Annotated in this window: 102 protein-coding genes, 1 tRNA gene and 4 pseudogenes (2 of these 107 cut by a window edge); 57 read left to right on the forward strand and 50 right to left on the reverse strand. The window is 45.8% G+C overall.

What is annotated here, in order from left to right; genetic code table 11:
* The 6 genes from WH43_RS10750 to galE all read left to right on the forward strand — a co-directional run.
* Nucleotides 1-168 carry the final stretch of a polysaccharide biosynthesis protein gene (locus WH43_RS10750; RefSeq protein WP_502694038.1) on the forward strand. It extends 1,740 nt beyond the left edge of the window, so 168 of the gene's 1,908 nt are visible here — the last part of the coding sequence; the start codon falls outside the window, past its left edge; the stop codon is at nucleotides 166-168.
* A gap of 132 nt (nucleotides 169-300) precedes the next feature.
* Nucleotides 301-648 (forward strand): hypothetical protein, encoded by a 348-nt coding sequence (locus tag WH43_RS10755; RefSeq protein ID WP_053424599.1) that lies wholly within the window; start codon nucleotides 301-303, stop codon nucleotides 646-648.
* Nucleotides 649-723: 75 nt separating this feature from the next.
* A complete protein-coding gene (locus tag WH43_RS10760; RefSeq protein ID WP_053424600.1) occupies nucleotides 724-1,410 on the forward strand; it encodes a YjbF family lipoprotein in 687 nt (228 codons plus the stop codon).
* A gap of 71 nt (nucleotides 1,411-1,481) precedes the next feature.
* On the forward strand, nucleotides 1,482-2,162 hold the full coding sequence (locus tag WH43_RS10765) for a capsule biosynthesis GfcC D2 domain-containing protein (protein WP_286049669.1): 681 nt from the start codon (nucleotides 1,482-1,484) through the stop codon (nucleotides 2,160-2,162).
* Nucleotides 2,159-4,249 carry a YjbH domain-containing protein gene (locus tag WH43_RS10770; RefSeq protein WP_053424602.1) on the forward strand — a complete coding sequence of 697 codons (2,091 nt, stop codon included), beginning with the start codon at nucleotides 2,159-2,161 and terminating at the stop codon, nucleotides 4,247-4,249. Before WH43_RS10765 ends, WH43_RS10770 begins: the two co-directional genes overlap by 4 nt.
* Nucleotides 4,250-4,360: 111 nt before the next feature.
* Nucleotides 4,361-5,374 carry a UDP-glucose 4-epimerase GalE gene (gene galE, locus WH43_RS10775; protein WP_053424603.1) on the forward strand — a complete coding sequence of 338 codons (1,014 nt, stop codon included), beginning with the start codon at nucleotides 4,361-4,363 and terminating at the stop codon, nucleotides 5,372-5,374.
* Nucleotides 5,375-5,380: 6 nt separating this feature from the next.
* On the opposite strand, the gene WH43_RS10780 is transcribed toward galE, so the two are convergent.
* From WH43_RS10780 to WH43_RS10790, 3 genes are all read right to left on the reverse strand, one after another.
* Nucleotides 5,381-6,997 (reverse strand): response regulator, encoded by a 1,617-nt coding sequence (locus tag WH43_RS10780; RefSeq protein WP_286049670.1) that lies wholly within the window; start codon nucleotides 6,995-6,997, stop codon nucleotides 5,381-5,383.
* Nucleotides 6,998-7,092: 95 nt separating this feature from the next.
* Nucleotides 7,093-8,124, reverse strand: a complete 1,032-nt coding sequence (locus tag WH43_RS10785) for an MJ1255/VC2487 family glycosyltransferase (protein ID WP_053424605.1) — start codon at nucleotides 8,122-8,124, stop codon at nucleotides 7,093-7,095.
* A gap of 4 nt (nucleotides 8,125-8,128) precedes the next feature.
* A complete protein-coding gene (locus tag WH43_RS10790) occupies nucleotides 8,129-8,719 on the reverse strand; it encodes a thymidine kinase (RefSeq protein ID WP_053424606.1) in 591 nt (196 codons plus the stop codon).
* Between the two features lie 282 nt (nucleotides 8,720-9,001).
* Here WH43_RS10790 and WH43_RS10795 point away from each other — a divergent pair, with 282 nt between their 5' ends.
* The 6 genes from WH43_RS10795 to WH43_RS10820 all read left to right on the forward strand — a co-directional run bounded on the left by WH43_RS10795 (nucleotide 9,002) and on the right by WH43_RS10820 (nucleotide 12,677).
* Nucleotides 9,002-9,421, forward strand: coding sequence for an MAPEG family protein (locus tag WH43_RS10795; RefSeq protein WP_053424607.1), 420 nt, complete (start codon nucleotides 9,002-9,004; stop codon nucleotides 9,419-9,421).
* The gene (locus WH43_RS10800; RefSeq protein ID WP_053424608.1) at nucleotides 9,421-9,855 is read left to right on the forward strand and encodes a YqaA family protein; all 435 of its coding nucleotides are present in this window, start codon (nucleotides 9,421-9,423) and stop codon (nucleotides 9,853-9,855) included. Before WH43_RS10795 ends, WH43_RS10800 begins: the two co-directional genes overlap by 1 nt.
* Before the next feature lie 19 nt (nucleotides 9,856-9,874).
* Complete coding sequence (locus tag WH43_RS10805) at nucleotides 9,875-10,768, forward strand: peptidylprolyl isomerase (RefSeq protein ID WP_053424609.1); 894 nt, start codon at nucleotides 9,875-9,877, stop codon at nucleotides 10,766-10,768.
* Nucleotides 10,769-10,915: 147 nt separating this feature from the next.
* Nucleotides 10,916-11,308: a DUF2750 domain-containing protein gene (locus tag WH43_RS10810; protein ID WP_053424610.1), complete on the forward strand. Its 393-nt coding sequence runs from the start codon at nucleotides 10,916-10,918 to the stop codon at nucleotides 11,306-11,308.
* A gap of 118 nt (nucleotides 11,309-11,426) precedes the next feature.
* Complete coding sequence (locus WH43_RS10815) at nucleotides 11,427-11,651, forward strand: bacterioferritin-associated ferredoxin (RefSeq protein ID WP_053424611.1); 225 nt, start codon at nucleotides 11,427-11,429, stop codon at nucleotides 11,649-11,651.
* Between the two features lie 135 nt (nucleotides 11,652-11,786).
* Nucleotides 11,787-12,677 carry an aspartoacylase gene (locus WH43_RS10820; RefSeq protein ID WP_053424612.1) on the forward strand — a complete coding sequence of 297 codons (891 nt, stop codon included), beginning with the start codon at nucleotides 11,787-11,789 and terminating at the stop codon, nucleotides 12,675-12,677.
* Nucleotides 12,678-12,730: 53 nt separating this feature from the next.
* Here WH43_RS10820 and gloA read toward each other — a convergent pair whose 3' ends face one another.
* The 5 genes from gloA to WH43_RS10840 form a co-directional block, all read right to left on the reverse strand.
* Nucleotides 12,731-13,132: a lactoylglutathione lyase gene (gene gloA / locus WH43_RS10825; protein WP_053424613.1), complete on the reverse strand. Its 402-nt coding sequence runs from the start codon at nucleotides 13,130-13,132 to the stop codon at nucleotides 12,731-12,733.
* A gap of 114 nt (nucleotides 13,133-13,246) precedes the next feature.
* On the reverse strand, nucleotides 13,247-14,227 hold the full coding sequence (locus tag WH43_RS10830; protein WP_286049671.1) for an L-threonylcarbamoyladenylate synthase: 981 nt from the start codon (nucleotides 14,225-14,227) through the stop codon (nucleotides 13,247-13,249).
* A gap of 30 nt (nucleotides 14,228-14,257) precedes the next feature.
* The gene (locus tag WH43_RS10835) at nucleotides 14,258-15,088 is read right to left on the reverse strand and encodes a DUF6671 family protein (protein ID WP_053424615.1); all 831 of its coding nucleotides are present in this window, start codon (nucleotides 15,086-15,088) and stop codon (nucleotides 14,258-14,260) included.
* On the reverse strand, nucleotides 15,089-15,367 hold the full coding sequence (locus WH43_RS20670) for a hypothetical protein (RefSeq protein WP_353504801.1): 279 nt from the start codon (nucleotides 15,365-15,367) through the stop codon (nucleotides 15,089-15,091).
* On the reverse strand, nucleotides 15,352-16,596 hold the full coding sequence (locus WH43_RS10840; RefSeq protein WP_286049672.1) for an NADP-dependent isocitrate dehydrogenase: 1,245 nt from the start codon (nucleotides 16,594-16,596) through the stop codon (nucleotides 15,352-15,354). The genes WH43_RS20670 and WH43_RS10840 overlap by 16 nt, the downstream gene beginning before the upstream one ends.
* 134 nt (nucleotides 16,597-16,730) lie before the next feature.
* On the opposite strand from WH43_RS10840, the gene WH43_RS10845 reads away from it, so the two are divergent.
* The 3 genes and pseudogenes from WH43_RS10845 to WH43_RS21210 form a co-directional block, all read left to right on the forward strand.
* Nucleotides 16,731-17,720: a LysR family transcriptional regulator gene (locus WH43_RS10845; protein ID WP_053424616.1), complete on the forward strand. Its 990-nt coding sequence runs from the start codon at nucleotides 16,731-16,733 to the stop codon at nucleotides 17,718-17,720.
* A 221-nt stretch (nucleotides 17,721-17,941) separates the two neighbouring features.
* Nucleotides 17,942-18,703, forward strand: a pseudogene (locus WH43_RS21205) (PAS domain-containing protein); the annotation flags it as partial.
* 180 nt (nucleotides 18,704-18,883) lie between these two features.
* Nucleotides 18,884-19,237: pseudogene (locus WH43_RS21210) on the forward strand (methyl-accepting chemotaxis protein); the annotation flags it as partial.
* Nucleotides 19,238-19,296: 59 nt separating this feature from the next.
* Here the strand turns inward: WH43_RS21210 and nth are convergent.
* The 9 genes from nth to WH43_RS10895 all read right to left on the reverse strand — a co-directional run bounded on the left by nth (nucleotide 19,297) and on the right by WH43_RS10895 (nucleotide 27,900).
* Nucleotides 19,297-19,959 (reverse strand): endonuclease III, encoded by a 663-nt coding sequence (nth, locus tag WH43_RS10855; RefSeq protein ID WP_053424618.1) that lies wholly within the window; start codon nucleotides 19,957-19,959, stop codon nucleotides 19,297-19,299.
* Nucleotides 19,960-19,986: 27 nt separating this feature from the next.
* Entirely contained in the window at nucleotides 19,987-20,685 is a 699-nt protein-coding gene (locus WH43_RS10860; protein ID WP_053424715.1) for an electron transport complex subunit E, read from the reverse strand.
* A 4-nt stretch (nucleotides 20,686-20,689) separates the two neighbouring features.
* Nucleotides 20,690-21,316, reverse strand: coding sequence for an electron transport complex subunit RsxG (gene rsxG / locus WH43_RS10865; protein ID WP_053424619.1), 627 nt, complete (start codon nucleotides 21,314-21,316; stop codon nucleotides 20,690-20,692).
* Nucleotides 21,316-22,380, reverse strand: coding sequence for an electron transport complex subunit RsxD (gene rsxD, locus WH43_RS10870; RefSeq protein ID WP_053424620.1), 1,065 nt, complete (start codon nucleotides 22,378-22,380; stop codon nucleotides 21,316-21,318). The genes rsxG and rsxD overlap by 1 nt, the downstream gene beginning before the upstream one ends.
* Nucleotides 22,377-24,386: an electron transport complex subunit RsxC gene (gene rsxC / locus WH43_RS10875; protein WP_053424621.1), complete on the reverse strand. Its 2,010-nt coding sequence runs from the start codon at nucleotides 24,384-24,386 to the stop codon at nucleotides 22,377-22,379. The genes rsxD and rsxC overlap by 4 nt, the downstream gene beginning before the upstream one ends.
* Nucleotide 24,387: 1 nt before the next feature.
* Nucleotides 24,388-24,942, reverse strand: coding sequence for an electron transport complex subunit RsxB (gene rsxB, locus WH43_RS10880; protein ID WP_053424622.1), 555 nt, complete (start codon nucleotides 24,940-24,942; stop codon nucleotides 24,388-24,390).
* Nucleotides 24,943-25,524, reverse strand: coding sequence for an electron transport complex subunit RsxA (gene rsxA, locus WH43_RS10885; protein ID WP_053424623.1), 582 nt, complete (start codon nucleotides 25,522-25,524; stop codon nucleotides 24,943-24,945).
* Nucleotides 25,525-25,843: 319 nt separating this feature from the next.
* Nucleotides 25,844-27,700 carry an EAL domain-containing protein gene (locus WH43_RS10890; protein WP_053424624.1) on the reverse strand — a complete coding sequence of 619 codons (1,857 nt, stop codon included), beginning with the start codon at nucleotides 27,698-27,700 and terminating at the stop codon, nucleotides 25,844-25,846.
* Between the two features lie 123 nt (nucleotides 27,701-27,823).
* A tRNA-Asn gene (locus WH43_RS10895) sits at nucleotides 27,824-27,900 on the reverse strand.
* A 534-nt stretch (nucleotides 27,901-28,434) separates the two neighbouring features.
* Here WH43_RS10895 and WH43_RS10900 point away from each other — a divergent pair.
* The 3 genes from WH43_RS10900 (at nucleotide 28,435) to WH43_RS10910 (ending at nucleotide 32,700) form a co-directional block, all read left to right on the forward strand.
* The gene (locus WH43_RS10900; protein ID WP_053424625.1) at nucleotides 28,435-29,799 is read left to right on the forward strand and encodes an MATE family efflux transporter; all 1,365 of its coding nucleotides are present in this window, start codon (nucleotides 28,435-28,437) and stop codon (nucleotides 29,797-29,799) included.
* Nucleotides 29,799-31,790 carry an excinuclease ABC subunit UvrB gene (gene uvrB / locus WH43_RS10905; RefSeq protein WP_053424626.1) on the forward strand — a complete coding sequence of 664 codons (1,992 nt, stop codon included), beginning with the start codon at nucleotides 29,799-29,801 and terminating at the stop codon, nucleotides 31,788-31,790. The genes WH43_RS10900 and uvrB overlap by 1 nt, the downstream gene beginning before the upstream one ends.
* A gap of 136 nt (nucleotides 31,791-31,926) precedes the next feature.
* Nucleotides 31,927-32,700 (forward strand): putative porin, encoded by a 774-nt coding sequence (locus WH43_RS10910; RefSeq protein WP_053424627.1) that lies wholly within the window; start codon nucleotides 31,927-31,929, stop codon nucleotides 32,698-32,700.
* 198 nt (nucleotides 32,701-32,898) lie between these two features.
* On the opposite strand, the gene WH43_RS10915 is transcribed toward WH43_RS10910, so the two are convergent.
* Nucleotides 32,899-33,783 (reverse strand): LysR family transcriptional regulator, encoded by an 885-nt coding sequence (locus tag WH43_RS10915; protein WP_053424628.1) that lies wholly within the window; start codon nucleotides 33,781-33,783, stop codon nucleotides 32,899-32,901.
* A gap of 110 nt (nucleotides 33,784-33,893) precedes the next feature.
* Here WH43_RS10915 and WH43_RS10920 point away from each other — a divergent pair, with 110 nt between their 5' ends.
* A complete protein-coding gene (locus WH43_RS10920) occupies nucleotides 33,894-34,973 on the forward strand; it encodes an efflux RND transporter periplasmic adaptor subunit (protein ID WP_053424629.1) in 1,080 nt (359 codons plus the stop codon).
* A gap of 3 nt (nucleotides 34,974-34,976) precedes the next feature.
* The gene (locus WH43_RS10925; protein WP_053424630.1) at nucleotides 34,977-38,042 is read left to right on the forward strand and encodes an efflux RND transporter permease subunit; all 3,066 of its coding nucleotides are present in this window, start codon (nucleotides 34,977-34,979) and stop codon (nucleotides 38,040-38,042) included.
* A 68-nt stretch (nucleotides 38,043-38,110) separates the two neighbouring features.
* Here WH43_RS10925 and WH43_RS10930 read toward each other — a convergent pair whose 3' ends face one another.
* Complete coding sequence (locus WH43_RS10930) at nucleotides 38,111-40,813, reverse strand: PKD domain-containing protein (RefSeq protein ID WP_053424631.1); 2,703 nt, start codon at nucleotides 40,811-40,813, stop codon at nucleotides 38,111-38,113.
* A gap of 401 nt (nucleotides 40,814-41,214) precedes the next feature.
* Here WH43_RS10930 and WH43_RS10935 point away from each other — a divergent pair, with 401 nt between their 5' ends.
* Complete coding sequence (locus WH43_RS10935; RefSeq protein ID WP_053424632.1) at nucleotides 41,215-42,987, forward strand: M14 family metallopeptidase; 1,773 nt, start codon at nucleotides 41,215-41,217, stop codon at nucleotides 42,985-42,987.
* Between the two features lie 61 nt (nucleotides 42,988-43,048).
* Here the strand turns inward: WH43_RS10935 and WH43_RS10945 are convergent.
* The 7 genes and pseudogenes from WH43_RS10945 to WH43_RS10970 all read right to left on the reverse strand — a co-directional run.
* A pseudogene (locus WH43_RS10945) lies at nucleotides 43,049-45,792 on the reverse strand (diguanylate cyclase domain-containing protein); the annotation flags it as partial.
* Complete coding sequence (locus WH43_RS10950) at nucleotides 45,792-46,766, reverse strand: ABC transporter substrate-binding protein (protein ID WP_053424635.1); 975 nt, start codon at nucleotides 46,764-46,766, stop codon at nucleotides 45,792-45,794. The gene WH43_RS10950 and the pseudogene WH43_RS10945, both read right to left, overlap by 1 nt.
* A gap of 72 nt (nucleotides 46,767-46,838) precedes the next feature.
* Nucleotides 46,839-48,185 carry an O-antigen ligase family protein gene (locus WH43_RS10955; RefSeq protein ID WP_053424636.1) on the reverse strand — a complete coding sequence of 449 codons (1,347 nt, stop codon included), beginning with the start codon at nucleotides 48,183-48,185 and terminating at the stop codon, nucleotides 46,839-46,841.
* 224 nt (nucleotides 48,186-48,409) lie between these two features.
* The gene (locus WH43_RS20675; protein ID WP_053424637.1) at nucleotides 48,410-48,940 is read right to left on the reverse strand and encodes a hypothetical protein; all 531 of its coding nucleotides are present in this window, start codon (nucleotides 48,938-48,940) and stop codon (nucleotides 48,410-48,412) included.
* Between the two features lie 18 nt (nucleotides 48,941-48,958).
* Nucleotides 48,959-50,785: a bifunctional diguanylate cyclase/phosphodiesterase gene (locus tag WH43_RS10965; RefSeq protein WP_053424638.1), complete on the reverse strand. Its 1,827-nt coding sequence runs from the start codon at nucleotides 50,783-50,785 to the stop codon at nucleotides 48,959-48,961.
* Nucleotides 50,764-50,985: a LapD/MoxY N-terminal periplasmic domain-containing protein gene (locus tag WH43_RS19825; RefSeq protein ID WP_082335750.1), complete on the reverse strand. Its 222-nt coding sequence runs from the start codon at nucleotides 50,983-50,985 to the stop codon at nucleotides 50,764-50,766. Before WH43_RS19825 ends, WH43_RS10965 begins: the two co-directional genes overlap by 22 nt.
* Before the next feature lie 67 nt (nucleotides 50,986-51,052).
* The gene (locus WH43_RS10970; RefSeq protein WP_082335751.1) at nucleotides 51,053-51,643 is read right to left on the reverse strand and encodes a transglutaminase-like cysteine peptidase; all 591 of its coding nucleotides are present in this window, start codon (nucleotides 51,641-51,643) and stop codon (nucleotides 51,053-51,055) included.
* Between the two features lie 603 nt (nucleotides 51,644-52,246).
* On the opposite strand from WH43_RS10970, the gene galU (WH43_RS10975) reads away from it, so the two are divergent.
* From galU (WH43_RS10975) to WH43_RS11000, 5 genes are all read left to right on the forward strand, one after another.
* A complete protein-coding gene (galU, locus tag WH43_RS10975; RefSeq protein ID WP_053424639.1) occupies nucleotides 52,247-53,179 on the forward strand; it encodes a UTP--glucose-1-phosphate uridylyltransferase GalU in 933 nt (310 codons plus the stop codon).
* 108 nt (nucleotides 53,180-53,287) lie between these two features.
* Entirely contained in the window at nucleotides 53,288-54,649 is a 1,362-nt protein-coding gene (locus tag WH43_RS10980) for a UDP-glucose dehydrogenase family protein (protein WP_053424640.1), read from the forward strand.
* A 17-nt stretch (nucleotides 54,650-54,666) separates the two neighbouring features.
* Complete coding sequence (locus tag WH43_RS10985) at nucleotides 54,667-55,371, forward strand: WecB/TagA/CpsF family glycosyltransferase (protein ID WP_053424641.1); 705 nt, start codon at nucleotides 54,667-54,669, stop codon at nucleotides 55,369-55,371.
* A gap of 1,175 nt (nucleotides 55,372-56,546) precedes the next feature.
* Entirely contained in the window at nucleotides 56,547-57,614 is a 1,068-nt protein-coding gene (locus WH43_RS10995; protein WP_053424643.1) for a glycosyltransferase, read from the forward strand.
* Nucleotides 57,615-57,732: 118 nt separating this feature from the next.
* Nucleotides 57,733-58,785 (forward strand): hypothetical protein, encoded by a 1,053-nt coding sequence (locus WH43_RS11000; protein ID WP_152342829.1) that lies wholly within the window; start codon nucleotides 57,733-57,735, stop codon nucleotides 58,783-58,785.
* A 191-nt stretch (nucleotides 58,786-58,976) separates the two neighbouring features.
* Here the strand turns inward: WH43_RS11000 and WH43_RS11005 are convergent, their stop codons facing one another.
* From WH43_RS11005 to WH43_RS11065, 14 genes are all read right to left on the reverse strand, one after another.
* Nucleotides 58,977-59,528, reverse strand: coding sequence for a hypothetical protein (locus WH43_RS11005; protein WP_152342830.1), 552 nt, complete (start codon nucleotides 59,526-59,528; stop codon nucleotides 58,977-58,979).
* 205 nt (nucleotides 59,529-59,733) lie between these two features.
* Complete coding sequence (locus WH43_RS11010) at nucleotides 59,734-60,462, reverse strand: tyrosine-protein phosphatase (RefSeq protein ID WP_053424646.1); 729 nt, start codon at nucleotides 60,460-60,462, stop codon at nucleotides 59,734-59,736.
* 32 nt (nucleotides 60,463-60,494) lie between these two features.
* On the reverse strand, nucleotides 60,495-62,687 hold the full coding sequence (locus WH43_RS11015; RefSeq protein ID WP_286049674.1) for a GumC family protein: 2,193 nt from the start codon (nucleotides 62,685-62,687) through the stop codon (nucleotides 60,495-60,497).
* Nucleotides 62,688-62,689: 2 nt separating this feature from the next.
* The gene (locus WH43_RS11020; protein ID WP_053424647.1) at nucleotides 62,690-63,217 is read right to left on the reverse strand and encodes a polysaccharide biosynthesis/export family protein; all 528 of its coding nucleotides are present in this window, start codon (nucleotides 63,215-63,217) and stop codon (nucleotides 62,690-62,692) included.
* A 93-nt stretch (nucleotides 63,218-63,310) separates the two neighbouring features.
* Nucleotides 63,311-64,492, reverse strand: coding sequence for an outer membrane beta-barrel protein (locus WH43_RS11025; protein WP_053424648.1), 1,182 nt, complete (start codon nucleotides 64,490-64,492; stop codon nucleotides 63,311-63,313).
* Between the two features lie 12 nt (nucleotides 64,493-64,504).
* Entirely contained in the window at nucleotides 64,505-65,902 is a 1,398-nt protein-coding gene (locus WH43_RS11030) for an undecaprenyl-phosphate glucose phosphotransferase (protein WP_053424649.1), read from the reverse strand.
* 564 nt (nucleotides 65,903-66,466) lie between these two features.
* Nucleotides 66,467-67,267 carry a tryptophan synthase subunit alpha gene (gene trpA, locus WH43_RS11035; protein ID WP_053424650.1) on the reverse strand — a complete coding sequence of 267 codons (801 nt, stop codon included), beginning with the start codon at nucleotides 67,265-67,267 and terminating at the stop codon, nucleotides 66,467-66,469.
* Between the two features lie 10 nt (nucleotides 67,268-67,277).
* A complete protein-coding gene (gene trpB / locus WH43_RS11040; protein ID WP_053424651.1) occupies nucleotides 67,278-68,495 on the reverse strand; it encodes a tryptophan synthase subunit beta in 1,218 nt (405 codons plus the stop codon).
* Nucleotides 68,488-68,802: a phosphoribosylanthranilate isomerase gene (locus WH43_RS20680; RefSeq protein ID WP_286049675.1), complete on the reverse strand. Its 315-nt coding sequence runs from the start codon at nucleotides 68,800-68,802 to the stop codon at nucleotides 68,488-68,490. The genes trpB and WH43_RS20680 overlap by 8 nt, the downstream gene beginning before the upstream one ends.
* Nucleotides 68,763-69,869, reverse strand: a complete 1,107-nt coding sequence (gene trpCF / locus WH43_RS11045; protein WP_286049676.1) for a bifunctional indole-3-glycerol-phosphate synthase TrpC/phosphoribosylanthranilate isomerase TrpF — start codon at nucleotides 69,867-69,869, stop codon at nucleotides 68,763-68,765. Before trpCF ends, WH43_RS20680 begins: the two co-directional genes overlap by 40 nt.
* On the reverse strand, nucleotides 69,862-70,896 hold the full coding sequence (gene trpD, locus WH43_RS11050; protein ID WP_053424652.1) for an anthranilate phosphoribosyltransferase: 1,035 nt from the start codon (nucleotides 70,894-70,896) through the stop codon (nucleotides 69,862-69,864). The genes trpCF and trpD overlap by 8 nt, the downstream gene beginning before the upstream one ends.
* Nucleotides 70,893-71,492, reverse strand: a complete 600-nt coding sequence (locus tag WH43_RS11055) for an aminodeoxychorismate/anthranilate synthase component II (RefSeq protein WP_053424653.1) — start codon at nucleotides 71,490-71,492, stop codon at nucleotides 70,893-70,895. Before WH43_RS11055 ends, trpD begins: the two co-directional genes overlap by 4 nt.
* Complete coding sequence (locus WH43_RS11060; protein WP_053424654.1) at nucleotides 71,489-73,069, reverse strand: anthranilate synthase component 1; 1,581 nt, start codon at nucleotides 73,067-73,069, stop codon at nucleotides 71,489-71,491. Before WH43_RS11060 ends, WH43_RS11055 begins: the two co-directional genes overlap by 4 nt.
* A 515-nt stretch (nucleotides 73,070-73,584) precedes the next feature.
* Nucleotides 73,585-74,754 carry an AraC family transcriptional regulator gene (locus WH43_RS11065; protein WP_053424655.1) on the reverse strand — a complete coding sequence of 390 codons (1,170 nt, stop codon included), beginning with the start codon at nucleotides 74,752-74,754 and terminating at the stop codon, nucleotides 73,585-73,587.
* Nucleotides 74,755-75,199: 445 nt separating this feature from the next.
* Here WH43_RS11065 and WH43_RS11070 point away from each other — a divergent pair, with 445 nt between their 5' ends.
* The 11 genes from WH43_RS11070 (at nucleotide 75,200) to WH43_RS11120 (ending at nucleotide 86,428) form a co-directional block, all read left to right on the forward strand.
* Nucleotides 75,200-77,956 (forward strand): TonB-dependent receptor, encoded by a 2,757-nt coding sequence (locus WH43_RS11070; protein ID WP_053424656.1) that lies wholly within the window; start codon nucleotides 75,200-75,202, stop codon nucleotides 77,954-77,956.
* A 15-nt stretch (nucleotides 77,957-77,971) separates the two neighbouring features.
* Nucleotides 77,972-79,471 carry a tryptophan halogenase family protein gene (locus WH43_RS11075; protein WP_053424657.1) on the forward strand — a complete coding sequence of 500 codons (1,500 nt, stop codon included), beginning with the start codon at nucleotides 77,972-77,974 and terminating at the stop codon, nucleotides 79,469-79,471.
* A gap of 12 nt (nucleotides 79,472-79,483) precedes the next feature.
* Nucleotides 79,484-80,878, forward strand: coding sequence for a glycoside hydrolase family 30 protein (locus tag WH43_RS11080; RefSeq protein WP_053424658.1), 1,395 nt, complete (start codon nucleotides 79,484-79,486; stop codon nucleotides 80,876-80,878).
* A gap of 122 nt (nucleotides 80,879-81,000) precedes the next feature.
* Nucleotides 81,001-81,864, forward strand: a complete 864-nt coding sequence (gene rnm, locus WH43_RS11085; RefSeq protein ID WP_053424659.1) for an RNase RNM — start codon at nucleotides 81,001-81,003, stop codon at nucleotides 81,862-81,864.
* Nucleotides 81,865-81,922: 58 nt separating this feature from the next.
* A complete protein-coding gene (locus tag WH43_RS11090; RefSeq protein WP_053424660.1) occupies nucleotides 81,923-82,543 on the forward strand; it encodes an L-threonylcarbamoyladenylate synthase in 621 nt (206 codons plus the stop codon).
* A 39-nt stretch (nucleotides 82,544-82,582) separates the two neighbouring features.
* The gene (locus WH43_RS11095) at nucleotides 82,583-83,404 is read left to right on the forward strand and encodes a segregation and condensation protein A (protein ID WP_053424661.1); all 822 of its coding nucleotides are present in this window, start codon (nucleotides 82,583-82,585) and stop codon (nucleotides 83,402-83,404) included.
* A gap of 38 nt (nucleotides 83,405-83,442) precedes the next feature.
* Entirely contained in the window at nucleotides 83,443-84,024 is a 582-nt protein-coding gene (scpB, locus tag WH43_RS11100) for an SMC-Scp complex subunit ScpB (RefSeq protein ID WP_008898391.1), read from the forward strand.
* A 3-nt stretch (nucleotides 84,025-84,027) separates the two neighbouring features.
* Complete coding sequence (gene rluB, locus WH43_RS11105; RefSeq protein ID WP_053424662.1) at nucleotides 84,028-84,969, forward strand: 23S rRNA pseudouridine(2605) synthase RluB; 942 nt, start codon at nucleotides 84,028-84,030, stop codon at nucleotides 84,967-84,969.
* 159 nt (nucleotides 84,970-85,128) lie between these two features.
* The gene (locus tag WH43_RS11110; RefSeq protein ID WP_053424663.1) at nucleotides 85,129-85,323 is read left to right on the forward strand and encodes a hypothetical protein; all 195 of its coding nucleotides are present in this window, start codon (nucleotides 85,129-85,131) and stop codon (nucleotides 85,321-85,323) included.
* 113 nt (nucleotides 85,324-85,436) lie between these two features.
* On the forward strand, nucleotides 85,437-86,141 hold the full coding sequence (locus WH43_RS11115; RefSeq protein ID WP_053424664.1) for an aspartate/glutamate racemase family protein: 705 nt from the start codon (nucleotides 85,437-85,439) through the stop codon (nucleotides 86,139-86,141).
* Nucleotides 86,138-86,428, forward strand: a complete 291-nt coding sequence (locus tag WH43_RS11120) for a hypothetical protein (protein ID WP_053424665.1) — start codon at nucleotides 86,138-86,140, stop codon at nucleotides 86,426-86,428. The genes WH43_RS11115 and WH43_RS11120 overlap by 4 nt, the downstream gene beginning before the upstream one ends.
* Here WH43_RS11120 and WH43_RS11125 read toward each other — a convergent pair.
* On the reverse strand, nucleotides 86,425-86,754 hold the full coding sequence (locus WH43_RS11125; RefSeq protein WP_053424666.1) for an EscU/YscU/HrcU family type III secretion system export apparatus switch protein: 330 nt from the start codon (nucleotides 86,752-86,754) through the stop codon (nucleotides 86,425-86,427). The genes WH43_RS11120 and WH43_RS11125 overlap by 4 nt on opposite strands.
* A 5-nt stretch (nucleotides 86,755-86,759) precedes the next feature.
* Complete coding sequence (locus WH43_RS11130; protein ID WP_152342832.1) at nucleotides 86,760-88,670, reverse strand: hypothetical protein; 1,911 nt, start codon at nucleotides 88,668-88,670, stop codon at nucleotides 86,760-86,762.
* A gap of 171 nt (nucleotides 88,671-88,841) precedes the next feature.
* Here WH43_RS11130 and ccmA point away from each other — a divergent pair, with 171 nt between their 5' ends.
* The 12 genes and pseudogenes from ccmA (at nucleotide 88,842) to WH43_RS11190 (ending at nucleotide 99,763) form a co-directional block, all read left to right on the forward strand.
* Nucleotides 88,842-89,468 carry a cytochrome c biogenesis heme-transporting ATPase CcmA gene (gene ccmA / locus WH43_RS11135; protein ID WP_286049678.1) on the forward strand — a complete coding sequence of 209 codons (627 nt, stop codon included), beginning with the start codon at nucleotides 88,842-88,844 and terminating at the stop codon, nucleotides 89,466-89,468.
* A complete protein-coding gene (gene ccmB / locus WH43_RS11140) occupies nucleotides 89,462-90,127 on the forward strand; it encodes a heme exporter protein CcmB (RefSeq protein WP_053424669.1) in 666 nt (221 codons plus the stop codon). The genes ccmA and ccmB overlap by 7 nt, the downstream gene beginning before the upstream one ends.
* Before the next feature lies 1 nt (nucleotide 90,128).
* Nucleotides 90,129-90,881: a heme ABC transporter permease gene (locus WH43_RS11145; protein WP_053424670.1), complete on the forward strand. Its 753-nt coding sequence runs from the start codon at nucleotides 90,129-90,131 to the stop codon at nucleotides 90,879-90,881.
* Complete coding sequence (gene ccmD / locus WH43_RS11150) at nucleotides 90,881-91,081, forward strand: heme exporter protein CcmD (RefSeq protein ID WP_053424671.1); 201 nt, start codon at nucleotides 90,881-90,883, stop codon at nucleotides 91,079-91,081. Before WH43_RS11145 ends, ccmD begins: the two co-directional genes overlap by 1 nt.
* A 138-nt stretch (nucleotides 91,082-91,219) precedes the next feature.
* Nucleotides 91,220-91,623, forward strand: a pseudogene (locus WH43_RS11155) (cytochrome c maturation protein CcmE domain-containing protein).
* Complete coding sequence (locus WH43_RS11160; RefSeq protein ID WP_053424672.1) at nucleotides 91,620-93,587, forward strand: heme lyase CcmF/NrfE family subunit; 1,968 nt, start codon at nucleotides 91,620-91,622, stop codon at nucleotides 93,585-93,587. Before WH43_RS11155 ends, WH43_RS11160 begins: the two are co-directional and overlap by 4 nt.
* Entirely contained in the window at nucleotides 93,580-94,149 is a 570-nt protein-coding gene (locus WH43_RS11165) for a DsbE family thiol:disulfide interchange protein (protein ID WP_053424673.1), read from the forward strand. The genes WH43_RS11160 and WH43_RS11165 overlap by 8 nt, the downstream gene beginning before the upstream one ends.
* A 3-nt stretch (nucleotides 94,150-94,152) precedes the next feature.
* On the forward strand, nucleotides 94,153-94,635 hold the full coding sequence (locus WH43_RS11170) for a cytochrome c-type biogenesis protein (protein ID WP_053424674.1): 483 nt from the start codon (nucleotides 94,153-94,155) through the stop codon (nucleotides 94,633-94,635).
* Nucleotides 94,635-95,852, forward strand: coding sequence for a c-type cytochrome biogenesis protein CcmI (gene ccmI / locus WH43_RS11175; protein WP_053424675.1), 1,218 nt, complete (start codon nucleotides 94,635-94,637; stop codon nucleotides 95,850-95,852). Before WH43_RS11170 ends, ccmI begins: the two co-directional genes overlap by 1 nt.
* Before the next feature lie 243 nt (nucleotides 95,853-96,095).
* On the forward strand, nucleotides 96,096-97,514 hold the full coding sequence (locus tag WH43_RS11180) for a peptide MFS transporter (protein ID WP_053424676.1): 1,419 nt from the start codon (nucleotides 96,096-96,098) through the stop codon (nucleotides 97,512-97,514).
* A gap of 65 nt (nucleotides 97,515-97,579) precedes the next feature.
* Nucleotides 97,580-98,566, forward strand: coding sequence for a Kelch repeat-containing protein (locus WH43_RS11185; RefSeq protein WP_053424677.1), 987 nt, complete (start codon nucleotides 97,580-97,582; stop codon nucleotides 98,564-98,566).
* Nucleotides 98,567-98,698: 132 nt separating this feature from the next.
* Nucleotides 98,699-99,763 carry a linear amide C-N hydrolase gene (locus WH43_RS11190; protein WP_053424678.1) on the forward strand — a complete coding sequence of 355 codons (1,065 nt, stop codon included), beginning with the start codon at nucleotides 98,699-98,701 and terminating at the stop codon, nucleotides 99,761-99,763.
* A gap of 68 nt (nucleotides 99,764-99,831) precedes the next feature.
* Here WH43_RS11190 and WH43_RS11195 read toward each other — a convergent pair whose 3' ends face one another.
* The 6 genes from WH43_RS11195 to tsaA all read right to left on the reverse strand — a co-directional run bounded on the left by WH43_RS11195 (nucleotide 99,832) and on the right by tsaA (nucleotide 105,518).
* Nucleotides 99,832-100,581: an MlaA family lipoprotein gene (locus WH43_RS11195; protein WP_053424717.1), complete on the reverse strand. Its 750-nt coding sequence runs from the start codon at nucleotides 100,579-100,581 to the stop codon at nucleotides 99,832-99,834.
* A 157-nt stretch (nucleotides 100,582-100,738) separates the two neighbouring features.
* Complete coding sequence (locus WH43_RS11200; protein ID WP_082335753.1) at nucleotides 100,739-101,542, reverse strand: TetR/AcrR family transcriptional regulator; 804 nt, start codon at nucleotides 101,540-101,542, stop codon at nucleotides 100,739-100,741.
* Nucleotides 101,543-101,551: 9 nt separating this feature from the next.
* On the reverse strand, nucleotides 101,552-101,845 hold the full coding sequence (locus WH43_RS11205) for a DUF6170 family protein (RefSeq protein ID WP_082335754.1): 294 nt from the start codon (nucleotides 101,843-101,845) through the stop codon (nucleotides 101,552-101,554).
* 61 nt (nucleotides 101,846-101,906) lie between these two features.
* On the reverse strand, nucleotides 101,907-103,679 hold the full coding sequence (locus WH43_RS11210; protein ID WP_053424680.1) for a proline--tRNA ligase: 1,773 nt from the start codon (nucleotides 103,677-103,679) through the stop codon (nucleotides 101,907-101,909).
* A gap of 65 nt (nucleotides 103,680-103,744) precedes the next feature.
* Nucleotides 103,745-104,839 (reverse strand): Kelch repeat-containing protein, encoded by a 1,095-nt coding sequence (locus tag WH43_RS11215; protein WP_082335755.1) that lies wholly within the window; start codon nucleotides 104,837-104,839, stop codon nucleotides 103,745-103,747.
* Nucleotides 104,769-105,518, reverse strand: a complete 750-nt coding sequence (tsaA, locus tag WH43_RS11220; protein WP_053424719.1) for a tRNA (N6-threonylcarbamoyladenosine(37)-N6)-methyltransferase TrmO — start codon at nucleotides 105,516-105,518, stop codon at nucleotides 104,769-104,771. The genes WH43_RS11215 and tsaA overlap by 71 nt, the downstream gene beginning before the upstream one ends.
* A 281-nt stretch (nucleotides 105,519-105,799) precedes the next feature.
* Here tsaA and purU point away from each other — a divergent pair, with 281 nt between their 5' ends.
* The 3 genes from purU to WH43_RS11235 all read left to right on the forward strand — a co-directional run bounded on the left by purU (nucleotide 105,800) and on the right by WH43_RS11235 (nucleotide 107,724).
* Nucleotides 105,800-106,633 carry a formyltetrahydrofolate deformylase gene (gene purU / locus WH43_RS11225; RefSeq protein ID WP_053424682.1) on the forward strand — a complete coding sequence of 278 codons (834 nt, stop codon included), beginning with the start codon at nucleotides 105,800-105,802 and terminating at the stop codon, nucleotides 106,631-106,633.
* A gap of 81 nt (nucleotides 106,634-106,714) precedes the next feature.
* Nucleotides 106,715-107,197, forward strand: coding sequence for an acyl-CoA thioesterase (locus tag WH43_RS11230; RefSeq protein WP_053424683.1), 483 nt, complete (start codon nucleotides 106,715-106,717; stop codon nucleotides 107,195-107,197).
* Entirely contained in the window at nucleotides 107,194-107,724 is a 531-nt protein-coding gene (locus WH43_RS11235) for a hypothetical protein (protein WP_053424684.1), read from the forward strand. Before WH43_RS11230 ends, WH43_RS11235 begins: the two co-directional genes overlap by 4 nt.
* Before the next feature lie 6 nt (nucleotides 107,725-107,730).
* On the opposite strand, the gene can is transcribed toward WH43_RS11235, so the two are convergent.
* A complete protein-coding gene (gene can / locus WH43_RS11240) occupies nucleotides 107,731-108,387 on the reverse strand; it encodes a carbonate dehydratase (protein WP_053424685.1) in 657 nt (218 codons plus the stop codon).
* Nucleotides 108,388-108,574: 187 nt separating this feature from the next.
* Here can and galU (WH43_RS11245) point away from each other — a divergent pair, with 187 nt between their 5' ends.
* Nucleotides 108,575-109,477 (forward strand): UTP--glucose-1-phosphate uridylyltransferase GalU, encoded by a 903-nt coding sequence (gene galU / locus WH43_RS11245; RefSeq protein ID WP_053424686.1) that lies wholly within the window; start codon nucleotides 108,575-108,577, stop codon nucleotides 109,475-109,477.
* Between the two features lie 191 nt (nucleotides 109,478-109,668).
* Nucleotides 109,669-110,196, forward strand: coding sequence for an H-NS family histone-like protein (locus WH43_RS11250; protein WP_053424687.1), 528 nt, complete (start codon nucleotides 109,669-109,671; stop codon nucleotides 110,194-110,196).
* A gap of 61 nt (nucleotides 110,197-110,257) precedes the next feature.
* On the opposite strand, the gene WH43_RS11255 is transcribed toward WH43_RS11250, so the two are convergent.
* The gene (locus WH43_RS11255; protein ID WP_185148626.1) at nucleotides 110,258-111,001 is read right to left on the reverse strand and encodes a YciK family oxidoreductase; all 744 of its coding nucleotides are present in this window, start codon (nucleotides 110,999-111,001) and stop codon (nucleotides 110,258-110,260) included.
* Nucleotides 111,002-111,221: 220 nt separating this feature from the next.
* Between WH43_RS11255 and WH43_RS11260 the strand changes: the two genes are divergently transcribed.
* The 3 genes from WH43_RS11260 to tmpT all read left to right on the forward strand — a co-directional run.
* The gene (locus tag WH43_RS11260) at nucleotides 111,222-113,609 is read left to right on the forward strand and encodes a VolA/Pla-1 family phospholipase (RefSeq protein WP_053424688.1); all 2,388 of its coding nucleotides are present in this window, start codon (nucleotides 111,222-111,224) and stop codon (nucleotides 113,607-113,609) included.
* Nucleotides 113,610-113,751: 142 nt separating this feature from the next.
* Nucleotides 113,752-114,741, forward strand: coding sequence for a protease SohB (gene sohB, locus WH43_RS11265; RefSeq protein WP_221411440.1), 990 nt, complete (start codon nucleotides 113,752-113,754; stop codon nucleotides 114,739-114,741).
* A 2-nt stretch (nucleotides 114,742-114,743) separates the two neighbouring features.
* Nucleotides 114,744-115,343 carry the 5' portion of a thiopurine S-methyltransferase gene (gene tmpT, locus WH43_RS11270; protein WP_053424690.1) on the forward strand. The gene runs 51 nt beyond the window's last position, so 600 of the gene's 651 nt are visible here — the first part of the coding sequence; the start codon lies at nucleotides 114,744-114,746; the stop codon falls past the right edge of the window.

Raw genomic sequence — 115,343 nt, forward strand, 5'->3', positions numbered from 1 at the left:
CTGTTGCTAAATAGTCTGGATGTTGCATGCCAGAGCTTTGATCAACAAATGCTCAGACAAATTTTACTGGATGCACCAACGGGCTTTGCGCCTAGCAGTGAAATTTGTGATTTATTATTTGTCAGTGGCCATACCAGTGAAACAGTTAAAAAAGAGCTGGTTCATTAGGTAAATAGTTGAGACAAAAAAGGTTTCCTGCTTATTTTAGGTAGGGATGTTGTAAACCGCTGGCAAAAAAATGCTTGTCGGTTGTGCGAAAAACCTCTATTCTAGAGGTACTTTTTTAAAAGGGATGATGTGATGAAGAAATTAAGTGTTGTAATGGCTGCTTTATTAGTAGCTTCAGGTGCTGTTATGGCACAAGATGAGGAGTCAGCTGCTGGTTCAGGCGCTTCTGCTGGCACTATCGGTGGTATCGCTACTGGTACTGTAGTAGCTGGTGCTATTGCTGCCGGCGTTTTAGCTGCTGTTGTTTCTAACAACCGTAGCGATTCAGCTCCTGATGAAGAAGAAGTTGACGACGGTACTTGTGCTACTGGTTTCACAGGCCCTGTAAACGGCGTTTGTACTGGCAGCACTGTAACAGTGACTGGTACTGGTACTAACACCAGAACGGTAAACGTAACCATTACTCGCCCAGCTCAGTAATTTGCTGTTGCTTTTATATGAAAGCCGCCTTTAGGCGGCTTTTTATTATCTGTTTTTTGTTGAATTGGATGCACAATGTTAAGAACAGCTGTATTTTTTTCGCTGACAGCTATGCTGGTGTTGTCAGGTTGCTCCAGCACAGTCCGCACTTACACCGACACATTGAAATTAGCCTTTACTCAGGGTGAAGATGCTTTTTTGACTAAAGCAGAGTTAGCAGAACGCAAAGCTGACGCGCTTTATGCCAAAGTAGGTAACAAACCTACAGCTGTATTAGGGTTGGCTTTTTTAGAGCATAACCAACAAAAGTGGATTTCAGCGGATGAGGCCATGTTGGTGATAGAAAAAGGCCGTGTGGTAAAAACGACGGGTTTTAGTAATAACCTGATGTTTCAATCCAACAGAGCACAAGACCCACTAAAACAAGCTATGGTAAAAATTAACCAGGGGCAACAATGGACTAGTCACTCGGATTGGTCTGAGAATAATGAAACTGGTTATCAAAGTAGCTATGAAATTATACAAGTTGAAGTAACAAGCCTTGAGTTGTTGGAGTATAGCTTTCAAACAAAATTAGTAACAGAACAAGTTACGTTTGCCAATGGTACAACAGCTATCAATCTGTTTTGGTATGACTTGAGCAGTGGTTATTTGCTAAAGACTAAACAGACTATTGCGCCGTTTTGGCCTGAGCTTGAGCTTACTTTTATCAGTTCGGCAGGTCGTCTTCTAGGTATCAGGAATGCAGGGAATAGAAAATGATCTATCGCTTTTTGCTGTTGTTTATTGTCGTTAGCTGGAGCTTAACGCTTCAGGCGAATCCAGTGGTAAGAGTGCAATTTAACGATGTGTTTTTAGACTATGCACAGCAGCCAAGATTAAGTGATTTAGTTGCTGGCGTGAATAGTAGTGCTAATTTGTATTGGCCGTCTGCTAGTTTTTATAGTTTATCTTCGACAGAAGTTCATAGTTTAGAGCAGAAAAAAGCTAAACTTTTGCAACGCTTAACTGAATTACATAACTATTATGCTCAGCATGGTGATGAGGACCTGGCGGCAACTACTAAAAAAATAGTGCAGGAGCTGGCGCCACTTCAATTAGCCAAAAAGATAGTGCTTCCGCTTGATCCTGATACGGTGCGAATTAAAAGTTCATTAAACCCGTTAATTGATGCGGGACAGTATTTGTTGGTCGTTGCAGAGAGGCCTGCTATTGTTGCAGTGTTCGGCGCAGTTGAAAATAGTAGTACTTTACTGCTAAACGCCAGCGAGGCGGCAGATTATTTGAGTGATTTAAAATTACTAGAGGGGGCAAGTACTTCTTTCCTTTATGTAGTACCCGCTAATGCAGAGCCTTTTATCGCTAAAGTAGGCTTATGGAACAGAGAGTTTAAAGCTATTCCTGCTGGAGCCACTTTATTTGTTCCGCTGGAACTTAGACATTTGCCGTCTGAATTTGAAGATATTAATCAGCAAGTTGCAGACTTATTGGTTCATAAGGTTGTAGCACCATGAAAAAGTCTTATATAGCTGTTTTAGTATCAGTGTATTGTGCATCGGTAGCTGCAGAGCAGGGTTTTGAGCCATCAGCTAAAAGCTACAGTCAGATGAATCATGGTGGTGTAGGTTTAATTCAAATGCCTACATCACGGCACAATGAATCTGGTAAATTTAGCTTAAATTACCAGGACAGCCAGGAATACCGCTTGTGGTCAGCCTCTGTGCAGCTGTTTCCCTGGATGGAAGCTACGGTGCGTTATACTGACGTTCGTACAAAGCTTTATAGTGATGACCCTGATTTCAGTGGCGATCAAACTTATAAAGATAAGGGCATAGATGCTAAGTTCAGACTCTGGCAGGAAAGTGAGTTTTTGCCTGAACTCTCTGCAGGTTTTCGCGATTTTGGTGGCACAGGTTTATTTGAGAGCGAATATATAGCAGCCAGTAAACGTATTGGTCCCTTTGATTTTCATATTGGCTTAGGCTGGGGTTATTTAGGTAGCAAAGGTAATATCAGCAACCCATTCTGTGATTTAAAAGATAGCTTTTGCGTAAGACCTAGAGGATTTAGTGGTTCCGGTGGCAAGGTCGATTATCAGAAATTCTTTAAAGGTACAGCTTCTCTTTATGGTGGCATTGAATATCAGACTCCATGGGACCCATTGCGGCTAAAACTGGAATACGACGGTAACAATTACGTTAACGATTTTGCTGGTGCATTAGTTCAGGACTCAGCTTACAACATTGCTGCTGTCTACACCTATTCAGATGCACTTGATTTTAATCTGAACTATATGCGTGGTAATACCTTTGGTTTTGGTGTGAACTATAAGGTGGACTTTAATTCGGTAAAACAACTGAAGTTAGATCCAGCGCCGAAAGTAGTACCTGTTGTGCAAGTTGCAAATACTGACAATTTAGATAGAACCCAGATGAACAGGGACCTGTATTTAAATGCGGGTTTTATGGTGATCAACTATGCATTAAAAGATAACGAAATAGTGGTGACAGGCCGTCAGATATCTTATCGGGATGAACATGTCGCGTTAGAACGTATAGGCCGAGTATTAGCCAGTCATTTACCGGCAGAAGTAAAACGGTATCGAATAGTCGAAGTTGAAGCTGGTTTACCACAGGTAGAAACTGTAATTGACGCTGAAAAATTTGTGAAAGCAGTGCGCAAAGAAAGTTTAACTGCAGTTGTAACTAATAGTTACAGCAGAAAAGAGCCAGAAGTGAGCAACGAGCCTTGGGCTGTTGAACTTAGTGAAAGTGGTTTTGGTTATAGCGCCGATATTTTCTGGAGTCAGACTTTTGGTAATCCTGAACGTTTTTATATGTATCAGGGCGGTTTGTTACTAGGTGCCGGTTATCAGTTTAACAACAACTTTAGTGTGCAAACTACAGCTAAAGTCGACTTGTTGACTAACTTTGACGATTTTAATTTCACTGTGGATGCTTTTAATAATAATGTGCCACGTGTACGAACCTATATTCGTGAGTATGTAAGCCGTAGTGATGTAACTATGGAAAACTTATACGGGCATTGGAAAGATGAGCTTGCCGATAATTGGTATGCTCAAGCATATGGTGGTTATTTAGAGACTATGTATGCTGGTGTTGGTGGTGAGGTTTTATATAAGCCGATAGATTCATCATTAGCTATCGGCGTGGATTTGAACTACGTACGCCAGCGTGATTACGATAGTGAAGTGGCACTGTTTGATTATAAAACTATGACGGGCCATGTTAGTTTTTATTGGGAGCCTTTTTTCTTAAAAGACACACTGGTCACGACCAGCGTGGGCCAGTACTTAGCTAAAGATAAAGGTGTAACAGTAGATTTTGCCAAACGTTTTGATAGCGGAATTGTGGTAGGGGCTTATGCTGCTATTACTGATATGTCATCCGATGATTATGGCGAAGGCAGCTTTACCAAAGGTTTTTATGTGTCTATTCCGTTTGACTTGTTCTCATTAAAGTCTGCCACAGGTCGTGGTCGTATTCCTTGGATACCGATTGCAAGGGATGGTGGTCAAATGCTGAATAGACCAATGAACCTCAATGATTTAACGGAAGTGCGCTCACCGTTTTTACGTTAAGTGACAAAAATAAGAGCCTCTTAAAAAAGAGGCTTATTATTTTTTGAGTTTCCAAGCAGATACGAGGTTCTCTCGAACGCTCTTTTAGTCAAAGATAATCTGAGGTATTGAATGAGTTACGTATTATTAACCGGCGGCGCAGGTTATATCGGCAGTCATACGGCATTGGCTTTGCTGCGTGCAGGTGAGCAGGTAGTAAGTTTCGATAATTACAGCAACTCCAGTCCTGAGTCGTTAAAGCGGGTGGAGCAGCTGACTGGCAAGTCTGTGATTCAGATTAAAGGTGATGTATTAGATGCTGATGCTCTAGCAGCAGTGTTTGAGCAGTATCCTGTGAAAGCCGTCGTACATTTTGCTGGCTTAAAAGCGGTAGGGGAATCGACCCAAAAGCCTTTGTGGTATTACGAAACTAATGTCGGTGGCACTATTAAACTTTGTCAGGTGATGGCGAGGTTTAGGGTAAAAAATCTGGTATTTAGCTCGTCTGCCACAGTGTATGGCGACGCGCAAAATAGCCCGTTGCCGGAAACCACACCTACGGTGGCAATGAACCCTTATGGTCAATCTAAGCTGATGACGGAGTGGGTATTAAAGGACTTGTATCAGTCAGATAACAGCTGGAATATTGCTGTGTTGCGTTATTTTAATCCTGTTGGTGCAGATGCCAGCGGTCGTATTGGCGAAGACCCGAACGGCATTCCTAACAATTTGATGCCCTTTATCACGCAAGTCGCTGTGGGTAAACGTGCGCAGCTGCAGATTTTTGGTAAGGATTATCCAACAGCAGACGGTACAGGGGTGAGAGATTACATTCATGTAACAGACTTGGCCGCTGGTCATGTGGCTGCTTTGCAGCATCTTTCTAACGGACCAGGCTTTGATTGTTTTAACTTAGGCAGTGGTGAAGGTTTGTCTGTGCTGGATATAGTGAACAGCTTTGCAGAGGTAAATCAGGTTGCTGTGCCTTATCAATTTGTTGAACGCCGTCCTGGCGATGTGGCTCGCTATTTTGCAGACCCATCCAAAGCCAAGGCTGTATTGAACTGGCAAACAGAGCAAAGTCTGCAAGATATAGTTCGCGACAGCTGGAACTGGCAAAAAAACAACCCGAATGGCTATAACTAAGCGGAATCACAACATCTGCTGAATTTGTTCTTTGATAAAACTGTATCTTTTGCGTTGATCTTTGGGCAGTTCGGCGTCGTCTATCACGTTCATGCATTTGTGGGCGAGGTAGATTAAATCTTCGTTTAAACGGCCGCGCTGGCTGATGGCTTGTAGTAAGTTCATCGCGATGCTGGCGTTGGCTGGCATGCTTTTTTGGGCTTCGATGAAGTAGTTGATGGCCTCTGAGTATTGGCCCAGGCTGTAGGCTTCCATACCTGCGTTGTGGCTTGCCATCATAGTTGATCTTTTATGGCTGTACTTATCCTGTTCGGATAAAAACATCATATTTAGTGCTTTGTTGTACAAATCTGCACTTTGCGACAGGGTATTTAAACTACCCATATAGTGGTCGCTCATCGCAAGATTTCCGCTTTCAAAATAAGCTCTGGCTCTGTCCAGCAATGCCGAAGGCGACAAGGTTTTACCTAAACTGAGCTCTTCACTTTCTTGAAGTAGAGCCTTTGCTTTATCTGTTTTGCCGTCCAGTATCGCAACCCTTGCTTCAATGACTAGTTTGTCATGCTCGTAACTGCTTGGGTTAAAACGTTTTTTTACATCTTTTAAAAAGTAATCCACTTTGCCAAGTACGGTGCGTTTGTCCCGCACAGACAAGCCTTGCGCATTTTGGATCATAGCGCGGGCGTAGTTCAGCATATTGTCGGCTGTGTCATAAATGGAGTACTTTGCCGCTTCAAGTAGTTTGCTGTGTACCCGTACTGCTAAATCAGGCTGGTTGTTGATCACGGCTAAATTGGCTAATACGTGCTGGCGCAGATAGTTTTTCGGAGATGCTTCAGCCACGACACGCACCGTATTAAAAGCGTCTTCAGCACGGTTTTGGCTTAAATAAAGTCGGGTTAACCAATCCAGCGCCTCAATTTTAGTCTCGGGCTGGTCGACTAACTCAATTAACATGCCTTCCGCTTCGGTATCCTGTTCCTGATAGCCTTTGGCTACCGCTATACCTAACTTAGCCCAAGGCAACTCCCGAAAAGCCAACACCTCGCTATACAGCGCTTCAGCCTCTTTATAGCGGCCTACTTTGACTAACAACTCGCCTTTGAGACGCTGAATATAAGTATGGTGCACGGGGTATTGCTCTAAGGCGATATCGCAGGCCTGAATTGCATCCGGATAGTTTTCTTCTGCAATCATTTGATAAGCGTATTTTAATGCGCGTTTTACCTGAAAAGCCCGATCAATACGGCGCTCCAGTTCGGCGTAACTAAAAGGTTTGAGCAGGTAATCGTCCGGCAGGAATTCAATCATGCCATACACAGACTGGCGATGACGTTCGCCGCTAACCACAATAAAACAACAGCTGTGTTTCAGGCAGTGTTCTGCTTTTAGCGCTTCAAATAGCTGATAACCGTCACGGCCTACACCTAAGTTATAGTCGCATAAAATAAAGTCGAAGTCGGTTCTGCGACAGGCTGACATTGCAGTTTCAGCGTTACGGGCTACTACAACCTGGTCAAAACCAATCAGCGCCAACATGCTTTTCATGTACGCTATCACTTGTTCGTAATCTTCGATGACCAGAACTTTTTTAGACCGGTAAAATGCTCGCTTGGATACCACTGAACTCAACTCTCACGCTAACAGCCGCTAGCCTACCACAACACTCAGCGACACCGGGAATAAGAATATGTAACTTTATTTTGCGCTGAGAGCCTTTAAGTCTGGGCTGACCTGTCGTGCCATAAATTCATCTGGCTTAATTCAGTAGGGCAGGCACCGACGCGGATCCATTTAGCTAATGCCTGCGCAACATTGGCGTACTGCACTTTACTGCTGTGTGATGGCGAGGTTAACCAGGTTTTGATTACATCTGTATTCAAAATCTTAGTGCTTTGGCCCAGTTGCAGTTGGTTCAGTGCCAGTGCGTTGGATTGCTGCTCCATTTGGCCTTGTAATGCTTTGACTAGAATGCGTTTTTGCAGCTGCAGCGCTTCGCTGACCAGCTCAAAACCTGCGTTGCTGATCACCGCGTAAGATTGCCTCAAGTCATGTTTAAACTGCTCCACGCAAGGGCCTGAACATTGAATATGCCCACTCTGGCTTTTACTCAACCCCGGCCCATACAAATAAAACTGGTACTGAGTTAAAGGGTGTAACCACTGCAGCACTTTGTTTTGATCTTCAAACGGCAGATAGACCAGCACTTTGTCTGGCTCTGCGGTATTTTCCGCAGGCTCTAAATCAACAATAGGTGGCAAAATAGGCTGATTAAAATGATGCCAGTGTAAGCCAATTTGTTGTTGGCCTGGCGCAAAAAACTTAAAGATGCTGCGACTCAGTGGCGTGGAATCAGCTTGTGGAATTTGATGTAAAAACGCGTATTGATGGCCAAAGGCAACAGAGCGCTTTTTCTGAAGCCGCGCTGCCCAGGCGGTAACAGGTTCAAAGTCGGTTAAGACTAAATCATAAGGCGAACAATCCAGTTGCCGGATATCACGCCACAGCTCAAGAGGTTTAGCGCGCAAAGCTGTTTTTAAATAATTAATTTGGCCTTGTTCTGTCACAAAAGTCAGGCCTGTTTTCAGCTGATAGTCGCCAAATTGCTGCATATCAAATAATTGATCAGCCGGACGACCGGAAAATAAGAAATCGACTGCTATGCCTTCGGCCTGAAGGTATTTTCCCACAGCGCGGGCTCTGCTGATATGTCCATTGCCTGTTGCCTGCACACCATACAAAACCCGCATTGAATTACTCCTGTTCGTCCCTCCAGACCAGCGCTTTAAAATGGGCGCGGCACATAGAGACATAGTGATTGTTGCCACCAATTTGTACCTGACTGCCCGTGGTAGCGGCATTGCCTTGTTCATCCAGCCGAACCACAAAGTTCGCTTTGCGGCCACAGTGACAAACCGTCTTTAATTCCACTAACTTGTCTGCCCACGCCAGCAAGGCCTGACTGCCGGCAAAGGTTTCGCCTAAAAAGTCTGTTCTAAGACCAAAAGCCAACACAGGTATATTTAAATCGTCGACGACGCACGTCAGTTGCTTGACCTGGGCTTTAGATAAAAACTGCGCTTCATCTATCAGCACGCAGTCCAGAGTGCCTTGTTGTTTCAGCCTTTTACAGGCTTGGATAAAGTCAAAGTCAGCGTCGAAAATCTGCGCATCCATGGACAATCCAATGCGAGAACTGATTTTGCCAACACCGAATCTGTCATCAATAGCGGCGGTAAACAGCGCCACCGTCATGCCTCTTTCCTGATAGTTGTAAGCACTTTGCAGTAAAGAAGTCGATTTACCAGCGTTCATCGCTGAATAATAAAAATACAATTGCGCCATCTGCGTGGTCTCGTAAATTGAAGTCCGGCGCAGTATATACTCTTCTTACTTGAAGCTGCAGCATTGTTGGCTGCGAGCTCTCGCCCCAATCACATAGGTTTACTATGCTCATGGGGACTCACTCACTTGCCGCCTCGCTGCAACTCCAATTATTTTGTATAACACCAAAAGCATTAGTCTGGCGTAGCCTAACGTCGGAAGATGACAGTAAGAAGACAATTGACGTACACTGCCGCTTGACGCAAATTGAGCTGCATAGTGTTAAATTTTGTAGGGGAAACAATGGATAAGTTGTTGTTTGGAACAGTGTTGGTGCAGGTGGTGCTGACCCTTGTGATGATGGTATTGATGGGCAAACGTCGTTTTAAAGCAGCGAAAAACCGTGAGCTGCCGTTTAAAGCGTTCAAACTGATGGATTTAACTGGTGCCAACGAGCAAGTGATCACCGCCAGCCGCAATTTTGATAATCAGTTCCAGTTACCCATGTTGTATTTATTTGCTGTAGTTTTTGCGCTGCAGTTTGCTTTGGCTGATTTGACTTTAGTGATTTTGGGCGGATTATTTGTCCTTAGCCGGTTGGCTCATGCCTTTATTCATGTCGGAGCTAACCATGTGCGTCTGCGTTTTGCCGTGTATGTGTTTGGCGCTCTGATGTTATTGCTGTTCTGGCTGCGGTTAAGCATGGCATATTTACTCGCCTGATGACGGAGTTGCTCTGGCCTTACCTAAGCCTGGCTTTCAGTGCTTTTATATCCGCCACTTTATTGCCTTTTGGCTCAGAGCTGGTGCTGGTTGGTTTGTTAACTCAAGGCTATCCGGCCTTGCTGTTGTGGGGCATAGCCACTGTATTTAATACGCTTGGTTCTGTGCTGAACTGGTATTTGGGCCGGCAATTGCTTTTATTTCAACACAAAAGCTGGTTTATGTTTAAGCCAACACAAATAGAACAAGCCAGCTCTCAGTTCCAACGTTGGGGCTTGCCGTCGTTATTGTTGGCCTGGTTGCCTGTGATTGGTGATCCTCTGACATTGGTAGCAGGTGTGCTCAGGGTTCGTCTGCTCTGGTTTGTGTTGCTGGTAGGTTTTGGCAAAGGCGTGCGTTATGCTGTAGTGATAGGCCTGATGCCTGCGGTTTGAATTGTTTTTTGGAGTTCTGATGAGAGTTATATCTTTTTGTGCTTTGGTTGTGGCGCTGGGGCTTGGCAGTGCGGCTGCGCAGCAAACCCCAACAACAACCACTACAGCAGCGCCTGCTGCGACTGTAAATTCTGCGTGGCAGTTGTTGCCGCAAGACAACTTGCTGTATCTGGAGACCGATCAAGGCCGTATTGTAATTTTGTTGGCGCCTGCGTTTGCACCTGAACATGTGAAACGGGTGAAAGAACTGGTCAAAGCCGGATTTTATGACGGAGTGACTTTTTATCGGGTGATTGAAGGTTTTGTTGCTCAGTTTGGTGTGCCGGAACATGAGTGGGGCAGTCGCGCCAAATTAACGCCGATGAAAGCAGAGTTCAGCTGGCCAGTTCGTAGTGGCGATCCTTATCTTTTAGTACAGCGGCCCGATTTATTAGCAGAAGAAACAGGCTTTAATCAGGGGTTTGCAGTGGCTCGTGAGCAAAATCAGGAATGGTTAGTGCATTGCCCTGGCGTAGTCAATATGGCTCGAGCCAATGAACCTGACACCGCTGTGGCAGACATTGCCATTATGATGGGGCAGGCGCCACGTCATCTGGATAAAAATATGTCGGCCTTTGGTAAGGTGATTTGGGGCCAGTATGCCTTGAATCGTATTCGCCGTGGTGACACTGCAGATGGTGGGGTTATAGGTTCTGCGACCGCTCGTTCTGTGATTAAACAAGCCCGTTTAGGGTCTGATTTAGCGCCAGAGCGCCAGCTACAACTAGAATGGCTAAGCACCACCAGTTCAGAATTTTCACAGTCACTGGCCGAGCGACGCTCTCGTACCCATGTGTTTTATCAGCATAAAGGCAACGGCAATATGGATGTGTGTTATCCACAAGTACCGGTGCGTGAGGTAAAACCAGTATAAAGCCTTTTTATACTCAAGTGACTCGATGTTGCAGTCAACAAAGCTGCTGCTTTAAGGGCGATGAGTATAAACAAAGAATTTACTGGTCGATAACGACCTTTTCAGTCATTATGTGCGCCTTTTCTGTGGCGCTCCAAGGGGATTGCAATGAACTACGAATTAACAGCTGACGATTTAAACAAACTCAGTTTATTGGACGCTGAACAGCGTTACGACTACTTCATTCAGGCAGTAGCCGATCTGGAAAAGATCTGGATCCTGGTTGATGAAGAAGGTTTTGTATTGGTTGATGCGGATGAAGAGCGTTGCATTCCGGTATGGCCACATGCTGAATTAGCAGAACTGTGGATCAATGGTGACTGGGCTCAGTGTCAGGCTCAGGCAGTTGATATTGCCACCTGGTTAGACAAGTGGACCAACGGCTTAGACGGTGACGAATTAGCTATCGCAGTATTCCCACACGCGCAGGAACCTGGTGTGGTGATTGGCCCTGAAGAGTTCGCTGAAACTCTGATTGAAGCGACACAAGACAACGAATAACAGTTATTTCCAATAAAATAGAGGGTAGAAGTTCTGCCCTCTATTTTTATCCGCGAAGCTATTGATAACAATTCTTGATTAGATTATGATGCACGCAATTCAATACGCAGGTGCATTTATGTACGTTTGTCTTTGTAAAGCCGTTACAGATAAAGCCATTCGCCAACAGGTCGAAGCAGGTGCTTGTTCTATGCGTGAGCTGAAGCAGAATTTGGGTGTAGGTACTCAATGTGGCAAATGTGTCTGTCAGGCCAGCGATATTCTGGATGCGGCTTTATCGAAACATGCTTCACAGCAACGTATTCCAGTGTTGATGATTAATAATTCGCGTCCTGCGGCTTAATTCATTTCTAAAACCTCTTAATTTCTAAGCACTATTTTTCATTTTTATGCATAAAATCAGCATTTAAAGTTAAATGAGCTGCATTTTTTGGCATGACTGGGCATAATATCGCTATCTTCTCCTGAGGTAAGCTTTATGACTAAAATTGCTAAGGTTGCGATAGTGGGCGGCACCCACGGCAACGAATTCTCCGGTATTTATGCTATTCGCCAGTATCAGGCCAATCCTGCGTTGATAAAGCGTGCAAGCTTTGAAACCAGCACTGTGTTTGCCAATCCTGAAGCCTTTAAAGCCAACAAGAGATATATCCATAGCGACTTAAACCGTCAGTTTAAAACTGTTGATTTGGCTAACCCTGATTTGACCAACTACGAGCAAAGCCGCGCCAAAGTGATCAATGAGATTCTGGGGCCAAAAGGCAATGCCAAAACCGATCTGGTGATTGATTTACACAATACCACCAGCAATATGGGCGCTTGTCTGATCATGACGCAAGCCGGGCCTTTTTATAATCAGCTGGCCGCTTATGTGAAGATGAAAATGCCCGAAGCTATTATCTCCCGCGATGAGGATCATTTAGCGGCTGAAGATCACGCGCTGATGTGTACGCTGGGTCGTTATGGCGTGATCGTCGAAGTAGGACCGCAATCTCAGTCTGTGCTGCGTCAGGACGTGCTGGAGCAAATGCATGAGATGACAGCCCATATTCTGGACTTTGTGGAGCTGTACAACACCCAGAGCCTGCCTGCGCTGCCAAAACGCACTGAAGCTTATCTGTATTTGCATAGCATTAAATTGCCGATGAATGAAAAAGGCGAACGTTTGGGCATGGTGCACAAAAATGTGCAGGACAAGGATTATCATCCTATCCACCCTGGCGATCCGATCTTCACTTTATTTGATGGCACTGAAGTGCCCTATGATGGCGATAAAGTGGTGTATCCCACCTTTATCAATGAAGCCGCTTATTATGACAACAATCTGGCGATGTCACTGAACGACAAAATCTGGATTGAGCTGGAATAATCCAGCGAGCCATTGACAAAGGAGCCAATCGGCTCCTTTTTGCTATCCGCTGATCACAGCTGAACGTAGCTGGCTTTTTTCTGGATAAGTTCAATGGCGTAGTTGTCCGGGTCGCGCACAAAGGCGATTTCGGTTGTGCCGCCTTTGACCGGGCCAGGTTCGCGGCTGATCACGCCACCTTTAGCGCGGATCAGCTCACAAGCTGCATAAATGTTGTCTACTTCCAGTGCTATATGGCCATAAGCCGTGCCTAACTCGTAACTGTCGACGCCCCAGTTGTAGGTCAATTCCAACACCGCACCTTCGCTTTCATCACTAAAACCAACAAAAGCCAAAGTGTACTTGTACTCAGGATTTTCTGAAGTACGTAACAGTTTCATGCCCAATACTTCAGTGTAAAAGGCCAGAGAGCGTTCTAAGTTCGTCACGCGAAGCATGGTATGTAAAATGCGCATAAAATTTCCTTCATCGACTTTTTCACCGATTTTAGCATGCCGATATGCAGGGGAGCATAGTTGCATCGCAAAAACAGGACGGGCTGTGCCTCTGTATCGACAGTCTGTTATCTCTTAGTCTTCCTGATAAGCCGCACGCTGCAGTCGGTTTTGCACTGCAGCCCATTCATCGCCCGCTGGGGGCAGTTCTAGCAGGATAAGTTCAGCACCACTCTGATCGGCCTGATAAAGCTGCTTATACAAGACACGGCCATAATCCTGCGCATTCCTTGGCATAGTGGTGTGCCAGTACGGTTGTGCATTGAAGGACAAATTACTGAACGACAGCACCGCAAGTTTTAACTTTGTGCCAGTCAGTAATTCATCAAGCTGTGTGGCTGAGACACAACGTAAACTGGTTTTGGGCTGGTAATGCGCGGCCACATTGCCTGAAACTTTTACCTGATGCTGCAAAGGGCTCTGCACCTTCTGCCCCAGCACTTTTTCTAACTGTGCTGGGCAGATGGGGCCTGCGCGCAGCACCTGAATCGCGCCATCAACCAGACTGACAATAGTAGATTCAAGACCAAACTCACAATCCCCACCGTCCAGCACGGCATCTAATTTACCAGCCATAGTTTCCATCACCTGCTGTGCGCTGGTGGGGCTTAATTGTTTGTATGGATTGGCCGATGGCGCTGCCACCGCAAGCTGATGGCTGGCTAACAGCTTGAGTAACACCGGATGAGCGGGCACCCGTAAACCTATGGTATCCAAACCTCCAGTCACAACACTATCCACATGGTCGGCTTTTTTCAGTAACAAAGTCAGAGGGCCTGGCCAAAAGGCGTCGGCCAGAGCAAAAGCCTCTGCCGGGATATCTTGTGCCCAGTCGTGCAGAGCGCTTGAGGCATGCAGATGCACTATCAGCGGATGATCAGAAGGTCGGCCTTTAGCGGCAAAGATGTTATTCACTGCGCTTTTATTGCAGGCATCCGCCGCCAGGCCATAGACTGTTTCTGTTGGCACAGCAACCAGCTTGCCTTGTTTCAGAAGCTCAGCCGCAGTCGCTAAATCCTCGGGCAGTTCTGAGTGTAACATCAGGGTATTCAACACAATTAAACTCCGGTACTTCGTGGTCATTGATTAAGGATTACAAAGCGGGCAATGGGCTGGATCAGCAAAAGCTTCAGATGGAAACTCCTGCTCGGTATGGCCACAGCAATCACATTTTTTCAGAAAGTATTTCACGCGCTGCGTTGGATAAGTGCAGACGGAGCAGGGCAGACCTAATTGCAGCTCCTTGCGCCAAAAGTCGGGTGCTTGGCACTTCGGGCAAAGAGCCTGTAAGCGTTCAGCCAGCTGTGCTGCGGCTTGCTGAATATACTGCTGCCGGGATGGACAAAAGTGCGCGCGTAAATCGGGAGATAGACGAAGGCTTTGAGTAAGCTGCGTTTCTGAATTCAGCAACTTAGCCTGCTCTAAAGCCTGGCAGACAGCGTTAAAACCGATCAGGCCTTTGATCACCCCTGTGCTGTGACTGATGATCCAGCCTTGAGCTGCATCATGCTGCAGCAGATGCTGATGCAGCACATTAAGCTGATCGGTTTCGAGATCAGACAAGGGCACAGGGCCACTGGCTGAGGCAATGATGTAGTGATCCCTGCTGCTGTCATACCAGCACAAGAGTTCATAGTCCCAGTTCAGTAAACCTGCTGCCGGGCCACCACCAAAGCTGCCCTCACTGCCTATGCCAAAGCTCAAACCGCTGATTTGACAGGCCAGTTTAGCTTTGGTTTTGACGCAGTCCAGTGGGCTGAGTGTGCGTGGGACTTCACCGGAAAAGGTGCCCAAAGTATCTGTATCAAAGCTGTCTGTCAGCTCCACTATAACACCAGCCCGTGCTAAGGCTGGTGTTATCAGCGGCAACTTATGATGTTTGGTCAGCAAGGACGCCCGTTGCTCTTTATGCGTCATCTATTGCCCTTGTCCTAACGTAAAACCCGGCTCACCATTAAAGCTGCACAGGTTCTCAGTTTTTATCACATCCAACTTATCGCCCGAGATTTGGCTAAGCAGGCGGATAATGTCGCTGTAAGCGAGTTGTGTCAGGCCAGGCCTGAGCATAAAACGGCAGCGCCAGTGATCGGTGCAGAAGGTTTCAGGAAAGCCATCAGGCCAGACTTTGACTCCTCTGTTGGTGATCATTTGTAGCTCCAGTTCTGTCGTTTCCAGCTGCCTCAGATGCTGCGCCAGTTCGTCGGCACTGTGCTGGTGCTGATGTAAAAAACATCAACGCCGACCAGAATTTTCTCTGCAGCGGCCTGCGGTTGGTAAGCGACAGTCACAGCGTTTTGCTGTTGAGTTGAATTCTGATAACTCACTGCGCTAAATCTCTGAGGTTCGGTTCCCAGCCGTGCTATCACAGCTTCGGCAAATTGGTCGGTTGTAACCAGCACCTTGGTGTACTCACTTTTTAAGTCTTTGGTATGAATGCCATCTTCAATAGTTTTTAACCAGGCGTTATGTATTTTTTGCGCTATATCCGCCTGACCTATGTGCACCAGCATCATCACCGCCGCCAGTAATAAGCCACTGGGGTTGGCGATATTCTGACCTGCAATATCAGGAGCACTGCCATGAATAGCCTCAAACATCGCCACATGCTCACCTATATTGGCACTGCCTGCTAAGCCAATACTGCCGGACAGTTCAGCGGCGATATCACTGATGATGTCACCGTATAAGTTGCTGGTGACTATGACATCAAAAAGCTCTGGCCGTGTTGCCAGGCGGGCGCTGCCTATATCTATGATATAGCGGTCTTGTATTATATCGGGATATTCTGCGCCAATCTCCTGAAACACCTTATAAAACAAACCATCGGTCATTTTCATGATGTTGTCTTTCACCATACAGGTGACTTTTTTACGGCCATGATTACGGGCATATTCAAAGGCGTAGCGGATTATTTTCTCACAGCCAGGCCTTGTGATCAGTTTAAGACATTGATACACCTCATCGGTTTGCCGGTGCTCAATACCGGCATACAAGTCCTCTTCGTTTTCTCTGATGATCACCAGATCCATATCCGGATGTAAGGTATGCACATAAGGTGAGTAGCTGATGCAGGGTCTGACATTGGCATAAAGCCCCAGCGTTTTGCGTATGGTAACGTTCAGACTTTTATAACCAGAGCCCGAGGGAGTTGTGATAGGACCTTTGAGAAACACTTTGGTCCGGCGCAGGCTTTGCCAGGCATCTTGTCTGATACCTGAGCTATGACCCGCCAGATAGACCTGTTCGCCAATATCAATAGATTCAGTCACAATCCGCGCTTTAGCAGCGCTTAAAACTTTTAACGTAGCCCGGGTGATTTCCGGACCTATGCCATCTCCCATCGCCACAGTGATAGCGACCTCTGCACTGTGCTGCTGACTACTGTGGTTTTTATTGATTTCGTGATAAAGGCATTCGTTACTCATGATTTGACACTCCATTTTGCGATTGAGCGCACTTTATGTGAATGGATGTATAAATAAAAATACTTTGTTCTAATTGAATCTATAGCTTTAAAGCTATAGATTGGAGTTGTGTTTCATCTGATTGAGTTTCTCTCATGCCAGCCTTAACTCTTGCCCGATTTCAGCGTATTACTCCACAGCAACTGCGGGCTTTTGAAGCCACAGCCCGATTATTATCTGTGACCAAAGCAGCGCAGGAACTCTATGTCAGTCAACCTACGGTATCTGTGCAGTTGCGGGAGTTAGCTATCACCACTGGGCAGCGATTATTCGAGACCACGGGCAGACAAATTCGCTTAACTCAGGCCGGTGAAGAGCTGTACAAAGCGGTTCGTGAAGTAGCGGCGTGTTGGCAGCGCTTTGAATCCAGAATTGCAGAAATTAACGGTTTGATCAGTGGGCGTTTGCGCATTGCGGCGGTGACGACAGCAGAGTACTTTGTGCCTGACTTATTAGGACCATTTTCTGCAGCACATCAGGGTGTAGAAATTGAGCTGGCTATTGAAAACAGAGACAGAGTGGTGGGGCGCCTTACTCAAGGCATGGACGATCTGGCGGTGATGATGATGCCTCCGGATGACTTACCTTTGGATCGGATGCAGTTCCAGATTAACCCGCTAGTCATTATCGCATCTTCAAAACATGCTTTAGTCAACAAAACTGTTGATCTCAGTGATTTAAGTAATGAGCGCTGGTTGATGCGCGAGCCTGGCAGTGGCACCCGAATGGCAGCGGAGCAGCATTTCACAAAGCACAACTTTAAACCTAATGTGGTGATGAGTTTAGGCAGTAATGAAGCCATAAAGCATTCGGTGGCGGCTGGTTTAGGTATCGCTGTCTTGTCGCAGTTGGCCGTACAACCTGCTTTATGGCCTGGCCGCTATGCTGCGGCAGCCACTAGTCAAAACTCTGTGCCATTAGACTCAAGCGCCCTGCTGCAGGCCGGGCTCGGCATAATGCACGTGAAAGATTTCCCTATTCTGCGGCATTGGTCCGTAGTGTGGCGCAAAGACAACCCGCTATCGGCAACAGCCCGGCATTTCCTTGATTATCTTCAGACTTCACAAGCACAACCATCATCCTAGTCATGCTGCATCATGAAGGATGGGGGCACGTTGACCGGGCAGGAGTGAAACTATCAGGGTCAACGACTCTATTCCTGAATATTGGTCTGATCATCAGCGTATTGCTGTGTAGTTCATAAAAGTCTTAAATACCGCAAATTCGGCAATAATTGCAAAAATGATACTTTCTTGAATTATTACTGTATAATCACCAAATACACCTGTATAGAAACAGCCTAAAGATGTTTAACAAAACAATTAAATTAGAAAATGAAAGACTAAGGAAGGAGTTGTCAGAGGCGCACTCTGTGATTTCAGCCATCAAAGGTAGTCTTGCATTTATACAGTTCTCGCCTGATGGCTATATCCAGAATGCGAACGAACTGTTTCTGCTGACTGTCGGTTATTCGTTATCTGAAATAGTAGGTAAACATCACTCGATTTTTTGTGACTCACACTATTCTTCAAGCTATGAGTATAAGAACTTTTGGTCTGAGCTCGCCTCTGGAAAAGCTAAGCATGGAACATTTCGCAGAAAAACTAAGGCTGCAAAGTCTATTTGGTTGGAGGCGACTTATTTTCCCGTTCACAACCACGACGGAAAAGTCACAAACGTTATTAAAATTGCTTCGGATGTAACAGAGCAAACCGCGGATCTGGTTGATCAACATGCTATATATTCTGCGCTGGACAAAGCGATGGCTATTATCGAATTTACCCCTGATGGTGAAATTGTTCATGCCAACGACAACTTCTTGCAGGTCATGGGATATCAACTTTCTGACATTATTAACAAGCACCACAAGATGTTTTGTGATGATAGTTTTTACAGGGAGAACCCAGAGTTCTGGAGAGATCTGGCGGGAGGTAAACTTAACTCGGGTAAGTTTAAGCGCTACGATGCCAGAGGCCGTGAGATATGGCTTGAAGCCAGTTATAACCCGGTAAAAGATGACGCTGGCAACATCATCAAAGTGATAAAGTTTGCCACCGTCATTACCGACCGGGTTATGCAAGCCATGAGGACAAAACAAGCGGCTCAGATTGCCCATGACACAGCATTACAGACATTTAATATCGCTGAACAAGGGAAAAGTCATATTGGGTTCTCTTTAGATCTGGCGAGCGAAATATCTGAAACCGTTTTGGCGACTAATCAGGTTATTCAACGATTGGGTGATCAGGCAAAAGAAATTTCCAGTATGGTGACTATGATCCGCTCTGTTGCAGAGCAGACTAATCTACTTGCTCTGAATGCTGCTATCGAGGCGGCAAGGGCTGGTGAGGCGGGGCGCGGTTTTGCCGTAGTTGCAGATGAAGTCAGGTCTTTGGCTTCCAGAACCAGTGCTGCAACGAATGACATAGCTAAGGTTGTGGCAAGAAACCTTGAAGTCACGGACCAGGTGATGCAAGCAATTAACTCTATAGATGGCTTAAGCAGCCAAAATGGAGAAAAAATAGTGCAGCTGTCCAGCATTATTATGGATATAGAAAAAGGTGCACAAGAGGTTGTGCAGTCTGTATCTGCGATCCAATAATAATAAGAGTGTAAAGTTTATAAGGGCATGACGTTGAACTGGCGCCCTGAATAATACGTTTACTCTTCTGTTTTCTCTTTGAACTCGCAAAGGTCTTCAATGATACAAGAGCCACATTTAGGTTTGCGTGCCACGCAGGTATAACGGCCATGCAAAATCAGCCAGTGGTGAAGGTCGAACATAAATTCTTCTTTATTTGGCGTGTTGCGGATAATACTTTGTTCCGTTTCTTCAACCGTTTTGCCTTTAGCGTAGCCGGTGCGATTGGCGACGCGCTGGATATGCGTATCGACCGCGATAAAGTATTTGCCCTCGTTATCCTTGAGCCAACCGAAGGCTGTATTTAAAACTACATTAGCCGTTTTGCGGCCTACACCAGGTAATGCTTCTAGGGCTTCACGGTTTTCCGGCACTTCGCCATTGTGCTTATCCAGCAGAATACGACAGGTTTTAATCAGGTTTTCTGCTTTGGAGTTAAAAAGCCCTATAGTTTTGATGTACTGCTTTACCCCATCCACGCCCAAATCAAAAATAGCCTGCGGCGTATTGGCGACAGGGTAGAGCAGACGGGTGGCCTTATTGACACTAACGTCTGTGGCCTGAGCTGATAACAACACGGCCACTAGTAATTCAAAAGGTGAATTAAACTCCAGCTCAGTGGTGGGTTTGGGGTTATTCTCCCGCAGGCGCTGTAAAATCTGAATGCGTTTTTCTTTATTCATTGGGTTCTGTTTAAATCTCTAAGCCTTTCACTGGGCGGACACTTGCGTGACCCGTGCTCTGCTGATTTTCTGCTCTGCAGGTTTAGCTTTGGCTGCGGCTCGGGCATCTATAGCATTTTTACCTGCAATCAAAAATCCCATCACTAAAAAGGCGCCAGGTGGCAAAATCGCTAATAAAAACTGATGGTCGGCCTGATACAAATGAATAGTCAGTACTTTTGCCCAATCACCCAGCAATAAATCGGCACCGGCGAATAGAGTACCAGCACCTATCACTTCACGAATGGCTCCTAAAGTGCAAAGCACTAACGCAAAACCTGTGCCCATCATCAAACCATCAAAAGCAGCCGGTAACACGGCATTCTTGGAGGCATAGGCTTCGGCGCGACCAATCACTATGCAGTTGGTGACAATAAGCGGAATAAAAATACCCAAGGCCTGGTACAGGTTGTATAAAAAGGCATGCATTAATAACTCTATTACTGTGACCACAGAAGCAATGACCATCACAAAAACCGGGATACGGATTTCATTCGGTACATAGTTACGAATAAGCGACACTACAGTATTAGTGCTGAGTAACACCAGCATAGTAGCCAAACCTAAGCCTAAGGCGTTGGTTAAACTGGAGGTGACCGCTAATAAAGGACAAAGCCCCAATAACTGCACTAACCCTGGGTTATTTTTCCACAGGCCCTGACGAATTATTTCCTGATAGTGATTCATTGCTTCAGGCTCCACAATCGGCTGGCAAGCTGGCCAGTTCAGGATGTTGCTGAATATAAACTGCAGCGTTTTTCACCGCTTTTACAACAGCGCGAGGCGTAATAGTAGCACCGGCAAACTGATCAAACTGACCGCCGTCTTTTTTGACCGCAAAACTTTTATCTTCGGCAGAAGCGACGGTCTGGCCATTAAAACTCAGTATCCAAGGGGTTTTACGCAGCTCTACTTTATCGCCAAGGCCTGGTGTTTCTTTATGGCTCAGAACCCGTACCCCAATCACTTCGCTGTCTGGACTAATAGCTGCCAACACCTCAATAGCACCACTGTAACCATCTGGTGCTGTGGTCTCCATCAAATAGGCTTTGAGCTGGCCTTCAGTGCGGTAACGGTAGATTTTTTGTTTAGCATCTTTTCCCAATAACTGGGTATCGAGCACCGCGACACAGTCCTTCAGTATGTCGGTATTGCCTGCAAGTTCTGGCATAACTTCCACCAAAGTATTCAATTTACTGGCGAGCTGTTGCTGTTCAATTTCTGTTTTGGTGATTTCATTGACAGCGGCTACTGCAAAGACACAAAGTACAGCCGCAGTTCCAAGTAACAGCGCATTTTTACCAACAGAACTTAGCATCAGCGCGCTCCTTTGTGTTTATGGCCATAAGTGCGTGGTTGGGTGTAGTAGTCAATTAAAGGCACTGTCATATTGGCCAGCATGACGGCAAAAGCAAAAGCATCCGGATAACCGCCGTAGCTGCGGATCAAAAATACTAAGACCCCTATTAAAGCACCAAAAATCAAGCGGCCTTTCTCAGTAGTGGAGGCGGATACCGGGTCTGTGGCAATAAAAAATGCTGCCAGCATAGTGGCACCCGAAAATAGCTGGAATACCGGGCTGGCATTGGTATCGGGGGAGATCAGCCATGCCAGTACACTGCAACCAAATAACGAGCCTAATACAGCCACAGGGATACGCCACTGAATGACTTTTTGCTGCAGTAAAAACAAACCGCCCAGTAAATAGGCTACATTCACCCAAAACCAACCTTCACCAGACAACCAGCCAAATACAGGTTTTTTTAAACTTTCTGCGGTGGTGTAACCCTGCGACAGATCAGTTTTTAAAGTATCCAAAGGCGTCGCCATACTGATGCCGTCCGCATCCTGACGGAGTTGGCTGACACTGTAACCGCTGCAGCTAAAGTCGGTGAAAATAGCGCAGACAGCATCAAGTGGGCCTACAGTGACGTGCTGTACCGGAGCTGCCGGTAACCAACTGGTCATAGGTAGAGGAAAGGACACCAGCAGCAGCACATAAGCTGCCATGGCTGGGTTAAACAAGTTATGACCTAAGCCGCCGTACAATTGTTTTACAACGATAATGGCAAAGGCAGTGCCTATCACCACCAGCCACCAGGGGGCGTAAGAGGGGATAGCAACAGCCAGCAATAAGGCTGTCACTAAGGCGCTGTGATCCAGCAGTTTAACTTTGATTTTTTTACTACGAATAGCCAGTACAGCGGCTTCACAGCAGAGTGCTGTGACGATCGCGAGCACCAATTGAATAAGCACGCCATACCCAAAAAAGTATGCTTGTACGGCGATACCGGGCAGCGCGGCAAGTGCAACGAGTTTCATCAGTTGAGCCGTGCTTTTTTGACTGTGCTGGTGCGGAGAGCTGGCGATTTTAAAACTCATAACGGCTCACTGTTTTGTTGTTTTTTAGCTTTGGCTCTGGCTATTGCGGCTGCAATAGCGGCTTTTTTTGCATCTTGTTCAGGCGTTGACTCTGTGGGCACTGCAACGGGCTCTGCCACTTCAGACGCAGGCGCTGTTTCCGCCTGGGTTTGCTCCGCCAGCTTTTTCGCCTTAGCACGGGCTATAGCGGCAGCCACTGCGGCTTTTTTCGCATCGGCATCAGAAGCCGCTGTCTCTGCAGGAGCCGATTCTGCCGCTACTTCAGATTGAGCTTCTGCTTGCTTTTTCGCCTTAGCACGGGCCAAAGCTGCTGCTATTGCGGCTTTACGCGGATCTTCAGTCTGCTCTGAGGTTTGAACCGAAGCCGGTTCTGCGGTTTGGGCTTGTTGTTTCTGCTGTTGATAAGCCAAAGCTTCGGCTTTTTTCCGTTCACGCTCGGCAATAATTTGTTCTTTGTCCAGAGCTGGCGCAGTCTGCTGTTGAGTACGTTCTAATGCTTGTTGCACCGCCGCTGCGGTTTGACTGGCCAAACCGCTGGCCTGTTGCTGGGCGACGCGCTGAGCGGCCAGTTGCTGGTTACGTTCCAGACGTTCTTGTTTCTCACGTTCCAAACGTTCAGTGCGGGCGTCAAAACGAGCTTTAGCTTGTTCAGCTTTTAAGGCTTCACGCTGAGTTTCACGTATTTCTGCCTTAGCAACACGGTAATAATGCACTAGCGGAATTTCGCTGGGGCAGACATAAGCGCAGGCACCACATTCAATGCAGTCAGATAAATTGTATTCCGCCAGTTTGTCCTGATCTTTGGCTTTGCTGTACCACAATAGTTGTTGTGGCAATAGGCTGGCTGGACAAGCGTCAGCGCAAGCGCCACAGCGAATACAGTCCATTTCCTCACTGGCTGCGCCTAATTCGTTTTCGGTGGGCGCTAAAATGCAGTTGGTGGTTTTTACTACAGGCACGGACCAGTCTGCTATGGCAAAACCCATCATCGGGCCACCAACAATGATGCGCTGCTGCGGTTCAGGCTGAAATCCGCAGGCATTCAGTAAGTCGGAGATAGGAGTGCCTATCAGCGCCAACACATTTTGTTGTTGCGCTAAAGTTTCGCCTGCGACTGTTACGACGCGGTGGATCAGCGGAATATCATCCAGCACCGCTTGCGCTATCGCAAAGGCAGTTCCAACGTTTTGCATCACTATACCGATATCTAAAGGTCTGCGCCCTGCTGGCACTTGTTTATTAGTCAGCAACTGGATCAATTGTTTTTCGCCGCCAGAGGGATACTTGGTTGGTACTTCGCGAACAAAATAATTAGAACGTTGACCTATGGCTGCTTTTAACGAAGCGGCAGCTATCGGCTTATCGTCTTCAATCCCTATTAAAACAGCTTTAGGGCTTAACAGTTTTACCAGAATTTCAATACCGGCAATAATGTCGCTGGCACGTTCCTGCATCAGCAGATCATCGGCTGTGATATAGGGTTCACACTCGACTGCATTAATGATCAGATAATCAACAGGTTGTTTTACGTTCACTTTAATATGCGTCGGGAAACCCGCACCGCCCATACCGGAGATACCTGATTCCTGAATACGTTCAAGCAAAGTATAGGCATCCACTTGCTCAGGATCTAAAGGCTTACGAGGGCGCCATTCGTCCATGCCATCCGGCGCCAGTACTAACGCAGGTTCAGCTAAGCTCGACGGGTGGGCACTGGTATGAAGTTCAATCGCTTGCACTATGCCTGAGGTTGGCGCATGCACAGGCACCGCCATGGCGTTATCGGCTTGAGTTAAAGCCTGACCTTTGAGCACCCGATCGCCGACTTTGACCAGCACTTTGCCTGCCACGCCGATATGTTGGCGCAGTGGGATGTATAAACGGTCAGGAATATCCAAAAGCGCTACAGGTTTTTGGTTGGTGCGTTCTTTACGGCTTGGAGGATGAATACCGCCGTGAAAGTCCCAGACTTTTCCGGCCTGGATGTGTTGAAATAAAGTAGGCAATTTACGACTCCAGCACTTTTACCGGGATAGCATTTAAGTCCCACTTCCAGCGCTCAATACTGCTGGCTAATGGCACCATGTCTATGCAATCCACAGGACAAGGTTCAACACATAAATCACAGCCAGTGCACTCGTCGACAATCACAGTGTGCATCTGCTTGGATGCACCAACAATAGCGTCAACAGGGCAGGCCTGAATACATTTAGTACAGCCAATACACTCGTCTTCGCGGATAAAAGCGACACGCTTGACCGCCGGAGTTTGTGCTGCGTCCAAAGGCTTGGCTTCAACGCCCATTAAATCGGCCAGTTTTTTAATAGTCGCATCGCCACCCGGCGGACATTTGTTGATGTCGTCGCCATTGGCTATTGCTTCGGCGTAAGGCCGGCAGCCAGGGTAACCACATTGACCACATTGAGTTTGCGGTAAGATCTCATCAATTTGTTCAACCAGCGGATCAGCATCCACCTTGAAGCGGATAGCGGCGTATCCCAGCACAGCACCAAAAATCAGCGCCAGAATACCCAGAGCCCAGAGGGCTGTGATAATAGACATTTACACCTTCACCAAACCAGTAAAGCCCATAAAGGCCAACGACATTAAACCCGCAGTGATCATGCCGATAGCGGCGCCTTTAAAAGAAACTGGCACATCGGCAGCAGCCAGACGTTCACGCATAGCGGCAAATAAAATCAATACCAAAGAAAAACCAACCGCGGCACCAAAGCCATAGACCACGGAAGAGAAAAAGTCATGGCGGGCATTCACGTTCAGAATTGCCACCCCTAATACCGCACAGTTGGTGGTGATCAGTGGTAAAAAAATACCTAACAGACGGTACAGCACCGGGCTGGTTTTATGCACTACCATCTCGGTAAATTGTACAACAACAGCAATCACCAGAATAAAAGCCAAAGTGCGCAGGTACAGCAAATCCAGTGGTTGCAATATGTAATAGTCCACCAGATAACTGCAGAGCGAGGCTAACGTCAGTACAAAAGTGGTGGCCATTGACATGCCTATGGCGGTTTCGAGTTTTTTTGATACACCCATCACAGGGCATAAGCCGAGAAACTTCACCAGTACGAAGTTGTTCACCAGTACAGTGCTAACCAGCAACAGCAAAAATTCCGACATAAAAGAACCCCAGAAAAAAGTCGCGCTATTATGAAGCTTTGTAAGGTCTGAAACAACAGCACTGAACGCGAATTGCTCTTATCTGAGCCTACTGAGCTAGCAGAATTCAGCTCAAAATCAATCGATGCAGGATTTGCGGGCAACCATAAAGGCCGCCCCGATAATAATTCTAATTAAAATCAATCAACTGTAGGGGCGGGTCTTGTACCCGCCCATCTACACGAAACCGCTGTGTCCATTGACGGGCCGGGACAAGCCGGCGCTCAGATGTTGTTTGTTTATACGGTAGTGTGGTTCAGATAGATTGTTGTGAGAAGCTTTATTCCAATGGTGCAGGCTTACTGAGATAGTACCCCTGGATCCCGTCAATTAATAATGACTCCAGCATTTGTTTTTCTGCGGCAGTTTCAACATTTTCTGCCAACACCGCCACCCCGATGCGATGCGCCAAATCGACCATAAGGCGGACAAAATACTGATTGTTTTTATCTTCTTCAATTTGTCGGGTGTAGCTGCCGTCCATTTTGACAAAGTCAGGTTTTAGATCACGGAAAAATTTAAAGGACGTAATACCTGCGCCAAATTTTTCTACTGTAACTCTGGCCCCACACTGATGCAGCATATCAATCAGGCGTTTGCTCAGTTTCAGATTCTGTTGCAAACCCCATTCGCTAATTTCAAACACCAGCCGTGACGTTAATTCAGTTTCTTTTAGTAAACGTCGTTCCAGATAACTGATAAAGCCTTCGTCTTGCACCGCATGAGCGGACAGATTCAGACCAAATATTTGGCCAGGAGTATTGGCAACCAAAGTCAGGGCTTGTTCTATGATCAGCTGTTCTAACTCAATCAGCTTGTCGAGTTTCTGCGCCATATCTAAAAACAGAGCGGTAGGCAGCAGTTGATCTTCGTTACTGCGAAAACGCACTAATAACTCGGAATAGGTTTTGCTGGTTTTATTCAGTGGTTGAATAGGCTGTGCCAGTAAACTTAACCGCTGACCTTGCAGCACATCGTCAATTAAACTGCGCCAGTTTTTAGTGCTAAAGGACGACTCTGCTGTTTGCTCCTGACTATCGGTAAACAGATACCACAGGTTCGTTTGTTTATTGGCCTTACTTTGTTTAGTTTTTGCCAGACCCAAAGCAGTATCCGCCATCGCCAGCAATTCACCCAAAGGTTTGCCCTGAGCCACTTGTACTAAACCTGTTAACGCCACTGAATCCAGTTGTTTTTGCTGCTGGTAGCTGTCGAAATTTTGCTGCAGTAGCACGACCAGCTCTTCGGTTTGTTCTGTGGTCATTTGTGGAAATAACACACAAAAGTCTGTGTTATTTAAACGGAATAACGGACTTTCATCATTGAGTTGCGGCAGTTGCTTCAATAAGTCAGCCATCTCTTTGATATATAAATCACCGGCAAGATAACCTTGTTTATGATTAATTTGAGGCAGCGCATGGCAACGGACCAATAAAAATATCGACTGATGCACTGCATTCGCCGCTTTGAGTTGCTGTTCGTAATAACGCACAAACTGTTGTCGGTTTGGTAAAGAGGTCAATTGATCATAAAGCGCCAGCTCCAGCAAGTAGTCAGTACCAGAGGTGGTGCTTTGAGGTTGTAATGGTTGTACTACAGCAGGAGCCTGCTGCACAGCCGCTTCTATCGGATGAGGGGGCAGGGCTTTGGGCTTTTTGGGCCGGTTCGGTTGCAGGTAATAAGGCAAGACACCCAAAAGCAGTGGACCAAAAAATAAAAACAAACTAAAGAGTTCAAGCGTGCGGAGTTGCTCAGCTAACTGCGGCAAAAACTCGACCTGTAAATTATGGGCTTGATCTTTCACTGAGGCAGGAGTCAAAGGGCGATCAAACTGAGTCAGGATCCAGGAAGAAAAGGCGTGTTCAGGCAGAGTATTGCTTTGTTCGTGCAACACCACCCCATCCAGTTGGCTGACTTTTAAATAAGGCAGGTCAAAACTGCTGCTCAGCTGACGGGTCAGAATTTTGGTATCGCCAGTGAGATCGCTGGCTAACATTTGTTGAATAGCACTGTAATGCAGCTGATATAAACTCTGAATTTGCTGAGCTGCAGCAAACCAAAACAACCAAAGCGCCAGCAGTGCCGATACCAAAGCAGCAGCCCAGTGACTTAAGGCAATAAAGGATGGAGACTTCATAGCTGGCAACCCATACTGAATTTTTTATCCACGCTTGAACATCGAAAAGTAAGCTTAAGTTATTTCAGAAAAAAACACTAAGGAAAAGAGACAATTAAGAGAGGAAACAAGATGTACTTTAGGTGGCTCCCCAGGTTGGACTCGAACCAACGACCTACGGATTAACAGTCCGCCGCTCTAACCGGCTGAGCTACTGAGGAACTGTGTTCTGCAACGGGGCGCAATACTAATGCCCGTCTTAAACACTGTCAACACTTTGCCTGAGGCTTTTTCACAAAAGAAGTTTACTTGCTGCTTGTTTAGCCAACCCTGGTCGAAAAGCTGTGCAACTATGAATTTTGCATATGCAAAAGCTATTCGTCAGTCCGTGGCGGCATTGGTTTTTGCCAAAGTCAGGCCACTAAAGGGCTAGCGTAAGTTACCCACAGAATCTGTGGATAAGTCTGTGAGTTGTTGTGTTGATGGGCATGCTAAGCCTTAACAGATAAGGCTTAGCGACAGATCAATAGGTTTGCGACTAATTTTTTATTCCTTACAAAACAAAGGCTTATAAATCTGAAACAACTGAAACTTTATGCAAAACTACAGGACAGAAACAAAATTTCTCTGTAAAAGCAGATTGTGAACATTTTTTCTATTTCTTGTTCAGTTTTACACCAATTTGGTCGCATTGCTGGTAGTGCCCTCTGTTACTTTTCTCTACAATAGCGCCACTTGCGCTTAAGCTGACTGTTATGACTCAATCCACTTCGAAACGTCCTGATCTGCTCAAAGGTGATATTCAGGCCACGATGAAACAAATGACGGTGCCTGTGTTGTTTGGCATGATCACCTTAATGTCCTTTAATCTGGTCGATACCTTTTTTATCAGTATGCTGGGCACTGCAGAACTTGCAGCTGTCAGTTTTACTTTTCCTGTTACTTTTACCGTCATCAGCTTAGCTATTGGCCTGAGTATTGGTACTTCAGCTGTGATCGCAAGAGCCTTAGGCAGTGGTGATGAACAAAGTGCCCGTAGTGATGGTTTGGCGGCGTTATGGTTATCTGCTTATTTAGTCATTGCCTTATCTATAGTGGGTTACCTGACCATAGACCCTTTATTCCGTTTGTTGGGAGCAAAAGAAGATACCTTGCCTTTTATCCACGACTATATGGATATCTGGTTTTTTGGTGCGGTGTTTTTAATCACCCCTATGATTGGCAATGCCGTCTTAAGAGCGGCAGGGGACACTAAAACGCCTAGTATTCTGATGGCTTGTGCCGGTCTGTTAAATGCGGTTTTGGATCCTATTCTGATATTTGGCTGGGGTCCGGTGCCAGCTATGGGGGTGGCCGGAGCTTCATTGGCCAGCCTGATTTCCTGGTTGTTAGGTTTTGGTCTTATTTTGTATTTACTGATGGTGCGTCGCAAACTGATCGATACGGGGCATCAGCCTTTTGCTGAATTTATTACCATCAGTCGAAAAATTCTGCATATAGGTTTACCCGCAGCGGGTGCCAATATGTTAACTCCATTGGCAATGGCTATTTTAACGGCCTTAATGGCCAGTTATGGCGCCGAAGCAGTGGCAGCTTTTGGCGTAGGTGCCCGTATTGAAAGCATTGCTTCTTTAGTAGTGCTGGCGCTTTCCATGACTTTGCCACCTTTTATTAGCCAGAACTACGGTGCTTGTGCTTATGATCGTATTCATACGGCCTACAGAAGTTGTATCCGATTTATTCTTGGATGGCAGTTTTTGGTTTATCTGGGGTTAGCCGCAAGTGCCTGGGTGGTGGCAGATGTCTTTACTGAAGATCCGTTAGTAGCGCAGTATATCCGTTACTTTATCTGGATTTTGCCTTTAGGTTATGGCCTACAAGGGATCATTATTCTGACGAACTCTTCTTTTAATGCGCTGCATTTACCCCTGAATGCATTACAACTGAGTGTGATCCGGCTTTTTGTATTCTATGTACCTTTTGCCTATGTAGGTGGTTTGCTCGGTGGCGTAGTCGGGGTGTTCGCAGGTGGACTGATTGCCAATGCATTTACCTCTAGTCTGGCGTATTACTGGTTCAAACGTAAACTGGCAGCTTTAACTTTAAGTGGAGAATCCTGATGAGCCGTGATTTCGAGTTGGTCTCCAACTATCAACCTGCAGGCGATCAACCGAGCGCAATCGCTAAGCTGGTCGACGGCCTGGAGTCTGGTTTAGCCCATCAAACCTTATTAGGGGTCACTGGCTCAGGTAAAACCTTCACTATGGCGAATGTGATAGCCCAGGTAAACCGACCTACCTTGATTATGGCGCACAATAAAACTCTGGCAGCTCAGCTTTATGGTGAGATGAAGGAGTTTTTTCCGAATAACTCGGTGGAGTACTTCGTATCTTATTACGACTATTACCAGCCAGAAGCTTATGTACCGGCCAGTGACACCTTTATTGAGAAAGACGCTTCTATTAATGAGCATATAGAGCAGATGCGTTTGTCCGCCACCAAAGCGCTGATGGAAAGACGGGACGTTGTGATTATCGCCTCGGTGTCGGCTATTTATGGTTTGGGTGACCCTGAATCTTATATGAAGATGCTGTTGCATCTGAAAGTAGGCGACATAGTTGATCAGCGCTCTATCCTGCGTCGTCTGGCCGAGCTGCAATACAACCGCAACGATGCGGCCTTCGAGCGTGCCACCTACAGGGTGCGTGGCGATGTGATTGACGTATTTCCGGCTGAGTCGGATGAAATCGCAGTGCGTATTGAGCTGTTTGACGAAGAAATTGAGCGCATCAGTTTATTTGACCCGCTGACAGGTTCGGTCGAAAAAGTAGTGAGCCGCTACACTATTTATCCAAAAACGCACTATGTCACACCAAGAGAGAAAATTCTCGAAGCGACAGAGCGGATTAAAGTAGAGCTGAAAGAACGCCGTGCCCAGTTGCTTGCTGAGAACCGTTTGATAGAAGAGCAGCGTATCGGCCAGCGCACCTTGTTTGATTTAGAAATGATGGTGGAACTGGGCTATTGCTCAGGCATCGAAAACTATTCACGTTACTTGTCGGGCAGAGCTGAGGGCGAGCCACCGCCAACTTTGCTGGACTATTTCCCGGCCGATGGCCTGATGTTTATCGACGAGTCACATGTCACTATTTCACAAATTGGCGCTATGTATAAAGGCGATAGGTCGCGCAAAGAAAACCTGGTGAATTATGGTTTTCGTCTGCCGTCCGCTTTGGACAACAGGCCGCTGAAGTTCGATGAATTTGAGTCTATTGCACCGCAGCGTATTTATGTCTCTGCGACACCTGCAGATTACGAGTTGAAACAATCGGCAGGTGAAGTGGTAGAGCAGGTGGTGCGGCCGACGGGCTTAGTCGACCCTGTGATTGAAATCCGTCCTGTGGCGACTCAGGTGGATGATTTAATGTCGGAAACTATGCGCTGCGCCAAATTAGGTGAGCGGGTATTGGTCACAGTGCTGACCAAAAAGATGGCTGAAGACTTAACCGATTACTTAGCGGGCCACGGCGTCAAGGTGCGGTATTTGCACTCGGACATAGACACTGTCGAGCGGATGGAAATTATCCGGGATTTGCGTTTAGGTGTGTTTGATGTACTGGTCGGTATCAACTTACTGCGGGAAGGTTTAGATATTCCGGAAGTGTCGTTAGTGGCAATACTGGATGCGGATAAAGAAGGCTTTTTACGTTCAGAGCGGTCGCTTATTCAAACTATGGGACGTGCTGCGCGTAATCTGGCGGGTAAAGCAGTACTGTACGCCGATCGCATTACTGGTTCTATGCAGCGTGCTATAGATGAAACTGAAAGGCGGCGCGCGAAACAGATCGCTTATAACGAACTGCATGGTATTACACCAACTGCTATTAAGAAGAAAGTGTCAGATGTGATGGACTTGGGCCAGGACGCCGATTTGCCGAAAGTAGCGGAAAAAATCAAACTGGCCAAAGGCAAAACACCTTATCAGCTGCAGGCTGAAATTAAGCAACTGGAGCAAAAAATGCTGCAGCATGCCAAAGATCTGGAGTTTGAACTGGCAGCGCAATTGCGCGATCAAATTCATCACTTACGCGAAGCTTTGCTGGAGATTTAATCAGATCCATCGGGTTTTTCCTGTTTTATATGGTTATCTGTTTGATATTTATACATTTATTTACAGGTTCGTTCAGAGAGCATTAACTTTCAGAAGTTTACACTGCCTGCGTTTTCTCAACCAAAAGGTAGTACTTATGAAACGTTCTATGCTCGCTTTACTTATCGCTGTAGTGTCAACCGGTGCAGCAGCGAACAGCTATCAAAATGAATCTTCAGTCGATTATGGCAACAGTGAGATCAATGGTGTTGATTTGGATCTGTGGCAACTGAAGCATCAGTATTTCTTTAATGCAGTAGACACTTCAGGCAATACGCCGCGCGCTGAAGCTGCATTTATCAATAAAAACGCCAGTGTTTTCGGTACTTTATCTCGTTTGTCAGCTGATTCTGAAGATCAAAACGGCTGGTCAGTGGGTGGTGAGTATATGGACCAAAGCCATAACTTCTACGGTAAGCTGGAATGGCTGCATTACAGTGGCACAGACTATCAGGAAGTCGATGGTACTGTAGGTTATTTCATCAGCAACGATTGGTTAGTGGGTGCTATTTTTGAGCACAGCCGCCCGGATCAAGGTGGCAGTAGCACAAACTATGGTGTGATGACTAAAAAGTTATGGGATTTAGGCACTGGGGATATGATCAACCTGGAAGCCAATATCCTGGATTACCGCAATGATTCGGCCACCCGCTATGGTGTAGGCGCGGATTACTACTTCGGTAAAAACTTCTCTGCCGGTGTAGGTTATCAGTGGATTTCTGATGGTGTATTAAGCGAAAGCGAAGATAGCCTGAGCTTACGTACTAAGTGGTTTGCTCTGCCAAACTTGTCGTTATCAGCCAGCGTTGCTTTTGATGCGCTGGAAACTGGTGATGATGTGTATCAAGTAGGCGCAAGCTACCGCTTCTAATCTTCTTGCCCGTCGTATTTGGCGTCGCAGCGTTGTTGGCTGCGGCATCTCGCCCCAGTCGCATAGTCAGCTATGCTCCTGGGGTCTCGATGTCTTGCCGCCTAGCTGCAACACCAACTACTTATGGCAATATCAGTTATAACTGAAGTGATGATTTAAGAAAGGAGCCGCAAGGCTCCTTAGTCTTTTCTAAGACCATTAACTCGAGGTCAATTGCTGCCAGATGGCTTTTGCTACCGGGCCCAGTTGTTGATCTTTATGCCGTACCAGCGCCACGTCCCCCTGAATCAACTTTGGAAATTCCATCGGCTTTAGCTGCACCAAAGCACCGCGAGCTAATTCATCCGCCACTTGGTGACGTGCCACCATGCCCCAGCCTAAATGAGCTAACAGGGCTTGTTTCATGCATAAACTGTTGTTGACTTTGACCCGCCGGGCCGACTGCAAGGGCAGCAATTTCCCGCTATCAAAATTTAACGCTTCTGAATTTGCGACCAGTTGAGGCAGTTCTGCCAATTGCGCCTGATGAGTTAAAGGCTCCCCCAGTTGTTGTAAAAACTCGGGGCTGGCAACACATAAAATATCAAAACTACCAATGGCGACGGCTTCAAAGTCGCCCAAACTGATAAACACCGGATACCAGGGGCTGATGGCTAAATCCGCTTGCTGGTTTTTCAGCTTTTCCAGCGCTTGCAGCCGGTAATCGCAACTTAACAACAATTCGGTATGAGGAAATTGTTGCTGCGCTTGTCGTATCGCGCTCATAAAGGGGGTTAGATCCACAGCTTCATCAAAAGCCAGGCGCAAACTAGCTTCAGCTCCACGGCTTAAATGCTGAGCTAAAGACTTCAACTGAGCACTTTGATGCAGAAGTTGTTGAGCTTGTTGATAAAAACGTCGTCCAGCTTCAGTAAATTGCAGGCGATATTGACTCCGATCCACTATAGTAAAACCGCATTCCTGTTCCAGCTTCTTCAGCGCCATGCTCAATGCTGGTTGGGTTTTATGGAGTTTTATCGCGGCCTGCAGCAGGCTTTCACTGCTGGCGACGGCATCGAGAATATAAAGCTGAGTCAAGTTCATCAATTATTCTTATGTAGAAATGAAATAAATATAAATTTTAATGTTAATTGTGCTTTTGTATAGTGCAACGATAAAAGAAGCTGCGTAGCAAGAAAAAGGGAAGGGTATACATGTCCAAACAGATGATGATAAGTGCGCTTTTGTGTGTGGCCGCTGTTGCAGGCTGCTCCAAGCCGTTAGAACCTGTACAGCAAAATCAGAACAGACCAGTGAAATTGCATCTGGTACAGGATGGTCAGCAAAAACTAATTCGCCAGTTCCCTGCCATAGTCGAGCCTACTGAAAATGCCCGTCTGACCTTTAGGGTTAGCGGTAAACTCACCCAATTTTCTATCCGGCCCGGTCAGGATGTGAAAAAAGGCGATGTGTTAGCCCGTTTAGATGCCACTGATTTTAAATTGAAGGTCGAGCAGGCGCAGGCCCGTTATCAGTTATCCAAAGCGCAGTTTGACAGAGCGGCCAGTTTGATAGGCCAAAAGCTGGTATCGCAGGCAATGTACGATGAGGCCAAGGCCCAGTTGCAAGTAGCGGAAGCTGATTTAAAAACTGCTCAGACCAATTTGTCCTACACCGAAATGGTGGCGCCTTTTAGCGGCATAGTGTCGCGTTCTTTAGTAGAGAATCATGAGAACGTCGCCGCTCAGCAAGCCATTCTGGAATTACAACTCAAAGGTATGGTGGACGTCGTCATTCAGGTCCCTGAGGATGTCATAGCGCTGGTGAAAAAAGACATCAGTTATCAGCCTGATGTGATTTTTGATTCATACCCCAGCTTAAGCTACAAAGCCAGTATTAAAGAATGGGATACCAGAGCGGACACCGCCACAAACAGCTTTAAAGTGGTGTTTAGTATGCCGGCACCGGAAGAATTTAATGTGCTCTCTGGCATGACTGCTAATGTCGTGGCTGATATGAGCCAACTGATGCGCGCTCAGGCCTCTGTGGTTGTGGTACCTGCCACAGCGGTATTTGCGGCTAATGATCAGCCTGTGGATGCTACAGAACGTTTTGTCTGGGTCTATAGCGAAGGTGTAGTCAACAGACGAGCTGTCAGTGTTGGGCGTTTAACTGAGCAGGGGATCGAGGTATTAGCCGGCTTAGCTGCTGGTGAGCAAATCGTCACTGCTGGTGTAAATCAACTAACAGAAAACCAGCAAGTACGGCCATGGCAACGTGAGCGGGGTCTGTAAGTTATGGATGTCGCTCAGTATTTTATAAAAAATAAAACCTCGTCCTGGCTGGTCACCCTTATTCTGCTGATAGGTGGCACCATGGCCTATTTTGGTCTGGGGCGACTGGAAGACCCACAGTTTACGTTAAAACAAGCCTTGATTATTACTTCTTATCCTGGCGCTTCACCTTTGCAGGTAGAAGAAGAGGTTAGTTATCCGATTGAAAATGCGATTCAGCAATTACCTTATGTCGATCACGTGACTTCTATTTCCACCAGTGGTACCTCGCAAATTATGGTGGAAATGAAAGGTATTTATCGTGCCAAAGAGTTAAAGCAAATTTGGGATGAACTGCGTCGTAAGGTGCATGATTTAACCCCTGCGTTACCTCCTGGGGTGCAGGCGCCCGTCGTCAATGACGACTTTGGTGATGTATACGGCATGTTATATGCCATCACCGGCGAAGGCTATTCCGACGAAGAGATCCGGGATTATGTCGACTTTTTACGTCGTGAGCTGGTGCTGGTTGATGGGGTTGGTAAAGTCTCTGTCAGTGGGCGGCAACAGGAACAAGTCGTAGTCGAAATATCCCGTTCCCGTTTGGCTTCATTAGGCATTCCACCGACACAAATTGCCAGCTTATTGCAAACTCAGAATGTGGTCAGTAATGCCGGCGCTTTGCGACTCGGACCTGACAGGATCCGAATTCACCCTACAGGTGAGTTTCAGTCAGTGCAAGAGCTGGAACAGCTGATCATCAGTAATCCAGCAGCCAAAGAGCTGATTTATTTAGGCGATGTCGCCAAAGTATACAAAGACGTGCAGGAAGTGCCGAGTCAGATCTTAAAGTTCGATGGTAAAAATACCCTGACCCTTGGCGTGTCTTTCAGCCAGGGGGTTAACGTCGTCGATGTCGGCGCTCTGGTGACAGCCCGCCTAAAAGAGCTGGACTACGCTCGTCCTGTAGGTATGGATATTAATACCATCTATAACCAACCTGCCGAAGTGGAAGCTTCGGTCGGAGGCTTTGTACTAAACCTGGTGGAATCGGTTGCTATAGTGATCGTGGTATTACTGGTGTTTATGGGGCTGCGCAGTGGCTTTTTAATTGGCCTTATTTTACTGCTGACTGTGCTGGGCACCTTTATTTTTATGCAGCAAATGCAAATTGAACTGCAGAGGGTGTCTTTAGGCGCGCTCATTATAGCGTTGGGCATGCTGGTGGATAACGCCATAGTGATCACCGAAGGTATTTTAATTGGCATGCAAAGACGGCTGAGTATCAGTGAGTCAGCTTCTGCCATCGTCAAACAAACCAAATGGCCTTTGTTAGGTGCGACCGTCATAGCGATCACTGCTTTTGCTCCTATAGGATTATCCAGTGATGCAACGGGGGAATTTGCTGGTAGTTTGTTTTGGGTGTTATTGGTCAGTTTACTCTTGAGCTGGGTGACTGCTATTACCCTGACCCCGTTTTTCGCCAGTTTGTTTTTTAAAGAACAACTCAAAGCCGGATCTGAACATGAGCAGGCCGAGCCTGAACTTTATCAGGGCTTTATTTTCGAGGGGTACAGAGCAGTTCTAACCGCAGTGTTGCGCTACAGAGTATTAAGTTATGCGCTAATGATTCTATTATTAGTGCTGTCAGTTATGGGGTTTGCGAAGGTCAAACAAGTATTTTTCCCTGCATCCAATACTCCGATTTTTCTGGTGGATTTATGGCAACCCGCTGGTACTGACATTCGACAGTCCGATGCTGAAGCTCTGGACGTCATCAAGTACTTAAAATCATTGGATGGAGTAGAAGCTGTTACTTTAACCTCAGGTCGTGGTGCTGATCGTTTTATGCTGACCTATCAGCCTGAACGTTTCTATGCAGCCTACAGTCAACTGGTGGTGCGGGTGCAGGACAAGTCGCTGCTCTCTGGCCGTATGGCGGATGTCAGCTCCTACATAGATGAGCAACACCCAGGACTTAGACACAAATTAAAACGGTTAGATGTGGGGCCTTCCACTGCAGCTAAACTCGAAGCCCGTTTTAGTGGTGCCGATCCTAATGTGCTACGACAACTGGCTGAGCAGGCTAAGGCCATTATGGCGCAGGACTCAGGCACCCGTAATTTACGCGATGACTGGAGTAACAGAGTCAAAGTGATCCGGCCTCAGTTTAATGAAGCTTTAGCGCGCAGAGTGGGGATCAGTAAGCAGGATATCGACGATGTGCTGCTGACCCATGTGAATGGCCGTACTGTGGGTATTTATCGTGACGGCACACACTTACTGCCGATCATCACCCGAGCGCCAGATTCAGAACGGCAAAGTGTTGATGCGCTGTCAGATTTGCAGGTCTACAGCCCTAAGTTAAACCGCTATATCCCGATCAGTCAGGTGGTGAGTAGTTTTGCTTTGGAGTGGGAAGACCCACAAATTATGCGTCGTGACCGTAAACGCACTGTCACTGTGATGGCCGATCATAATATTTTAAGTGATGACACCGCAGCCTCTTTATTGAAAAGAGTGCGGCCTCAAATCGAAGCTATACCTCTGCCTACTGGTTATAGCCTGAGTTGGGGTGGAGAGCTGGAGGCTCAGACTAAAGCGCAAAAGGCTTTGTTCAGTTCGCTGCCTATGGGCTATCTGGTGATGTTTGTTATTACGGTCTTGCTGTTCAACTCAATGCGTGACGCTTTGGTGATTTGGGCTTGTGTGCCTATGGCATTGATTGGTGTGACGTTGGGGCTATTGTCAGTCAATGTGCCATTTGGCTTTTTAGCCTTGCTTGGCTTTTTAAGCTTGTCAGGTATGCTGGTGAAAAATGGCATCGTCTTACTTGATCAGATCAAACTCGAATTAAGTCAGGGGCTGGCGCCTTATCAGGCTGTATACGACAGCGCAGTTAGTCGGGTTCGTCCCGTCTCTATGGGCGCTATCACTACTATTTTGGGGATGTTGCCTTTGGTCACCGATGACTTCTTCGCCAGTATGGCAGTAGTCATTATGTTTGGCCTGGGTTTTGGCACCATTCTCACCTTGCTGTTTTTACCTCTGATGTATTGCTCCATCTACCGGATCCCATCACGGTCTTGACGCTTTAAAATAAAAAACCGGGAATACTGAAAAATATTCCCGGTTTTTAGTTACCACAACCTAATAAACTAGTTGTTGAAGTGAGGCAACCTTGGTTTGTTAGGTTCCCTTAACTTTTTTTCTACCGTTGTTTTTGCCGGAATACTTTTAGTGAACAGCGACATACTTGTTTGAGCAGGTGCTGTTTCGTTCCAATAGTTCACACTCAGTTCTTCATACATATTTAAACGAGGTGGGATCAAGACCTCCATTGGATCTGTGCTTCTATTACGGGAATACGACTCTTCCAATACGTAGATACGTCTGCCTAGCATTCCTGATTCAGACTTAAGCAAACGATAGTTACGAATGTTACAGGAGTAGGCTGTATTATCGTTACAAGCTCTCCGATTGACCTGAATCATACTGGCGCCACTCTCATCCGGTATTTCAATCCATGTCATCTGTGGACCCAGGTTTGGGATCATCTCTGGAGGTGTTCCTGTGTACTGATACATTTGATAGCCGGTATTATTGTTTTTAAACATAAAACCAAAGTAACTAAAGCCGCCTTCCCACAAAATACGGTTATCCTGCCAATAGTACTTATTCCAGAGGTTGATCATGGAGTTCCAGTACGATCCCTCCTGATTGATATGATCGTATTGTGAGAAGTCGCTGCCATCGAGCTTTAAGCTATAGTCAGTATCTGCAGCTATTAAATTGCCCTCTGCATCGTAAACAGAAATCAGCGCGCTGGATTTATCGTCTAATTGATCCAGCTTTCTGAACTCCAAGCGGGTTTTACTGGCAAAAGTAACAAGGAGATGTCCCGCAGCGTTCAGTTCCCAATCGAAACTACGAGCAGTTTCTTTTGTTGTTCCTGTGCCGTTTGGGGCAAAGTTGAATGTTTCCGCAAACAATGAACTGAAGAGAAAATCCGGGTTTTCATTATCATCAAAGCTACGCAACACCCATTGGCCTGGGATTTCTTCAGCAGTAAATTTTAGTGGCATCTGAGTTTCAATATTACGGACGAAATAATCTGTGTTGATAATTTCGGTTTCACCATCTGTACTGATCACCACACCATTGCCCAAGTCAATAGGTGTTAAAGTGCGTTGTATTTTCTCTGAAAAACGGTACACATCCATAGTGTTACCTTTTACCGTTCTCCACATTTGTGCACCGGTAGTGATTTGAGTGACTTGGATAGTGGTTATTCCTGCGTCAGTCAATAGCTTCATTTGTTCGGCCGTCAGACCAACAAAACTTGTTTTAAGATTTGTGTAATAGGTAAAGGGACTAGTGTTAGTGTAATCCAGTTCAATGGCTTGCTCACTGATGGTCCAGTCAAATGAGTAATGCGAACCAGTGGTATACCTTGAACCTGTCCCATCTTCATTAAACATCAGTTTCTCACCAAAACGGGATAAAAAGCCCGATTGCGCTGGCATATAAGTGACATACTTTCCTACCAGGCTTGTCTCATCCTGCGGCTCTACCACATCAGGATCAGCAACTAATGTCGCTATAGCTTGCGTAATAGCATCCGGATTTTCTGTTTCCACAGCCTCTTTGTAAGCGTTGTACAGCTCAGGTTTATTGAGCAGACTGACCACATCTGTCACGCCTTCAGGCAAAGCATCTTGTTGCGATAAGATGTACACCAGCGCTGCAGCTTCAATCAGCAGATCAGGATCAATAAGTTTTTCTACTGCGTCGTATGTGCTTCTATCAATCGGCATAACATTGTTATTTTCCGCTAGCAGCAGAGCATAATGAGCGGTAGATACCGGGTTTATCGACGTATTTATACTAATGCCGTTGTTTTCTGTTGCCAGAGCCTTATCTGATCTTGATTGGCGCTTTTGTGTCAGCAAACCAGATTGAGGGCTGGCACTTTCGGTGGGCACCGCGTTGGCTGTTAAATCAGGGAGGAATTTGTAAAGTTCCAATCCTGCGATCTGAGTTGAACTTGCTTTTAACAGCGTTAGAAAATTTGTAGCATCATCATCGACTTCCACTAACAAAGTGAAATTACCTGATGCATCTGCTGTGGTCGAGAAGGTCTCTTCAGCCACTGTAGCGCTGACGCTTGAATTCGCAAATGCAGCTTCAGTAACTTTTCCCGTCAGACTATAGGCCGTTTTGAGTTGATCAATAACGACATCACTGATCAAGGTACTGCCTTCGTTATCATCGTCCATAACACTGACTGAAAAGCGAAGAGTGGTGGCTGAGGAAACTGCGGGCACTTCAAAGCTGATACTGCTGGTATTTGCACCGCTTAGTGTGACTTGAGGACCTGATAGCTGTGTCCATTGATAAGAGGTAATTTCTCCATCCGCGTCCGTTGCTGTGGCTTGAAAACTGGCCGTAGATTTTTCCTCTACACTGGAGAAATTGGCGGCAAGATCAGGTAACTGATTTTTCGCAATATTTACAGTTACATTGGCTTGCGCTTGTTGATTCGCACTGTCTGTGACAGTAACCCGCAATACTGCTACAGAGTTTTCGTCGACCTCAGGTGCTGTCACCTGAACCTCTGATGCAGCTACGCCTGTTAAGGTCAGCGTTGGACCTGATAGTTGCTCCCACCGGTAACCCGAGATTTCCTTGTCGTCTGTAGCTGTGGCTGCCACAGTTACCAGACGTTTCTCTTTTACTGAGACCGAACTTACCATTGACACAGTAGGTACTTCATCTTTTTGATCTGAACCACATCCAGCTAAAATGGCACAGGTCATCAGACTTAAACCAACATGTGTTAAATAACTAACTTCCTTCATAGTCACTCCTTGTTAATTTCGTTGTTACATTAAGTATTTAATTCACATCTGTAAATCTGTGTTATCGCATATTTAGGTAAATGAGCTGAAATTGCATGAGGTGAAGTGTGGAGATTGTTTTTGTATAAAATATTTTGTTGAGTGACAGCGGCGATGTTTTTACTTCAGTTCGGTTTACATCTGTTTATTTTTGTCTTTTTTTGTGTTTCTATCATGCCTCTGAATTTCATATCTCTTTATGTTGATTTTTAGTCAACACAAAGAGATAAAGTGTATGTACATAGGTTGTTTGTTTTTGTGTCCACAAGCAGAGTGTCGTCTTGTTTTGCAGTGATCTTTGCAGGCAGCCATTGATAAAAGGGGGCTTGATCAGTGAATGCCCCGAATTGGATCTTATTCGAATGAAAAAACTAGCCCTTTCTCTGGCATGCAGCTTTGTCTTTTCTGTTACTGCTGCTGACCATCTGCCGCCTTTACCTGACTGGCAAGGTGCGACCTTAAGTCTGATTAAACCTGCGCAGCATCCCTGGGTAACCCCAGCTGAAGTGTCTGATTTGTCTGAAACACCTGACTACGAAACTACGATCAACTACCTGCAACGTCTGGCGGCCAGTACTTCATTAATTAAGCTTGAAGTAATAGGACAAAGCCCGCAGGGCCGTGCTATTTATCTGGTCAAAGCCGGCACGGATCCCGACATGATTGGACGGGACAATAAACCGCTGTTACTGGCGCAGGCTGGTATTCACAGTGGTGAAATTGATGGCAAAGATGCGGGTTTAATGCTGCTGCGTGACATAGCGCATGGCGATAAAGCGGATTTGTTAAAAGACGTCAACTTGTTGTTTATTCCAATTTTTTCGGTTGATGGTCATGAGCGTAGCGGCAAATACAACCGCATGAATCAACGCGGGCCTGAATTGCAGGGCTGGCGTGCCACAGCACAAAACCTGAATTTAAACCGTGACTATATGAAAGCTGAAGCGCCTGAAATGCAGGCGCTACTGAAGCTACTCAATAGCTATAAGCCGGATCTGTATCTGGATATCCATGTGACAGACGGTGAAGATTATCAGTACGACATCACTTATGGTTTTAATGAACCTTTTGCTGCCCTAAGTCCGAATGCGGCCAGTTGGCTTGCCAGTAGTTTCCGCTCTGAAGTGGATCAGGCGCTCACTGCTGCAGGTCATATTCCGGGGCCGCTGGTGTTTGCTCATAACAGTGCAGATTTCAGTAAAGGCCTGGCAGGGTCTACGTCTTCTCCACGTTTTTCCAATGGCTATGGCGACTTGCGTCATATCCCAACAGTACTGGTGGAAAATCACAGCTTAAAGCCTTATAAGCAAAGAGTGTTAGGCACTTATGTAGTGTTGGAGCAAAGTCTGAAACTGTTGCAGCAACAAGGTACTGTGCTGAAACTGGCGAAAAAAGCCGATGAAAATGCGCGGCCAGAACGTCAGGTACTCGCCTGGAAAGCCAGTGAAACCCCTGATTACATTGCATTTAAAGGGGTGGAAGCTGTACAGAAAAAAGATCCGATCACAGGTGTCACTTATCAAACCTGGACAGGTAAACCGCTGAATTATGAGCAACTACCTGTGTATTGGGAAAAAGAACCTGCTGCTGAAATTGACGTGCCAAAAGCCTATTGGATCCCACCAGAGCAGCAAGAGGTTATCGCCAAGCTGGCATTGCATGGTGTGCAATTTACTAGTTTAAAATCACCAAAAACTATTCAGTTACAGCAATTAACTGCCACTTCACACGAGTTTGCCAACAAACCTTTTGAAGGACGTTTTGCAGTCAAAGCTGAGTTTAGCCGTACCTGGCAAAAAATCCGTTTACCTGCGGGTTCAGTCCGGGTCAGTACCGATCAGCCGTTAGGCGCTTTGGCTGTTGCCTTACTGGAACCTACAGCGCCAGACTCTTTATTCAGCTGGGGTTATATGCTGGGTATGTTTGAGCGGGTTGAATACTTTGAAACCTACGCCATAGTGCCGCTGATTGAGACTGCGCTGAAGCAGGACAAAAAGCTCAAAGCAGAATTTGACGAAGCGCTGAAGCAAGACAAAAAGCTCTCTGCTGACCCACAAGCCAAGCTGCAATGGTTGTATCAACGTTTGCCATACTACGATCAGCATTACCTGAAATATCCAATCCTCATCGAATAATGAAAATGGGGTCAGCTCACATTGTTATTAAAACTGTTAACAATGTGAGCTGATCCCATTTTTAACTGACGAGTTCTTTGTCCGAGTTGCTGAAAATCGCGTACTGGTTTTTGCCCGAGTGTTTAGCCTGGTACATCGCTATATCGGCTTGTCTTATTAACGTGGCATCATCCACGGGCTTTTTCTGCGGATAAAAGGTGATACCAATGCTGGCGCTGACTTTAGCCTGCTGTTTTTGCAGTGCAACGGGTTGACTGACGCTCTGGAGCAAACGTTCAATCAGCGGAATACAATCAGCTTCGCTGGGTAATTCGGTTAATAAAGCAATAACTCATCCCCGCCCAATCTGGCGAGTGTATCGTTCTCCCGCATCAAACCACGCATTCTGTTGGCCAGTTCAACCAGCAAACAATCACCGGCTTCATGGCCCAAACTGTCATTCACTTCTTTGAAACCGTCGATATCAATAAAAATAACGGCCATTAGTTTCTTTTTGCGTTTGGTGAGTGCCATATTTTGCGCGATTCTATCTTTCAACAACAAACGGTTGGGTAAGCCGGTTAGCGCATCAAAATGGGCAATAACACGGAGCTTATCTTCCTGAGCTTTTTGCACCGTAATATCGGAAAACAAAGCCACATAATGCGCGGCCTGATGCTGCACATCGCGCACCACGGAAATCGTCAGCGCTAACACGATAGATTCACCGGTTTTGCGTTTTCCTTGTATTTCGCCTTCCCAGAAACCTGCCCGGCTCAGTTCCTGCCATAAGGCTTCGACATACTCTTTGTCCGACTGCGAAGTCACCAAAAGTGCCAGATGGCGGCCTAAAGCCTCAGTTTCGGTATAGCCGGTAATGCGGCAAAAGGAGTGGTTTAAATCCAGAATTGTGCCACTGGCATCTGTGATAAAAATGCCTTCCCGGGCCTGAATAAATACGCTGGCGGCCAGCTCCTGCTTCATTTGTGCATGATGACGTTCTGAAATATCCAATTGTGAGCCTATAACCTCAGTGACATGGCCTTGCTCGTCTCGCAAAGCACACAACTGGTTTTCAATGCAGATCAACTGATGTTTCAGCTGCGGATCCTCTGCATAAAGTCCTGAATGAGCGACATTACGCTCCAAAGTACAGCTATATTTCAGTACTCCAGGGTAACCAGCGCTGACCCAGTCCATAAACTTTTGTGCAATCAATTGCTGGTTATCCGGATGCACAGATAAATTCCACCAATTGGCCATCCGCATGATTTCCATGGAGCTTTTCAAGTACATCGTAAAGCAGTTTGGACTGATATAATTCAGCCGCATTGTGATAGGGTCGAAGGCATAAATAACAGAAGGGCTGCGCTCAATCAGTTGATCCAGCCGTTTAAAGCTCTTTTGCAGACGTTTTTCTATCCAGTGACGCCGGCTAACGTCAGTGCAGAGCAATACAAAGTGAGGACTTTCAGCAGACGCTCCGGGCAAGCGGAATAAATCGGAATCCAGATACAACTCTTTGCCGCTGGCCAGCTGTATCTTAAGGCTAAGCACAACAGTCTCCTGAGGCTTATCCTGCAGGCGTTGCATCGCTGTTTGCACTACTGATTTCTGCTCAGGTTCAGGCAACCAATCAATCAAAAACTGTCCTTGTAAGCTGTCCGTAGTGATCTGCAGAAGCTTCAGCGCATTGTCATTAAAATGCACAATACGGCCTTGCATATCTAAACCAAACAACAGCACATGCACTGTATTATTCAGCACTGTACTCATCTGCGTTTTGTGCAACATCAGCTTTTGGTTCAACTGTTGCAACTTGTCGTTGACCAGGCTTTGTCTGGCCTGTTTCTGTCTGGAGACAATGTACAGCGTCAGCAGCAACACCAGCAGTGCCACAACAAAGGCCAGAGTTGCTCTGTGATCAGTCCAGCTATGCAGATAACTGCTTTTCCCTTCTGCCTGATAAGGCGGCAAAGACAGCTCCCGCAAGGTGTATTCAATCGACTGATAATCAGCTGCAGCACCAAAAGCTTCTGAAGATCCGTCAGTTCTGGCTTGTGTTTCCCATGCCAGCAGCGCAGCCATCATGCGGCTTGCTAAGGCGGGTTGTACAGTGGGCATCATCACTACCGGCCAGTCTGGATAAAGGCGGGTGGAGCTTTGCACCGGCAGTTCAGCCAGTTCCTGCTTGTTCAGCAGTTTTATTTCGTTAGCGGTCAGCTGGCCTTGTTCGATCAGCGTTTCCAGCACGCCTGTTCGGACAAAACCTATGTCCACCTGTTTATTTTTTACTTCGGCCACTACAGCCTGATCAGACCTGGCTGCACTGAGCTTATGTGCAGCTAACTGAATGTCTAGTTGTTGTAGTTCTTTTAACTGAGCAACATAGCTAAAAAATGAAGAGGGACCGCCAGTTGCGATCTTCGCCTGAGAGATAAAGCTCAAATCACAGAGTGGATTCGACGCCAGACAAAAAATCACACCACCGGCCAAATCAAACTGACCTGATTTGGTCAAGGTTACCTGACTTAGCAGCGGAGCTCGCACCGCACCTTTGGCTTTTAGTTTAACGTAATGGTAGGGGTCCGTTAACAGAAAATCTGCTTTGTTTTGGATATCGTTTAAATCCGCGTTAGCAGGGTCGATAGCAACGAGTTGCACTAGATCCGGTGCCAGCTGGACTTGCAGGAAAAGCTGCAGAGCACCGTAGTGCTGCATGCTGTGTTGGGCATCTTGCGTAACAACAGCAAAACGGATCGTTAAAGCAGATGCTGGTGCAGCCAGCCAGGACAGCAACAACAGGCCAAAGATCAGGGTCTTCATCAGTTCAATACCAGTTGACGTAAAGCTGCGGTATCAAATAAAGCGCTGCTATAGGTTTTGGGTTGTGTTGCTTTTGGCATAAAGTGGAGCAGCTGTTGCATCGCCTTGTGCAGCGCGTCCGACTCTGACAGCAAAGCAATGCTCTGAGCCAAACCAGGGTACTGCACGCTGGCAAAGTAATTTGTCGTCTCACTTAACGTCAGATTACGCCACAAGGCCGTGCGTCGCATGCTGTCACCGGAAAACAATCGCAGATGATCCAGTCCCAGATAATAACTATTGAGTAAAAGGGCCGGAATATCACTAAGCAGGTTCACCCTGTCTGTTCTGATGGCCAGCACCTGGAACATCAGGGCAGGGCACTGACTGCTATCAAACAGCCGTTTTGCACCGGTACGTTCGATGTAATGTGAAACCGGAGGCGTGTTGATTGCCGCATCAATCTGGCCATTTTCCCATGCCATTAATTGTTTGAGCTGAGGCAGATAAGCAACTTCTATGTCTTGTCGTTGCAAACCGGATTTTTGTAAATAGTGTTCGAGCAATAACTCAGCCACTGCGCGAGATTCCAGCGCTATGATTTTGCCTTTCAGTTGTGCTGCGCTGGTTAGCTCGGGGCGGGACAACAAAACATTTGCACCACAAGAGCGGGAAAGAATAAGGATCACCTGCAAAGGTATATCTGCAGCCAAACAAGTCAGCACTTCATCCAGTGCAAGAGTGGCAGCATCCAGCTCACCTGCGAGCATGGCACTGACAATCACCTCTGCCGACTGACTTTTGCGCAGCATTACGTTATCGGGCAATAAATTGAAATGATCGCTGATATAAAAAGCTTCATGGCCAGGGTGCTGATACACCCCAAGGCTAAAATCTTTTTTTCTGCCGCAGGCCGAAGCCGCAGTCAAAAGCAAAGGGCTTGCCACGCACAGTTGTAAAAAACGGCGACGTGACAACCCGAACAAGTTCCCCATAATAATGTGCAATCCTTGCAACTCAATGGTTGCTAAATCAAATCCAGCCGAAAAACAGACATCCCTTGTTCCTTAGGCTTCAGGCTGGGTGGAACTTATTCCTCTATTGTCCTGTCGCGTAAATACAATACAGCTCAGACACAACACTGTGATAAAGAGCACCGCATTCGCAGGTGCCTGTAAATTGAAATCCACCAGGTTATGGATCAACATATGAACAATAGCAATGGAACAGCCGAAAGCTATGCCTCTGCTGAGTTTATTCTGTCTTAGCCTCATGGTTTGCAAATTCAGCCACAGCATCCACAACAACCAAAGTCCAAGCAAGACGGTTAATGGAACTCCCAGTTCAATCGCAAACTGCAGGTATTCATTGTGAGCATGATCATAAAAAGCTGAGTAGTGGCCAGGTTGATAACCAGGGAACACCGTATAAAAAGTGCCACCGCCATGACCAAACCAGGGCGCATCAGCCACTATAGGTATACTATCCTGCACAACTTCGTCACGGGTTTCAGATGAAAACGACGTTTCTTCGTAACGCTGTTGCAGTTTCTCAATACCAAAAATAGAACCTACCGCAATCATATCCAGTATAAAAATACTGATCACCAGAGGTTTTAGCAGCGCAGGTTTGTTTTTGTAAAACCAGATGGCATACAAAGAGATTGCCAGCAGGGCAGTGAAAAAGGCAGCGTTGCCCATACGGGAGCGGCTTAAGATGAGGCCGATAACCATGATCACTAAAGCCAGACGCAACAAAATTTTAGTGCTGAGCATAGATTCCAGCACAGTACGGCTGATATTACGCCAGTTCCACTGCATAGCACGGCTGGATAATTCAGCCATTAACAAGCCCACGCCCAAAGCCAGCGTCATTGCCAAATAGTTGGCAAAATGGTTCTGATAAACAAAAGAGCCACGGGCTCTGTTGCCTTCAGGCACACCGAAAATTGGAGAGGTTTCAGCACCCTGTAAATTCAGGATAGCGCCATAACTTGCCTGAAATACACCACTGGCGACAATGATGTAACACAGCAGCTTCAACTGGCTGTCTGTACGGAAATAGCTGCTGATCATCCAGGCAAAAAGGCCATAACACAGCGTTTTAACCCAAAGAATTTCTGTTTGATTCGGGTCCACAGTGCTTAACCAAGACACCGGAGACCAAAGCTGCGCAGCAAGCACCGCCAGTATAGCGACAAAAGGTAAAAGACTGAGCTGTTGCCAGAGTCCAGCGAACCAGGGAGAGCGGCCACGATAGACGGAAATTAAATGTAGACTGAAAATAACAAGGATCATAAGTTCAAGAATAGCCCATGCCCAGGGTCTGTTACTTGCCAAAGGAATAGGGCACCAGACCAGGGTGAAACAACACAAGGCTCGGATCAGAGAAAACAAATATTGTCGTGTAGCCATCGGGGAGCGCTTTCCATATCGCACCGATACTCAAAATGTATCAGGGTATAAAATACTAAGGGCCTTGCGGCCCTCTTCTATCCATCGTCCTTGAAGTTACCGCTTTGTTGACTTAGCCATCTCGCCCCAGTCACATAGACTAACTATGTTCCAGGGGTCTCACTGGCTTGTCGCTTCGCCGTACCTTCAAGTCACTTGGATATATAACTAAACAGTTACAGCTCTTAGTTGCCTGAAGCAGTACCGCCGCCGCCACCTGAACCGCCGCCGAAGCCAGCGCCACCAGGAGCACCAACAGTGCCTGTACCAGCACCCGCACCAGCGCCTGCACCTGCGCCAGCACCTGGACCTGCAGCAGTAGCTGCAGCAACAGTCGCAACGTTCACGCCAGGCGTTGCAGCAGCGATAGCAGTGATAGTATCAGCTGGTACACCAGCAGCTGCAGCAGCAGAAGCTACAGCAGATACAGCTGATTCACCGATAGTTGCAGCAGCAGCCAGAGCAGCAGCAACTAAAGCTTCTTTAGTTTCAGCATCCGGAGCAGCAGCAATTAAAGCTTGCAGGTTAGCTTCAACAGTTTGTGAAGCAGCAGCTTCTGCTTCAGCAGCAGACATACCCTGAGCCTGATACTGAGCAACCAGCGTTGGGTATTGAGCAACTGCAGCATCAACAGCTGAAGTATCTTGTGCCATTGCAGCAGTGCTGAACAGCGTAGCAGCAAACACCGCTGCAGCAAGAGTGTTCATTTTTTTCATATTTAACATCCTTTTTGATTAATTTCTGGGCGAATGCACCAATTCTAGGTTAATGAACGGTTGTGTCAAGACAGATTTTTTCACTTGTGCATTAACTTTCTGTGGTGCAAGCAACCAGTTGCCCTGAACCGCGTTTACTCCAGCAGCAAAACAACTGTCCATTGTTTGCTCACATTCAATGTGCGGCGCCAGCACTTTAATTCCTATACCGTGACTGATCTGGCATAAGGTCTTGATAAAGAACTGGTTGTCCGCGTCATTGAGTACGCTCACGTAAGCACCGTCAATTTTTACGTAGTCGACATTCAAACCTTGTAAGTACTTGAAAGTGGCCATACTTGAGCCAAAACGCTCGATACAAACTTTGTATCTATTTTGTTTAATCACATTCATCAGTGCTTTGGTTTCTTCTGGCGCTCGCAAAATAGAGTACTCAGACACCTCAAACACCAGACGAACTTTACCAGCTAATAATTGCAGTTCTTTTTCAAGCCACTGCAAAAATGTTGCTGAACTAACCGCACCCAACGATAAATTAATAGCGTAGGTGTGGTCAGGTTCATTCTGCACTTGCTGCAGAATGAAATGAATAACCTGCTGATCCAGTTGCAACGACAATCCTTGCTGCTCAGCCATAGCGTAAGTTTCAGCAGTAGACAGTTGCGAATGCAGGTAATAAAAGCGTACGAAAGTTTCAATATACTCAACAGACTTGTCAGCATTAATGACAGGCTGAGCCCACAACTCAAAATTTTGATTCTGGATCAGATCCTTGATCACCGCATGCCAGGCCATTCTGCCTTCTGGCTTAATCAGCATGCTTTCATCTTTAACCATCACAGGTAAGTCTGGCTGCTGGGCGCGCTGAATAATAGCGCTGTCTAAGCTGGAAAGGCAGTGATGCAGGTTATCCTCAGGCTCCACTTCCATCAGAGCTACTGAAGCAAAACCTTTAGGATAAAACACGCTGTCCAGCAGCTTCAGTTTGGTGCTTAATTGCTGTACTTGTTGTTCCAGTTCGTCAGCACCTAAATGACTTAAAAAGATAAAATCACTGCCACTTAAACGGAACAACTGGTTATTAGTCATTGCTTCGAGCATTTCTTTAAATTCTTTTACCGCCAGCAAAATATACTGGTCAGCAGCTTCAAAGCCCTGACGCTGATGCACTTCCGTCAGCGAATGCAAACTCATCATGCCAATATGCAAACGTAAGTCATGCGCTTTTTGCTCAGTTTTTTCGGCGGCGAAACGTTGTTCCAGCAAACGTCTGTTGCCAAGGCCGGTCAGCATATCTGTGAATACTTTGACCTTCAGCTCGTCGGCCTGCAGGCTAAGCGACTTAAAACTACGCTGAATATTAGCCACCATTGTATTCATGGCTTTGACCACAGAACGCAGATCCGTAGTAAAGGGCAGCTTGTCTTGTTGCAAAAAGTTCTTTTTGCCAACTTCCTGCGCCTGCACCTCAATGCGGCGCAGAGGTTTGAGCACGGCATAAACAATCAGTTGAATAAAAAGCGCACTGAATAAGGTGATTACCGCAATGCTATAAAAGCTTTGTCGTGCTTGTTGCCACAGTGTTTTATAGGCGATACCAGGATTAGACTGAATAGATAACACACCGGCTACCATCCAGCCGTTATTCACTTCGCTGCTTTGGAAAGGCGGTGACAAAGGAAAAAGCCGGACAAACCATTGAGGGACTTCGTCGTATTCGATAGGATTTTGCCGCTTAATTTTTACTTCGCCTTTCGCGGTTTTAAATTCCAGTTCGGCGTAATAACCTGAGTCAAAAATAGCGCTGACCATGGTCTGGGCTATCACCAGGTCGGGGTCGTCCATATAAGCGACATCGACAAGCCTAAACTGGTTGCCGCGTCCTGAGCGTGAGATTTCATCTGAGTGTTCAGATAATTTTGTGTGCTTTGTACAGAAATGTACAAACTAAACGAGAAGGTAAATAAAGCCACCAGCACTATTAATAAGTGCAGTTGTGTCCTTAACGAAATACCCGGGAGTTTTCTCCACCATTTATGCGCCATAACAGTTACATTCCCTTTTCAATTCTGTTTAGCAAATCCTGCCAGTTCGAACCGCCTGTTTTGCCTTCTACTTTCCGGCCCAGCCTTGTGCTTTTGCAAGCCATAACCCTTCAGCATTAAAACCATAAATAGGTTTCAAATCCGGTCTGCGGGTGGCAGGCTGAACTTTTTTGATCAAATTGTCCAGAACCAAAGGCACAGCGTCTTCAGTTTCCATGTAAATGAGTACCATATGAGGCTCATTTACTGACATTGCCCTGACATACATAATCCGCAACTTGCTATCAGGTATACCCATTGCCCGCAGTGACACATATTTTGCTATTGCAAAGTCTTCACAGTCACCGGCCGCTGTGCCAAGCGATTCAAGTGGGGTAGCCCAATAATCTGTCTGGCCCCAATGCTTTTGATCAGACTCATAACGCATCTGATCATTAAAAAATTTGTTTACTTTATTAACCCGCACCCAGTCTGATTCCGATTTACCTTCCTCAAGTAAATCGCGCCACAGCTCGACTCTTGCCAGAGCTGCATCACCGTACTGAGATCGAATAGTCTGCAGCATCTCCGGCTTAAACACAGGCAGCACATAGCTGGCATTGCTAAAGACAGATATAGAAAGAGCCAGCAGTGCTACAACAGTATATTTGCGTAGCATAAACCTCCCTGCACAACCTGATGTGCAACTGACATTAGCATTTAATCAGGCACCTTCCATGACATAAGAGCCTATCTAACCCGTATCTGCTGCGTGTTCAATAGAAACTTTGTATTAAGTGAATCAGATTTGGCTGAAAAAGATAGATTAATTTGCCACTTTCTGCCTGACTTGCCAAGGTGCAGCAGCATCAATCATCCACAACCAGAGCTCGTGCATTAGTTTAGGGCGATTATGCACCAATTTGGCCTTGAGTGCTGCAGCTAATTACGAAAAATGTAACCATATTTCGCAAATTTATCGAATTTATCAAATTTAAACTATCAAATTTAATACTTTTTAGTGGCATGAGATATGCTTTGCTTTGTAAACCATGCCACTTTGTTATATAGTGCTGCGCGTTTTTTCACTTTTCTGTCATAGAGCAGGGTTAAAGTAAAAAACGTTTTGTCCGGTGAGGACTAAGCATTAAAGGCAGGGAACAGCCTTTGCTGAGTTGTTGAGCAAAAGTAGTGAGTTCGTTGCGTCGTTGAATTCTGTATAACTTTTTTGCGCGAGTGAACTATAGAAGCACTCTGCATCAGTAACAAGAGGGAATTTTATATGCAAGCTCCTGACAACCGTAAAGTAACCAGAGCCGTTATACCTGTAGCAGGCCTGGGCACCCGCATGTTACCCGCAACCAAAGCTATTCCAAAAGAAATGCTGCCTGTGGTCGACAAACCTCTTATCCAGTATGTGATTGAAGAAGCTGCCGCAGCAGGAATTACTGAAGTTATTTTGGTAAGCCACAGCAGTAAAAATTCGATTGAAAACCACTTTGACACCTCATTTGAACTGGAAACCCAGTTAGAAAAACGAGTGAAACGTTCCTTGCTGGACGAAGTGCGCAGCATCAACCCTAAAAACCTGACCGTAATTTCAGTGCGCCAGCCTGTCGCATTAGGCTTGGGCCATGCCATTTTATGCGCTGCTCCAGTGGTAGGAAACGAGCCGTTTGCGGTGTTATTGCCCGACGTATTAATAGATAAATACCGCAGCAACTTACGACAAGACAACCTCAAAGCCATGATCGACCGCTACGAGCAAACAGGTGCCAGTCAGGTTATGGTAGAAGCTGTACCACGCGACTTAGTCAGCAGTTACGGTATTGTCGATTTAGCTGGCCAGCCAATAGAGGCGGGGCATTCGGTTAGCCTGAAAGCTATGGTTGAAAAGCCAGACGCAGACGACGCTCCTTCTAATATGGCCATTACAGGCCGTTATGTATTGTCACCTACAGTGATGGAAATTCTGAGTTTTACCCAACCTGGTGCTGGCGACGAAATACAGTTAACCGACGCTTTAGCGCAACTGCTTACCGAAGAAGCCATGGAAGCTTACCGTATTGTAGGGCGCAGCCACGACTGCGGCAGCAAACTGGGTTATTTAGAAGCTATAGTAGATTACGCCTTAAAAGATCCTAAACTAGGTGCTGATTTTGCGGCATTATTGAAAAAAATGACAACAGGCACTCCACTTAGTTTAATTGCCTGATCTGATTTTACGGCCATGTAAATTGTTGGGACGGGCTTTATCCCCGCCCGCAAAGCATTAAAAAAGGATGGTAGCTAAAAACCGTCATACGTCACAAAGGGAAAGGGAATGAAGATTAGTATTTTTGGTACAGGCTATGTTGGCCTGGTAACCGGTGCTTGTTTGGCTGATGTAGGCCACGACGTAATATGTGCAGATGTAAATCAGGCAAAAATTGACGGCTTAAAACAAGGCATTATTCCCATTTACGAACCCGGCCTGGAAAGCGTGGTAAAAACCAACGTTAGCCAGGGCAACCTGCGTTTTACCACCAGTGCTGAAGAAGCAGTGCAACATGCCGAGGTTATTTACATCGCTGTAGGCACACCACCAGACGAAGACGGCTCTGCCGATTTGCAATATGTAATGGCTGTGGGCAAAACCATAGGCCAGCTAATGCAAAGTTATAAAGTGGTAGTAAACAAAAGCACAGTACCAGTAGGCACGGCCGACAAAGTCACTGCTGTTATTCAGCAGGTACTTACTGAGCGTGATTTTGCAGCCGAATTTGACGTGGTATCCAACCCCGAGTTTTTAAAAGAAGGCGCAGCTGTCGCCGACTTTATGCGACCAGACCGCATTGTTATAGGCACCAGTTCTAAGTTTGCCGAAGACATAATGCGTGAGGTGTATGCACCTTTTAACCGCAATCATGAAAAAATCATTGTGATGGATGTGCGCAGTAGTGAGCTGACCAAATACGCCGCCAACTGCATGTTAGCTACCAAAATCAGCTTTATGAACGAAATGGCAAATATAGCCGAGCGGGTAGGGGCTGATATTGAAAACGTGCGCAAAGGTATAGGTTCAGACCCCCGCATTGGTTACCACTTTATTTATGCCGGCTGTGGCTACGGCGGCAGCTGCTTTCCGAAAGACGTGCAGGCATTGGCACAAACTGCCCGCCAGTTTGGCTATACACCTGAAATTCTCGATGCAGTAGAAGCCGTAAACTATCGTCAAAAACACAAACTCTTTGAAATGATCTGCAAGCATTACGGTGTATGGGATAAAGCTGAAAAGGGCGAAACCAAAGATATTCTGAAAGGCAAAATTTTTGCACTTTGGGGCCTGGCATTTAAACCTAATACCGACGATATGCGTGAAGCGCCAAGCCGTGTTTTGATGGAGCAACTTTGGGATGCCGGTGCTAAAGTGCAGGCTTATGATCCTGAGGCTATGGAAGAGACGCAGCGGATATACGGTAGTAGATCTGATCTATTCCTATGTGGTACGAAAGAGTCCGCAATTAAAAATAGTGATGCGCTTGTAATTTGTACTGAATGGAAAACATTCAAGGCAATAGATCATAGTATTATATCAAGTAACCTTTTAGAAAATGTGATTTTCGATGGTCGGAATCTATATGATGTACGTGCAATGAAGAAAAGTAACATAAAATATTATTCGATAGGGCAGTCGATTCAGTAATCAAGAGGTTTATTTTAATGCGAACATTGAGAGTTCTATCAAATTTTTCTGATTCAATGATGAAAGACTTACCTCAATTGTCATTTATAAACTTTGCATCGTTATCTTCATATTTTATTGATGAATCGTTAGATGATGTTGTGTATTGTTGTGATGGTATGTTAATGGCTGGGTTAATATCATTGTTAACCAGAACTAATGTTTCTAGGCTAAGTTTTGATAATACATCTATAGCTCCCGTGGTTTTTCAATTCTCAGCTGAAAAAGGTTACCCTGTATTCTTAGTTGGAGCCACAACTGAGCAAGTAGATATGTTCGCTACGAAATTAAAAAATACTTACAGTAACATCACTTTAGCCGGTTATGTAAATGGTTTTTTTAATTTAAATGAAATTGACTTCGTAATCGAATCTATAAGGGCGTCGGGTGCAAAAATAGTAATTTTAGGCCTTGGAGCTGGTAAGCAGGAGGCCGTTTTGTCAATGATCAGCAAACAGATAAACGATGTAGCTATTTTTACTTGTGGAGGTTTCATAAGGCAGGAAGCAACAAGTAAGAAGGAATATTACCCACCTATTATTGATAAAATGAATATGAGATTTTTATATAGGATGTACAAAGAACCTCATACAATTAAGCGCTATTTAATAAATTACCCTGTTAATCTTGTCAAAATAATCTGTATGAAAGCTATAGGTAAAATACAAATTGAAGTCTACTAGACTAATGACACTTTTTCCTTTTTTTTCAAATGCAAGTTTGGCCGCTACGACTTTGATATGTTCAATGGCTGTTGCTTATTTGTATGGACAGGAAGCATTTGGCCTCTTTTCAATTTTTGTTGTTACTAATGCTGTGGCTCAGTCTTTACTAACTGCGGCATTTGTGAACCCGTTTGTAAGAGAATTTCAAAGAGCCAATGCTAGTTCAGAGGTATATGTAAGACTGGCTCTACTGTTCGCTTTAGTTCTATTTTTTATTGCTCAATTTTTATTTTATTGTGTATTCACAGATTTTAATATTTCTCTAATTCTATCCTTTTCTGGATGTTTTACGCAGATAAGAAATTATTATAAAAGCTTGAATATATCGAGAATGAATATATTTTGGTCTTATTTTCCTGATCTTGTTTTTTCTTTGCTATGTTTACTGTCCGTTCCTCTGGTTTTATTATTTAAGTTTAGTTTTTTTATAGATTTTATATATCTGTATTTGGTGTCATCCATCGTTTCATTGTTTACGTGTTTTTATAACGATCGATTCTATTTAGGAATGAGTAAAGTCGGATTGCTTAGATTTCTTGTTATTGCAAAAGAGAGGTGTGGTCATTCGTTTGTTTCTAGTTTTTTTATGGAAGTAATAAATAACGGATACAACTTTGCTATCGTTTTTTTCTACGGAACGCTCGTGTATTCGAACTATTCGTTAGCGTTTATGTTTCTCAGGCCCTTAACTTTAGTTACGATGACATTGAATCAAATATATAGAGCGCATTTAAGTCGTGATTCGAGTAAACATACTTATCTTTTCAAAAGATTTCTTATGGTTAACACCTCTGCTTTGATATTAAATATATTTTTTGTTTCTATCTTGGCATACTTTTTCCTAAACGAAATAAGTGACTCTTATGACAGAGGCTTAGTAATTAATGTTTTTCTTATAATGATTTTGGTTTCGTTTTTTAGATACTTAAAGTCATGGTGTATAATTCGCGCGCAATCTTTGGGGCAATTTACCCAGATTAATAAAATTGCTATCCCCAACAGTGTTTTTTGTGCCTTGTCACTGACACTAGTTGGTCTTTTGAACCTAAACTCGTTCTTTATGACTATCGTTCTAATGATCTTTGAGGTGTTGTTTCTTTTGGGTTTTCGCAAAAAAGGATAATGGTGAAATAATGATTATAAGTATAATTACGCAGATGGAAGCCGCTGGAGCTCAAGGAGCAATGATTCGATTGCATAAACGATTCATGTTAGATGGATTTGATTCGAAAGCTGTATTCCTATACAAAAAAAGAGACGTGTATTCAAATATCCCAAACGTAGTTTGTATGCTAGACCATCAACCAAAAGGTATATTTGATTATATAAAAATATTTTTTAGATTATTTCAATTTATATCTAAAAATAAAGGTGCAAAACTAGTCTGTTTTACACATTATGCGAACATCATTGGTGGAGTCATTGGGCGTTTAGCTGGAGCTAGTAAGATAGTTATCTCTCATCGTAACCCTGTTGAGTCTTATCCAAGAGCCGCTAGATTTTTCGATAAGGTTATTGGGTATTTGGGGCTATATAACGAGATGATTTGTGTATCACAAGCAGTTGTAGATAGTTTTAGTAATTACCCTCAGCGTTATAGAAAAAAACTTAATCTTGTCTTAAATGGCATAGATACTCCTACAGGTTACAGCGCTAAAGAGTTTGAGTGGATAAAGAAGCCTGATAAAGTGACTCTTGTTACAACTGGACGTTTGCATCCTCAAAAAAATCAGAAAATATTGATTGACGCTATTAAAGATTTTCCTAATCTATCATTGTACATCGCTGGTGATGGCGAGCTTAGAGAAGAGTTTGAAGGCTATATTCGAGATATGAAACTTGGTGGTCAGGTAGCTTTACTAGGTGAATTACCGCCGGATAAAGTGTACAGTTTTCTCTCTAACGGAGATGTATTTGTATTTCCTTCCTCTTGGGAGGCTTTTGGATTTTCTGTTGTGGAAGCAATGGCAATTGGTTTACCTGTTATTGCTAGTGATATACCTGCTATGAAAGAAATAGTTGGAGAATCAGGTATTTTAATCGGAAACAATAATATCGACAACTGGCGTTTAGTGTTTTCAGACTTGTCAGAAGGCAATTTTAATTTGAAAAAATATTCCAATTATTCTTTAGAGAAGGCGAAAAGATACTCATTGGATGTAATGTATAAACAGTATAAAGACTTGATTTCTGGAGAGTAGATTGTGCTTCTTAGAACCTTTAGTCAGCTTTCAGATGTCAATATAAAATTTAAGATATTTTATTTAACGTCTTTTTTTTTTGGTCTTAGTCGGAGTTTTTTCACCGTACTCATATAATGTGTTACCAGCTACACAGATTTTTGATGTCATGATTTTTTTTATAGGTACTTTGTGTTTTCTTCGGGGTGTTGATCGGCGGCTTCTGATTTTTTTTGTTTTGTCTCTATCATATGTAGTGTGTTCTTTCTTCTATTCATTTTATTTTACAGACACTCATCCATTAGATTTTTTACAAGCGTACAAAGCGTTTATTTATGTCTGTATAGTTGCATCATGTTTTGAAAAAAGAATTTTTGAAGTTCGTGCATTATATGTATTCGTTTGGGTAATGCTATTATGTTTTATTTTTAAATACTCTTATTCTCTTGTTTTTGATTTTACTGAGCGGATGGGTTCTCGCCCAGGGGTCTTTGATGAGAACAACTTTGAATTAATGTTCTTTGTATTGATGGTGTTGCTTTTTTCGGTATTTAATGCACCGAAATTTAACTATTTTACGTTAGCTGTTTTTATTCTTGTATTTATCTCTGGTTCTCGGTCTGCTTTGCTAGCAAACTGTGTTGTTCTAGCATTTATATATTTTAAAAAATTCGATTTGAAATTTGTCATATCTCTAGTATTTTTTCCACTCATTTTGCTGGTAGTTTTTAATGTATTTATTGCACGTTTAGGTGGAGGAAGCTTAGATGATATTGATCGAGTTTGGTTTTTTAATTTGTTTTTAAATGAAGTCTATAACTGGGGTTTTTCAGATTTTCTTTTCGGCTCAGATAGACTTACTCCTTTGTCTTCTGATGTGTGTAAAGCTTTATTTTTTTATGAAAAGCTTTTTAGCTATAAAGAAAACGGAGATTGTTACTCAGTAATTTTCCACTCTTATTTTTTACGAGCTGTTTTCGATCATGGATTTTTAGGTCTTTCATTTATTATATCATTTTACTGGTACCTTCTTAAGTTTTTTGGGTTCAGCTCTCGAGTTACGCTTGCATTTATATTGGCAGTTTCCATGTCAGCGCTTTCGGTATCATCGTTCAATAGTGTATATGTTGCGTTAGCGTCAGTTGTTTTTATAAATGTCTATAGAACGAAAGATTCTTATGATTTGCGTTAGCCTTACTTGTGTGTGCATGCTTACTAACAGGTGTTTCAGCTAATATATTGATTGAGTTGTTTTGTTCGTATTAAAAAATATTACCGGTATACTGGCTTTCCCGCTTTGATGCAGCATTGCCTTAACCCTAACTTTAGGTAAGGCTTGATGTTTTGCTGAGATATGGCTTAAAACTTTTATCTAAAACATAGCTAAAGCAGGCAAAAATCTTTAGCGATACGCTTATTAGTATCAGGCTTAAATTCAGTTTTCTTCAGTTGTAAATAGATACAAAAATGACGGCTTAATTTATAATCGGTGCCTATTTGCAGCGCTTGATTATAACTGCTTCTTGAGTTTTTAACCAGCGGCGCCAAGGCTTGGAAAGCCAGTGCTTTTTGTTCGCCATTTAATAATGCCCAATGGGTAGCTGCAATAAGTAAAGTACGTTGAAACACTTCACTGGTATAAGGTCCATATTGTCTGGCTTTAGCCAATTCCGTAAAAGCTTCGCTTACCCTAAAATTAACTATACCCAGATAATAAGCATAATCTGCATAAGCATTAGGCCAGTTTGGTCTTAGTTCAATAGCAAGTTTATAAAGCTGGTCATTGACCAAAATTTGGTCGGCTGTTTTTAAGCCTTTATACCAGGCCCATTCATTAATTTTGGCAAGGGTTAGCAGATAATGTGGATGCTTAGGATGAAGCTCTATAGCTCTTTCTATGGCACTGGCTGCTTCCTGCCAGCTGTCCTGATCCAACGTTTGAGGTTTACGTTGCCATAAACTGAGGTAATAGTCGGCTTTAAAATAATAAGTGCTCGCCAAGCCTAAAGGCGCTATATAAGTCATTAGCCAGCAGCTGCAAAGCAGTAACACCAAGGCCAGGCCTTTAGTTTTTAATGATGCAGGTTTTAAGCTGGTTTTATCTGAGCTTTTGCTTTTAAGACTCAGTGATCTGCTGATGTTAACTGGCAAACAATACCTCACTGATTTGTTTTGGCATCTGTAGCACTAAAAGTTCAGCATAGTCAGGGCTCACCAGTTCGCTCACATATTGTGCTGCTTGCTTTAATTTAGGCGGGCGGCGTAATAAGTTATGACTGTCGGTTGCCATGACATGAAATAACTTTTGCTTTAATAACTGCTCAGCAAGCGCGGTGCTGCGCTCGCCCATATCGCCTAATACAGAGCTGGCAGTCAGCTGAAATAAACAGTTTAGCCTGATAAAAGGCGCTAATTTGGCAGGGTCGCTTTGCACATCTCTGTTGCGCTCAGGGTGGGCTATCATAGGCAAAATGTTTTTACTAAGCAGCCATTTCACCAGTTTGTCGGCGCCAGCTGGAATGTGGCTGTGCGGAAACTCCAGCAATAGCACATCAAAGCCCTGATACTTGCCGATAAATGGCAACATACCCTGTTCTGCCCAGTTGAGGATTTCAGTAGACAAACGTACTTCAGCAGCTGCGGCTAACTGAATATGCAGGCCAGCTTGTTTACTGGCAGCACGCAGTTCAAATAAACCTTGCTGAATAATACTGCTGGTATTGTCAAAAGTGCCCGGATGAATATGAGGGGTAATCACCATATGGCTAATACCTTCTTGCTCAGCTATCTGCAGCAGAGCAAGGGCCTCGTCCATAGTTTTAGCTCCGTCGTCTATACCAGGTACTAAGTGTGAGTGCAGGTCATACACAGCTGTTTTTCCTTAAAGTGCTGTGCATGGTATTAACTCTCGCTGCTGCTGTAGTAGTGGTAATAGCCATATTGGCCATAGTCGCCATAAGCCTGAGCTACTTTTTTCATATCTACTTTGTTCAGTACCACACCATAGAGGTTGTTTTCGGCCTGCAGCAACTTAGCTACACCACTGCGTACAGCGCCCCCTCTGGTATGATCGGCTGATACCACATAAACCACGGCATCCATTTGTTTGGCAATCACCAACGGGTCGCTGACGGCCTGTACCGGTGGAGTATCGACAATAATGCGATCGAAGCGCAACGCCAGCTCTGCTATGACTTCATTAAACTTATCTGAAGCTAATAATTCCAGTGGGTTCGGTGGCACATTACCAGCGGCCAATAAAGTAATACCTGAAGCTTCATCTACCACTAAACAATCGTCTATTTGCTCACGGCCGGCAATAATATTGGCTAAACCCGGCTGATATGCCGGTAAACCAAAACGCTTTGCCAGAGTAGGGCGGCGCATATCGGCGTCTATCAACAATACTTTTTCCATTTGACCAAAAGCAAAAGCTATATTGGCTGCCACTGTCGATTTGCCTTCCCCTGGCACGGACGATGTGACTTCGATTGTTTTTAAACTGCGATCCAGCGCTAATAAAGTTAAGCTGGTGCGTATACTGCGCACCGACTCGGCATATTGTTTATGCTGGTCGCTGAAAAAGGTATGGATAGGTAAATCCACTGTCTTTTTATGGGGTATAGAAGGAATAAAACCTAAAGAACGTTGCGCTAATAAGCCTTCGACTTCCTGCGGCGATTTAATGGTGTCGTTAAGTGCATCCAGCACAAAAGCCAACATCACACCAAAACCTAAAGTGGCCACAAAAGCTAAAATCACAATCAGCTTGCGTTTAGGCGCTACCGGCTCAGTAGCGGCAACAGCTCTGTCGGTAAAACGGGCTATGGCTGAGTTAAAGTCGCTAGTGACTTCAGTTTCTTTCTGGCGCGATAAAAAGGTATCAAACAGTTGTTTATTGGTTTCTACTTCACGCTCTAAACGCTGGTAAGTGGTTTCTTTTAAGCTTACGTCCTGATACAAGTCTTTCGCTTTAGCTATTTCGGCTTCCAGCGAATTCACCGTTTCTTGTATGGTTTGGGCTTCGTTTTCTATACCAGCGATCAGCTTTTTAATCTGGTTGCGTAAGTTGTCCTGTACTGCGGTCAGCTCGCTTTGTGCTGCTATTAATTTAGGGTGTTTAGCACCATAAATTTTTGATAGCTCAGACACCCGGCGCTCTGTTAATACCTGCTGGGCTTTTACGTCCTGCACACCTTTATGGGCGGTGATTTCCGGCAAGCTTTCCAGCCGCTCAATTTTATCTGTACCATATTGTTGAATGACCCGCATAAAACCATCCACCTGGGCTTTACGCGAGCGGGCTTCAGTTAAAGCTTCAGATAAGCGTTCCAGCTCTTTGGCACCTAAGCCTCGTACGCCTTCAACATCAATTAAACCTTCTTTTTCACGGTAAGCTTGTAAGCGTGCTTCAGAATCGTCCAATTGCGCTCTTAATTCGCCTAAACGGCCACCTAACCAGCTTGCTGCTTTTTGGGTAATGCCTAACTTAGCCTCTAACTGGCTTTCGATATAAGCATCAGCTATGGCATTGGCAACATCAGCCGCCAACTGTGGGCTATAGGTTTGAAAACTGATGTTCACCAGTTGAGTTTTACGTATAGGGCTTATGGTTAAACGGCTTTGAAATTCAGTAATTAAATCTTCGCGGGCTTTATGCGCCAGTTCGGCTTCGGTCAGTTCACTTTCCGGCGTTGGCAAAAACGGCAATAAATCGCGTAAACGCGTCATTAAGCCTGGTTTTACTTCAAAGTCCGGATGATTGGTTAAATCCATTTTTTCTACTACGGTTTGAGCAATAGAACGGGATTTTAAAATTTCGAACTGGGTTAAATAGTATTCCTGTTGGCTGGAGTTCATGCCATACACTTCTTCAATAGACACAGCTTTCGCTTGCTGGGATTCTATTAATAAAGTGGCAGTAGCCGAATATTGTGAGCGGATATTTAACACCACTAACACCGTAATTAAGGTGACTAATATCGCCAGGCCAAAAATACGCCATTTATGAATATTAATCACACTAAGGTATTTACGTAAGTCGATTACATCCTGCTGTGGTGCAGGGCTTACCATTAAATCCGTTACTGCCATAATTAAAAGAATCTCTGTTCTATGGTAATGGTGTCGCCAGCATTCACTCTGGAGCTCAGGTTAGCGTTTAAAGCCTGACTTTTATTGCCTTCGCGATAAATAAAGATTTTCTCTTTAGAGGCGCGCTCTGTTAAGCCACCGGCTAAAGCTATCGCCTGATTAACTGTCATACCAGGTTTATAAGGGTAACCGCCAGATTGTTTAACTTCGCCATTAATAAAAAATGGTCTGTATTCCACCATGCCAACAAATACATTAGGCTCGACAAAATAATCGCCCTTTAATCCGGTATAAATACGGTTTTCCAGCTGCTTAATGGTTAAACCTTTGGCCATGATTTCGCCAAGGAAAGGGTAGTTTATTTTGCCGCTGTCGGTCAGCTGAGTTTCTATTTTCAGCTCTTCTTCGCCATACACCTGAATAATAATTTTGTCGCCTGGCCCTAATAAATAACCAGCGTCATCCTGGGCTTTCACCCAGGACGACCAACTGATACAAAGGGCAACAAACAGCACTACGAGTTGTTGCATGAGGTTTTGCCTAAAGTTTGTGAACACTATTTAATACGAACTAAAAATTTTACTTACCGCTGCATGGAGCTGCAGCGACCTGTTTACAACAACTTAGAGCGAAAAGTCGAAACTTATACCTGTGATATTGCGGTCAAACTCAATACCTTGCACAGATGAAGTTTTGTCTGTCACAGTAGTAAATAAAGACACGTCAACAAAACGACGGAAAGCGTATTTGATGCTGGCAGTGTAAGAGTCGTTTTCGTCTTTACGCGTTACGCCAACGTAGTCTTCTTCCATTCTGTTGTAAGACAGATTGGTTTGAACTGTTTCGCTCCAGTTATGGCTCCAGCCCGCGACATAAGTCGTTTCTTTGATGTAATCGCCGCCTTGCAATGGATCTTTGGCTTTACGGCCAGTGCCTATATTAAATACGCTATAAGTCAGAGGCGACCAGTTAGCATTGACTGTCCAGGCTACACCGCTGAAATCTTCGCGGGCGCTGTCGTCAAAATTCTTTTTCTGATAACCAACTTTAGCTTCACCAGAAGTTAAAGCACTGATTTGCCACTCGGCACCCACTTTCACGTTGGTGTCTTTGCTATCGCGTGGCGCTGTAGGGTCAACAAAATCGTAACCTGTGTCTTCGACGCTGCTTTCCAATACTGCAGATACGCCACTTAAGGTGTCGTAGTAAAAATTCACGCCACCTAACACTGAGTCGTAGTCACGGAACTGGGTGACTTCACGTTGGTTCATATACTCTTTATTAAAGTATTTAGCGCCAAAACGCACACGGGCAGGGGCTGCTTTAGCGCCGTATTCGTAGTAGCCAGACACTGTCTGGTTATTAAAGCGGGTTGGTTCATCCTGATCGTTACTCAGGCCTTCAGTAATACCAGTACCCCTGTCTTCATGGCCCCAGACAAAATCTGCTTTGGCATTAAATTTACCTTGTTCAGACAGTTGGGTGTCAAACAGACCACCTACAAAAGTGTCAGTGAAGTTGTCAGCACTGCTGTCAAAATAAGTACCGTTAGCCACTGCTGCAGTTAATTCAGTTTTGCTGACACCATCGTCCAACACGGCTTTGACTGAAGGCACTACAGTCATGATCCAGCTGTCGATTTCATTGGCGCTGGTGCTGGCGACGTTGTCGTCGTGTTTTAAACCAGTAGTCAATAAAGGCGTAATGTCAAAGCCGGACGAGGTTTGAATAGACTGAGGTTCAACAGCAACCACCTGCGAGCTGGCACATGCCAATGCCACCATAACAGCTAACTTGGATTTCATAAAGTTTCCCTTTTAGTAAACGTTTTTTCCAGTAAAACCACGGAAAAAGGTTAAAAATACAATTTTGGTGTCCCACCAGAGTGACCAGTTTTTGATGTAATTCAGGTCGTACTCTACGCGTTTCTCCATTTTTTCTAACGAATCAGTTTCACCACGCCAACCGTTGATTTGCGCCCAGCCGGTGATGCCTGGCTTTACTTTATGCCGCAGCATATAAAAGGCCACTAACTTACGGTACTGTTCGTTGTGAGCTACCGCATGAGGGCGCGGGCCAACAACAGACATGTCGCCTTTTAATACATTGATAAACTGTGGTAATTCGTCGAGTGAGGTACGTCGCAATACAGCACCTAATGGTGTAACTCTGGCATCGTTTTTTGTCGCCTGAATAACTGTGTTGCCATTGTCCTGAACTGTCATGCTACGGAACTTATAGACCTTGATTGGCTTGCCGTCCAATCCGTACCTATCCTGCTTAAAAAACACAGGACCACGGCTTGTTAGCTTGATAGCTACAGCTATTGCCAGCATCGGAACAGCAAGTAAAACTAAAGCTATAGTGCTGACCACAACATCGAAAGTGCGTTTTAACCAGTCTCTGGCGCCATAATAGGGCGATTCAAATACGCTTAAAGTTTCCACACTGCCTATGTTGCCTAATCTGGCATGCATCAGGTTGTAGAGCAGCAGGTCTGGCACTATGTGCACATCCACTGTGGTGTCGCCTAAGCGTTGAATAATTTCTGAAATACGTTTGTCGGCTGACAAAGGTAAAGTGATATACAGTTTGTCAAAAGCGCCATCTCTGGCCGACTCTACACATTCATCAATTTTACCGTGCAGCAATTGACCGCATTCAGGCAGACGATCCGGTACGCGATCGTCATAGACGCCATGAAATTGCAAGCCAAGTTCTGGTTTGTTCGCTATTTCAGTGATTAAGCGGCTGGCATTAGCGGTACAGCCAATAATGGCCACTTTTCTGGTGCTGAAGCCTTTTTTGTGCAGTGTGTTTTTGATCATGCGGCCAGCGATGCGCCACAGTGCAGAAAAACAAAATGCCAGGGTAAACCAGCCAACACAGACCAGCCTCGAATAACTGGCGGTATTTTTTAACGCAAAAGTGATAAGCAGCATTGCGCTAAAAGCTAAAAATAAGCACAAAGCTACAAAAAAGATATTGTGTGAAAACGATCCTACCCGCCATGAACGGTAAAGTTGCACTGACTCCGCTGCGTACAGATAAACAGCCATCACAGTGAAGTACAACATAATGTAACTGGTAGTCACGACTTGACCATAAAGTTTAAGGCTCAGATATAAAGCTGCGCCTATGGCTATGATGTCAAAAAGTCTATTTAGGAAGCTGGAGCTGCTGTCGCCAGCTTTAAAACTTGTGTGCGTGTTCATAGTTACATCCTGTTAACTAAGGGGGCAATAAGATTGCCGCTCAGATTTTACACAGCAAAAAAACTAAAACAACGAAAAAATTTGCTTTAATTTTTCCACCTACCCGTGACTTTAGCCACATTGTGTGACAAAGGCCTTACACAGGTATAACGATCTTTTTCACAGATTCAAACGGATGAATTTTATTAAATCATTATCGGTTTTGCAATTATTGCAGTTTTTTCGGGCGATTTTGTCACGAGGCTGACGATTTTTATTTGATTTTTAACGGTTTTTTTCATTTCCCTTTTTTGTGGAAACTGCTGGTTTTTTGGCTTTGCTGCGGTTTATAGATAAAAATTTACCATCTATAGACTGCTTGAGAAGTGTTCGTTTGGCGCCAAAAAAACTGAAAATCCGTCAGAAAAAAAATTTAAAAAGCCAGAAATTTATTTTCAGAAAAATTACAAAAAAAGCGGATTGCTGAGAGTTTTACGATATAAGGTACTGAAGTTTGTAATGAAAACGGGGTCAGCACACATTAGTTATGCATAACTAATGTGCTCTGACCCCGTTTTTACATTGTTAGGTGGCGGCTTTCATAGCTGAGACAAAGTTAAACAACTGCTGTTTTAGTTGTTCTGGTTCTGCCTGATATTTTTCAATGATCTGCACTATGGCTGAGCCTGAAATAGCGCCTGCCGCACCGCTTTCAATAGCTGCTTTGACATGCTCTGGTTTGGAGATACCAAAACCGAGCAAGGTAGGGGCTGCATTGTATTCTTTCAGCTGATTAATCAGTGTGCTGGCAGGCATAGCGGCCTGAGTTTCTGTGCCAGTGACACCAGCGCGGCTTAACAGGTAAGTGTAACCACGGCCGTAAGACGCCAGTTCACGTAAGCTGTCATCAGTGATGTTTGGCGGCGCGATAAAAATAGGTGCGATGTCGTATTTCATCGCGGCGTTTCTGAATAACTTACTTTCATGCAGTGGCACGTCGGCGATCAGAATAGAATCTACACCTGCTTGCTGCGCCTGCTGATAAAAGCTGTCGATGCCTTTCGCCATCACCAGATTGCTATACAGCAACAGACCAATAGGAATGTGGTTGTTGTACTGACGAATACGGCTTATCAGTTCAAAGCACTGAGCTGGCGTCACGCCAGCGGCCAATGCACGTATATTGGCGTTTTGAATGACAGGACCGTCGGCAATAGGGTCGGAGAACGGAATACCCAGTTCCAGCGCGTCTGCGCCTGCGTCAATTAAGGTTTTGATAATATCAAAAGACAACTCAAGCCCTGGATCACCCATGGTGACGAACGGCACAAAAGCCCCTTGTTTAGCAGCGGCAAGGCGGCTGAATAACTGCTGATAACGTTGCATAAAAATCTCCTTAGCTGCGCTTGGCCATGTTGTTAGGTTGGATGTGCTCTTCGCCAATAATTGAGTAGACGTGGTTTAAGTCTTTGTCGCCACGGCCTGATAAGTTGACCAACAGCACTAAAGGTTCGGTCGCTGCTGCAGCCATTTTTAGCGCATGAGCCAAAGCATGTGAGCTTTCAAGGGCAGGAATAATACCCTCAGATTTCGCCAGATGCTGGAAAGCCGCTAAAGCTTCGTCGTCGTTAATCGCCACATATTCAGCGCGGCCTATGCTTTGCAGATAAGTGTGTTGCGGTCCAACGGCCGGATAGTCTAAACCTGCAGATACAGAATAGGACTCTTCAATCTGGCCATCAGTGGTTTGCATAATAGCAGTGTACGCGCCATGCAAAATACCAAAGCTGCCAGTGCTTAAGGCCGCGCCGTGTTGGTGCGTTTGAATGCCCATTCCACCCGGTTCAATACCAATTAAGCGTACGCCTTCTTCCTTAATGAAATCAGCGAACATACCAATGGCATTAGAGCCGCCGCCGACGCACGCCAGCACAGCGTCTGGTAATTTACCCTCGGCTTCAAGAATTTGTTGTTTGGCTTCTTCACCAATCATTTTCTGGAATTCGCGCACTATAGTCGGGAATGGGTGAGGGCCAGCTGCTGTGCCTAATAAATAATGGCTGGTGGCATAACTACCAGACCAATCCCGCATCGCCTCATTGACGGCATCTTTTAAGGTGCCTGAACCTGCTGTGACAGGAATAACAGTAGCGCCCATCAGCTTCATACGGAATACGTTGGGTTGCTGGCGCTCGATATCTTTAGCGCCCATGTAAATTTTGCAGTTAAGGCCCAACAGGGCGCAAGCCAGAGCTGTAGCTACACCATGCTGACCAGCGCCGGTTTCAGCAATAATATCTTTTTTACCCATACGTTTAGCCAGCAAAGCCTGGCCCAGCACCTGATTGGTTTTGTGCGCGCCACCGTGCAATAAGTCTTCGCGTTTTAAATAAATTTTTGCCAGCGGGTTAGGTGATAAATTGCGACATAAGGTCAAAGGCGTCGGGCGACCAGCATAATCTTTTAGCAAGGCCTGAAATTCGGCGATAAAGGCCGGATCCTTTTGCGCATCCACAAAAGCCTGCTCCAGTTGCACTAAAGCCGGAACCAGCAACTCAGGCACAAACATGCCACCGAAATCGCCAAAATAGGGGTTTAAATTGAGTTTAGTCATGACTGAATTCTCTGATATTTGCAAAAGCGTGTTGAATTTTGCCCGCATCTTTGATGCCGGGAGCGGATTCGAGGCCTGAATTAAGATCCACGGCCAAAACCTGATGTTTAAGTGCTGCTATGACATTGTCTGATGTTAAACCGCCAGCCAGCATCACTTTTTTATCCAGCAGCTGTTCGTCCAATAATTGCCAGTCAAATTGCTGGCCTGTGCCACCGGCTTGAGTTGGATGGTAAGCATCAAGCAAATAACGGTCAGCGTAACGTGTTAGTTCGGTAGCTGGTGTTGTACACGATAGGCTTTCCAAATCTCTGTTGTTTTCGGCAATAAAGGGCGCAGTTTTTGTAAGTACAAGTCGGATTCATCACCATGTAACTGCACTGCAGCTAGTTTTAAATCCCTGGCCATTTCAGCTACTGTCTCTACGGCTTCGTCCACAAAAACACCGACATAATGCAGTGCTGGCGCACCTTGTTGTACGGCTTTCGCTTGCTCGACTGTGACACAACGCGGTGATTTTGGATAAAAAATTAAGCCACCAAAATAAGCCCCATTGTCATACACAGCTTTGCTGTCTTGCGCGCGGGTTAAACCACAGACTTTATGCTCGCCACGGATCAGTGAGCGGCAAGCGTCTGCTAAATCAGCTTGCGCCATTAACGAACTACCGACCAGGTAGGCATCTGCGACTTTGGCCAGTTGCCGTACTTGTTGTGAACTGTAAATGCCTGATTCGGATACGATAGTAATACCTTTAGGGATCAGACGAGCCAGTTTAAAACTGGTTTCTAAGTTGGTATCTAAGGTGCGTAAGTCACGGTTATTAATGCCAATCAGCTCTGCACCTAAAGCCACAGCGCGCAGCGTTTCTGCTTCGTTGCTGACCTCGGTTAAGATGGTCAAGTTTAAGCTTTTCGCTACCTTGGCCAGTTCCAGATACTCCAGATCGTTCAGCACAGAGAGCATCAACAGCACAGCGTCAGAACCCTGCAAACGGCCGAGGTAAATCTGGTAAGGGTCGATAATAAAGTCTTTGTGCAGCAAAGGCTGGTTTACTTTGGCGCGCACTTTGGCCAGATAGTCGTAATTGCCCTGAAAAAACTTCTCGTCGGTCAGTACTGAAATACAATCGGCATATTGAGCATAAGCGGCAGATATTTCATCCAAATCAAAAGGGCTACGGATTAAACCTTTAGAGGGTGATGCCTTTTTGCATTCAAGAATAAAACGTGGGCCTTTTTGTTGTAGCGCTTTTAAAAAGTCACGCTGACTAGGTTGTACTAACTGTTTAAACTGCTCCAGTGGCAGTTGCTGCTTGCGCTCTGCTACTTCCAGTTTTTTATGGTCGATAATAGTGGTTAACACATTAGCCATGACTAAGTTCCCTTAACTGCGTCAATGTCGAAAAAGCCTGTCCTGAAGCTAAATGCTCAAGGACAGATTGTGTAAGCTGTTTTAAATCAGCACCTTGGCCGCCATTTTTACCTGTGATATGCAGCATGGCTGCAACGTTTGCCGCGACCGCCTGGTTATGCGCTGTTTTGCCCTGGCCTTGTAAAATGGCCAGTGTGGCGGCGGCGTTGTCGGCCGGACTGCCGCCTGTCAGTTCACTCAGGCTGATTTGTGGTAAACCAAAATCAGCAGGCGTTAGTTCAAAGTGCTTAATAGCCCCTGTGCTGGTGACAGCGCTGACGTTAGTCACACCATGTAAAGCAATTTCATCACAACCGCTGCCATGCACCACCCAGGCTGCTTTGACACCCAATTGCTGCAGAGCCTCTGCCATCACGCCCGTTAAGGCCGGATCGTAGACACCAAGCAGCTGGAAATCAGGTTTAGCCGGGTTCATCAGCGGTCCTAATAAGTTAAAAATAGTGCGGCTTTTTAGCGCTGTACGCACCGGCATCGCATGCTTTATGCCCGCATGATACAAAGGCGCAAATAAGAAGCTGCTGTTGCTTTGGCTTAAGGCTTTGGCAGCAGTAGCAGGGCTCATTTGGATATTAATGCCTAAGTGCTCCAGTAAGTCGGCTGAGCCGGACTGAGAGGATACGCTTCTATTGCCGTGTTTGGCCACTGGCAACCCCATACTTGCGGCAACAATAGCTGCAGTGCTGGAAATATTGATGGTATTGGAGCCGTCGCCGCCTGTGCCACAACAGTCGATAGCGCCTGCCACAGATGTTGGAAACGCTGTTGCAGCTTCGCGCATCGCAGCGGCAGCACCGGCAATTTCATCGGCCGTTTCGCCACGCATTTTCAGCGCGACCAAAAGCGCTGTCAGTAACACAGGTTCGACGTCACCTTTGACGACTGCGCTGAAAAAGGCATGGCTTTGTTCGAAGGATAAGGCTTCGCCTTTCAGGCTTTTTTGTACCAGTTCTAATAAGGAAAGGCTCATGCTATGGCTCCCTGGTTTTTCATTAAGTAATCCAGGCTTTGTTTTAACAAAGGCTTACCTAAAGTGGTCAGAATAGACTCAGGGTGGAATTGATAACCCAGAGCTTTATGCTCTTCATGCACTATAGCCATTGGAATATGTTGATAAGCAGCAATGACTTGTAACGAATTTGGTACTTCAGTCGCCATTAACGAGTGATAACGCGCCACAGGGAATTGTTTAGGTAAAGCGCCAAATACCGGATGGTCATTCAAAGTAATAATGGAGGTTTTACCATGCACTGTTTCACCGGCTCGACCTACTACACCGCCATAATGTTCCACCAGCGCCTGATGACCTAAACAAATACCGAGCATAGGAAATTTGCCGGCACAAAGCGAAATGAGCTCCGGCATTGAGCCCGCTTGTGAGGGAGCGCCTGGACCTGGCGATAACAATAAGACGACAGGCTGTTGTTCTTGCTGCATTTTTTCAAAGATATAAGACGCAGGCACAGTATTACGGTACAGCTTTAAGCTAAAGCCTAATTGCGCGACTTCATCGACCAGGTTGTAGCTGAACGAATCTAAATTATCTAAAAGGTACACAACGCTCATACGGCAGCTCCTGCAGATTGAATAGCGTTAATCACAGCCTGAGCTTTGCTGCGGGTTTCATCGGCTTCGGCTTGCGCTACGCTGTCGTACACCACACCAGCACCGGCCTGAATATAAGCTGTGCCGTTTTGCACATAAGCCGAACGAATCACAATACAGCTGTCAAAGTCGCCATTGCCAGCTAAATAGCCTACTGCGCCACCGTAACTGCCACGACGTTTTTTCTCGACACCACGAATCAGTTCCGCTGCCCGCACTTTGGGCGCGCCTACTAAAGTGCCCATATTCATGCAAGCCTGATAGGCATGCAAAGCGTCCAGTTCTGGTTTTAAAGTACCAACCACACGAGAGACTAAGTGCATTACATAGGAGTAACGGTCGACTTTGAGCAGCTCTTTGACATAACGACTGCCCGGCACGCTGATACGGGCGACGTCGTTGCGGGCTAAGTCGACCAGCATTAAATGTTCGGCTTTTTCTTTTTCGTCCTGACGCAGTTCCAGTTCAATGCGACTGTCTAAGTCACGGTCAATACTGCCGTTTGCAGCGAAACCACGGCGGCGTGTGCCAGCTATAGGGTAAATTTCAACTTGGGCTGTATGAGCTTCATACTTCAATGCTGATTCAGGAGAAGCGCCAAATAAGCTGAAGTTTCTGTCCTGCAGGTAAAACATGTAAGGACTTGGGTTTTGTTGTTTGAGTTTGGCGTAAGCGGCCTGTGGATCAGGGCAGGGCAGGCTGAAACAACGCGACGGCACCACCTGAAATACATCACCAGCCACAATGTTTTGTTTCAGCATTTCGACCTGGGCGACAAAGTCGGCGTCGCTGATATCGACTTTAACTTCAGCTTTGGCTGCAGGCTCTGTTGCTGCTATTGGCTCTGCTGCTTGCTGTAATAACTGCTGCAGTTCTGATAGGCGCTGACCTATCACAAAATACTGCTGCTGGGCTTGCGCACCACAAAACACATTACCAATCAGACGGCTATTACCCAGCTGATGATCGACCACTAATAAAGTTTCAGCCAGATAAAACAGGTAGTCAGGGCATTGGTTTTCAGCGGTTGGCACTTGGGGTAAATCTTCCACCATGGCGACTAAGTCGTAACCTATCACACCGCCTAAAAAGATGGCTAAAGGCTCGTCGCTGTTGTTCTGCAACTGCTGTTGCAGCAAACGTAATACAGTTAAAGAGTTCGGCAGCAACAAGCGGCTTTCTTCGTCCAGTAGCGGGTCGGCTTTGGCAAACTGCACCTGTAACAGAGTAGGGGAAAGCTCCAGCTCTGCTTTGCCTTGTAGCAAAGACGCCAGATAAGGCAGCAGCGTTTTGCCGTTGTCAGTTAAGGCTTCAACTTTTACTGCTAAGGAATTGCACTCAATACGCAAAGCTGCGTCAATCAGCATCAGGCTTTTTAAGCTGTTTTTGCTGTCAATTTCAGCCGATTCCAGTAACAACGCCATTTGGCCCTGGCTGGTTAAAGCTCTGAAGCTTTGCAGCGGATCAGGCTGAATGCTCAGAGTTTGGCTGAAGCTGGCCACTTGTCCTGTGGTGGTAGTAATTTGCTGTAAATTCATCACTAATCCTAAATTCTTATAAAAAATCGTCAGGAACGATTTTTAACAACGCGAAGTATTGGCCATATAAAAAAAGCCCGCTTTAAGCGGGCTTTTTGGCTGTATTCGGACAATAGTTGTCCGGCCCGCTAAACAGGAAGTCGCCACCAGTGCCAACGTGTTACTTGAGAATTCATCATTGTTTTTCCTGTTATTAAATTTTACCAACCCTAAGAAAACGAAAGGCCCGCATCTTTCGAAACGGGCCTGGTTTTATAGCGAATACAACGCCTCCACACGCCCGTTAAGGAGTATGCCACCACCAAATGTGAGTTTGAGTTGTTGTTTGAAATTGCATTGGCTATAAATCCGTTCTAATTCAGTTGTCTTGAAAACGCCTCTATAAAACCCTGAAATCAAATGGCCGTCAAGCTCTGTTTGGTTATAAACCCAAAAAAATACGTATAAGTGGATAGATGGCTAAGTTTTTTAGGGCGATGCTGAGGTCTCTGATGGCATTACCATAAGTGTTGCTATTATCCGGACGTCATCTTTTCTCGGTATTGGCTGGGAGTTACCCCTTCCAGGCGTTTAAAAAAAGTATTAAACACAGATTTGCTGTTAAAACCCACTTCGTAGTAAATGTCGGTAATGGTTTTGGCGTCAGGGCTCTTGTCCGCCAGTAGTTTTTTTGCAGCGTTGATCCTGTGGCTGTTTACATACTCATAGAAATTCAGCTGGTAGGCTTGCTTAATCGTCAGCGATATTTTTTTTGCCGGATAACCCGCTGCTTCGGCCAGCTTGTCCAGCGTAATATCCGGATTGGCGTAAAACTTTTGTTGCAACATCAGTTGCTCCAGCTTTTGCACTATCAGCGGATCAGATAACGGGTTTTGCTCTTCTTTGGCTTCATACCATGGTTGTTCACTGACAGGTTTGACGCTGGAAAATGCGGTAAAACGTAAAAAAATCAAAATATTCAACGCAATAAAGTTCAGGTAATAACTGGATAAACCCACCACATTCAACAGCTCTAAATCAAAGTTGTTGGTGAATAAGCCATAAAGTTTGATGCAATGCAAAGCGCTATCCCAGCCAAAAATGACCAGAAAGGACAGCAGCATCAATTTTAACCAGGCGATATCTGCAGTTTTTAAATCGGCTTGTTCATGCCTTAATTGCTTGCGGTAGTTCCAGACCAGCAGGAAACACCAGATCACATAACCGACCCGGACAAAACGGCCCAAGGCTTCGAAATACAAATGGGGTGACGAGTAGGCGATATGCTGGCTTTCAATCAGATCAAGCCGGGTTGCGTGATCCAGCGAGTAAAAATTCCACAGCATATGCAAAGCGTACAGTGCTAAGGGCGTTAGATGCCACAGATGTTTTCGCTGCAAACGCACATCTTTATACAGCAAAGCCCGGACAAAGAAGTACAGCAAAGGACCATCTAAAAAGTAGGCGTAGCTAAACAGAAAAAAGATGTTAGGTGAGATATCCAGCAACCAGATGCGGAATAATTTGCCCCAGAAGGTCAGTTCATGCAATGGGATCAAAAAGTGACAAAACAAAAACGCAGCCAACAGCCAGTTACTTAAAGACGATTTTGGTGTCGAAGCCGCCAGCAGTAAGGCCAACAGCAAAGATTCAAAAGCCGTGACCACCATCAGCAGGTCATGGAAGTTAAACAGAATGGTATCCATAGAGGGTGTCGTCAGCGTTTGTCGTTGTTTTCGTTATGGTTTTGCACATCTTCGGTGCAATCAGAGCTTTACTATGCCTCTGTCACCAGGGAAGGGCAAGGACTTTGTAGAGGCAGTTACTGATACATTAGTCGCAGGCATTTTTCTGCGGTAAAAATCAAAGTAGTTTGAGTCAGCACAGGTTTTTTAAGAACAGCGCTTTTTTTAACTGTGATTAATTTAACAAATTTTATAGTCGGAGGCTTTGAGCGTAAGCTTAATAATTTCAATTGGTTAATGGTTCTGATTGTTGGTTCGACTTTATTCGAACCTGCATAATTGAATTTTTTTAACGCGTTCGACCTGTTTCAAACGACAAGTACGGAGCCTTGGGGTAGGGTCAAATCGGCATAACTAAATAAATAAGGTGCAAAGCCGGCATCAACAGGGGAAGGAATACATCAAGATGAAAAAGACAAAATTAGGCAGTGCTATTCAGCAGATTTTAGGATTGGCCGTTGGGGTGACTTTGTTGCCGTCGCTGGCAATAGCTCAACAAACGGGTACTGAGACCACAGCGAAAGCAAAAGCTGATGAACAAATTGAAGTTATTTCGGTGATGGGTATCCGTCGTAGTATGGAATCCACTATTGATATTAAAAAGAATGAAAGCTCTATCGTTGAGGCGGTATCGGCAGAGGATATAGGTAAATTGCCGGATCAGAGTATTGCCGAATCTCTGACCCGTTTACCTGGTTTGGCAGGACAGCGGGTCAATGGTCGGGTGCAGGTGATCTCTATTCGGGGTCTGGCACCGGATTTCTCAACTACTACTCTTAATGGCCGCCAACAAGCCAGTGCTGGTGATAACAGGGCTGTGGAATACGATCAGTACCCTTCAGAGCTGATTAATGGGGCTGTGGTATATAAAACCTCAGATTTAGCTATAGCAGGTATGGGCTTATCAGGCACTGTGGATATGCGCACCATCCGGCCTTTGGCTCATGGCGAGCAAACCGTGATGATGAACCTGCGGGGTGAAAAAAGCTCCTTTGACCAAATGCATCCTGAAGTGTCAGCTAATGGCTGGCGCGGCAGTGTGTCTTATATTGACCAGTTTGCCGACGACACTATAGGCCTGGCCATTGGTTTTGCTCATATGGATACGCCCACTCAGGTCAAGCATTACAAAGCCTGGGAATGGAATACTGTCGATACTGCGCTGGAAGGCACTGACAATGACGATGCTTTAGGTTTAGTCGGGCAGGAAGTCACAGCCGTAGCCCGCAGTCAGGTGCGTGATGGTGTGATGGCTGTGTTTGAATTTAAGCCCAACGATCAGCTGCACAGTACTATAGATACTTACTACTCCAAATTCGAACAAGATGAAATTATGCGTGGTGCCATGTGGTTCACTAACCAGTGGACAGGTGACGGCATGCAGTTTGAGAATCCTACTTTTACTGAATTTGGCGGCACTAAAGTGGTGCAAAGCGGTACTGCGACCAACCTGCGTCCTGTGCTGCGTAATGACAACAATACCCGGGAAGATGAGCTAAAAGCCATAGGCTGGAACACCAGCTACACAGTGGATCGCTGGACTTTGGAGCTGGATTTATCCTATTCAGGCTCAGAGCGTGACGAACAGGTGTTAGAAACTTATGCTGGTATCAACAATGGTGGTTTCGACTCCATTGGGTTTGATTTAGTGCCTCATGGTTTCCCAACCTATACGCCTGCAACAGATTACACTGATGTCAATCAGGTGCAGTTGAGCGACCCGGCGCCATGGGGCGGTTGGGGTCATGACGGTGCAATTCGTTTCCCTCATGTCAAAGAGCAAATCCGTGAAGCCGAAGCCAGTGCCCGTTACGATTTAACAGACACCAAACTCGGTGCTAATTTTAGCTCTATCGATTTTGGCATGAACTTCACCAAACGCACCAAAGATAAAGTGGTAGACGATAACGACCTGTTTTTGAAAAATGACAGAGCGCCGGTTTCTATCGACCCATCCCTACTCGTGAGCCCAACTTCACTGGCTTTTGCCGGTATTCCGGGCGTGATTTCATACGATATTTTGCCAACGGTCGATCGGTATTACGACATCAAACCTATTCTGGATACCAACAGATGGAATAAAGCCTGGGGTGTGGATGAAGAAGTGCTGACCAGTTATCTGCGGGCTAATCTGGATACCGAAGTTTTTGGTTTACCGCTCAAAGGTAACTTTGGTACGCAAGTAGTGCAAACCGATCAGCTGTCTAGCGGCTTCCTTGCCAGCGATTATGACCCGGACAACCCGGCTACTTTAGTTCAGGTTGAAACCGGTGCTTCCTATACCGATGTGCTGCCTGCTATTAACCTGAGTCTGGAAGTGCTGGAGGATCAGTTTGTCCGTTTTGCGGCTGGTAAAACTATGGCGCGTCCGCGCATGGATGAAATGCGCGCCAGTATTACCGCTGGTGTAGGTGTGGATTCACGGCGTTGGAGCGGCAGCAGTGGTAACCCTGAACTGGAACCATGGCGTGCTAAAGCTTTGGATTTAACCTACGAAGCTTATCTGGATGGCAGCACTTATGTTGCAGCTGGTGCTTTTTATAAAAAGCTCGACAGCTATATCTACACCCAGAATTTTGACTTTGATTTTTCCAATGCACCCAATAACTCCACTATCGAACCTATCAGTCCTATTGGCAATATGAGCCGTCCAGCCAATGGTCAGGGCGGAAATATCAAAGGGCTGGAGCTGAGTATGTCGATAGATATTGGCAACTATGTAACAGCTTTGGAAGGTTTTGGTTTTATTGGTAGTCAGTCCTGGTCAGATTCGAGTATCCAGCCGGACGGCCCTGGTACATCAAGCAAGTTGCCTGGCTTGTCTGATCGGGTACGGGATTTAACTTTCTATTACGAGCAAAATGGCTTTTCAGCCAGGGTGAGTCAGCGCTACCGCTCTGAATTCCGTGGTGAGGTGGTGCAGCTGTTTGCCACCCGTGGTTACACTGAAGTACTGGCGGATAAACAAGTGGATGCTCAGTTAAGTTACAGCTTTGACGAAGGCCGTTTTGACGGCATCACTTTGTTGATGCAGGTGAATAACCTGACGAACTCACCTTACACCACTCGTCTAAATACCTTGCAAGGCGGTGGCAGTTACTTCCCGGAAGTGTATGAAGAATACGGCCGGCAGTTCCTGCTTGGTGTCAGCTACAAGCTTTAGCAGAAGGACGACACAATGCTTGAACCTATTCAGACCATTGTGATCGTCGGAGGCGGCTCATCCGGTTGGATGAGCGCAGCCTTGCTGGCGAAACTGACCGGGCAGCGTTATCGGATTGAACTGGTGGAATCCGAGCAGATTGGCACTGTAGGAGTAGGAGAAGCCACTATTCCTGCCATTAAACTCTACAACCATTTATGCGGCATAAACGAGCAGGAGTTTATTCGCGCAACAGGCGCCACCTTTAAATTAGGTATTGAGTTTGCCAACTGGGGGCAACAAGGCGACAGCTATTTTCATGCCTTTGGCGCTTTGGGCCGACAGTGGGAATGGCTGAGTTTTTATCAGTACTGGTTAAAGCTAAAACAACAAGGTCTGGCTTTGCCTTTTGAGCACTACTGTATTGCCAGTCAGATGGCGCAGCAGCACAAGTTTATGCCAGCTGATCCTGGCAAACCTAAGTCACCTGTCAGTGAAATTGCCTACGCCTACCATTTTGACGCCAGTTTGTATGCCCGTTATCTGCGCAGCTTAAGTGAAAAGCGCGGTGTAATTCGGCATGAGGGGGTGATCAAGCATGTGGAGCGGGATGCGGTCAGTGGTCATATCCGGCATCTGTTGCTGGAAGATGGTCGTCAGGTAGCAGGGGATTTATTTATCGACTGCTCAGGTTTGCGCGCTTTATTGATTGGTCAGACTATGGGGGTGGGCTACGACGACTGGAGCCACTGGTTACCCAATGACAGCGCATGGGCTGTACCTTCGGCGACCTTGAACCCCTTGCCGCCTTATACCCGTGCTACGGCACATGAGTTTGGCTGGCAATGGCGTATTCCACTGCAACACCGCACTGGTAACGGGCTGGTGTTTAGCTCGGCTTATGCCAGTGATGATGTAGCCCAACAACGCTTGCTGCAGACACTTGAGCTGCCAGCAAGTGTAGATCCGCGGCTGATCCGCTTTACTACAGGTAAACGCAAGCAAATGTGGGTGGGTAATTGTGTCGCTATTGGCTTATCCAGTGGTTTTCTGGAACCGCTGGAGTCGACCAGCTTACATCTGGTACAAACCGCCATTACCCGCTTGGTGAATTTGTTTCCCGATCGCAGTTTTGCTAAGGCCAATACCGATCATTACAACCTGTTGGCCGCTCAGGAAATGGAGCAGATCCGTGATTTTATTATTGCGCATTATAAGGTGACAGAGCGGGATGACAGTGAGTACTGGCGTTACTTAAAACAGATGACAGTGCCTGACTCATTGCAGCAAAAACTGGACATTTTTCAGAGCTATGGCCGGGTGCATCGAGTGGCCGATGAGCTGTTTCGTGAAGATAGCTGGGTGCAGGTGTTGTTAGGTCAGCGCATGATGCCAGAGCGTTACGACCCTATGGTGGATAATAAAACTCTGGCCCAAATCACTGATTTTGCCGCGTCCACTGCCCATGTCATTAGCGCTTGTGTCGAAAAAATGCCAACACATACAGATTTTATTGCCGGTATTGCCGCGCATTAACAGAGGTTATTTATGAAGTCGTTGAAAACACAGCTGGAGCTGATTGCTCTGGTTTGGGCATTTGTTTTGCCTTTTACCGCCAGTGCGGCAACAACAAGCTATTTATCCAGCGCCGATCAAAAACAGTTATTAAGTACTGAAACTGCGTTATGGCAGCAGCCGCTCAATAAAGAACTGCCGCTGTTGCAACTGAATACAGAGCAGCAATTTCAACAGATGGACGGCTTTGGTTATACCCTGACAGGCGGCAGCGCTATGCATCTGATGGGCTTAACCGCAGAGAATCGCAACGCCTTGCTGCAAGAGTTGTTTGGTGCGCAAGGACTGGCGGTCAGTTATTTACGCATCAGTATTGGTGCTTCGGATTTAGATCCTGAACCTTTTAGCTACAACGACTTAGCTGAAGGCCAGCAGGATCCTGAACTTAAACAGTTTTCAATAAAGCGGGATGAAAAGTATCTGATCCCGGTGTTGAAGCAAATTTTGGCGATTAATCCGAAGATTAAACTGCTGGGCAGCCCCTGGTCGCCGCCAGCCTGGATGAAAAGCAACAATTCCACTATAGGTGGCGAGCTTTTGGAGCAACATTTTGGCAGCTATGCGCTGTATTTTGTGAAGTATATTCAGGCGATGCAGCAGCAGGGTATTCATCTGGATGCTGTGACAGTGCAAAACGAACCACTGCATCCAGGCAACAATCCAAGCTTATTGATGCATGCCTGGGATCAGGCCAACTTTATTAAAAACCATCTGGGGCCTGCGTTTAAAAAAGCCGGACTGGACACCAAAATTATTATTTATGATCACAATGCTGATCATGTGGAATACCCCATTACTGTGCTGAACGATAAAGAGGCAAAGCCTTATATCGATGGCTCAGCTTTTCATTTATACAACGGCAGCATTGAAGAGTTGGACAAGCTAAAACAGGCGCATCCGGATAAAAACATTTATTTTACCGAGCAGTGGGTGGGTGCCAATTCAGATTTTAACGATTCTTTGATGTGGCATATCGAACATTTAATTATTGGTGCGCCACGGCATTGGGCCCGCAATGTGTTGCAATGGAACTTAAGCTCAGACGCTAAGCTGCAGCCTCATACCAAAGGTGGCTGCAGTTTGTGTCTGGGGGCTTTGACTATTGAGGGGCAGCAGGTGAAACGTAATGTGGCTTATTACATTATTGCCCACGCCACTAAAGTCGTGCCGCAGGGCTCAGTGCGTATTGATTCAGTATCCACTCAGGATATTCGTCATGTGGCTTATCTGCGCCCTGATGGCCGTTATGCGCTGATCGTACAAAACATTACGCAGGATGCTAAAAGCTTTAATCTGCAGCTCAAAGGCGCTTTACAGCCGTATTCGGTAAAGTTACCTCCACGCACTGTATTAAGTCTGGTGCTTTAAAGCTTAGAAAAGTCCTTTAGTTTTTGCTGCTTTGAGAGTTGCAGCTAAAGGGCGAGCGTCTTTCTGGTCGCGAAGAGCATTGTATGGCACAATGACGGCCGTTTAGTCAGGCAGCCTTTCCCATGAAAATTGATTTACACAGCCACACTTATTGCTCAGATGGCGTATTAAGCCCAACCGAACTGGTTGAACGCGCCGTCAGTAAAGGCGTGGATGTGCTGGCTATTACCGATCACGATACTATTGCTGGTCTGGCAGAAGCCCGTGCCGCTATTGCAGAAAAACAGCTGCCTTTGACCCTGATCCCAGGTGTGGAAATCTCGACCAGTTGGTACGAGTTTGAAATTCATATTGTGGGTTTGAATATCAATACCGATTGTCCGGTGTTTTTACAGCATTTGGCATCGCAGCAACAGCGCAGGGTAGAGCGGGCCGAAGAGATGGCACGCCGTTTAGAGAAAAACAAAATACCGGACGTGCTGGAAAACGTACTCAAAATTGCTAATGGCGCCGCCTTAACCCGCACTCACTTTGCCCGTTATCTGGTGCAGATTGGCAAAGCCAGCTCGATGAATACTGTGTTTAAAAAGTATTTAAGCCGCGGCAATACGGGCTATGTGCCAAATAACTGGGTGCCGCTGCAAGAGGCTGTGCAGTGGATTTTAGCCGCAGGTGGTACGCCGGTTTTAGCCCATCCGCTGAAGTACAAACTCAATGGCCGCTGGTTAACCCGTTTAGCTGAAGAGTTTTCTGCCGCTGGTGGCAAGGCGATAGAAGTGGCTTCAGCTCAGATGACACCTGTGCAAAAACGCCAGGTTTGGATGCTATGCCAGAAGTTTGGTTTAACCGCCTCTGCCGGTTCAGATTTTCATCAGGAAACGCCCTGGAATGAGCTGGGCAGACAATTGTATTTTACCGACGATGTCATTCCGGTATGGCAGGACTGGCAGTTGCCTGAGCCCAAGTCAGTACAGCTTTCATCTTGATTTTTAACAAATTTATTGCTATTGCTTAATCACGCGCACAAAAAATAAGAAGAGTTTTATGAGCCAGTTTTTTTATATTCATCCTGAAAATCCACAGCAGCGTTTAATTAAACAGGCTGTGCATATTATTCAACAAGGTGGGGTAGTGATTTACCCTACAGATTCAGGTTATGCACTGGGCTGTCATATAGGTGACAAAGCCGCGCTTGAGCGTATTTTACAAATCCGCCAGATGAACACAGAGCATCATTTTACCCTGATGTGCCGCGATTTTTCTGAGTTGTCTGTGTACGCCAAGGTGGAAAACAGCGCCTTTCGTTTAATCAAAAACCATACCCCTGGCGCTTATACTTTTATTTTAAAGGGCACCAAAGAAGTGCCTAAGCGTTTGTTAAACGACAAGAAAAAAACCGTAGGTTTACGTATTCCGCAAAACAAAATTGCGCTGGCGCTTTTGGAAGAGCTGGGCGAACCTTTAATGTCGAGCTCACTGGTGTTGCCTGGCAATGACTTTGCCGAATCCGACCCGGAAGAAATGCGCGATCAATTAGAGCGTCAGGTGGATTTAATTATTCACGGTGGCGTAATCGCTGAAAACCACACCACAGTGATTGATTTGTCCGAAGACAATCCGGTACTGATACGTCAGGGGGCAGGCGATAGCAGTGCTTTCATTTAAATTTGGGTTAGAGCTTCGTTTCGTACCTGTGGGGCAGTAATGTCTGAGCCACTCGCCGACAGCTTTGCCAGCCTGACAATACAGCAGCCTTTACCGCTGGCTTTTGTCCGCGGCGAGGCTGTGCTGGATAAGCCGGAAGATTTGTATATTCCGCCTGAAGCGCTGTCGGTATTGTTGGAAAGTTTTGAAGGCCCGCTGGATTTTCTGCTGTATTTAATTCGTCGTCACCGCTTTGATATTGTCGATTTGCCGATCAACGAAATCACCCTGCAGTATATGGAATACATTGATTTAATGCAGGATATGAACTTTGAACTGGCGGCAGAATATTTACTCATGGCCGCTATGCTGGCGGAAATTAAATCACGTTTATTACTGCCGCAGCACGACCATAAATCGGATGAAGAAACCGACCCAAGAGCAGATTTAGTACGGCGTTTACAGGAATACGAAATTATCCGCAAAGCCGCTACGGATATGGACGGCCTGCCGCGTCAGGAGCGGGATTATTTCCCTGCCAAAGCCGGGTTAGATGATAACTTTGAGCCCTATGTAATTTTGCCCGAAGTGTCGTTGCAGGAAATTTTGCTGGCCTTAAAGGACATCGCCAAACGCGCCAAAGATTTTCAGCATCACCAGATTAAAAAAGAGCATTTATCCACCCGTGAGCGCATGAGCAGAATTCTGGAGTTGCTCAAAGGCCGCTCTGACTACCTTGAGTTTGCCGAGTGTTTTGAGTTAGCCGAAGGACGGCAGGGTGTAGTGGTCAGCTTTTTAGCTATTTTAGAGCTGGTGAAAGAGAAGCTAATCCAAGTGATACAAGTAGAAGCTTATGGTCAAATCCATATCAGATCTTCATAATAGCGGCCTTATTTGAAGCGACAGACTAAGGAGAGGGCATGGCGAAAAAAATTAACGAGCAACAACTGCTGCAGTTAGTCGAAGCCGCTATTTTTGCCTCTGATAAACCTTTGTCTGTGAATGACTTGCAAAGCACTGTGCTGGAGAGTTTTGAGTTAACCCGAAAACGTTTGCAGCAGGCTTTAAGTCAGTTGCAACAGGATTATTTAGGCCGGGGCATTCAGTTGATTGAAACCGCTTCTGGTTTTCGCTTTCAGACTCGCGCTGATTTAAGTGAATATCTGGCGCTATTATGGCCTGAACGTTCACCGCGTTATTCCCGTGCTGTGCTGGAAACTTTGGCACTGATTGCCTATCGTCAGCCTATCACCCGCGGCGAAATTGAAGAAGTGCGGGGGGTGACGGTCAGCAGTCAGATTATGCGAACGCTGCTCGACCGCGGTTGGGTCAAAGTGGTGGGGCATAAAGAAGTACCGGGTCGTCCTGGTTTGTATGCCACCACGCCGACATTTTTAGATTATTTTGGCTTAAAGGATTTAAGCGATTTACCTGCTCTGGCCGAGTTTCAGGCAACGCCGGATTTTTTTAACCCAGTCGTGATGACTGAAGAGATACATTAAATCATGAGTGAAAAACTACAGAAAGTGCTGGCGCGATCCGGTGTTGGATCCCGCCGCGAGATGGAAGAATACATCAGTGCTGGACGTGTGACTGTGGATGGCAAAGTGGCGCATTTAGGCGACCGTATTCATGCCAACCAACAAGTGCGGGTCGATGGACATCCGGTCAAAATTGCCGCTGAAGCGGAACAGGTGTGCCGGGTTATTGCTTACCATAAACCTGAAGGTGAAATTTGTTCCCGTACCGATCCGGAAGGTCGTCCTACGGTATTTGACCGCCTGCCAAAAATTAAAGACTCTCGCTGGATAGCCATAGGCCGTTTAGATATTAATACCAGCGGTTTATTGCTGTTCACTACAGACGGTGAGCTGGCCAATCGTTTAATGCATCCAAAGTTTGAAGTTGAACGTGAATACGCAGTGCGGGTATTTGGTGATGTCAACGATGCGATGATCCAAAAACTGCGGACTGGTGTTGAGCTGGAAGATGGTAAAGCCAACTTCAAAAAAGTGAAGTCTATGGGCGGCGAAGGTATTAACCGCTGGTTCCATGTAGTGTTGACGGAAGGCCGTAACCGCGAAGTTCGCCGGATGTGGGAATCTCAGGGCGCTGTGGTTAGCCGCTTGATCCGTATTCGTTACGGTGATTTATTACTGCCTAAACATTTACCAGCTGGTGGTTATGCTGAGTACCCGCTGGAAGAGGTAAACTATTTACGTAAATTGGTGCAGATGTCGCCAGAGACGACAAGTTTAATGAAGCCGGAAGACCGCGATGAGCGTCGTCGTCGTATGGCAGGCATTAAGCGTGCGGTACGTAAGCATCAAATCATGGTGCAGTCGGGTGTGAAACCTGAAGTGGTGAAAGCGGAAAAAGCTGCAGCAGCTGACAAAGCCAAAGCGAAAAAGCCCAAACAAACTCAGAAAAAACGTACCCGTATCTGATTTTGCGCTGTTTCGGGTCAGGGAAACACTCTGACCCGAACTAAATTTCACCTTATTTCATTCAGTTAGCATTAATTTATCTGGTCGGACATCATAATGATATCTTTGGGCGTCTAACTTAACAGACAAGTTAAATGACGAAGCCTGAGGAGAAGTAAGATGAACGTACTTGAGCTGAAATTAGGCATGGTGTGCCAAACCAAAAAAGGCATAGGTGTAGTGAGCTGGATTGATGCACAGGACAGAGCTGTGTATTTGTCTGATCTGGATAATAAAGATCAGCATATAGCTGTCTCTTTTGATGATCTGCAGGACGAACCTCAGCTGCATCAAAAAGCGGATATTTATTACTAAGCACTACCTATTCTGCGTGAATGATAAAAACCCGTTGCAGTCGTCAACGGGTTTGTTGTTTATAGTGGCCGGCCTTGTTACTGTAACTCCGTCATTACCCTCGAGAACTTTTAATGAAAACCATAGGTTTACTAGGCGGTATGAGCTGGGAGTCAACTATTCCTTATTACCGTCAGATCAATCAGCACATTAAACAGCAACTGGGCGGCCTGCATAGCGCCAAAATCATTTTATATAGCGTGGATTTTGCCGACATTGAAGCGTTGCAACGCAGTGGCGATTGGGATAAAGCAGGTGAATTATTGGCTGAAGCAGCAGTTAAACTGCAATCTGCTGGTGCTGATTGTTTAGTGCTTTGTACTAATACCATGCATAAGGTTGCCGCTGTGATTGAAACTGCCGTGACTATTCCACTGTTGCATATTGCTGATGCTACGGCCGAAGCTATTCAGTTGGCAGGTTTGAACAAAGTCGCTTTATTAGGCACCCGCTTTACCATGGAGCAGGATTTCTATAAAAAACGTCTGACCGAGTCTTATGGTTTAGAGGTGCTGGTGCCGGATGAAGAGAACAGAGCTTTAGTGCATCAGGTGATTTATCAGGAATTGTGTCTTGGTGTGGTGAATTCAAATTCAAGGCTGCAGTATCAACAAATCATGGCTGATTTGGTGACACAAGGCGCAGAAGCTATTATTTTAGGCTGCACTGAAATAGCTTTATTGGTAAGCGCTGAGGACTGCGCCGTGCCGTTATTTGATACGACTTTTTTGCATGCACAAAAAGCTGCTGACTTTGCCTTGGAGCAGGAAGACCGATGATGTTGTATTTATACCTCGAAGTGGATTTGTCGGATGATGACGCCGACTTAGATGAAGTAGCGCGGGACTGTGGTCATACCTTGAGTCATCCGCAGCTTTTGGACTGGGATTTATTAGGTGTAACCAATTGGCATGGTCATGCTTGCCTGGAGTTTCAGCTGCAGATGAACGCAACTGTTGCAGAGTCAGATCTGCATCAGTTAATCAGCGACATTCAGGTGCAAATTTCTCATCCGGCGGTATCCTCCAGTCGCACTATGCTGGTCAGTGATACGAGAGAAAGTTAGCTTTTTAAATCGATACGCTGGTGAATATTGTGCCACTCGTCCGGGAATTTGCCCTGTAACACATAAGAGAAGGCGATGAGCTCGGCGATGATGATGTAGAGCTCTTTGGGGATATCTGTACCAAGTTCAATACGTTGCAATACTTTGACCAGCTCTTCATCTTCATGCACTAACACCCCATGCTCTTTGGCTGTGGCAATAATGTCCTGTGCCAGTTCGCCATGGCCTTTGGCAACTATTTGGGGTGCATTTTTGCCATCATAAGCCAGGGCTACAGCACTGGCGTCTATGTCTATTGCATCGGAATTTTTGGTCACGTCTTTCATTGGTTCTACACCCGAATGGCCAGCAAGCTGGTGGTTTTTGGCATTAAGCTATCCGGAATTTTGCCGAGCTGACAATGGGCTTCTTTAACATCAATACCCTGAGCTTTGCATCTGTCTTTTAATAGCGGCAGGTATTTTTCGGCCAGCAGTTTTAGTGTGCTGGTATCGGTATACAACTGCAACGACAAAGACGAACCGGATAATTTACTGATCGCCAACAATTGTCCCAGCTGTTTTAAATCAAATTTCATCGACAACTGCCAGGCCACAGATTTACCTTTGCCTTTTTCCTGCTCTTCCTCTTGCTGGCTGATGGCTATCTGACAAAAGTCTGAGACTTGCTGATTTTGAATCGGCAAGGTCAAGAAAATCTGCTGCAACGGATCTTTACTTTGTTGCTCCAGAGTCGCGAGCTGAGCATGTTGCATTGAAGAGCTTTGGCTGGATAGTTGTTTCAGCAGTTGACTACTTTGGCTGTGATCGAGCTGTGCGACAAATTCTTTGAGCTTATGATCTTTATTCGGCCCTTTGTCATTTTGCGGCAGGGTCTGTCCCAGACGGCCTAACAATAATTGAATAGCGACCGCCAGAGTACCAGCTGCGGTTTGCGGCATAGTGACGTTTTGCAGTGGATTAAATTGCAACAAGGCCTGCAACTGAGCCGGTAGCTGTGCCAGATTGCTTAGTTTGCTGGCATCCGGCTGGCTTTGACGTACTAACTGTAAAATAGCTTTGACTGCTTCAGGCAACTCCGGTACTTCAGCCAGATTTTCCCACTGCGGATCCAGCATAGGCAATAACTGGCGCCAGGCCTGATTCAGCACTGCCGGTTCTACCTGAGGTTTTATAAACTTTGTGGCTTCGATTGGGCCTGACACCGCCTGGTTTGTTTCTGTTTTAGAACTTTGTAGCTGCACCACTTTAGGCTGAGCTTCAATCACTATGGTTTTTTGTTCAGGGATAGCTTTGAGTTGTAGCTGACCTTGCGGCGTGAGTTGCAGCTGATAGTGCGGATCGGCCAGTTGTTGTTTGGTCGCTGCGGGCAAAGGCAGTTGTTTTAACTCATTTAAACTCAATACTGTGCCTGATAATGTATTGGTTAACTGCGGTACGACCAAAGGCAAAATCCGCTGCTGCACTGGGGCAGGCAACGGAATAATAGTTTGCTGTTGTGCGGAGCCAGCAACAGGTGTTTTTATCTGAGTTGGAGTTTGTGCCGCTGCTACAGGCTGGCTTTTCTGGGGGAGCGATGTAGATTCAGTTTTAAGCGGTACCGTCAGCAATTCAGGCGCAGCTTTTGGATCCGCAGTCGTTGGCAGTAAGGCCGCTTTGGGCAGCACCAGGCTGAGCTGTCCGGCTTTTAATTGCAGTTTGGCATCCAGCCATTGGTTGGCAGCTAAGCTTTGCAAGGCGGCAGGTAAAGGCAACTGCACTTTAGTTTGTCCCAATTGCAAGATCAGTTGCTGATCCTGGCGCTGAATTTGTACCTGCACTTGTACAACTTTTGCCAGATGAGTACTTGATTGTGTTTGCAGCTGTGTCGCGAGTTGAGCACTGAGTTGGGAATTGGTTTGCGTTGAAATGTGCGCACTGAGTTGGGTTACCAATTGTTGCAATTGCGGCTGAGTCAGTTGTACTGGCATGGGCTGGGGCCCATTTTGGCTCAGTTTTAATTGCAACTGACCTGACAAAGCCTGAGTTAATTGCACCATTAGCTGCCCTTGTAAGGCCGGTAAATTCAGTTTTGCATCCTGGATCAGTACCATACCCGACGGGCCTTGCAGCTTTAATTGGCCTATACCATCTTTGCCAATATTCAGCAGCGCCTGATAGTTATGTTCTTCTACCAGCACAGCAGCAGGTACTGACCCTTTGGTTTGGGCACTTAACGCACTATCTAGAGTGATCTGGTTCACTGGGCTGTACATCCATTGGTTGCCATCAGGTCTTCGCTCTATTATATCGGCGCTTGTGGTTTTGATCTAAAACATTAATTTCTATAAAGCCCGCTGTTTCAAGGTTATAGCGCATTCGTATTCTATTGCCAATATGCTAAGATGCCGCGACTTTTTTTGGGAGTTTGCCCTTTGTCGATAATTTTGGCCGCCGAAGCATTAAGCTGTGTCCGCCAGGACAGAGTGTTGTTTGAAAACTTAAATTTTCAGTTAAGTGCAGGGCAAGTGCTTTATATACAAGGAAAAAACGGTGCCGGTAAAAGTTCGCTGTTGCGACTGCTGGCTGGTTTAACTTTGCCTGAAGACGGTCAGATTTTATTCCGCGGTAAACCTCTGTCCGGGCAATCCGAAGAGTTTGCCGAGCAGTTGCTGTTTATTGGCCACCACAGCGGTATTCACCCGCAGCTCACAGCCTTACAAAACTTAGCCTTCTGGTCGGCGTTATCTGAACAAGCTGTGGCAGATCCTTATCAGTTGTTGGGCTCTCTGGGCTTGGCCGGTCTTGAAGATATTCCTTGTTTTATGCTCTCTGCCGGTCAGCAGCGTCGCGTCTCTTTAGCTCGTTTGTGGTTTAGCACGAAACCTTTGTGGATATTGGATGAGCCTTTTACTTCTTTGGATCAGCAGTTGATCGCCACACTGGAACAGCATTTTTTACAGCATCTTGCCAAAGGTGGTCTTATTGTATTGACCAGCCACCAGAGCTTGTCAGCTGATTATCCGGCACTTCAGGCGATAGAACTGGAGTACAGATGGTGATGTGGCGCGCTTTAGTTCAACGTGAGTTACAGCTGTTGGGGCGGCAAAAGGCCGACTGGCTGAATCCATTGGTGTTTTTTTTATTGGTCTTGAGCTTGTTTCCGCTTGGGATAGGTCCTGAACCCGGCATGTTAAAACAAATAGCGCCAGGTTTGGTTTGGATAGCGGCGCTGTTAAGTGTGTTGTTATCGGCTGAACGTTTGTTTAAAGATGACTACCGTTATGGGGTGATTGAGCAGTTAGTGGCAGGTCGTCAGGGATTGTTTAGTTATGTCACGGCCAAAATTTGTTGTCACTGGTTATCGACCGGTGTGCCCTTAGTGTTGGTCTCTCCGCTTATTGCTGTGTTATTGGGGCTTGATTGGCAAAGTTGGCAGGTTTTAGTAGTGACCCTATTACTGGGTACGCCCGTATTAAGCTTGCTGAGTGTGCTGGGGGCGGCGCTGACTATGGCTGCAGATAAAGGCGGTATTCTGCAGGCGCTGATTATTTTACCTTTGTATATTCCACTGCTGATTTTTGCCAGCGGTGCTATGGAAGCCGCAGCCACAGCGTTGCCTTACACAGGGCAGTTGGCTGTATTATTAGCTTTTTTATTGTTTGCCTTAGCGCTGGTGCCTCTGGCCGTGCGTCAGGCGCTTCGAATGAATGTGGGGTAGTATGTTCCGTTGGTTAGATCCTTATGCTAAACCTGAAACTTTGTACCATCTGTGTGGCCGCTTATTGCCTTATTTGATGGGACTGGCTTTGTTTACATTGCTGCTCGGTAATATTTGGGGCTTAGCCTTTAGCCCTTCGGATTATCAGCAAGGAGATAGTTACCGCATTATTTACATTCATGTGCCTGCAGCCATTTGGTCCATGGGGGCTTACAGCAGCATGGCCATTGCTGCTTTTATAGGTCTGGTCTGGCAAATTCGTGTTGCACAATGGGCTGTATTGGCGATTGCACCTATAGGCGCTGTCTACACCGTCATCGCATTATTGACTGGCGCTGCCTGGGGCAAGCCGATGTGGGGCACCTGGTGGGTCTGGGATGCACGTTTAACTTCCGAGTTAGTGTTGTTGTTTTTATATCTGGGTGTGATTGCGCTTGCCGGCGCCTTTTCAGAAGCAGCCCGCGGTATCAAAGTCGCCTCCTTACTGGCGATAGTGGGCGTGGTTAATCTGCCTATCATTCATTACTCTGTTGAGTGGTGGAACACCCTACATCAAGGCGCCACTATTACTAAATTTGCTAAACCTTCGATTGATCCCTCGATGTTATGGCCACTTTTGATCAGCCTTTTAGGTTTTGCCTTGCTGTTAGCGGCTTTAACCTGTTTACGTTTACGCAGTCAGATTTTAATTTTTGAACAGCACAGACCTTGGGTCCGGCAGTGGGTGGATCAACAACAAGGAGAGCGAGGCTAATGGCTTTTACATCCTGGGCAGACTTTTGGTCTATGGGCGGTTACGCGCTTTTTGTCTGGTTATCTTTTGGTTCTACCTATCTGTTGTTGCTGGGCTTGTGGTGGTACAGCAAGCGACAACATAAACAAATACAACAACAAATCCGCGCCAAAGCAGCGCGGGAGCAAAGGGTGCGGCAACATCAGGAGAGAGAGAAGTAGATGAATCCGAGACGTCAAAAACGCTTAGTGGCTGTCGTGGCCTTTGTGTTGTTGTTAGGTGGTGCCATTGGCGCCATGTTGTATGCATTGCAGCAAAATATTGATTTGTTTTACACGCCAAGCCAATTGATTGAAGGCATGGGCGATGACAAAGTAAAACCTGAAATTGGCCAGCGGCTTCGGATTGGTGGCATGGTGGTGAAAGGTTCGGTACGCCGCGACCCGAATTCACTCAAAGTCAGCTTCGATTTAGTCGACACAGGTCCACTGGTCACAGTGGAATACGAAGCATATTGCCAGATTTATTCCGTGAAGGGCAGGGCATTGTGGCTCAGGGCGTCTTAGTGGATGCAAAGACCATATTGGCTTCTGAAGTGTTAGCCAAACACGACGAAGAATATATGCCGCCTGAAGTGGCTGAAGCCGTTAAAGGTATTAAACACGTGGCGCCAAAAAATATGCAGTCCTATGGTCAGCCTAAAGTTTCTGAGCCTGAGACTACCACGCCAGAACAAGGCAAACCTGCAGGTCAACAGCCATGATCGCAGAATATGGTCAATTGGCGCTGACCTTTGCGCTCTGTATTTCTTTGGCTTTGGCCATAGTCCCTTTGTATGGCAGCTTTAAAGGTCATCAGACTGCACTACAGTTAGGTAATCCACTGTCTTATGCTTTGTTTTTACTGACTGCCTTTTCATTTTGGGCTTTGTCTTACGCCTTTTGGTCGAATGATTTTACTGTGGTCTATGTAGCGACCAACTCCAACTCCTTATTGCCCTGGTATTACCGTTTGACTGCAGTCTGGGGTGGGCATGAAGGTTCGATGTTGTTGTGGTTATTAACCTTGTCCGGCTGGATTGCTGCCGTGGCGCTGTTTTCCCGCAGTTTACCTTTACAGTTTCAGGGCAGAATTTTAGGTGTAATGGGCTTAATAGCTGTAGGTTTTTATGCCTTTGTGCTCTTTATGTCTAATCCTTTTATGCGCAGTCTGCCGTATTTCCCGGTCGATGGTCGTGACTTAAATCCGTTGTTGCAAGACTTTGGCATGATCATCCATCCGCCTATGTTGTATATGGGCTATGTTGGTTTTGCCGTGTCTTTTGCTTTTGCCATAGCAGCCTTGATGGGCGGTAAGTTTGACAGTACCTGGGCGCGCTGGGCCAGACCCTGGACTTTAGCGGCCTGGATGTTTTTGACTCTTGGCATCATGCTTGGCAGCTGGTGGGCTTATGCTGAATTAGGCTGGGGTGGCTGGTGGTTCTGGGACCCGGTAGAAAACGCCTCCTTTATGCCATGGTTGGTCGGCACTGCGCTTATTCACTCTTTAGCTGTGACTGAAAAACGGGGCACTTTTAAGTCCTGGACAGTGCTTTTGGCTATAGCTGCATTTTCGTTAAGTTTATTGGGTGCTTTTTTAGTGCGCTCAGGCGTGTTGGTATCAGTGCATTCTTTTGCTGCTGATCCGGATCGAGGTTTGTATTTACTGGCGTTTTTACTGGTGGTGGTCGGTGGCTCATTACTGCTGTATGCACTACGGATGCACTCAGTACGCAGTCAGGCCCGCTATGAATTGTTCTCCCGCGAAGTACTGTTGTGGGGCAATAATATTTTCCTGCTGACCGCGACTTTAGTGGTACTGCTTGGTACTTTATTTCCGCTGGTACATAAAGAACTTGGCTTAGGCTCAATCTCTATTGGCGAGCCGTTTTTTAATCAGCTGTTTTATTATCTGGTGATCCCTTTTGCCTTGTTGCTGGGTTTAGGCCCCTGGGTGCGCTGGAAACAACAGCAAGTGCAACCTTTACTGAAGCCAATGAGTTTAGTGGCGATAGCGACTTTGATTCTGGCGCTGGGCACTTTGGCGGCGACACAAAGTATTCAGGCCAATTTAGCCTTGTTAGGTTTATTACTCGGTGCCTGGGTCGGTTCTTCCGCTATTTTTGAATTGTTGCAGCGCTTGCAGCAGTTCGGCTCAGTCAAACAAGGCTTAACTAAGCTCAACGCCAGCCATTTTGGCATGACGCTGGCGCATATTGGCTTTGCGGTGCTGGTGGTCGGTGTGGCTATGACCAAAACCTACAGCGTTGAAACTCAGGTCAGAATGAAAGCAGGTGAGCAAGTGGAGTTGGCTGGTTATCAGTTTAAGCTAGTGGAAGTCTATCCACTGAATGGCCCCAATTACACAGGTGAAGCGGCTGAGCTGGATGTTAGCTACCAGGGCGACTATGTCACTCACTTACATGCAGAGAAACGTTTTTATACAGTGCAGCGTACTGTGATGACAGAAGCTGCTGTGCATGCCCGTTTAAGTCGTGACTTGTATGTGGCCTTGGGTGAGTCCTTGTCTGATGACAGCTGGGCCTTAAGTTTGTATGTGAAACCTTTTGTACGCTGGATTTGGCTGGGTGGCTTATTAATGGCGCTGGGCGGTTTGATTGCATTGTGCGATAAACGCTACCGTCGTAAAGCTGCACCTGGGGAACTGAAGGAGACAGCAAATGCGTAAACTTGCATTTTTTATCCCATTTGCACTCTTTATTGGTTTGTCAGTGTTTTTGTTCAGTGGTTTATTCTCTAATCCTATGGAACGAGAGTCTTCAGTGATTGACAAGCCATTGCCTGCATTTGCCTTACCGGATTTACAGCAGCCGGAAAAGATTTGGACGCCTGATAGTGTCAAGGGCAAGCCGTTTTTACTTAATGTTTGGGGCACCTGGTGTGTGACCTGTAATGCCGAGCTTGCCTATTTAACGGAGCTGCGCGAACAGGGAGTGATGATCGTCGGTTTGTATTATCAACAGCCGGTTGACGCTGCGTTTGGTGAGGTGTTTAACCTTGCTGCTTTACAGCAGGAAGTGGCATTAAAACTGGAGCAACAAGGCAACCCGTATCAGTGGAATATTCTGGATAAAGACCGCACACTGATTTTTGATTTAGGCGTCACTGGTGCGCCGGAAACCTTCTTAGTGGATGCCCAGGGTATTATTCGTCAGCACCATATTGGTGATATTAACCCGCAGGTCTGGCAGCAAAAGCTGGCTGCTGCTTATCAAAGCTTGCAGGAGTAGGGTATGAAGTACTTTTTTCTAAGCCTGCTGTTTCTTATCAGTGCAGCACAGGCGACCCAAGTCTTAATAGAGTTTAAAAGCCCGGAGCAGCAAGCTTTATTTAAGGAGCTGACGCACGAATTGCGTTGCCCTAAATGTCAGAACCAGAATATTGCTGACTCTAATGCTGTTGTTGCCGTAGATATGCGCAATAAAACATTGGAGCTGGTGCAGCAGGGACAAGACAAAGCACAAGTGCTGGAGTATATGAAAAGCCGTTACGGCGATTTTGTGCATTACCAGCCGCCGCTGAATAAATTCACCTTAATTTTATGGTTATTGCCAGCGCTGATGGTGGTCGGACTGATGGTATTACTTTTGGTACGTCGTAAGGCCCAAGGTAAAGCTGTGGTGTCAGAAGCCGCAGACCAGGCTCAGATGCAGTCAGAGCCAGAGCTGGAACAGCAACTCGACCAACTGATTGAGCAGTACAGGAGAAAAAGCTGATGCTGATGTCGTTAAGTTTTGCCGCAGCTTTGATGCTGGCGCTTGTTCTGATATTGCTGTTATTTTTCCGCCGCCAGGGAGAAGAAGTGCAGTTAAATCCGGTGGTGCAGTTCGAAGATAAACTACGTTTGTTGTCACAAGCTCGTGACAATGGCGAACTAGCAGAGCAGGATTTCACTCAGGCCGCTACGGAATTAAAAGCTCAGTATTTGCAATCACAGCAAAGTCAGCAAACGACTTCAAGCTCTGCAACTGCCTGGGTGCTGGGCACTTCGTTGCTTGTGGTTGTGGGCACAGTCGCACTGTACAGCCAGACAGGCCATTATACGCAACTGAATAACTGGCAGACTGCGCAGCAGCAGCTCCCGGCTTATGGCGAGCGCGCCTTGTTAAATAAGGGAGAACCCTTAACAAACGAAGAAATAGAGTTATTTGCGTTGGCGCTGCGGACAAAAATCAGTAAAGAAGGTGATGATGCAGTGGCCTGGTTTGTAATTGGCCGCATTTGGTTGTCTAAAGGCATGCTGGATGATGCCATTGAAGCTTTTGAAAAAGCATTGGCTTTAACCCCTAACCGCGTCAATGTGTTGATTAGTTACAGTCAGGCACTGTTGGTCGGCGGCAGCGAGGAACATCTGGCTAAAGCGGCGCGGAGTTTAGCCAAAGTGCTGCAACAGGACCCTGAAAATACCGACGCCTTGTCTATGCTGGGTATGGTGGCTGAAGAGCGTGGCGATAAAGAACAAGCTCAAAAGGCCTGGCAGTTGTTATTACCGAAACTGGATAAAGCCGACCCACGCTATGCCCTGGTGCAGCAGAAACTTGGGCTGACTTCAACACCAGAACAAGCCGAAGCGCCGAATACAGCCGCTGTATCTGGTCGTCAGATTTCAGTGCAGCTGAGTATCAGTCCAGAGTTGGCGGAGCAATACAAAACCGGTACTCTTTTTGTATTTGCTAAAGCTGTGGATGGTCCGCCTTTGCCTTTAGCAGTGCAAAAGCTGGCTGTGTTTAATGGCACTCAAAGCATTGAACTGAGTGAAGCTCAGGCCATGCAACCTGGCTGGACTTTGGCTAACGCAGAACGTATCCAAATCAGTGCCCGTTTGTCTTTATCAGGACAAGTACTGAATGACGAAAATGGACCCCAAGTGCAGTCTGAAGTGCTTAGTTTTACTGAGCCAAAGCTGAAGCTGAGTCTCGAGCTAAAGCCTTAACTCAGGCTGAAGTCTTGCTTAAATAGCTGCTGAAACTGCCGATTAAATAAGCAAAAGGTCAGGCTCTGGCCTTTTGCGTCGGCGTTCTGCCCCTTTGCCTCTTTTCATTTGCTGGCCAATAGGCTATAACACGGCAACTTTGAGAAGTCTGTCCGGTGTTTGGACCTGCACATTGCAGTCTGCACCTGACAGTCAAGTCGCTTTAACCATAATTAAAATAAACCCACAATCTAGGATCACGTTATGAATCAACCGCCAGCTTCGGGGACTTTATTCGGTCATCCGAAAGGACTCTTCCTGCTTTTTTCCACAGAAATGTGGGAGCGTTTTTCCTACTATGGGATGCGCGCTTTACTTATTCTGACTTTAGTTGCCGCCACTGAATCGACCAACCCAGGTTTTGGCCTGAGTCACGGCGATGCCTTGTTGTTATACGGGTACTACACAGGCTTGGTGTACGCCGCCACTTTATTTGGTGGTTTGATTGCAGACAATCTGTTAGGCCAGCGTAAATCTATTATTCTCGGTGGTGCTTTAATGGCCATAGGCCAGTACACCTTGTTTGCGGCGACACCTCACAGCATGTCGCTGTTTTATGTGGGTTTAGGTTTTATTATTGCTGGTAACGGTTTATTTAAACCGAATATCTCTGCGATAGTGGGTGACTTGTATCCACAAGGTGATGCCCGTCGTGACGGTGGCTTCACTATTTTCTATATGGGTATCAACTTAGGTGCTTTTATCGCGCCATTAGTCACCTCGTCTTTAGGTGAAAGCGATGCATTCGGCTGGCGTTATGGCTATTTAGCTGCTGGTATTGGTATGACCTTATCTGTGGTGATCCAATTATTGTTTGCACAAAAATACTTAGGTGATTTAGGCAAAGTGCCGGGTCGTATTTTGTCCCGCAGCTCTTCAGGTACTCCGACTCCTTTAACTAAAGTTGAGTTTGATCGTCTGCGAGTGGTGTTATTCCTGTTTATTTTCGTGACTATGTTCTGGCTGGCTTTTGAGCAAGCGGGTGGTTTAATGAGTTTGTTCGCTTCTGAACACACAGACCGTATGGTAGGCACTTTTGAAGTCCCTGCTGGTTGGTTCCAATCGTTAAACCCGCTGTTTATTCTGATGTTTGCTCCTGTATTTGCCTGGTTATGGGTGAAACTCAATGCAATGAATAAACAACCTGACGCACCTATCAAAATTTTATTTGGTATGTTGTTAACTTCTATCGGCTTCCTGTTCCTGATCGCAGGTATATTTGAGATGCAGGTCAACCCTTCTGCTAAATCCAGCATGATGTGGTTAACTTTAGCGTTTTTATTCCACACTTTAGGTGAGTTGTGTATTTCTCCTGTGGGCTTGTCCTTAATGACTAAACTGGCTCCGGTGAAACTGGCTTCACTAATCATGGGTGTTTGGTTCCTGATGCCTGCCGTAGCTCATTATCTGGCAGGTTTTGTGGGTGCTTATTCTGATACTGCAGGTGACAATCCTGCTGTCGTTGAATTTGCCGCATCTTTTGGTGTACAGGCCGCCCACGCTGGTTTATTGGTAGTATTTGGTGGTATAGCTGTAGCGCTGGTGGTTTTTGCTGTGGTGCTTTGGATGTTATCCGGTACTTTAGTACGTTGGATGCACGGCGCTGAGCGTATGCAAAGCTAAGTTTTTTAATAGCTTCAGAAGGCCAGCAGGAGCAATCCGCTGGCCTTTTTTTATTGGAGTTTCTCATGAAGATTGTTGGTATTTTGTTGATGGTGTTTAGTGCTCAGCTGCTGGCTGCTAGTTTGAACTGGCAGAGGCAGGCCGATATGCTTTTGCCTGTGCAGGAGATTTACCCTGCCGTATTTAAGGGCGAAATCTATGTCGCCGGTGGCTTAAGTTCTGAATTACCAAAGCAACAAGGCCAAATGACGGCACTAGTGCAGATCTACAATCCAAAAACCAACACATGGCGTTATGGACCAGCGTTACCTGAAGGGCGCCATCATGGTCAGTTGGTGGCTGTGGGTGACCAGCTGTTTTTATTCGGTGGTTTTATTCAGGCTAATAGTGGGAACTGGAGTGCCAGTGCTGATGTATTGCAATTAAATCTGAAGCAGCAAGGTTGGCTAAAAGTTGCGACCTTGCCTGCACCTTTAAGTGAAACCGTTAGTTTTGTGCTGAGTGACAAAGTACATCTTGTGTCAGGACGTTCTCCTGCAACAGAGGCAAATGCCCAGTGGCAAGATCAGATTGATGTAGCCATCCACTGGATTTTTGATCCAAAGTCATTAAAAACTGAAATAGCGCCAGCTTTGCCTGAGGCAAAAAATAGCGCTGCAGCTGCAGTATGGAATGACCAGGGTTATCTGGTTGGTGGCCGGCAAGTCAAAGCTGGCAACAAAGCTGGTGTTCATAGGTTTAATCCAAAAAACCAGCAGTGGGCTTTGGAAAAAGCTATGCCTGAAGCACAAGCCGGTTTAGCCGCTGCTGTACTTCATCAACAGCTCTGGGTATTTGGAGGGGAGTTTTTTGAGCAGGGCGGCGGAGTATTCACTAAAGTCTGGGCTTATTCTGCTGCAGAAAATAACTGGCAGCAGCACGGAGAAATGCCGCTACCCCGTCATGGTTTGGGTGCTGTTGTACTGGATGAGGCTATTTACGTTATAGGCGGGGCTACAGCTGCGGGTTTAAAGCAGACCAGCGCTGTGTTAGAGAAAGTATCTATAAAATAAAAATGATCTACCTCCTTTTTTCTTAACTATTTTTAATGCATCACAAAGCCGAAGTGACTGTTAAATCGTAGATTTTTCAACGGAAGAACGGTTCCATGGAAACTCATATAAAAATAGCGAAAGGAGAGGATGATGAAATATTCGATTTCTATGCTGTTCGGTTTAATCCTGGCATGTCTTGGTGCCAGTTTTTATCCCGTCCAGGCTTGTACCCGATTAGTTTATATTGGTCCGCAAGATACGGTGTTAACAGGCCGAAGTATGGATTTCTCCATAGATATCCCCGCTAATTTGTGGATATTTCCCCGGGGAATGCAGCGCAGTGGACAGGTAGGGCCTAATTCTATTTCATGGCGATCCAAATATGGCAGTATCGCGGCCAGTTCCTGGGACATCGCAACCCCTGATGGCATGAATGAAAAAGGTCTGGTGGCAAATCTGCTGTGGCTGGTTGCTTCTGAGTATCCCAAATTTGAGTACCATGGTGACAAGCCTGGCTTAACCATAGCGGCTTGGGCTCAATATGCTCTTGATAACTTTGCCACAGTAGAGCAGGCTGTGGCGTTCTTCCGTAAGGAAACTTTTGCTATTGTCTCCGACTTTATTCCTGGTACAGATAAATTTACTACGGTGCATTTGTCCTTGTCTGATGCGACAGGGGACAGTGCGATCTTCGAATATATAGGCGGTAAACTGGTGATCCACCACGATAAAACCTATCAGGTGATGACTAATGATCCGCCGTATGAACAACAACTTGCGGTGAAAAGCTATTGGGATTCTGTGTCAGGACAGGCCTTTTTGCCAGGAACAGCAAGAGCGTCCGATCGTCTGGTCCGAGCCTGGTATTACTTGAACATGATCCCACAAACCAGCGATGCGAAAATTGCGGTGGCCAGCGTCTTTAGCATTGTTCGGAATGTGTCTGTGCCTTATGGTATAGGCACAGCGGACCAGCCTCATTTATCCAATACCAGATGGCGTGTGGTGGCTGATCAGCGCAATCTTGTTTACTATTTTGAGAATGTGCTGTCACCTAACGTGGTGTGGGTAGATTTTCGTAACATAGATTTTAGAGAGAGTGCTCAGGTTAAGAAGTTGAATCTGGATGCTGGTCAAATTTATGCGGGGGAAAGCAGTGCATCTTTTGTGAATGCTAAACCTTTTGATTTTAAAGGGTTAGAACTGGAAAATTAGAATAAGTCTGAGCTTTGAACAAGAAAAAAGGCCAGCTGATGCTGGCCTTATTGATCAGTAATACAAGGTTATGGCAAATACTCGTCTAAATACTCTTCGTCTTCCTCTTTCTGTGGTGGATTGCCATCGTGAATCTTAAACTCGATCCGCTGGAAATAGGCTTCTTTGATAAAAGCATAAGGATCGACAGATTCGTTGAGTAATTGTTCCATCGACATCAGTTGCTCTCGTCCATCCAATGCTGAGACAGTAAAGCGGGTGATCGTCAGATTCGAATTTAACAAACCCAGAGGGAAATAAAGGCCGTCGACAACTCCGGCGACCAGGCCTCTTGTGGTGGTAGGGCCCAGCGCAGGAACCATCAGATACCCCCCATCACCCAGTCCCCATACCGCCAGGGTCTGGTTAAAATCTTCATCCTGTGCTTTAAGATCAATGCGGGTTGCGACATCAAATAAGCCGAACAACCCCAGTGTGCTGTTCAGCACAAAACGTCCAAGACTAATAGCTGCGCTTCTGGGTTTCGCTTGTAACAAGGCGTTGACGAAACTTGCTGGTTCACTCAGGTTGTTGACCATATTCGCTACACCAGTACGGGCAGGTTTAGGTACTACCGTCATATAACCTACAGTAACAGGACGCAGCACATAAGCATCCAATACGTCGTAGTTAAAATCCCAGATATCCCGGTTCACCGATTCAATAGGGTCTCGTGGGTCCTGATAATTAGTTTGAGCCTGTTGCTCATCCGCTGCTTTTTTGCTGGCACAGCCAGTGACCGCCAGTAACAACAGGCACGATATTAAAACAGGCTTCATGCGTAAGACCATAAATTTGCATCCGTTAGGGGAAATAACATCTTGATTATTATACTGGTAAAGCATGATCTGGATCATCAGCTTTGCTGCATTGATTTGTGTTAAATAGTTGAAAAAAGTTGCATCGCTACAGAAATATAACCGATCTATGCTTTAGTTAACTTAATGTCAGTGGTAAGCCAGTGGCGAGCTGCTGTTGTTCGGCACTAAAGATTTCTTTCTCAATCCTCAGCCAGCTCTGGCAATAATCCCAGTCAGTGCTCAGTGGCAACCAGTTCATGCCATCGAGCATGCAGTTTAGGTTGAACAAAAATGGATGGGTTCCCTGCAGACGTTCTATGCTGTACGTTTCGCTGGCACTACTTAAAAGTGCTATGCCACCAAAAGAAATTGCCCAATTGGCAAAGGCCATCAGATCGATGGTTGCTGCGTTTTTCGGCTGCAACTCGTTGGCATCTATGGCTTGCTGCAGCAACAGATCGACCATCTGTGTCACTTCCTTTTCAAGCTCTTGTTGCACAGTTAAGCGCGCAGGCGAGCTTTTTTCCTGCACCCAGGGCGACTTAGCCGTCAATAAACAACTAAACAAAATGGGCTGCATTTTTGCCGACAATAAATAGGCCTGATGCAAAGCTAAGGCTTTTTCCCTGCTGCTGCCATTAAATAATTCTGCTTTTTTAAACAAGCTGATTTCATGGCGTAAAGCAGAATTACAAAGGGCAGTGATCACATCTTCTTTACTGGAAAAATGATTGTAGATGGTGCCTTTGGAATAAGGGCTGGCCGCTGTCAGTTTATCCATCGTCAAATTAGCGTAACCTTCGGCCTTCACCAATTGATGGGCGATGTGCAGTAATTCCTGCTCACGGTCCGCTATGGCTTGCTGTTTTTTGCTAAACCTTTGCTCCAGAGGACAGCTGCGGCCTTCTTTGTTGGTTATGTCACATAAAAATTTCAGCATGAGGCGTTACTAGAGCCGCAGTTTAGTGCGGGCTTGTTGTAAGTAGGGGCGACACAAGGCAAAGGTCAGAGGCCTTGTCAACAAAGGGTAGGCAGCCAGCAATACAATGATAGTGACAGTACTTTGCCATGATTCCCATTGAGCTATGACTAAAAACAGCGGAATTAAAATGGCCAGTTTGAGCAGGTTCAATAAAAGTTTTTGTGGAGTAGGGACTTGCTCAGTGGCTGCGCGGATCACTTGCATCCGCTGTGCAAACTTAAGTCCCGCGAGCTCAGGAATGGAATGACTACCAAAATACATCAAAGACTCCTTAAAAAAACAGGCCCCGTCAGAACAGGGCCTTGTAGATGACGGACTGTAATCAGAGCGATTTTATCTGAGCTACCACATCAGATAAGGCCAGCATCAACTTTTCACCAGTCAGACGATTTTTCAGCTCTACTTTCTGCTCATCCAGATTACGTTCGCCTACGATAATGTGATAAGGCACACCTAACAGCTCCATATCAGCAAACATCACACCAGGACGCTCTTTTCTATCGTCAAATAAAACTTCAAAGCCAGCTGCGCTCAGTTCTTTATACAGCTGCTCAGCCGCTTCCTGAATACGTACTGATTTGTGCATATTCATCGGCACTATCGCCACCTGAAATGGTGCTATGGCCACTGGCCATTTAATACCGTATTCGTCATGGTTTTGCTCAATAGCAGCCGCAACAATGCGGGATACGCCGACACCGTAACAACCCATGGTCATAATCTGGTGTTTGCCTTCTTCGTTCAGTACACCGGCTTTCATAGCAGATGAATAACGATCACCCAACTGGAAAATATGACCTACCTCAATACCGCGGCGTATAACTAACTTACCTTTACCGCATGGGCTTGGATCACCTTCAACCACATTTCGTAAATCAGCCACCTGATACGTGGTGATATCCCGGTCGAAGTTCACGCCTGTGAAGTGGAAACCGTCTTTATTGGCGCCAGTAACAAAGTCTGCTAAATGCGCTGCAGCATGGTCGACAACCACAGGGATAGTTAAACCCACAGGACCGACAGAACCTGGTTTAGCACCAGTGACAGCCAATACATCTTCTTCACTGGCAAATTGCAGCGGAGAAGCCACTAGTGGGTGTTTTTCAGCTTTGATTTCGTTTAACTCATGGTCGCCACGTATTACCAAGGCAACGACTTTAGAGCGCCAGGTGTTTTCAAGAACTTCGGCATCTGCATTCGCCAGCAGCGCTTTTACTTCATCAAAGCTTAATTCCGGGTTCAGTTGCACCAGTAAGGTTTTAGCAATAGCCGCGGCATCTCGCTTTAAAAAGGCTGCCACCTCATCAATGCTTTTCGCGTTGGGTGTTGCCACTTCAGTTTTCGCTTGAGTTGCAGCAGGGCGCTGACCTTGTGGTGGCAGTGCTTCCGCTTTTTCGATATTGGCGGCATAATCGCTCTCATCAGAGAATACAATCGCATCTTCACCAGAAGCGGCCAGCACATGGAATTCGTGCGACATGCTGCCGCCAATAGCACCTGTATCGGCTAACACAGGGCGGAAATCTAAACCTAAGCGAGTAAAGATATTGCAGTACGCCTGATACATAGCGTCATAAGTTTGCTGCAAACTTTCCTGACTTAAATGAAAAGAGTAGGCGTCTTTCATTAAAAATTCGCGCGCACGCATCACACCAAAACGTGGACGACGTTCATCACGGAACTTGGTCTGAATTTGATACAAATTAATAGGCAGCTGTTTGTAGCTGCTGATTTCTTTACGGACTAAATCGGTGATCACCTCTTCGTGCGTGGGACCCAACACAAAATCGCGCTGGTGACGGTCTTTAAAACGCAGCAATTCTGCGTCCATTTTTTCCCAACGGCCAGATTCCTGCCACAGCTCAGCATGTTGCACAACCGGCATTAACACTTCAATAGCACCGGCTTTGTTCATTTCTTCACGGACAATTTGCTCTACTTTACGTAAAACCCGCAGGCCACTGGGCAACCAAGTGTACAAACCTGACGCCAGACGACGCACCATACCGGCGCGTAACATCAATTGATGGCTAATAATTTCGGCATCAGCCGGGGTTTCTTTCATCGTAGAGAGTAAATACTGACTTGTCCGCATAAATAGTTCCGTGAGTTTTAAGTTTAATAATTCTGTGAATGGCCGCTATTCTACCAAGCCTGTTATTAGGGCAGTAGCTTAATCTGATGTTTTATCCATTCTGTGGTCAGATTTTGCCCTGCAACCATGCCACCTAAGCTGTAAAGCTCGTTGTTCATGCTCACCAGTGTGCGTAAATCCATCACAGCTCTGGTGTTTTCTGCTTTTAACCAACTTTTGTCTGTTAATGAATACACCCAGACTTCAGCAGAAGGTTGTGCTGGCGTACCGTTGTAGCCAATACCATTGTAGTTATAAGCGGTTTCACTGCCGCCTATAAAGACAATCAAGTCTTTGCCGTCCTGTTTGACAGCAGCTGCCGCCATACGATAACGGGCTTTACCTGTTGGATGCTGGATTTGTTGCCAGCTGATACGGTTGGCGTCTGATTTACTGATTTCACCTAACCAGCATTGAGCTTGCGTCTGATACTGACGCGGTAAGGTTTGATAGCTGACTTTGACGCCATCACAAAGCAGCACACTGGTCCCGGATAAGGCACCAGCCAAACCAAAAGTCGGAGTGCCGGGAAAAGGCGTAGCCTGACTCCATTTCTGCGTAAAATTATCAAAGACTTGCACCAGATTAACATTGCCATCTTGCGACCAGCCGCTGGCCAGATAAATGTATCTGTTGTTATAAGCCAAAGCCACACTGTCGTCGACAGCGACCGGCATGTCCGGCAGCTTGTTATAGGCTTTGGTGACCGGGCTGTAGCGGTAGCCCTCTGCGCTTGATACTTCTGTGCCATTGGCGGCCACTGTGTAACCACCAAAGATAAAAAAGTGGTTTTGCAAGGTGACACCAGAGCTTGCAAGTCGGCCACTTAAGCGTTGACGACTAGGTACGGCTGGAGCTTTTAGCCAGGTAGGTTCACCCACAGTCCATTGCCAGACTCTGTTATGCACATCGGCATGGGTCTTTCCTGAAGCCAGTCCCATAAAGCTGGCGACATAAGTGCGGCCAGCCACAGTGGTGGTCATGACCAGATTGTTACTGACCGGTTCCGGTAAGGGGGGGAGCTCAGCGGCATAAAGCCATAAAGGAGCGCTAAGCGTCAGACAGAGGCTGAACGTCATGCTCCTGTTGTTTTTCTTTAACATGCCTGATCTCGGTAACATGATTGTGTACTCCATTCACTGTCCATTTGATATTAAAGTGATACAGCGTCATGCCATAGCTCTGTTGCTCCGCTTTTTGTTTTTTGTACTGGGGGCGCGGATCTTGTTTTAACACCTTTTCTATCAATACTGCTAATTCAGGCTGATCTTTTTGCCGCTGACAAAACTGCAGAACAGCAGGTTCAAAACTGACTGTCATATCGGTTTCAGGCGCCGCGTCAGCAAAACCACCGGCAGCATTTGGTAAAGCGTCGGCGTAGGGCAGGTAAGGTTTAATATCCAATATTGGTGTACCGTCCAGCAGATCGACTCCGGAGAGCTGAATAATTAAACGGCCTTGTTTACGTACCACACCTTCCAGTTTTACGACAGAAAGTCCAATTGGGTTTGGTCGAAAGGTCGCCCTGGTAGCAAAAACCCCTTTTTTTTCATTGCCACCTAATCGTGGTGGCCGCACTAGCGGTGACCAGCCTTTGTTGGCTGTTTCATGAAAAACAAAAACCAGCCATAAATGGCTAAAAGCTTCAATGCCACGGACAATAGCGTCATCGTCATAACCGGGTTCCAACACCAGTTCAGCTTTGGCTTCAGCTATCAGGCCTGGCTGGCGGGGAATAGCAAACTTTTGTTTATAGGGTGAGCGGATGGTGCCCAGCACCTGCATTTGATAAGAGGGCATCAGTTCCTCAAAATACCAACAGAAAAAAATGAGGACCATTATGGCGTCCGCATGCACAAAGGACAAGCAAGGCCCAAAAGCACTCTGATAGAAAATCACTTTACAATAGTGTTAAAACTTGGGATTAATAGCAGACAGTTGTTCGATGCAATCTACAGCCAACACCCAAGAGCGGTTTAAACCGCCGTTTATAGAAAAACAACCAAACCACCTGAATCCACTTGATTGACACATCACCTTAGTGCTGTGTTTGTTTTTGCTATGGCGTGACGAGAGTTGATATGGAAAAGAAAGTTTTGTTAATTGAATGCCCGGATTCAAAAGGTTTAATTGCCCAAATTACCAACATTTGCTACAAGCATCAGTTGAACATCATCCGGAACACCGAATATGTTGACCCGGAATCAGGTCAGTTTTTTATGCGCACTCAGCTGGAGGGGATTTTCAATGACAAAACTCTGATGCTGGATTTAGACCGAGCTTTACCGCCAGGTAGTACTCGGCAGCTGGTGGCTGCAGGACGAAAAAAAGTAGTGATACTGGTGACCAAAGAGGCGCATTGCCTGGGTGATATTTTAATGAAGGTGTATGACGGCTCATTAAAACTGGATATTGCAGCTGTTGTTGGCAATCATCCGGATTTACAAAGTCTGGCCGAAAAGTTTGATATTCCCTACCACCTGGTCAGTCACATCAACTTAAGTCGTGAGCAGCATGAAGCCGAGCTTCGACAGGTGATAGACCCTTATCAGGCCGATTATTTAGTGCTGGCAAAGTTCATGCGTGTACTAAGCCCGGCTTTTGTAGCGCATTACAAAGAGCGCATTATCAACATTCATCATAGTTTTTTACCGGCTTTTATCGGTGCTAATCCATACCATCAGGCGCATAAAAGAGGCGTGAAAATTATTGGCGCTACCGCCCATTTTGTCACGGACGATCTGGATGAAGGCCCTATTATTAAGCAACTGGTGACCCCTGTGGATCATACCTACAGCGCTATGGATATGGTAAAAGCGGGTCGGGATGTCGAGAAAAACGTGTTAAGCAAAGCCTTACAACTGGTACTGGAAGACCGGGTTTTTGTGCATGGCAATAAAACAGTGATCCTATAAAAAATCATTTATATCAGTGGTTTGGTTCGTTTTTTTCGAAAAACAAACTATGCTGATAAAAAACAATAAGGATAAGATTTTATGTCGGGTAAAAGGACAGTCGAATTCCGATTTTTAGCCGAGCCTACTCATGTCAACTTTGGCGGTAAAGTGCATGGTGGTATGGTGATGAAGTGGATTGACCAAGTGGCCTATGCCTGCGCAGCCGGTTGGAGTGGATTGTATTGTGTGACTGTGTCTGTCGGCACTATCCGCTTTCGCAGACCCATCTTAGTTGGGCATCAGGTCGAACTAATAGCCCGTATCGTCTATACCGGTACTACCAGTATGCATGTGCTGGTACAGGTACGCTCTGGTGACACCAAAGGCGGTGAAATGCTGGAAACCAATCATTGTATTATCAGCTTTGTCGCTTTAGATGCAGAGGGTCATACAGCGACAGTGCCGGCCTGGGTTCCGCAAACAAACGAAGACAAATTTTTGCAGCACTATGCTATTAAAACCAAAGCCTTTTCGCAGGAGGTTGAGCAGGATATGCTGGATTATTATCAGGAAAAATCATGATAAAGACACTTTGGTTCATAGCCGCAGTCTTTGCATGTACAGCGGTCGCAGCGCCGCCTGCATTACATCCACAACTGGAAATATTCCGGCCTTTTTTAGATAGCCATTGGGAAGGCGATTTAACACAACCTGGCAAAGAGAAAAAACTGATTGACCGCTCCATATGGAGCAGGGCGTTAAATGGTCAGGCGATTAAAACTGTGCATTCCATCAATGATGGCGAATACGGCGGTGAGACTATGATTTTCTGGGATCAAAAGCAGAAAAAAATTGCATATTATTATTTCACTACCGCAGGTTTTTATACCCACGGCACTATGACCTACAATCCTGATACAAAAAGTATTGAAGCATTGGAAAAAGTAGAAAACAATGCTCAAGGCATCACGCAAGTGCGCTCCCATTCGGTACTGGAACCAACAGGGATACTTCAGATCAGCTCGGAGTATTTACAGAATGGAGAGTGGGTAAAAGGGCACAGCGCTACTTATAAGCAAGTGCCCAAAACCGAAGTCGTTTTTCATTGAAGGTTGTTATTTTTCAGTACTAAACTCTTCCGTTGGCTCCAGTGCATAAATATTGTCTATCTGTGTCGCACTGGAGTGGCTGACTCTTAAATCTTTTATATGACCGTTACGTAAGCTATAGACCCAGCCATGTACAGTCAGTTGCTGGCCACGCTCCCATGCGTCCTGAACAAAGCTGGTATGACAGACATTGCGTACCTGTTCCATCACGTTCAGTTCACACAAGCGGTTCACTCGTTGGCCATCGTCTTCAAAGCTATCCAACTCATCTCTGTGCAGTGCATAGACATCTTTAATATTGCGTAACCAGTTATCAACAAAACCAATACGTTGTTTGTTCATCGCAGCGGCTACACCGCCACAACCATAATGGCCACAGACAATAATATGTTTGATTTTTAAGATATCGATAGCGTACTGAAGCACAGACAAGCAATTAATGTCGGAGTGTAATACCAGATTAGCCACATTGCGATGAACAAATAGTTCACCCGGCAATAAGCCCACTATTTCATTGGCAGGAACCCTGCTATCGGAGCAACCGATCCATAAGTATTCAGGAGCTTGTTGCTCTGACAGTTGTTTAAAAAAACCGGGAGCTTCCTGCTCAACCCGCTCAGCCCACGCCGTGTTATTGGCAAATAAGTGTTTTAAGGAACGCATGGAATCACCTTGTAGAAAACTGGCGCTACGATAACAGATCTGACCTAAGGTGGAACACCGACCAGCAATCTCTTTGTTAAATGAGCAGAGCAACAAATTCAGCAGAGGTAAATCTGTTTGGCTGCTTACTGACGCTCAGGTTATGATAGAACAATAAGTTAAGATTTTTCTGAAGGAACCATAGTCTATGGTGAAGTTAAAAAAAGCAGTGATCCCTGTGGCAGGTTTAGGCACCAGAATGTTGCCGGCGACTAAAGCTATCCCAAAAGAAATGTTGCCTGTAGTGGACAAGCCGTTAATTCAGTATGTGGTGGAAGAAGCTGCAGCTGCTGGTATTACCGAGATTGTGCTGGTGACTCATTCCAGTAAAAACTCGATAGAAAACCACTTTGATACCAGTTTTGAGTTGGAGAACCAGCTGGAAAAGCGGGTAAAGCGCTCCTTGCTGGAGGACGTGCGTTCTATTAACCCAAAAAATGTTACTGTTATTTCAGTGCGTCAGCCTGTGGCTCTGGGGTTGGGTCATGCGGTACTTTGTGCTGCTCCTGTGGTTGGCAATGAACCTTTTGCGGTGATACTGCCGGATGTTTTGATTGATAAGTATCATGCAGACGCCCGTATTCATAACTTAAAAGCCATGATCCAACGTTTTGAAACCACAGGTGCCAGCCAAATCATGGTAGAACCTGTGCCAGCGCTTGAAGTAAATAAATACGGCATAGTAGATATTTCAGGTGAACAGTTAGTGCAGGGGCAATCGGCTTTAATTCGTACTATGGTCGAAAAGCCAGAGATTGAAGATGCACCGTCTAATCTGGCTATTACCGGACGCTATGTGTTGTCAGCTAAAGTATGGGATTTATTACGTCACACAGCTCCTGGCGCTGGTGGCGAGATTCAACTGACAGATGCTTTACATCATTTATTATTAGTTGAACAAATCGAAGCCTATCATTTACAAGGTAAGTCGCATGACTGCGGTAGTAAAATAGGTTATCTGAAGGCTGTTGTTGAATATGCGCTCCAGGATAAAAAGTTATCAGACGAGTTTCGCAGTTACTTGAAAAATCTTCATCTATTAAAAGACTAAAGACTATAAAACGCTGATTTTTATTGGCCCGATCATTTTTTCATTCCCAGTAAGTAAGGAGTGAATAAAGTCAAAATCAGGCTAAAACAGGCATTTTTTATTTTATTTACTAAATAAGATTATGTTTGAGCTTTAATTTGTAAGAATGATTCTGTACTATCATTCTTAGTATTTATCCACGGGAGATTTTCATGTCATTGTTACTTGATAAAAAAGAACTGAAAAAAGCCGCTAAAGAAATCACGACTGTTAAATTACATGAAGTAATTGAAACGTTAAATTCTGTATTGGCCGAACGTCAAAAAGAAACTGAAGTGTTGTCTCAAATCCGTGCTTTAGCAAAAGCTCAGGGTTTTACTCTGGAACAACTGGGTTATCAGCTCAATGCAGATGTTGTCGTTAGTCATGATGATGATACTGAGTCAAAAGGCAAACGTCCGGTTAAACCAAAATTTAAAACGATCAATAAAGAAAGTCAGTTTTTTTATGTTGATGCCGGTAAATTACATTTACTGAAAACTCATACCATGAAAAAGTCTCTTGTAGACCGCGGTATTAAAGTTGTGCCATTCCATAAAGTAGATGGTAAGTACAGCAAAGATATCGAAGCTTTGTTAGCTGAAGCAGGTACTCAGGCTATAGAAAACTTCAATAGTAAAGTCGATGTATGGAACGCTTACGCTCAGGCAAACGGCGAAGAGATACTGTCGAAGAAGTAATCATCTGTGAATATAAAAAAACCGCCAGTTTCAGTAGTGAAGTGGCGGTTTTTTTTAGCCTTTATTTCTGCTGCGCATCCAGCGACTGGCCATTCACAGCTTTGCTGTCATCACTCATTAAATACAGATACAGCGGCATAATTTGCTCAGCTGTTGGCAAACTTAACTGGTCTTCGCCCGGATAAGCTTTGCTACGCATTTTGGTACGGGTGGCACCAGGGTTAATCGCATTGACCCGCAGCGAGGTGCCTTCGTATTCAGCCGCCATCACCTGCATCAAACCTTCGGTAGCGAACTTAGATACTGCATAGCCTCCCCAGTAGGCTCTGCCCTGACGTCCAACACCAGAGGAGGTAAATACAACAGAAGCTTGTGGCGCTAGCTTTAATACCGGAATGAGAGCCTGACTCATCAACATTGCCGCTGTTACATTGACCTGCATAATGTCCTGCCAGGTCGGTAAATCCAGATGCTCAAATGGACTTAATACGCCAAGCAGACCCGCGTTGTGTAATACACCGTCCAGCTTGCCAAACTCTGCTTTAATAGTGGCTGCCATGTCTTTATAGTGCTTCGCTGTTGCCCCTTTTAAATCCAGCGGCACAATAGCGGGTTCAGGCCAGCCTGCTGCGACTATTTCATCGTAAACTGCGGTTAACTTGTTAGTGGTTTTACCTAACAATATAACGGTAGCACCATGTTTGGCATAACACAGTGCTGCTGCTTTACCTATGCCGTCACCAGCTCCTGTGACCAGAATAACTTTATCTGCCAGAGCCTGAGGGGTTGCTTGATAGTTGAACATAAATAGGAGTCCCAGCCGTTTAAAAACGGCGGCAGCATACCTGCTCTGTATTAATTTTGCACCTTTCTTCAACAAGCTTGATTTTGAGCTAGCGAATTTTTTCTGATTGGGTTAAGTTTAACTGGTCGTAGCTGTTAAAAGCTAACATCACAAAAACGAATGACCTCTTTAGGTAACTATCGGGGCAGAATAAGAAAAATACAGGACACGGGGAGAAGATATGAACAAGCTTTTGCTTAGCTTTGCCATTGCCAGTGCATTAGGTTTAGCCGGTTGCGGTGGTGAAACACTGGACGAAATTAAAGACAATACTCAAACAGGTGGTGAGGTTCAAATCCCTTTATCACGTGTAGTTTATGACCCTGCTAATGGTGTGTTATCACCTCCAAACGATTTGTTATTACAAGGTACTAATGATGGTACCTTGTTTATGCCCGGCGAAAAAGATGCAGCTGGTGCACATATTGATGCACCGAATTATGCAGACCCTTCTACTGCTTTAGGTGCATTAGATGGCTGGTCAACTCAGAACCCATTTACTATTGCACTTAATCTCAGTTCTGGCGTGACCTTAGATGCTGCCAGTGTGCAGCAAGCAGGTGCTGTGTACTTAGTGGAGACCCTGATGGGCGACCCTGCGTCACCTGACGCAGACTGTCGTGCAGTTACCCGTGGTTTAGCCTGTAAAGCAGTCGGCAGTCTTACTTTTGGTGTGGACTTTATCACTCGTGCCAGTGGCAACAGCATTGCGGTTATTCCATTAAAACCATTAAAAGCTGCCACCACTTATATTCTGGTGTTCACTGATGCGTTAAAAGACAGTGAAGGCCGTTCAATTGCTCCTTCTGCCACCTATGAGTTGGTGAAACAGGACATTACCACTAAGCCATTAGGTACCGCTGCTCAGCTGGCTTTACAAGGCGTGATCAATAGCTTTGAAAACGCAGTGTCTGCAGAGTCGATAAATAAAGACGGCATTATTTACACTGCAGCTATTACTACGCAGTCTACAGCGCCGGTATTTGCTGCGGTGAAGAGTTTATTAGGGGCGAAGTTACAAGCTGCATCGGCCACAAGCACGCCACTGCTGACATTAGCTAATTCAGGCGAAACAGCTCAGGATCGTCTTCCAGCTCCTGCTAATACGGATCCTCGTTTTCAGGCTGCGCTGGTTTACGAAGGCAGTATCAAATTGCCTTACTACTCAGCAATTCCCACCACTGCTGATCCAAGAGCGCCGTTAAACCAAAGTTGGAAAGCGCGCTGTGACTCAGGTGCTATTATCGCGGCATTAACGGATGCTGAAAAAACTGCACTCGAGGGCAGAATCACTGACCCTGCTCAGGCGGCTAATGATGCATTTTGTAAAGCTGCATCCAATGGTGCTTTACGTGACTTTGGCTTAGATAAACAACGTCATTTAACTAAATTTAATACGCTACCAAAAGAAACTGCAGAACTTTCAGTGCCTGTATTGGTGACTGTGCCTAACGAAGCGCTAACAGGCAAAACCAAACCTGCCGCAGGTTGGCCTGTTGTGATTATGCAGCATGGTATTACTTCGAAAAAAGAAGATATGTTAGCAGTGACTGCATCTTTAGCCGGTCAAGGTTTTGCCACTATAGCTATTGATCATCCACTGCATGGTGAGCGTGGTTTCGGGCCGATCAATGCGTCTTCCTCAGCGACAGCTACTGTGTATATGAACCTGTCTAATTTACTGGTAACTCGTGATAACCTCCGTCAGAGTATTGCCGATATTTTAGCTGTTCGTATTGGTTTACACGCGACCAATTTACCTGGCTTATTAAATAGAAACGATGTGCAATTTTTAGGCATATCTTTAGGGTCTATTACTGGTATATCCGCTGTTGCATTAGCAAATACCCCAGTGGGTATTGATACTTTAGACCCATTGTTCCCGATGCGTTCTGCTGCTTTCTCAGTGCCAGGCGGTGCGGTAGCTAACTTCTTATTAGACTCTGTTGCTTTTGGTGACACTATCAAAGCCAGCGTTTTACTTGGCGCTGGTGGTACTACAGCGCAGTCGTATACTAACTTTGCTACAACTCAAAATGGTTGTGGTGGCAGTGCAACGGCACCTTTTGCTAGTTGTTTCAAACCTTTCCTTCAGTATTTAACCAGCATCGACAGGGGCGCTGATGTCGCCGCTATTAATGCCGCTTTATCACAGTTTGTTTTTGCAGCACAAACGATCACTGATGCAGGGGATCCAAACAACTTTGCAGCTAGTTTTGTGGCTACAGAAACACCAGCTTATATTGCAGAAGTGGTAGGGGATGGTGGTAGCAATCTGCCTGATCAGGTGATTCCTAACGGTAAACCTGGTACTTCAACTATGCCTTTGGCTGGTACAGAACCATTAGCACGTCTGTTGGGCGCTGTAGCTGTGAATAATGTAGCAGGAAGTTATCCTGTAACAGGTACTGCACTGAGCCGCTTCATCGCCGGTGAGCACGCGTCCCTATTAAGACCTACAGTACCAGCTGTGACTACTGAGATGCAGACACAAGCTGTAAGCTTCTTTACCACCCGAGGTGCAGGTCTGCAGGTTGCAAACGGTGCTGTAATGGCTCCAGCTAACTAAGATTCAATACCTATCAAAAGCCCGGCTAAGTGCCGGGCTTTTTTATATCCAAGGACGGATGGTATGTCGAAAATGCAGGAGCATAGTTTCGACTTATTTATTAGCATCAGGCTACAATGCCAATAAATTTTCTTAAAAAGGAATAGAAGTGGAATTCTTATATCAATACGGCTTATTTTTAGCAAAAACAGCCACAGTAGTGATAGCTGTTGCTGTGATTATCGCCCTGATTGTCTCTGCTAAACAAAAGGCAAAAAAAGGTGAGCTGGAGTTTAGCGATTTGTCGCTAGATTACCGTGAGCTGACTGACGATTTACAGCAACAGCTCTTGGATAAAAAAGCTTACAAAGCCTGGTCAAAAAAACAAAAACAACAGGACGAGCCAAAAGAGCGGCTTTTTGTACTGGATTTTAATGGCAGTATGGATGCACATGAAGTGGAGGCCTTACGTGAAGAAATCACTGCTGTACTGGCTGTCGCGACAGCGACAGATGAAGTACTAATCCGACTAGAAAGCCCTGGTGGGGTAGTGCATGGGTATGGTCTGGCGGCGTCTCAGCTTGACCGGATCAAACAACAGCATATTCGTCTGACGGTCGCTGTCGATAAAGTAGCCGCCAGTGGCGGTTATATGATGGCTTGTATTGCCGATCGTATTTTAGCTGCACCTTTTGCCATTGTTGGCTCTATTGGCGTGGTTGCTCAGTTGCCTAACTTCCATAAGCTGTTAAAGAAAAACCATATAGATGTTGAGCAATTCACTGCAGGTGAATTTAAACGCACAGTTACCGTTTTTGCTGAAAATACCGAAAAAGGCCGAGAAAAATTTCAACAGGAACTGGAACAGACTCATGTTCTGTTCAAAAACTTTGTCCATAAACACAGGCCTGTCCTTCAAATCGATCAAGTGGCAACCGGTGAGCATTGGTTCGGTTACCAGGCGCTGGAATTAAACCTGGTTGATCAGTTACAAACCAGTGACGATTATCTGGTGCAGCAATTTAGCAGTAAAAAAGTTGTGCAGGTGAAGTATCAGATCAAACGTAAACTGGCAGAAAAAGTAGGTTTGGCTGCAAGTACGGCCTTAACAACAAGTCTGAACACCTTATCTAACCTGAGCTTTTGGCGTTAAGTATGGAGTCTGAATTCTGGCACAATTGTTGGCAACAACAACGTATTGGTTTTCATCAACAGGACATTCACCCGCTGTTGCCAATAGCGTTTTCACAACTGAACTGGCAACCGTCAGGCGCAATTTTTGCGCCTTTATGTGGTAAAAGCCTGGATTTGTGGTGGTTATCTCAGTACAGCAAGGTTATAGGGGCTGAGCTTTCTGTATTGGCGTGTCAGCAGTTTTATCAGGATCAGGCTCAGTCATTTGCAGTCTCAACACAAGGCCAGTTCCAGCGTTTTAGTCATCCCGCTGTGGATATTTGGCAAGGCGACTATTTTGACCTGAAGCCAGAGCAACTAGGTGATATAGGGCTGATTTATGACAGGGCTGCCTTCATAGCTTTACCTTTGCAAATGCGCATTGACTATGTAAAACAATTAAAACACTTATGTCCAGGACCTGTTTCATTGTTACTGCTTAGTCTGGAGTATCCACAAGAGGAAATGTCTGGCCCGCCGTTTTCGGTGACTGAGTGTGAAGTTAGGCAGTTATTTGATTTCGCTGCCTCTGTTGAACTACTGGCGATACGAAATCTGACCGGACGACCTTTTGCGCAGCGC

Source organism: Rheinheimera sp. KL1 (assembly GCF_001275035.1).
GTDB classification, from domain to species: Bacteria; Pseudomonadota; Gammaproteobacteria; order Enterobacterales; family Alteromonadaceae; genus Pararheinheimera; species Pararheinheimera tangshanensis.

What these genes read in the sequence shown, in the direction of transcription:
- WH43_RS10950 (WP_053424635.1), bottom strand. Translation starts at nt 46,766, where the DNA reads ATGGGGAACTTGTTCGGGTTGTCACGTCGCCGTTTTTTACAACTGTGC.
- WH43_RS10760 (WP_053424600.1), top strand. Translation starts at nt 724, where the DNA reads ATGTTAAGAACAGCTGTATTTTTTTCGCTGACAGCTATGCTGGTGTTG.
- WH43_RS11120 (WP_053424665.1), top strand. Translation starts at nt 86,138, where the DNA reads ATGATGTTGTATTTATACCTCGAAGTGGATTTGTCGGATGATGACGCC.
- WH43_RS10795 (WP_053424607.1), top strand. Translation starts at nt 9,002, where the DNA reads ATGGATAAGTTGTTGTTTGGAACAGTGTTGGTGCAGGTGGTGCTGACC.
- WH43_RS11210 (WP_053424680.1), bottom strand. Translation starts at nt 103,679, where the DNA reads ATGCGGACAAGTCAGTATTTACTCTCTACGATGAAAGAAACCCCGGCT.
- galU (WP_053424686.1), top strand. Translation starts at nt 108,575, where the DNA reads ATGGTGAAGTTAAAAAAAGCAGTGATCCCTGTGGCAGGTTTAGGCACC.
- WH43_RS11115 (WP_053424664.1), top strand. Translation starts at nt 85,437, where the DNA reads ATGAAAACCATAGGTTTACTAGGCGGTATGAGCTGGGAGTCAACTATT.
- WH43_RS10985 (WP_053424641.1), top strand. Translation starts at nt 54,667, where the DNA reads ATGCGAACATTGAGAGTTCTATCAAATTTTTCTGATTCAATGATGAAA.
- WH43_RS10890 (WP_053424624.1), bottom strand. Translation starts at nt 27,700, where the DNA reads ATGAAGTCTCCATCCTTTATTGCCTTAAGTCACTGGGCTGCTGCTTTG.
- WH43_RS11195 (WP_053424717.1), bottom strand. Translation starts at nt 100,581, where the DNA reads ATGAAGCCTGTTTTAATATCGTGCCTGTTGTTACTGGCGGTCACTGGC.
- WH43_RS10835 (WP_053424615.1), bottom strand. Translation starts at nt 15,088, where the DNA reads ATGACGCATAAAGAGCAACGGGCGTCCTTGCTGACCAAACATCATAAG.
- WH43_RS11215 (WP_082335755.1), bottom strand. Translation starts at nt 104,839, where the DNA reads ATGTTACCGAGATCAGGCATGTTAAAGAAAAACAACAGGAGCATGACG.
- trpA (WP_053424650.1), bottom strand. Translation starts at nt 67,267, where the DNA reads ATGCAACGTTATCAGCAGTTATTCAGCCGCCTTGCCGCTGCTAAACAA.
- WH43_RS19825 (WP_082335750.1), bottom strand. Translation starts at nt 50,985, where the DNA reads ATGGCGCATAAATGGTGGAGAAAACTCCCGGGTATTTCGTTAAGGACA.
- WH43_RS11090 (WP_053424660.1), top strand. Translation starts at nt 81,923, where the DNA reads ATGAGCCAGTTTTTTTATATTCATCCTGAAAATCCACAGCAGCGTTTA.
- WH43_RS10860 (WP_053424715.1), bottom strand. Translation starts at nt 20,685, where the DNA reads ATGAATCACTATCAGGAAATAATTCGTCAGGGCCTGTGGAAAAATAAC.
- galE (WP_053424603.1), top strand. Translation starts at nt 4,361, where the DNA reads ATGAGTTACGTATTATTAACCGGCGGCGCAGGTTATATCGGCAGTCAT.
- WH43_RS10955 (WP_053424636.1), bottom strand. Translation starts at nt 48,185, where the DNA reads ATGGCTACACGACAATATTTGTTTTCTCTGATCCGAGCCTTGTGTTGT.
- uvrB (WP_053424626.1), top strand. Translation starts at nt 29,799, where the DNA reads ATGAGCCGTGATTTCGAGTTGGTCTCCAACTATCAACCTGCAGGCGAT.
- WH43_RS11065 (WP_053424655.1), bottom strand. Translation starts at nt 74,754, where the DNA reads ATGGATACCATTCTGTTTAACTTCCATGACCTGCTGATGGTGGTCACG.
- WH43_RS11250 (WP_053424687.1), top strand. Translation starts at nt 109,669, where the DNA reads ATGTCATTGTTACTTGATAAAAAAGAACTGAAAAAAGCCGCTAAAGAA.
- gloA (WP_053424613.1), bottom strand. Translation starts at nt 13,132, where the DNA reads ATGCGCATTTTACATACCATGCTTCGCGTGACGAACTTAGAACGCTCT.
- WH43_RS11185 (WP_053424677.1), top strand. Translation starts at nt 97,580, where the DNA reads ATGAAGATTGTTGGTATTTTGTTGATGGTGTTTAGTGCTCAGCTGCTG.
- rluB (WP_053424662.1), top strand. Translation starts at nt 84,028, where the DNA reads ATGAGTGAAAAACTACAGAAAGTGCTGGCGCGATCCGGTGTTGGATCC.
- WH43_RS11025 (WP_053424648.1), bottom strand. Translation starts at nt 64,492, where the DNA reads ATGAAATCCAAGTTAGCTGTTATGGTGGCATTGGCATGTGCCAGCTCG.
- nth (WP_053424618.1), bottom strand. Translation starts at nt 19,959, where the DNA reads ATGAATAAAGAAAAACGCATTCAGATTTTACAGCGCCTGCGGGAGAAT.
- WH43_RS10935 (WP_053424632.1), top strand. Translation starts at nt 41,215, where the DNA reads ATGAAAAAACTAGCCCTTTCTCTGGCATGCAGCTTTGTCTTTTCTGTT.
- WH43_RS10820 (WP_053424612.1), top strand. Translation starts at nt 11,787, where the DNA reads ATGACTAAAATTGCTAAGGTTGCGATAGTGGGCGGCACCCACGGCAAC.
- WH43_RS11230 (WP_053424683.1), top strand. Translation starts at nt 106,715, where the DNA reads ATGTCGGGTAAAAGGACAGTCGAATTCCGATTTTTAGCCGAGCCTACT.
- WH43_RS11060 (WP_053424654.1), bottom strand. Translation starts at nt 73,069, where the DNA reads ATGAATTTACAGCAAATTACTACCACCACAGGACAAGTGGCCAGCTTC.
- WH43_RS10980 (WP_053424640.1), top strand. Translation starts at nt 53,288, where the DNA reads ATGAAGATTAGTATTTTTGGTACAGGCTATGTTGGCCTGGTAACCGGT.
- ccmD (WP_053424671.1), top strand. Translation starts at nt 90,881, where the DNA reads ATGGCTTTTACATCCTGGGCAGACTTTTGGTCTATGGGCGGTTACGCG.
- WH43_RS11030 (WP_053424649.1), bottom strand. Translation starts at nt 65,902, where the DNA reads ATGAACACGCACACAAGTTTTAAAGCTGGCGACAGCAGCTCCAGCTTC.
- WH43_RS10785 (WP_053424605.1), bottom strand. Translation starts at nt 8,124, where the DNA reads ATGCGGGTTTTGTATGGTGTGCAGGCAACAGGCAATGGACATATCAGC.
- purU (WP_053424682.1), top strand. Translation starts at nt 105,800, where the DNA reads ATGGAAAAGAAAGTTTTGTTAATTGAATGCCCGGATTCAAAAGGTTTA.
- WH43_RS11165 (WP_053424673.1), top strand. Translation starts at nt 93,580, where the DNA reads ATGCGTAAACTTGCATTTTTTATCCCATTTGCACTCTTTATTGGTTTG.
- WH43_RS10755 (WP_053424599.1), top strand. Translation starts at nt 301, where the DNA reads ATGAAGAAATTAAGTGTTGTAATGGCTGCTTTATTAGTAGCTTCAGGT.
- WH43_RS11145 (WP_053424670.1), top strand. Translation starts at nt 90,129, where the DNA reads ATGTTCCGTTGGTTAGATCCTTATGCTAAACCTGAAACTTTGTACCAT.
- ccmB (WP_053424669.1), top strand. Translation starts at nt 89,462, where the DNA reads ATGGTGATGTGGCGCGCTTTAGTTCAACGTGAGTTACAGCTGTTGGGG.
- rnm (WP_053424659.1), top strand. Translation starts at nt 81,001, where the DNA reads ATGAAAATTGATTTACACAGCCACACTTATTGCTCAGATGGCGTATTA.
- WH43_RS11255 (WP_185148626.1), bottom strand. Translation starts at nt 111,001, where the DNA reads ATGTTCAACTATCAAGCAACCCCTCAGGCTCTGGCAGATAAAGTTATT.
- WH43_RS10965 (WP_053424638.1), bottom strand. Translation starts at nt 50,785, where the DNA reads ATGGACGACCCCGACCTGGTGATAGCCCAGACCATGGTCAGCGCTATT.
- ccmI (WP_053424675.1), top strand. Translation starts at nt 94,635, where the DNA reads ATGCTGATGTCGTTAAGTTTTGCCGCAGCTTTGATGCTGGCGCTTGTT.
- WH43_RS10800 (WP_053424608.1), top strand. Translation starts at nt 9,421, where the DNA reads ATGACGGAGTTGCTCTGGCCTTACCTAAGCCTGGCTTTCAGTGCTTTT.
- WH43_RS11205 (WP_082335754.1), bottom strand. Translation starts at nt 101,845, where the DNA reads ATGTATTTTGGTAGTCATTCCATTCCTGAGCTCGCGGGACTTAAGTTT.
- trpD (WP_053424652.1), bottom strand. Translation starts at nt 70,896, where the DNA reads ATGAGCCTTTCCTTATTAGAACTGGTACAAAAAAGCCTGAAAGGCGAA.
- WH43_RS10815 (WP_053424611.1), top strand. Translation starts at nt 11,427, where the DNA reads ATGTACGTTTGTCTTTGTAAAGCCGTTACAGATAAAGCCATTCGCCAA.
- trpB (WP_053424651.1), bottom strand. Translation starts at nt 68,495, where the DNA reads ATGACTAAACTCAATTTAAACCCCTATTTTGGCGATTTCGGTGGCATG.
- rsxG (WP_053424619.1), bottom strand. Translation starts at nt 21,316, where the DNA reads ATGCTAAGTTCTGTTGGTAAAAATGCGCTGTTACTTGGAACTGCGGCT.
- WH43_RS10845 (WP_053424616.1), top strand. Translation starts at nt 16,731, where the DNA reads ATGCCAGCCTTAACTCTTGCCCGATTTCAGCGTATTACTCCACAGCAA.
- WH43_RS10995 (WP_053424643.1), top strand. Translation starts at nt 56,547, where the DNA reads ATGATTATAAGTATAATTACGCAGATGGAAGCCGCTGGAGCTCAAGGA.
- WH43_RS11125 (WP_053424666.1), bottom strand. Translation starts at nt 86,754, where the DNA reads ATGAAAGACGTGACCAAAAATTCCGATGCAATAGACATAGACGCCAGT.
- WH43_RS11260 (WP_053424688.1), top strand. Translation starts at nt 111,222, where the DNA reads ATGAACAAGCTTTTGCTTAGCTTTGCCATTGCCAGTGCATTAGGTTTA.
- WH43_RS10910 (WP_053424627.1), top strand. Translation starts at nt 31,927, where the DNA reads ATGAAACGTTCTATGCTCGCTTTACTTATCGCTGTAGTGTCAACCGGT.
- WH43_RS11180 (WP_053424676.1), top strand. Translation starts at nt 96,096, where the DNA reads ATGAATCAACCGCCAGCTTCGGGGACTTTATTCGGTCATCCGAAAGGA.
- WH43_RS10900 (WP_053424625.1), top strand. Translation starts at nt 28,435, where the DNA reads ATGACTCAATCCACTTCGAAACGTCCTGATCTGCTCAAAGGTGATATT.
- tsaA (WP_053424719.1), bottom strand. Translation starts at nt 105,518, where the DNA reads ATGCCCTCTTATCAAATGCAGGTGCTGGGCACCATCCGCTCACCCTAT.
- rsxD (WP_053424620.1), bottom strand. Translation starts at nt 22,380, where the DNA reads ATGAGTTTTAAAATCGCCAGCTCTCCGCACCAGCACAGTCAAAAAAGC.
- WH43_RS11110 (WP_053424663.1), top strand. Translation starts at nt 85,129, where the DNA reads ATGAACGTACTTGAGCTGAAATTAGGCATGGTGTGCCAAACCAAAAAA.
- WH43_RS11190 (WP_053424678.1), top strand. Translation starts at nt 98,699, where the DNA reads ATGAAATATTCGATTTCTATGCTGTTCGGTTTAATCCTGGCATGTCTT.
- WH43_RS20675 (WP_053424637.1), bottom strand. Translation starts at nt 48,940, where the DNA reads ATGAAAAAAATGAACACTCTTGCTGCAGCGGTGTTTGCTGCTACGCTG.
- WH43_RS10790 (WP_053424606.1), bottom strand. Translation starts at nt 8,719, where the DNA reads ATGGCGCAATTGTATTTTTATTATTCAGCGATGAACGCTGGTAAATCG.
- WH43_RS11160 (WP_053424672.1), top strand. Translation starts at nt 91,620, where the DNA reads ATGATCGCAGAATATGGTCAATTGGCGCTGACCTTTGCGCTCTGTATT.
- WH43_RS11235 (WP_053424684.1), top strand. Translation starts at nt 107,194, where the DNA reads ATGATAAAGACACTTTGGTTCATAGCCGCAGTCTTTGCATGTACAGCG.
- WH43_RS10770 (WP_053424602.1), top strand. Translation starts at nt 2,159, where the DNA reads ATGAAAAAGTCTTATATAGCTGTTTTAGTATCAGTGTATTGTGCATCG.
- WH43_RS10805 (WP_053424609.1), top strand. Translation starts at nt 9,875, where the DNA reads ATGAGAGTTATATCTTTTTGTGCTTTGGTTGTGGCGCTGGGGCTTGGC.
- WH43_RS10920 (WP_053424629.1), top strand. Translation starts at nt 33,894, where the DNA reads ATGTCCAAACAGATGATGATAAGTGCGCTTTTGTGTGTGGCCGCTGTT.
- WH43_RS11200 (WP_082335753.1), bottom strand. Translation starts at nt 101,542, where the DNA reads ATGCTGAAATTTTTATGTGACATAACCAACAAAGAAGGCCGCAGCTGT.
- WH43_RS10930 (WP_053424631.1), bottom strand. Translation starts at nt 40,813, where the DNA reads ATGAAGGAAGTTAGTTATTTAACACATGTTGGTTTAAGTCTGATGACC.
- WH43_RS10810 (WP_053424610.1), top strand. Translation starts at nt 10,916, where the DNA reads ATGAACTACGAATTAACAGCTGACGATTTAAACAAACTCAGTTTATTG.
- WH43_RS11080 (WP_053424658.1), top strand. Translation starts at nt 79,484, where the DNA reads ATGAAGTCGTTGAAAACACAGCTGGAGCTGATTGCTCTGGTTTGGGCA.
- scpB (WP_008898391.1), top strand. Translation starts at nt 83,443, where the DNA reads ATGGCGAAAAAAATTAACGAGCAACAACTGCTGCAGTTAGTCGAAGCC.
- WH43_RS11095 (WP_053424661.1), top strand. Translation starts at nt 82,583, where the DNA reads ATGTCTGAGCCACTCGCCGACAGCTTTGCCAGCCTGACAATACAGCAG.
- WH43_RS10840 (WP_286049672.1), bottom strand. Translation starts at nt 16,596, where the DNA reads ATGAGTAACGAATGCCTTTATCACGAAATCAATAAAAACCACAGTAGT.
- rsxB (WP_053424622.1), bottom strand. Translation starts at nt 24,942, where the DNA reads ATGTCTATTATCACAGCCCTCTGGGCTCTGGGTATTCTGGCGCTGATT.
- WH43_RS11020 (WP_053424647.1), bottom strand. Translation starts at nt 63,217, where the DNA reads ATGCAACAACTCGTAGTGCTGTTTGTTGCCCTTTGTATCAGTTGGTCG.
- galU (WP_053424639.1), top strand. Translation starts at nt 52,247, where the DNA reads ATGCAAGCTCCTGACAACCGTAAAGTAACCAGAGCCGTTATACCTGTA.
- WH43_RS11015 (WP_286049674.1), bottom strand. Translation starts at nt 62,687, where the DNA reads ATGGCAGTAACGGATTTAATGGTAAGCCCTGCACCACAGCAGGATGTA.
- WH43_RS10925 (WP_053424630.1), top strand. Translation starts at nt 34,977, where the DNA reads ATGGATGTCGCTCAGTATTTTATAAAAAATAAAACCTCGTCCTGGCTG.
- WH43_RS10970 (WP_082335751.1), bottom strand. Translation starts at nt 51,643, where the DNA reads ATGCTACGCAAATATACTGTTGTAGCACTGCTGGCTCTTTCTATATCT.
- rsxA (WP_053424623.1), bottom strand. Translation starts at nt 25,524, where the DNA reads ATGTCGGAATTTTTGCTGTTGCTGGTTAGCACTGTACTGGTGAACAAC.
- WH43_RS11055 (WP_053424653.1), bottom strand. Translation starts at nt 71,492, where the DNA reads ATGAGCGTTGTGTACCTTTTAGATAATTTAGATTCGTTCAGCTACAAC.
- can (WP_053424685.1), bottom strand. Translation starts at nt 108,387, where the DNA reads ATGCGTTCCTTAAAACACTTATTTGCCAATAACACGGCGTGGGCTGAG.
- WH43_RS11070 (WP_053424656.1), top strand. Translation starts at nt 75,200, where the DNA reads ATGAAAAAGACAAAATTAGGCAGTGCTATTCAGCAGATTTTAGGATTG.
- WH43_RS11170 (WP_053424674.1), top strand. Translation starts at nt 94,153, where the DNA reads ATGAAGTACTTTTTTCTAAGCCTGCTGTTTCTTATCAGTGCAGCACAG.
- WH43_RS11075 (WP_053424657.1), top strand. Translation starts at nt 77,972, where the DNA reads ATGCTTGAACCTATTCAGACCATTGTGATCGTCGGAGGCGGCTCATCC.
- trpCF (WP_286049676.1), bottom strand. Translation starts at nt 69,869, where the DNA reads ATGGCTAATGTGTTAACCACTATTATCGACCATAAAAAACTGGAAGTA.
- WH43_RS10915 (WP_053424628.1), bottom strand. Translation starts at nt 33,783, where the DNA reads ATGAACTTGACTCAGCTTTATATTCTCGATGCCGTCGCCAGCAGTGAA.